105 protein-coding genes, 14 pseudogenes and 1 riboswitch (2 of these 120 running past the window's edge) are annotated in these 113,925 nt (G+C 69.6%); of the genes and pseudogenes, 87 read left to right on the top strand and 32 right to left on the bottom strand.

The window, feature by feature from the left end:
• From K1X59_RS18815 to K1X59_RS18795, 5 genes are all read right to left on the bottom strand, one after another.
• Positions 1-438, bottom strand: the 5' portion of a protein-coding gene (locus K1X59_RS18815; RefSeq protein ID WP_183151164.1) for a YdeI family protein. The gene continues 141 nt to the left of window position 1, outside the view; the window shows 438 of its 579 coding nt (coding positions 1-438); its start codon is at positions 436-438; its stop codon lies beyond the left edge, outside the window.
• Positions 439-441: 3 nt separating this feature from the next.
• Positions 442-1,254 carry an HAD-IIA family hydrolase gene (locus tag K1X59_RS18810; RefSeq protein WP_021198233.1) on the bottom strand — a complete coding sequence of 271 codons (813 nt, stop codon included), beginning with the start codon at positions 1,252-1,254 and terminating at the stop codon, positions 442-444.
• Positions 1,255-1,320: 66 nt separating this feature from the next.
• A complete protein-coding gene (locus K1X59_RS18805) occupies positions 1,321-1,953 on the bottom strand; it encodes a metal-dependent transcriptional regulator (RefSeq protein WP_183151163.1) in 633 nt (210 codons plus the stop codon).
• 55 nt (positions 1,954-2,008) lie between these two features.
• Positions 2,009-2,308, bottom strand: a complete 300-nt coding sequence (locus K1X59_RS18800) for a hypothetical protein (RefSeq protein ID WP_183151162.1) — start codon at positions 2,306-2,308, stop codon at positions 2,009-2,011.
• A 19-nt stretch (positions 2,309-2,327) separates the two neighbouring features.
• Positions 2,328-3,596, bottom strand: a complete 1,269-nt coding sequence (locus K1X59_RS18795) for an Nramp family divalent metal transporter (RefSeq protein ID WP_183152895.1) — start codon at positions 3,594-3,596, stop codon at positions 2,328-2,330.
• A gap of 119 nt (positions 3,597-3,715) precedes the next feature.
• Between K1X59_RS18795 and K1X59_RS18790 the strand changes: the two genes are divergently transcribed.
• Positions 3,716-4,393 carry a TrmH family RNA methyltransferase gene (locus tag K1X59_RS18790; protein WP_183151161.1) on the top strand — a complete coding sequence of 226 codons (678 nt, stop codon included), beginning with the start codon at positions 3,716-3,718 and terminating at the stop codon, positions 4,391-4,393.
• A gap of 65 nt (positions 4,394-4,458) precedes the next feature.
• A complete protein-coding gene (locus K1X59_RS18785; RefSeq protein ID WP_183151160.1) occupies positions 4,459-4,926 on the top strand; it encodes a VOC family protein in 468 nt (155 codons plus the stop codon).
• Between the two features lie 2 nt (positions 4,927-4,928).
• Here the strand turns inward: K1X59_RS18785 and K1X59_RS18780 are convergent, their stop codons facing one another.
• From K1X59_RS18780 to K1X59_RS18770, 3 genes and pseudogenes are all read right to left on the bottom strand, one after another.
• The gene (locus K1X59_RS18780) at positions 4,929-5,207 is read right to left on the bottom strand and encodes a hypothetical protein (protein WP_183151159.1); all 279 of its coding nucleotides are present in this window, start codon (positions 5,205-5,207) and stop codon (positions 4,929-4,931) included.
• Positions 5,208-5,329: 122 nt separating this feature from the next.
• Positions 5,330-6,211, bottom strand: a complete 882-nt coding sequence (locus K1X59_RS18775) for a hypothetical protein (RefSeq protein WP_183151158.1) — start codon at positions 6,209-6,211, stop codon at positions 5,330-5,332.
• A pseudogene (locus K1X59_RS18770) lies at positions 6,208-7,529 on the bottom strand (MATE family efflux transporter). Before K1X59_RS18770 ends, K1X59_RS18775 begins: the two are co-directional and overlap by 4 nt.
• 118 nt (positions 7,530-7,647) lie before the next feature.
• On the opposite strand from K1X59_RS18770, the gene K1X59_RS18765 reads away from it, so the two are divergent.
• From K1X59_RS18765 to K1X59_RS18715, 12 genes are all read left to right on the top strand, one after another.
• Positions 7,648-8,208: a DUF1992 domain-containing protein gene (locus tag K1X59_RS18765; RefSeq protein ID WP_183151157.1), complete on the top strand. Its 561-nt coding sequence runs from the start codon at positions 7,648-7,650 to the stop codon at positions 8,206-8,208.
• Between the two features lie 149 nt (positions 8,209-8,357).
• Positions 8,358-9,560 carry a dipeptidase gene (locus K1X59_RS18760; RefSeq protein ID WP_183151156.1) on the top strand — a complete coding sequence of 401 codons (1,203 nt, stop codon included), beginning with the start codon at positions 8,358-8,360 and terminating at the stop codon, positions 9,558-9,560.
• Between the two features lie 3 nt (positions 9,561-9,563).
• The gene (locus tag K1X59_RS18755) at positions 9,564-11,186 is read left to right on the top strand and encodes an ABC transporter substrate-binding protein (RefSeq protein ID WP_183151155.1); all 1,623 of its coding nucleotides are present in this window, start codon (positions 9,564-9,566) and stop codon (positions 11,184-11,186) included.
• Between the two features lie 42 nt (positions 11,187-11,228).
• A complete protein-coding gene (locus K1X59_RS18750) occupies positions 11,229-12,182 on the top strand; it encodes an ABC transporter permease (protein ID WP_183151154.1) in 954 nt (317 codons plus the stop codon).
• Positions 12,179-13,054, top strand: coding sequence for an ABC transporter permease (locus tag K1X59_RS18745; RefSeq protein ID WP_183151153.1), 876 nt, complete (start codon positions 12,179-12,181; stop codon positions 13,052-13,054). Before K1X59_RS18750 ends, K1X59_RS18745 begins: the two co-directional genes overlap by 4 nt.
• Complete coding sequence (locus tag K1X59_RS22040; RefSeq protein WP_258566938.1) at positions 13,054-13,632, top strand: aminopeptidase P family N-terminal domain-containing protein; 579 nt, start codon at positions 13,054-13,056, stop codon at positions 13,630-13,632. The genes K1X59_RS18745 and K1X59_RS22040 overlap by 1 nt, the downstream gene beginning before the upstream one ends.
• Positions 13,629-14,225: a Xaa-Pro peptidase family protein gene (locus K1X59_RS22035; RefSeq protein WP_258566937.1), complete on the top strand. Its 597-nt coding sequence runs from the start codon at positions 13,629-13,631 to the stop codon at positions 14,223-14,225. The genes K1X59_RS22040 and K1X59_RS22035 overlap by 4 nt, the downstream gene beginning before the upstream one ends.
• Positions 14,222-15,073, top strand: a complete 852-nt coding sequence (locus K1X59_RS18735) for an alpha/beta fold hydrolase (RefSeq protein WP_183151152.1) — start codon at positions 14,222-14,224, stop codon at positions 15,071-15,073. Before K1X59_RS22035 ends, K1X59_RS18735 begins: the two co-directional genes overlap by 4 nt.
• Complete coding sequence (locus K1X59_RS18730) at positions 15,070-16,080, top strand: ABC transporter ATP-binding protein (protein WP_183151151.1); 1,011 nt, start codon at positions 15,070-15,072, stop codon at positions 16,078-16,080. The genes K1X59_RS18735 and K1X59_RS18730 overlap by 4 nt, the downstream gene beginning before the upstream one ends.
• Positions 16,067-17,077: an ABC transporter ATP-binding protein gene (locus tag K1X59_RS18725; protein WP_183151150.1), complete on the top strand. Its 1,011-nt coding sequence runs from the start codon at positions 16,067-16,069 to the stop codon at positions 17,075-17,077. Before K1X59_RS18730 ends, K1X59_RS18725 begins: the two co-directional genes overlap by 14 nt.
• Positions 17,078-17,088: 11 nt before the next feature.
• Complete coding sequence (locus tag K1X59_RS18720) at positions 17,089-18,318, top strand: dipeptidase (RefSeq protein WP_183151149.1); 1,230 nt, start codon at positions 17,089-17,091, stop codon at positions 18,316-18,318.
• Between the two features lie 76 nt (positions 18,319-18,394).
• A complete protein-coding gene (locus K1X59_RS18715) occupies positions 18,395-19,096 on the top strand; it encodes a GntR family transcriptional regulator (protein WP_183151148.1) in 702 nt (233 codons plus the stop codon).
• Here K1X59_RS18715 and K1X59_RS18710 read toward each other — a convergent pair.
• Positions 19,086-19,547, bottom strand: a complete 462-nt coding sequence (locus K1X59_RS18710; RefSeq protein WP_183151147.1) for a DoxX family membrane protein — start codon at positions 19,545-19,547, stop codon at positions 19,086-19,088. The two genes, K1X59_RS18715 and K1X59_RS18710, sit on opposite strands and share 11 nt — an antisense overlap.
• On the bottom strand, positions 19,544-19,990 hold the full coding sequence (locus K1X59_RS18705; RefSeq protein ID WP_183151146.1) for a DM13 domain-containing protein: 447 nt from the start codon (positions 19,988-19,990) through the stop codon (positions 19,544-19,546). Before K1X59_RS18705 ends, K1X59_RS18710 begins: the two co-directional genes overlap by 4 nt.
• A gap of 166 nt (positions 19,991-20,156) precedes the next feature.
• Here K1X59_RS18705 and K1X59_RS22030 point away from each other — a divergent pair, with 166 nt between their 5' ends.
• The 10 genes and pseudogenes from K1X59_RS22030 (at position 20,157) to K1X59_RS18675 (ending at position 29,285) form a co-directional block, all read left to right on the top strand.
• Positions 20,157-20,393 (top strand): hypothetical protein, encoded by a 237-nt coding sequence (locus K1X59_RS22030; protein ID WP_244632193.1) that lies wholly within the window; start codon positions 20,157-20,159, stop codon positions 20,391-20,393.
• Positions 20,324-20,854, top strand: a complete 531-nt coding sequence (locus tag K1X59_RS18700) for a response regulator transcription factor (RefSeq protein WP_244632622.1) — start codon at positions 20,324-20,326, stop codon at positions 20,852-20,854. The genes K1X59_RS22030 and K1X59_RS18700 overlap by 70 nt, the downstream gene beginning before the upstream one ends.
• Positions 20,851-21,678 carry a histidine kinase dimerization/phospho-acceptor domain-containing protein gene (locus K1X59_RS18695; RefSeq protein ID WP_258566936.1) on the top strand — a complete coding sequence of 276 codons (828 nt, stop codon included), beginning with the start codon at positions 20,851-20,853 and terminating at the stop codon, positions 21,676-21,678. Before K1X59_RS18700 ends, K1X59_RS18695 begins: the two co-directional genes overlap by 4 nt.
• Positions 21,615-22,010 carry a sensor histidine kinase KdpD gene (locus K1X59_RS22025; protein WP_258566935.1) on the top strand — a complete coding sequence of 132 codons (396 nt, stop codon included), beginning with the start codon at positions 21,615-21,617 and terminating at the stop codon, positions 22,008-22,010. Before K1X59_RS18695 ends, K1X59_RS22025 begins: the two co-directional genes overlap by 64 nt.
• Before the next feature lie 25 nt (positions 22,011-22,035).
• On the top strand, positions 22,036-24,000 hold the full coding sequence (locus tag K1X59_RS18690) for a M13 family metallopeptidase (RefSeq protein ID WP_183151145.1): 1,965 nt from the start codon (positions 22,036-22,038) through the stop codon (positions 23,998-24,000).
• Between the two features lie 112 nt (positions 24,001-24,112).
• The gene (locus K1X59_RS18685; protein WP_183151144.1) at positions 24,113-25,078 is read left to right on the top strand and encodes a serine hydrolase; all 966 of its coding nucleotides are present in this window, start codon (positions 24,113-24,115) and stop codon (positions 25,076-25,078) included.
• A gap of 124 nt (positions 25,079-25,202) precedes the next feature.
• Positions 25,203-25,478, top strand: coding sequence for a hypothetical protein (locus K1X59_RS18680; RefSeq protein ID WP_258566934.1), 276 nt, complete (start codon positions 25,203-25,205; stop codon positions 25,476-25,478).
• Positions 25,472-25,597 carry a hypothetical protein gene (locus K1X59_RS22020; protein WP_258566933.1) on the top strand — a complete coding sequence of 42 codons (126 nt, stop codon included), beginning with the start codon at positions 25,472-25,474 and terminating at the stop codon, positions 25,595-25,597. Before K1X59_RS18680 ends, K1X59_RS22020 begins: the two co-directional genes overlap by 7 nt.
• Before the next feature lie 90 nt (positions 25,598-25,687).
• Positions 25,688-26,746: pseudogene (locus K1X59_RS22015) on the top strand (aspartate aminotransferase family protein); the annotation flags it as partial.
• A gap of 241 nt (positions 26,747-26,987) precedes the next feature.
• A complete protein-coding gene (locus tag K1X59_RS18675) occupies positions 26,988-29,285 on the top strand; it encodes a M81 family metallopeptidase (RefSeq protein ID WP_220173710.1) in 2,298 nt (765 codons plus the stop codon).
• Between the two features lie 28 nt (positions 29,286-29,313).
• Here the strand turns inward: K1X59_RS18675 and K1X59_RS18670 are convergent, their stop codons facing one another.
• Complete coding sequence (locus tag K1X59_RS18670; protein ID WP_183151141.1) at positions 29,314-30,276, bottom strand: acetylxylan esterase; 963 nt, start codon at positions 30,274-30,276, stop codon at positions 29,314-29,316.
• A gap of 100 nt (positions 30,277-30,376) precedes the next feature.
• Positions 30,377-31,330 (bottom strand): annotated as a pseudogene (locus tag K1X59_RS22990) (Gfo/Idh/MocA family protein); the annotation flags it as partial.
• 91 nt (positions 31,331-31,421) lie between these two features.
• Between K1X59_RS22990 and K1X59_RS18655 the strand changes: the two are divergent.
• The 16 genes and pseudogenes from K1X59_RS18655 to K1X59_RS18575 all read left to right on the top strand — a co-directional run bounded on the left by K1X59_RS18655 (position 31,422) and on the right by K1X59_RS18575 (position 45,629).
• Positions 31,422-32,219: an SDR family oxidoreductase gene (locus K1X59_RS18655; RefSeq protein ID WP_183151139.1), complete on the top strand. Its 798-nt coding sequence runs from the start codon at positions 31,422-31,424 to the stop codon at positions 32,217-32,219.
• Between the two features lie 78 nt (positions 32,220-32,297).
• Positions 32,298-32,912: pseudogene (locus K1X59_RS22985) on the top strand (MBL fold metallo-hydrolase); the annotation flags it as partial.
• 112 nt (positions 32,913-33,024) lie between these two features.
• Positions 33,025-33,777 (top strand): SDR family NAD(P)-dependent oxidoreductase, encoded by a 753-nt coding sequence (locus K1X59_RS18645; RefSeq protein ID WP_220173709.1) that lies wholly within the window; start codon positions 33,025-33,027, stop codon positions 33,775-33,777.
• Between the two features lie 33 nt (positions 33,778-33,810).
• On the top strand, positions 33,811-34,731 hold the full coding sequence (locus tag K1X59_RS18640) for a dihydrodipicolinate synthase family protein (RefSeq protein WP_183151137.1): 921 nt from the start codon (positions 33,811-33,813) through the stop codon (positions 34,729-34,731).
• A gap of 24 nt (positions 34,732-34,755) precedes the next feature.
• The gene (locus K1X59_RS18635; protein ID WP_258566931.1) at positions 34,756-35,853 is read left to right on the top strand and encodes a sialidase family protein; all 1,098 of its coding nucleotides are present in this window, start codon (positions 34,756-34,758) and stop codon (positions 35,851-35,853) included.
• 173 nt (positions 35,854-36,026) lie between these two features.
• The gene (locus K1X59_RS18630) at positions 36,027-37,610 is read left to right on the top strand and encodes an ABC transporter substrate-binding protein (protein WP_183151135.1); all 1,584 of its coding nucleotides are present in this window, start codon (positions 36,027-36,029) and stop codon (positions 37,608-37,610) included.
• Positions 37,611-37,699: 89 nt separating this feature from the next.
• The gene (locus tag K1X59_RS18625; RefSeq protein ID WP_183151134.1) at positions 37,700-38,659 is read left to right on the top strand and encodes an ABC transporter permease; all 960 of its coding nucleotides are present in this window, start codon (positions 37,700-37,702) and stop codon (positions 38,657-38,659) included.
• A 9-nt stretch (positions 38,660-38,668) separates the two neighbouring features.
• Positions 38,669-39,565 (top strand): oligopeptide ABC transporter permease, encoded by an 897-nt coding sequence (opp4C, locus tag K1X59_RS18620; protein WP_220173707.1) that lies wholly within the window; start codon positions 38,669-38,671, stop codon positions 39,563-39,565.
• Positions 39,562-40,560, top strand: a complete 999-nt coding sequence (locus K1X59_RS18615; protein ID WP_183151133.1) for an ABC transporter ATP-binding protein — start codon at positions 39,562-39,564, stop codon at positions 40,558-40,560. The genes opp4C and K1X59_RS18615 overlap by 4 nt, the downstream gene beginning before the upstream one ends.
• The gene (locus K1X59_RS18610; protein WP_220173706.1) at positions 40,557-41,408 is read left to right on the top strand and encodes an ABC transporter ATP-binding protein; all 852 of its coding nucleotides are present in this window, start codon (positions 40,557-40,559) and stop codon (positions 41,406-41,408) included. The genes K1X59_RS18615 and K1X59_RS18610 overlap by 4 nt, the downstream gene beginning before the upstream one ends.
• Before the next feature lie 23 nt (positions 41,409-41,431).
• Positions 41,432-42,513, top strand: a pseudogene (locus K1X59_RS18605) (pyridoxal-phosphate dependent enzyme).
• Positions 42,506-42,709 carry a hypothetical protein gene (locus K1X59_RS18595; RefSeq protein WP_183151130.1) on the top strand — a complete coding sequence of 68 codons (204 nt, stop codon included), beginning with the start codon at positions 42,506-42,508 and terminating at the stop codon, positions 42,707-42,709. Before K1X59_RS18605 ends, K1X59_RS18595 begins: the two are co-directional and overlap by 8 nt.
• Before the next feature lie 41 nt (positions 42,710-42,750).
• Positions 42,751-43,503: a succinylglutamate desuccinylase/aspartoacylase family protein gene (locus K1X59_RS18590; protein WP_244632184.1), complete on the top strand. Its 753-nt coding sequence runs from the start codon at positions 42,751-42,753 to the stop codon at positions 43,501-43,503.
• Positions 43,500-44,270: an IclR family transcriptional regulator gene (locus K1X59_RS18585; protein ID WP_183151128.1), complete on the top strand. Its 771-nt coding sequence runs from the start codon at positions 43,500-43,502 to the stop codon at positions 44,268-44,270. Before K1X59_RS18590 ends, K1X59_RS18585 begins: the two co-directional genes overlap by 4 nt.
• 34 nt (positions 44,271-44,304) lie before the next feature.
• Complete coding sequence (locus K1X59_RS18580) at positions 44,305-45,267, top strand: DUF4862 family protein (protein ID WP_220173704.1); 963 nt, start codon at positions 44,305-44,307, stop codon at positions 45,265-45,267.
• A complete protein-coding gene (locus K1X59_RS18575; protein WP_183151125.1) occupies positions 45,264-45,629 on the top strand; it encodes a RidA family protein in 366 nt (121 codons plus the stop codon). Before K1X59_RS18580 ends, K1X59_RS18575 begins: the two co-directional genes overlap by 4 nt.
• 128 nt (positions 45,630-45,757) lie before the next feature.
• Here K1X59_RS18575 and K1X59_RS18570 read toward each other — a convergent pair whose 3' ends face one another.
• Positions 45,758-47,197: an MFS transporter gene (locus K1X59_RS18570; RefSeq protein ID WP_220173703.1), complete on the bottom strand. Its 1,440-nt coding sequence runs from the start codon at positions 47,195-47,197 to the stop codon at positions 45,758-45,760.
• A gap of 61 nt (positions 47,198-47,258) precedes the next feature.
• On the opposite strand from K1X59_RS18570, the pseudogene K1X59_RS18565 reads away from it, so the two are divergent.
• The 3 genes and pseudogenes from K1X59_RS18565 (at position 47,259) to K1X59_RS18555 (ending at position 49,977) form a co-directional block, all read left to right on the top strand.
• Positions 47,259-48,583, top strand: a pseudogene (locus tag K1X59_RS18565) (alpha-hydroxy-acid oxidizing protein).
• A gap of 33 nt (positions 48,584-48,616) precedes the next feature.
• The gene (locus K1X59_RS18560) at positions 48,617-49,237 is read left to right on the top strand and encodes a hypothetical protein (RefSeq protein WP_183151123.1); all 621 of its coding nucleotides are present in this window, start codon (positions 48,617-48,619) and stop codon (positions 49,235-49,237) included.
• Positions 49,238-49,287: 50 nt separating this feature from the next.
• A complete protein-coding gene (locus K1X59_RS18555; protein ID WP_220173702.1) occupies positions 49,288-49,977 on the top strand; it encodes a GNAT family N-acetyltransferase in 690 nt (229 codons plus the stop codon).
• A gap of 35 nt (positions 49,978-50,012) precedes the next feature.
• On the opposite strand, the gene K1X59_RS18550 is transcribed toward K1X59_RS18555, so the two are convergent.
• A complete protein-coding gene (locus K1X59_RS18550) occupies positions 50,013-51,482 on the bottom strand; it encodes a peptide MFS transporter (RefSeq protein ID WP_220173701.1) in 1,470 nt (489 codons plus the stop codon).
• A 113-nt stretch (positions 51,483-51,595) separates the two neighbouring features.
• On the opposite strand from K1X59_RS18550, the gene K1X59_RS18545 reads away from it, so the two are divergent.
• Entirely contained in the window at positions 51,596-52,981 is a 1,386-nt protein-coding gene (locus K1X59_RS18545) for a glycine--tRNA ligase (RefSeq protein WP_183151122.1), read from the top strand.
• Between the two features lie 53 nt (positions 52,982-53,034).
• On the opposite strand, the pseudogene K1X59_RS18540 reads toward K1X59_RS18545, so the two are convergent.
• Positions 53,035-53,988 (bottom strand): annotated as a pseudogene (locus tag K1X59_RS18540) (helix-turn-helix transcriptional regulator); the annotation flags it as partial.
• 48 nt (positions 53,989-54,036) lie between these two features.
• Here K1X59_RS18540 and K1X59_RS22595 point away from each other — a divergent pair.
• Positions 54,037-54,699: pseudogene (locus tag K1X59_RS22595) on the top strand (epoxide hydrolase family protein); the annotation flags it as partial.
• 542 nt (positions 54,700-55,241) lie between these two features.
• On the opposite strand, the gene K1X59_RS18530 reads toward K1X59_RS22595, so the two are convergent.
• The 3 genes from K1X59_RS18530 to K1X59_RS18520 are packed head-to-tail and all read right to left on the bottom strand — an operon-like array spanning position 55,242 to position 57,569.
• Positions 55,242-55,667: a DUF1801 domain-containing protein gene (locus tag K1X59_RS18530; RefSeq protein ID WP_220173700.1), complete on the bottom strand. Its 426-nt coding sequence runs from the start codon at positions 55,665-55,667 to the stop codon at positions 55,242-55,244.
• Positions 55,664-56,236, bottom strand: coding sequence for an HhH-GPD-type base excision DNA repair protein (locus K1X59_RS18525; protein ID WP_183151121.1), 573 nt, complete (start codon positions 56,234-56,236; stop codon positions 55,664-55,666). The genes K1X59_RS18530 and K1X59_RS18525 overlap by 4 nt, the downstream gene beginning before the upstream one ends.
• Before the next feature lie 31 nt (positions 56,237-56,267).
• Positions 56,268-57,569: a glutamyl-tRNA reductase gene (locus K1X59_RS18520; protein WP_220173699.1), complete on the bottom strand. Its 1,302-nt coding sequence runs from the start codon at positions 57,567-57,569 to the stop codon at positions 56,268-56,270.
• 86 nt (positions 57,570-57,655) lie between these two features.
• On the opposite strand from K1X59_RS18520, the gene hemE reads away from it, so the two are divergent.
• The 12 genes and pseudogenes from hemE (at position 57,656) to K1X59_RS18465 (ending at position 67,016) form a co-directional block, all read left to right on the top strand.
• The gene (gene hemE / locus K1X59_RS18515; RefSeq protein ID WP_183151120.1) at positions 57,656-58,678 is read left to right on the top strand and encodes a uroporphyrinogen decarboxylase; all 1,023 of its coding nucleotides are present in this window, start codon (positions 57,656-57,658) and stop codon (positions 58,676-58,678) included.
• A gap of 37 nt (positions 58,679-58,715) precedes the next feature.
• The gene (locus K1X59_RS18510; RefSeq protein WP_258566930.1) at positions 58,716-59,993 is read left to right on the top strand and encodes an NAD(P)/FAD-dependent oxidoreductase; all 1,278 of its coding nucleotides are present in this window, start codon (positions 58,716-58,718) and stop codon (positions 59,991-59,993) included.
• Entirely contained in the window at positions 59,990-60,280 is a 291-nt protein-coding gene (locus K1X59_RS22000; RefSeq protein WP_244632178.1) for a hypothetical protein, read from the top strand. The genes K1X59_RS18510 and K1X59_RS22000 overlap by 4 nt, the downstream gene beginning before the upstream one ends.
• A gap of 151 nt (positions 60,281-60,431) precedes the next feature.
• Positions 60,432-60,854 (top strand): hypothetical protein, encoded by a 423-nt coding sequence (locus tag K1X59_RS18505; RefSeq protein WP_183151119.1) that lies wholly within the window; start codon positions 60,432-60,434, stop codon positions 60,852-60,854.
• Position 60,855: 1 nt separating this feature from the next.
• A complete protein-coding gene (locus tag K1X59_RS18500; RefSeq protein ID WP_183151118.1) occupies positions 60,856-61,263 on the top strand; it encodes a phage holin family protein in 408 nt (135 codons plus the stop codon).
• Positions 61,250-61,522 carry a hypothetical protein gene (locus tag K1X59_RS18495; protein ID WP_183151117.1) on the top strand — a complete coding sequence of 91 codons (273 nt, stop codon included), beginning with the start codon at positions 61,250-61,252 and terminating at the stop codon, positions 61,520-61,522. Before K1X59_RS18500 ends, K1X59_RS18495 begins: the two co-directional genes overlap by 14 nt.
• Before the next feature lie 98 nt (positions 61,523-61,620).
• The gene (gene hemQ, locus K1X59_RS18490; protein WP_183151116.1) at positions 61,621-62,301 is read left to right on the top strand and encodes a hydrogen peroxide-dependent heme synthase; all 681 of its coding nucleotides are present in this window, start codon (positions 61,621-61,623) and stop codon (positions 62,299-62,301) included.
• A gap of 5 nt (positions 62,302-62,306) precedes the next feature.
• Entirely contained in the window at positions 62,307-63,296 is a 990-nt protein-coding gene (hemC, locus tag K1X59_RS18485) for a hydroxymethylbilane synthase (protein ID WP_183151115.1), read from the top strand.
• A 6-nt stretch (positions 63,297-63,302) separates the two neighbouring features.
• The gene (locus tag K1X59_RS18480) at positions 63,303-64,100 is read left to right on the top strand and encodes a uroporphyrinogen-III synthase (protein ID WP_220173698.1); all 798 of its coding nucleotides are present in this window, start codon (positions 63,303-63,305) and stop codon (positions 64,098-64,100) included.
• A complete protein-coding gene (hemB, locus tag K1X59_RS18475) occupies positions 64,097-65,074 on the top strand; it encodes a porphobilinogen synthase (RefSeq protein ID WP_183151114.1) in 978 nt (325 codons plus the stop codon). Before K1X59_RS18480 ends, hemB begins: the two co-directional genes overlap by 4 nt.
• A gap of 13 nt (positions 65,075-65,087) precedes the next feature.
• Positions 65,088-66,409: pseudogene (locus K1X59_RS18470) on the top strand (glutamate-1-semialdehyde 2,1-aminomutase).
• A 157-nt stretch (positions 66,410-66,566) separates the two neighbouring features.
• Positions 66,567-67,016: a hypothetical protein gene (locus K1X59_RS18465; RefSeq protein ID WP_183151112.1), complete on the top strand. Its 450-nt coding sequence runs from the start codon at positions 66,567-66,569 to the stop codon at positions 67,014-67,016.
• 98 nt (positions 67,017-67,114) lie between these two features.
• Here the strand turns inward: K1X59_RS18465 and K1X59_RS18460 are convergent, their stop codons facing one another.
• Entirely contained in the window at positions 67,115-68,593 is a 1,479-nt protein-coding gene (locus K1X59_RS18460; protein WP_183151111.1) for a hypothetical protein, read from the bottom strand.
• 23 nt (positions 68,594-68,616) lie between these two features.
• Positions 68,617-69,339: an ATP-binding cassette domain-containing protein gene (locus K1X59_RS18455; protein ID WP_183151110.1), complete on the bottom strand. Its 723-nt coding sequence runs from the start codon at positions 69,337-69,339 to the stop codon at positions 68,617-68,619.
• Between the two features lie 112 nt (positions 69,340-69,451).
• Between K1X59_RS18455 and K1X59_RS18450 the strand changes: the two genes are divergently transcribed.
• On the top strand, positions 69,452-70,513 hold the full coding sequence (locus tag K1X59_RS18450; protein ID WP_183151109.1) for an enoyl-CoA hydratase/isomerase family protein: 1,062 nt from the start codon (positions 69,452-69,454) through the stop codon (positions 70,511-70,513).
• Positions 70,514-70,616: 103 nt separating this feature from the next.
• On the opposite strand, the gene K1X59_RS18445 is transcribed toward K1X59_RS18450, so the two are convergent.
• Entirely contained in the window at positions 70,617-71,012 is a 396-nt protein-coding gene (locus tag K1X59_RS18445) for a GntR family transcriptional regulator (protein ID WP_183151108.1), read from the bottom strand.
• Positions 71,009-72,058, bottom strand: a complete 1,050-nt coding sequence (locus K1X59_RS18440) for a hypothetical protein (protein WP_220173697.1) — start codon at positions 72,056-72,058, stop codon at positions 71,009-71,011. Before K1X59_RS18440 ends, K1X59_RS18445 begins: the two co-directional genes overlap by 4 nt.
• A gap of 266 nt (positions 72,059-72,324) precedes the next feature.
• Between K1X59_RS18440 and K1X59_RS18435 the strand changes: the two genes are divergently transcribed.
• Positions 72,325-74,052 carry an ABC transporter ATP-binding protein gene (locus tag K1X59_RS18435; protein WP_183151106.1) on the top strand — a complete coding sequence of 576 codons (1,728 nt, stop codon included), beginning with the start codon at positions 72,325-72,327 and terminating at the stop codon, positions 74,050-74,052.
• Entirely contained in the window at positions 74,049-76,310 is a 2,262-nt protein-coding gene (locus K1X59_RS18430) for an ABC transporter ATP-binding protein (RefSeq protein ID WP_220173696.1), read from the top strand. Before K1X59_RS18435 ends, K1X59_RS18430 begins: the two co-directional genes overlap by 4 nt.
• Before the next feature lie 134 nt (positions 76,311-76,444).
• Here the strand turns inward: K1X59_RS18430 and K1X59_RS21995 are convergent, their stop codons facing one another.
• Together K1X59_RS21995 and K1X59_RS18425 are read right to left on the bottom strand one after the other, a co-directional pair.
• Positions 76,445-76,576, bottom strand: coding sequence for a hypothetical protein (locus K1X59_RS21995; RefSeq protein ID WP_258566929.1), 132 nt, complete (start codon positions 76,574-76,576; stop codon positions 76,445-76,447).
• A complete protein-coding gene (locus tag K1X59_RS18425) occupies positions 76,573-78,312 on the bottom strand; it encodes a D-alanyl-D-alanine carboxypeptidase (protein WP_220173695.1) in 1,740 nt (579 codons plus the stop codon). Before K1X59_RS18425 ends, K1X59_RS21995 begins: the two co-directional genes overlap by 4 nt.
• A gap of 81 nt (positions 78,313-78,393) precedes the next feature.
• A riboswitch (TPP riboswitch) is annotated at positions 78,394-78,505 on the top strand.
• Between K1X59_RS18425 and K1X59_RS18420 the strand changes: the two genes are divergently transcribed.
• From K1X59_RS18420 to K1X59_RS18405, 4 genes and pseudogenes are all read left to right on the top strand, one after another.
• Positions 78,496-79,131: an ECF transporter S component gene (locus K1X59_RS18420; RefSeq protein WP_220173694.1), complete on the top strand. Its 636-nt coding sequence runs from the start codon at positions 78,496-78,498 to the stop codon at positions 79,129-79,131. Its footprint overlaps the riboswitch before it by 10 nt.
• Positions 79,131-80,585, top strand: a pseudogene (locus K1X59_RS18415) (ABC transporter ATP-binding protein). Before K1X59_RS18420 ends, K1X59_RS18415 begins: the two are co-directional and overlap by 1 nt.
• Positions 80,582-81,371: pseudogene (locus K1X59_RS18410) on the top strand (energy-coupling factor transporter transmembrane component T family protein). The pseudogenes K1X59_RS18415 and K1X59_RS18410 overlap by 4 nt, the downstream one beginning before the upstream one ends.
• A gap of 97 nt (positions 81,372-81,468) precedes the next feature.
• The gene (locus tag K1X59_RS18405; protein ID WP_220173693.1) at positions 81,469-82,839 is read left to right on the top strand and encodes a glutamate decarboxylase; all 1,371 of its coding nucleotides are present in this window, start codon (positions 81,469-81,471) and stop codon (positions 82,837-82,839) included.
• A gap of 20 nt (positions 82,840-82,859) precedes the next feature.
• Here K1X59_RS18405 and K1X59_RS18400 read toward each other — a convergent pair whose 3' ends face one another.
• Entirely contained in the window at positions 82,860-83,594 is a 735-nt protein-coding gene (locus tag K1X59_RS18400; RefSeq protein WP_183151101.1) for an aminoglycoside 3'-phosphotransferase, read from the bottom strand.
• Positions 83,595-83,778: 184 nt separating this feature from the next.
• Here K1X59_RS18400 and K1X59_RS18395 point away from each other — a divergent pair.
• Positions 83,779-84,536 (top strand): annotated as a pseudogene (locus K1X59_RS18395) (SDR family NAD(P)-dependent oxidoreductase).
• Between the two features lie 54 nt (positions 84,537-84,590).
• On the top strand, positions 84,591-85,421 hold the full coding sequence (locus K1X59_RS18390) for an NAD(P)-dependent oxidoreductase (RefSeq protein WP_183151100.1): 831 nt from the start codon (positions 84,591-84,593) through the stop codon (positions 85,419-85,421).
• 52 nt (positions 85,422-85,473) lie between these two features.
• Here the strand turns inward: K1X59_RS18390 and K1X59_RS18385 are convergent.
• The 5 genes and pseudogenes from K1X59_RS18385 to K1X59_RS18365 all read right to left on the bottom strand — a co-directional run bounded on the left by K1X59_RS18385 (position 85,474) and on the right by K1X59_RS18365 (position 89,010).
• Positions 85,474-86,222 (bottom strand): annotated as a pseudogene (locus tag K1X59_RS18385) (sulfite exporter TauE/SafE family protein).
• On the bottom strand, positions 86,219-86,914 hold the full coding sequence (locus K1X59_RS18380; protein WP_220173692.1) for an ankyrin repeat domain-containing protein: 696 nt from the start codon (positions 86,912-86,914) through the stop codon (positions 86,219-86,221). Before K1X59_RS18380 ends, K1X59_RS18385 begins: the two are co-directional and overlap by 4 nt.
• 37 nt (positions 86,915-86,951) lie before the next feature.
• On the bottom strand, positions 86,952-87,590 hold the full coding sequence (locus K1X59_RS18375) for a bifunctional 4-hydroxy-2-oxoglutarate aldolase/2-dehydro-3-deoxy-phosphogluconate aldolase (protein ID WP_183151098.1): 639 nt from the start codon (positions 87,588-87,590) through the stop codon (positions 86,952-86,954).
• Between the two features lie 64 nt (positions 87,591-87,654).
• Positions 87,655-88,209 (bottom strand): ribosomal protein L7/L12, encoded by a 555-nt coding sequence (locus K1X59_RS18370; RefSeq protein ID WP_220173691.1) that lies wholly within the window; start codon positions 88,207-88,209, stop codon positions 87,655-87,657.
• 39 nt (positions 88,210-88,248) lie between these two features.
• Entirely contained in the window at positions 88,249-89,010 is a 762-nt protein-coding gene (locus K1X59_RS18365) for a GntR family transcriptional regulator (protein ID WP_183151096.1), read from the bottom strand.
• Positions 89,011-89,188: 178 nt separating this feature from the next.
• Here K1X59_RS18365 and K1X59_RS18360 point away from each other — a divergent pair, with 178 nt between their 5' ends.
• The 16 genes and pseudogenes from K1X59_RS18360 to rlmN all read left to right on the top strand — a co-directional run bounded on the left by K1X59_RS18360 (position 89,189) and on the right by rlmN (position 108,010).
• A complete protein-coding gene (locus tag K1X59_RS18360; RefSeq protein WP_183151095.1) occupies positions 89,189-89,884 on the top strand; it encodes an MgtC/SapB family protein in 696 nt (231 codons plus the stop codon).
• A gap of 71 nt (positions 89,885-89,955) precedes the next feature.
• Positions 89,956-90,864 (top strand): TIM barrel protein, encoded by a 909-nt coding sequence (locus K1X59_RS18355; RefSeq protein ID WP_244632177.1) that lies wholly within the window; start codon positions 89,956-89,958, stop codon positions 90,862-90,864.
• Positions 90,861-92,024, top strand: coding sequence for a Gfo/Idh/MocA family protein (locus K1X59_RS18350; RefSeq protein ID WP_183151093.1), 1,164 nt, complete (start codon positions 90,861-90,863; stop codon positions 92,022-92,024). The genes K1X59_RS18355 and K1X59_RS18350 overlap by 4 nt, the downstream gene beginning before the upstream one ends.
• Positions 92,025-92,089: 65 nt before the next feature.
• Positions 92,090-93,499 (top strand): extracellular solute-binding protein, encoded by a 1,410-nt coding sequence (locus tag K1X59_RS18345; RefSeq protein WP_220173690.1) that lies wholly within the window; start codon positions 92,090-92,092, stop codon positions 93,497-93,499.
• A gap of 2 nt (positions 93,500-93,501) precedes the next feature.
• On the top strand, positions 93,502-94,449 hold the full coding sequence (locus K1X59_RS18340; RefSeq protein ID WP_258566928.1) for a carbohydrate ABC transporter permease: 948 nt from the start codon (positions 93,502-93,504) through the stop codon (positions 94,447-94,449).
• The gene (locus K1X59_RS18335; RefSeq protein WP_202045679.1) at positions 94,446-95,300 is read left to right on the top strand and encodes a carbohydrate ABC transporter permease; all 855 of its coding nucleotides are present in this window, start codon (positions 94,446-94,448) and stop codon (positions 95,298-95,300) included. The genes K1X59_RS18340 and K1X59_RS18335 overlap by 4 nt, the downstream gene beginning before the upstream one ends.
• Positions 95,300-96,373: an ABC transporter ATP-binding protein gene (locus tag K1X59_RS18330; RefSeq protein ID WP_183151092.1), complete on the top strand. Its 1,074-nt coding sequence runs from the start codon at positions 95,300-95,302 to the stop codon at positions 96,371-96,373. The genes K1X59_RS18335 and K1X59_RS18330 overlap by 1 nt, the downstream gene beginning before the upstream one ends.
• The gene (locus tag K1X59_RS18325) at positions 96,373-96,579 is read left to right on the top strand and encodes a hypothetical protein (RefSeq protein WP_220173689.1); all 207 of its coding nucleotides are present in this window, start codon (positions 96,373-96,375) and stop codon (positions 96,577-96,579) included. Before K1X59_RS18330 ends, K1X59_RS18325 begins: the two co-directional genes overlap by 1 nt.
• Positions 96,576-99,455 (top strand): CehA/McbA family metallohydrolase, encoded by a 2,880-nt coding sequence (locus K1X59_RS18320; protein ID WP_220173688.1) that lies wholly within the window; start codon positions 96,576-96,578, stop codon positions 99,453-99,455. The genes K1X59_RS18325 and K1X59_RS18320 overlap by 4 nt, the downstream gene beginning before the upstream one ends.
• Positions 99,428-100,357 (top strand): hypothetical protein, encoded by a 930-nt coding sequence (locus tag K1X59_RS18315; RefSeq protein WP_220173687.1) that lies wholly within the window; start codon positions 99,428-99,430, stop codon positions 100,355-100,357. Before K1X59_RS18320 ends, K1X59_RS18315 begins: the two co-directional genes overlap by 28 nt.
• 60 nt (positions 100,358-100,417) lie before the next feature.
• Positions 100,418-101,374 carry a 5-dehydro-2-deoxygluconokinase gene (gene iolC / locus K1X59_RS18310; RefSeq protein ID WP_183151087.1) on the top strand — a complete coding sequence of 319 codons (957 nt, stop codon included), beginning with the start codon at positions 100,418-100,420 and terminating at the stop codon, positions 101,372-101,374.
• Between the two features lies 1 nt (position 101,375).
• Positions 101,376-102,275, top strand: a complete 900-nt coding sequence (locus K1X59_RS18305) for a deoxyribose-phosphate aldolase (RefSeq protein ID WP_183151086.1) — start codon at positions 101,376-101,378, stop codon at positions 102,273-102,275.
• Positions 102,276-102,292: 17 nt separating this feature from the next.
• Positions 102,293-103,810 carry a CoA-acylating methylmalonate-semialdehyde dehydrogenase gene (locus K1X59_RS18300; RefSeq protein ID WP_183151085.1) on the top strand — a complete coding sequence of 506 codons (1,518 nt, stop codon included), beginning with the start codon at positions 102,293-102,295 and terminating at the stop codon, positions 103,808-103,810.
• An 18-nt stretch (positions 103,811-103,828) separates the two neighbouring features.
• A pseudogene (gene iolB, locus K1X59_RS18295) lies at positions 103,829-104,757 on the top strand (5-deoxy-glucuronate isomerase).
• The gene (iolD, locus tag K1X59_RS18290; protein WP_244632176.1) at positions 104,757-106,667 is read left to right on the top strand and encodes a 3D-(3,5/4)-trihydroxycyclohexane-1,2-dione acylhydrolase (decyclizing); all 1,911 of its coding nucleotides are present in this window, start codon (positions 104,757-104,759) and stop codon (positions 106,665-106,667) included. The pseudogene iolB and the gene iolD overlap by 1 nt, the downstream one beginning before the upstream one ends.
• 53 nt (positions 106,668-106,720) lie before the next feature.
• Positions 106,721-108,010: a 23S rRNA (adenine(2503)-C(2))-methyltransferase RlmN gene (rlmN, locus tag K1X59_RS18285; protein ID WP_220173686.1), complete on the top strand. Its 1,290-nt coding sequence runs from the start codon at positions 106,721-106,723 to the stop codon at positions 108,008-108,010.
• A gap of 118 nt (positions 108,011-108,128) precedes the next feature.
• Here rlmN and K1X59_RS21990 read toward each other — a convergent pair whose 3' ends face one another.
• Positions 108,129-108,488: an NAD(P)H-dependent oxidoreductase gene (locus K1X59_RS21990; protein WP_258566927.1), complete on the bottom strand. Its 360-nt coding sequence runs from the start codon at positions 108,486-108,488 to the stop codon at positions 108,129-108,131.
• Between the two features lie 159 nt (positions 108,489-108,647).
• On the opposite strand from K1X59_RS21990, the gene K1X59_RS18275 reads away from it, so the two are divergent.
• A complete protein-coding gene (locus K1X59_RS18275) occupies positions 108,648-109,220 on the top strand; it encodes a TetR/AcrR family transcriptional regulator (protein WP_183151082.1) in 573 nt (190 codons plus the stop codon).
• A 70-nt stretch (positions 109,221-109,290) separates the two neighbouring features.
• Positions 109,291-110,790: a DUF4407 domain-containing protein gene (locus K1X59_RS18270; RefSeq protein WP_220173685.1), complete on the top strand. Its 1,500-nt coding sequence runs from the start codon at positions 109,291-109,293 to the stop codon at positions 110,788-110,790.
• A 40-nt stretch (positions 110,791-110,830) separates the two neighbouring features.
• Here K1X59_RS18270 and K1X59_RS18265 read toward each other — a convergent pair whose 3' ends face one another.
• Positions 110,831-111,118, bottom strand: coding sequence for a hypothetical protein (locus tag K1X59_RS18265; protein WP_183151080.1), 288 nt, complete (start codon positions 111,116-111,118; stop codon positions 110,831-110,833).
• Between the two features lie 19 nt (positions 111,119-111,137).
• Here K1X59_RS18265 and K1X59_RS18260 point away from each other — a divergent pair, with 19 nt between their 5' ends.
• The 3 genes in view from K1X59_RS18260 to K1X59_RS18250 are tightly spaced (at most 10 nt apart) and all read left to right on the top strand, a layout consistent with a single transcriptional unit that may run on beyond the window.
• Positions 111,138-112,643 (top strand): PLP-dependent aminotransferase family protein, encoded by a 1,506-nt coding sequence (locus tag K1X59_RS18260; protein WP_244632174.1) that lies wholly within the window; start codon positions 111,138-111,140, stop codon positions 112,641-112,643.
• Between the two features lie 10 nt (positions 112,644-112,653).
• Positions 112,654-113,166, top strand: coding sequence for a hypothetical protein (locus tag K1X59_RS18255; protein WP_183151079.1), 513 nt, complete (start codon positions 112,654-112,656; stop codon positions 113,164-113,166).
• 9 nt (positions 113,167-113,175) lie between these two features.
• Positions 113,176-113,925 carry the 5' portion of an aldo/keto reductase family protein gene (locus tag K1X59_RS18250; protein WP_183151078.1) on the top strand. Its footprint extends 264 nt past the window's final position, so the window shows 750 of its 1,014 coding nt (coding positions 1-750); its start codon is at positions 113,176-113,178; the stop codon falls past the right edge of the window.

Below are 113,925 nucleotides of genomic sequence, written 5' to 3'. Positions count from 1 at the left end.
GGCGGGCACGGCATCGAGGGCGGTCGTCAGCTCCTCCGGTTCGATGCCGGCCTCCGGCCCGTCGAGCACCGTCCAGGAGCCGTTCGCCTTCGCGGCCTCGAGCGCGCGGATGCCGGCCGGAGCCAGCGACCCTTCCGCCGCGAGTTCCGCGATGCGGGCCTTGTTCGTCGCGGCCCAACCGCTGCCCGGTCGGCGCGGGGAGAACCACTGTCCGTTGGCGCGCTCGTCCGTCCCGTCGCCGAACACCCGCACCGGGCCGTCGATCCATCCGAAGCACAGCGCCTGCCGCACGGCATCCTCGTAGCCGACCCCGTCGGAGGCGCCGCGCACGCTGAGCAGCCAGACACCCGCCGCCCGTTCGTGATTCGCCTCGAGCCAGGCGCGCCAGGCCGTGGCATCCGCCGCCCGGAGTCGTTCGCCGTCGTCGAGTGCGCCCACGGCCTACTTCTTCGTCTTCACCGTCGTGATCGTCTCGGTGATCCGCGGCAGCAGGTCGGCCACCGACTGCACGATCTCGTCGGGGCGGAACGGGTACTTCTCGATCTCGGCCTGGTCGCTGATGCCGGTGAGCACGAGCACGGTGTGCAGGCCCGCCTCGATGCCGGCCACGACGTCGGTGTCCATGCGGTCGCCGATCATGCCGGTGCGCTTCGAGTGCGCGCCGATCTTGTTCAGCGCCGAGCGGAACATCATCGGATTCGGCTTGCCCACCACATACGGCTCCTTGCCCGTGGCCTTCGTGATGAGGGCGGCGATGGCGCCGGTCGCCGGCAGTGGTCCGTCGGTGCTCGGGCCCGTGGCGTCCGGGTTCGTGACGATGAAGCGCGCCCCGCCGATGATGAGGCGGATCGCTTTGGTGATCGCCTCGAACGAGTAGTTGCGCGTCTCGCCGACGACCACGAAGTCGGGGTTCGTCTCGGTCATGATGAAGCCCGCGTCGTGCAGAGCCGTGAGGATGCCGGCCTCGCCGATCACGAAGGCCGAACCGCCGGGCAGCTGCTGCTTCAGGAAGTCGGCCGTCGCGAGAGCCGAGGTCCAGATGCGCTCCTCCGGCACGTGCAGTCCGCTGATGCGGAGGCGTGCCGACAGATCGCGCGCCGTGAAGATCGAGTTGTTGGTGAGCACCAGATAGGGGATGCCCGCGCTCTCCCACCCGGCGAGCAGCTCGGACGCTCCGGGGATGGCGTCGTTCTCATGGACGAGCACGCCGTCCATGTCGGTGAGCCAGCATTCGATGTCGTCTCGTTGTGCCATGTGCACAGCCTAGAGGCCGGGGGTGACGCGCGCCTGACCGTGTCGCGCCCGACCGTGATGCGCCCGTCAGGCGCTGAGCCAGACGACCTGAGCTGCGCCATCCGGCAGCGCTGTCGCGACACCGCCGACCTCGACGCCGGATGCCGTCACCGTCACGGTCGACGAGACCGCGAGGCCGAGGGTGTCGAGCGCCCGCAGCAGTTCGGGGTCGCGGTCGTCCACGCGCAGAACGTGGCCGGTGTGCCCGACCGGCGCATCGGCGAGCAGGACGAAGGGTTCGCGCTCGATGCGGCCGTCGGCGTCGGGGATCGCATCGCCGTGCGGGTCGAAGCGGGGGCGTCCGAGCCGGACGTCGATGCCCTCGAGCAGGCGGTCGCTGATTGTGTGCTCGAGTACCTCGGCCTCGTCGTGCACCTCGTCCCACCCGTAGTCGAACTCCTGCACCAGCCACGTCTCGATCAGGCGATGCCGGCGCACCATCGCGAGGGCGCGAGCCGTGCCGGCATCCGTCAACCGCACCGCGCCGTAGGGCACGTGCGAGACGAGGCCTGCGGCGGCGAGCTTCTTCACCATCTCGGTCACCGACGACGGGGCGATCCCGAGCTTGGCGGCGAGCACCGAGGGAGTGATCGGCGCGTCCTGCCACTCGGTGTGCGCGTAGACGGTCTTCAGGTAGTCGTCAGCTGCCGGGGATGCCACCTGACCAGCCTACGTGGTGTGCTCGCGGGCCCACGCGGGGGACCCGAGGGTCGGATCAGTTCGTCGCGGCGGCGAGCATGCCGTACGCAGCCTGACCGGCGAAGAACAGCACGAGGAAGCCGAGGAGAGCTGCGGCCAGCGAGAGCCGGCCGTCGAACCCCTCGATCTCGGCGATCCCGACCTTGCGGGCGCGGAAGGCGAGCACGAGGGTGGCGACGCCCAGCGCGAGCTGCACCCACGGGCTGCCTGCGCCGATGACCTTCGGGAACGCGACGAGAAGGCCGCCGATCACGCCGGTCGCGAGGCCGATCCAGGTGAGGATGCGGACGTTGCGGCGGGCGCTCTCGGCAGACATGTGTCGAGCCTATCCGGGCTCAGGCGCCGGTCAGCACCAGCCAGAGCAGCGCTCCGTTCAGAGCGATCAGGAGCACGGATGCGAGCACCCCGGCTGCGGTGGTCCCGCGGCGGTTGACCCACGGGCCGAGGGTCCGGCGCTGGGCGGTGAGCACGACCAGGGGGATCAGGGCGAAGGGGATGCCGAACGACAGCACCACCTGGCTGAGCACCAGCGCGAGCGTCGGATCGAACCCGATGCCCAGGATGACGAGCGCGGGGATCAGGGTGACCAGTCGTCGGGCGAGCAGCGGTATGCGCACGTGCAGGAGTCCATGCATGATCTCGGCACCGGCGTAGGCGCCGACCGAGGTCGATGCAAGGCCGGAGGCGAGCAGCCCGACGGCGAAGAACGTCGCGACGACGGGCCCGAGCCCGGCAGCGAGGGCGGCGTGCGCGCCCTCGAGCGAGTCGGTGCCCTCGACGCCGGCGAGATTGGCCGCGGCGAGCAGGAGGATGCAGAGGTTGACGCTGCCGGCGATCACCATCGCGATCGACACGTCCCATCGCGTGGCCGTGAGCAGGCGGCGGATGCGCGACGTGTCGGTGCGTGCCGCCTCGTCGCCGAGGTGAGCGGTGGTGGCGCCGAACCGATCGCGGGCGAGTGAGGAGTGTGCGTAGATCGCATGCGGCATGATCGTCGCGCCCAGGATGGAGGCGGCCAGCAGGACCGAACCGGTGTCTTCGAAGCGAGGCACCATCCCGCCGAGCACTCCTGCCGGGTCGGGCGGAGCCACGAACACTCCGGCGACGAAGCCGATCGTGATCACGGCCATCAACCCGATGATCACGAACTCGAACGGACGCGCGCCGCGACGGCTCTGCACGGCGAGCAGGACCATCGAGACCGCGCCGGTGATGAGACCGCCCAGGAGCAGGGGGACGTCGAACAGCAGGTTCAGGGCGACCGCGCCGCCGATGACCTCAGCCAGGTCGGTGGCCATCGCCACGAGCTCGGCCTGCAGCCAGTATGCGCGGCGTGCCCACGGGCGTGTCAGTCGTGCACCCAGGACCTCGGGAAGGCTCTGCCCGGTGACGACGCCGAGCTTCGCGGAAAGGTACTGGATCAGCCATGCCATCACGTTTCCCGCGAGGACCACCCACACCAGCAGGTACCCGTACTGCGCGCCCGCGGTCATGTTGCTGGCGACGTTGCCGGGGTCGAGATAGGCGACGCCGGCCACGAGCGCCGGTCCGAGCAGCCACAGGCTGCGCGGGGCGCCGGCAGGACCGGCGGCCCGGGTCGTCAGCGGAAGCGCGTTATTTTTAGGCACACCGAAACCGTACCGTATTTTTCGGTGTACCTAAATATCCCCAGGCCGCCTCCTTCCGGTGCGGCCTGCGGGAGTCGCGGCGATAGCCTGGCGGGATGGATGACGCCGCACCGGAGAGCCGGAACACCGAGCCGCGGGAAGAGCCGGCCGTCGGATCCACCGCCCAGCCCGGCTACGGCGTGGGGCCATGGCCCGGAGGTGAGGAGGCCTGGCCCGAGGGGGAGCAGTACGACCCTGAGCTCCTCGCGGCCGGTGACACCCGCAACGTGATCGACCGCTACCGCTACTGGCGGATGGAGGCGATCGTCGCCGACCTCGACACGCAGCGGCATCCGTTCCACGTCGCGATCGAGAACTGGCAGCACGACATGAACATCGGGTCGATCGTGCGCAGCGCCAACGCGTTCCTCGCCGACACCGTCCACATCATCGGGCGTCGCCGGTGGAACAAGCGCGGCGCCATGGTCACCGACCGCTACCAGCACGTCGTGCACCACGACGACGTCGAGACGTTCGCCGCGTGGGCCGCCACTGAGGGCCTTCCGATCATCGCGGTCGACAACGTCGAGGGCGCCGTACCGGTCGACAGGGCCGATCTTCCGCAGCGGTGCGTGCTGCTGTTCGGCCAGGAGGGGCCTGGGCTGTCGGCAGAGGCGCTCGCCGCCGCGTCTGCTCACATCGAGATCACCCAGTACGGATCGACGCGCTCGATCAACGCGAGTGCCGCAGCCGCCGTGATCATGTACGAGTGGTGTCGACGGTACGCCGGCTGAGCGACCGGACCCCTCGACAGCCACGGGTCCTCGGCGTAGCGTGAGTGCCGATCGAGGAGGCCGACATGGCAGGCGTCACACCCATCCGTCCCTATCTCTGGTTCGTCGACCGGGCGCAGGAGGCGATGGAGTACTACGTCTCGGTGTTCCCGAACTCGTCGATCGACCAGGTGACCCGCTACCCGGACGAGAACCTCAGCGAGCATTTCGAGGGGATGTCGGGGAAGGTCATCAACGGCGAGTTCACCTTGAACGGCACGCGGTTCGGCTGCATCGACGGCGGCCCGGCATTCACCTTCAACGAGGCGGTGTCGTTCATGATCGAGTGCGCCGACCAGGACGAGATCGACCACTACTGGAATGCGCTGTCGGCGGTTCCGGAAGCCGAGGCGTGCGGTTGGTGCAAGGACCGGTTCGGCGTCAGCTGGCAGGTCGTCCCCGCAGGTCTCGACCTCCTGCAGCAGCGGCCGGAGCAGATCCAGGCGCTCATGCACATGAAGAAGATCGTGATCGCGGAACTCGAGATCGCCTGAGTTCAGCCGCGGTCGATACCGAAGATGTGGCGATAGATCGCACTGACATCGCGATCGAGATGATCGATGCGCTCGTGCATCGCCCGGATCTCGGTGTGCACGCCGGCGAACTCGCTGGCCGACTCCGTCCGCACGCTCGCGAATTCGTTGCGCATCTCGGTGCGCACCCCGTCGAATCCGTTCTGCATCGTGCGCAGGAACATCGTCGACATGAGTGTGAGCGTGCCGAACATCCCCGCGGCGAAGACGCCGATCAGGGTCCAGACCTGTGGTTCCGTCATCCCCAGCATCCCTTCAGTGTCTCTCGATCATCGTCGAGGACGCCAGGGGCGGCGGGGGTAGTATTCCGCGGGAACCGGCGGGTGTGAAGAAGTCGTTCTGATCAGAATCGGTGCAGAGACACTCAGCCCAGACGCGCCGTGATCGTGATGTCGTCGTCGATCGTGACGCGCACGTCGTGCAGGCGCGGAGCCGAGCTCCCGAGGCCGAGGATCTCGTTCAGGTCGTGGGAGCGGCCGATCTCGGCCCGGATGGGCTTGCGTGCCGCGCGAAGTGCGAGCGCGATCACCGGATTGCCGCTGGACACGCGGATGTCCCGCACCGTGATGACACCGTCGGGGCGGAGGCCGACACGGACCGTCGCGCGGGCCGACGCGGGAAGGACCCGCCAGCGCACGCCTGCCGCGACGTCGACGCGGATGCCGTCGGCACCGTCCTGCGCCACGTGCGCCCTGACGCGTCGGAGGCGCATTCCGCCCGCCTGCACCGCCGGACGGAGGACCCTCGTCAGCAACGGAGTCAGATCGGCGGCGCCCAGAGAGGCGAGGAGGGAGCCGCGCATCCCGGCGCCCTCTTCGACGACCTCGATGCCGAAGCGGCTCTCGGGGCGGCCCGCCACAGCAGGTTCGGCGTAGACGAGCCATTCGACGGGGGTGTCGTGCACCTGGGCATCGATCGTGAGAGGGACGCCCTCGATGCGCACGGGCCGTGCGGTCACGCGCAGCGTGCGCGCGGTGCCCCGGCGTCGATGCACGACGGCGGGGGTCTCCGAGGGCGTCGTCGCGGCGGCGGACGACGCCGTCCCGTTCTTCGGGGCACGCACGCGCAGCTCGACATCACTCGCATCGAGCGTCAGGTGCTCGAGGTCGTCGCCGGCCACCTCGCACGAGACCCGCACGTCGGCGAGCCCGCGCACCTCCAACTCCGCTTCCTCGGGACGGAGAGAGGCCCGCACCCATCGCGTGACCGTGGCGGCGTCTCCCGGCCACTCCTGCGCAGGGGTCATGCGGGTGCTCCCAGCCAGCGTCCCGAGCGCACCCGCCAGCCCAGAGTGGCCAGCCGAGCGAGCAGATACACGCCGAAGAATGCGACCGCGAGCCAGACGAGACCGGCACCGCCGTCGACGCCGGTCGCGGCGATGATCCACAGCGCGGGAAGGAACGGCACCAGGTTGAGGCCGCCGGCGATCGCCAGGTATCGAGCGTCGTTCGCGCCCATCAGCACCCCGTCGAGCACGAAGACGACGCCGGCTATCGGCTGGGCGACCGCCAGCACGAGCAGTGCCGGCTGCACGAGCGTCGCGATCTCGGCGTCACCCGTGAAGATGATCCCGAGAAGCCCGGACAGCGCAGCGATGATCGCGCCGACGATAACGCCGAACCAGGCGCCCCACGCGACCGTGCGAGCGAGCACCCGGTGCACCTGCTGCTCGTCGCCGGCACCCAGTTCCTTCCCGATGAGAGCCTGCGCGGCGATCGCGAGAGCGTCGAGCGCGAAGGCCGCGGCCGAGAAGATCGTGAACACGATCTGCCACCCCGCGAGTTCATCGGTGCCGATGCCGGTGGCCACGCCCACGGTCGCGAGCAGAGCGACGCGCAGGCTCACGGTGCGCAGGAACAGCCAGCCACCCGATGTGGCGGTGCTGCGGATCCCGGCGCGCTGCGCACGAAGCGAGGCGCTGTGGCGCGTGGCGAGGCGGCGGATCACCAGCGCGTAGGCCGCGACCATGCCCCACTGCGCCGTCACCGTTCCGGCGGCGGATCCGGCGATGCCCCAGCCGAGTCCGTAGATGAACAGCCAGTTGAGCAGGGCGTTGGCGCCGAAGCCGAGTCCGGCGATCCAGAGCGGCGTCATCGTGTCCTGCATGCCGCGCAGCAGACCGGTCGCCGCGAAGACGATGAGCATGGCAGGCAGGCCCCACATCGAGATGACGAGATACTCGTTGGCCTGGGCGGCCACCGCCTCGCTCGCACCGAAGAGCGAGACGAGCCAGGGGAGGAGACGGCGCCGATCGCGGCGAGCACGGCGCCGAGGCCGAGCGCCAGCCACATCCCGTTGACGCCGACCGACACCGCGGCACCCGGCTCGCCTGCGCCGAACCGTCTGGCGACCGCCGGAGTCGTCGAGTAGGCGAGGAAGACCATCAGTCCGACGATCGTCTGCAGCACCGCCCCCGCGATGCCGAGGCCCGCGAGCGGAGTCGTGCCGAGATGTCCGACGAGCGCGGCATCCACGATGAGGAACGCGGGTTCGGCGATGAGCGCGCCGAGCGCGGGAACCGCCAGACGCAGAATCTCTCGATTGAGGGAGGTGCGCGCGGTCATCCTCCGAGCCTATGACCTGGGGCCGACCTCGTCGGTCCTGCACTGCCGGCGTCGTCGATCCTGCACTGCCGGCGTCGTCGTAGGGTGGAGAAGAGCTCGGATGCCACGGAGGTGCATCATGACGGACCCCAGGGACGCCGCAGCACGGTATCTCGCGAACCGGCGGAGCGGCGACAGCGCGGACGGCGACAGTGCGGTCGGCGACGAGGAGACGGGCGTCGCGCCGGGGATCGCGGCGGCTGTCGATCGCGCCGCCTTCATCGAGACCGCCATCCAGGTGGCGATCCGCCGCGGCGACTTCGACGACCTGCCAGGCGCAGGCAAGCCTCTGGAAGGACTGGGCACCCACCACGACCCGGATTGGTGGATCCGCCGCAAGATCGAGACCGAGAACCTGACCGGTCTCGGACCGCCCGCCATCCTGCTGCGTGCGGAGGATCGGGAGCTGAACGACCAACTCGACCTGCTCGGACGCGAGTCGGACGTGCGAGACGTGCTGGAGGACTTCAATCGGCGGGTGCGCGAGGCGCGCCGCCAGCTCCAGGGCGGCCCGCCCGTCGTGACGGCTCCTCGTGACGTCGACGCCGAAGTGGCGGCCTGGGCGGCGCGCCGCGCAGGACGGTCCGTGTCGGCACCCGAGCCGCGCCCGCCGCGACGTCGTCTGTTCCGCCGCGGGTGACGCGCGGCGTCGCGAACCGCGATCTGTTCGCCTAGAGGTAGGACCTCCAGTCTTTGTAACCACCGTGTTACGAAGTGCATGTGACTCTCGACGGCGCATTTCGGCGTCCCTATAGTCGGAGAGGTAAGAGGTCCGACCACTGGAGACACATGCAAGAGCCAAGCGGCAACTATCGCGGATACACCTCCTTCGACTATCTGGAGCCGCACGTCGACTACCGCGTCTTCGCCCTGGCGCAGGAGTTCGGCCGCGTTCCGGCGTATGAGCTCGGGCTCGACCCCGATCAGGTGCAGCGGGTCGCCCGCCTTCTCTCCGACGAGCATGCGATCTCACTGCATGAGCACCCCAAGATCCTCACGGCCGACCCGCATCAACTGCGTGAGTACAACCACACGGGGCGCAACGCCATGGGGTTCGCCGGACTCGCGCGATCGGGCATGTCCGCCTTCTTCGACAACTTCATGAACGGCACCAATTGCGTCACGAGTGAGAACGGGTGGAAGTGGAACGACGTCGTGTTCGACATCGGCCTGCGCTTCGCCGACGTCGCGCAGCAGGATCACGTCGTCGTCGCCCGGACCGTCGCCGACCTGGAGAACGCGAAGGCCGCAGGTCGGATCGCCCTCGTCGCGGGGCTCGAAGCCGCTACCGCGATCGAGAACGAGCTCGACCGACTCGACATCCTCTACGGTCTCGGGATCCGCCAGATCGGCATCGCCTACTCCATGGCGAACCAGCTCGGCTCCGGACTCGCAGAGCCCCAGGACGGCGGGATCACGAGCTTCGGACGTCGAGCCGTCGAGCGCATGAACCGACTCGGTCTCGCCATCGACATCTCCCATTCCTCCGACCGCACCAGCATGGACGTGATCGACGAGTCGTCCGTGCCGGTGTTCATCACGCACGCCGGTGCGCGCAGCGTCTGGCCGACCAACCGGATGAAGCCCGACGAGGTCATCATCGCGTGTGCCGAACGGGGCGGAGTGATCGGCATCGAAGCCGCCCCGCACACGACGCTCTCCGCCGAGCACCCCGAGCATTCGCTGGAGTCGGTGATGGATCACTTCCGCTACTGCGTCGACCTGGTCGGCATCGACCACGTGGCCTTCGGCCCCGACACGAACTTCGGAGACCACGTCGGGCTCCACGATTCCTTCTCCGGCCACCTGACCATCAGTCAGGCACACGGACACGTGGAGCATCCGCGCGTCTCTCACGTCGCGGGCCTGGAGAACCCCGCGGAGAACTTCACGAACATCGTCGGCTGGCTCGTCAAAAACGGGTACGGCGACGAGGACATCCGCAAAGTCATCGGCACGAACATTCTGCGAGTTCTGAAAGAGGTCTGGTAACACATGAAGAGATACAGAGGCACGGGAATCGTTGCGGGCATCGCCGCGGCCGCGCTCCTCCTCGCGGGCTGCGGCCTCAACGAGGACCAGGGCGAACAGCCCGACACCGAGGCCGGAGCATCGACGCTCCGCATCGGCACCACGACCGACGTCGCGAACTTCAACCCGCTCGGTTCGCTGTCCAAGACCGACAGCTGGATCCTCAACGCGATGTACCCGCAGCTGCTGCGCATCGACGGCAACGCGGAGAAGGTGCCGGAACTCGCCGAGGAGTACACGCTCGAAGACGACGGCGCGACCGTGATCTACACGCTCCGCGACGACTTCGAGTGGAGCGACGGGGAGCCGGTGACCGCCTCCGACGTGAAGTTCACGGCCGAGGCGATCATGGAGAACCAGCTCGGCAACGTCGCCGCGAAGCTCACCTGGGTCGAATCGATCGAGGCCCCCGACGACACGACGGTGATCTTCCACCTCACCCAGCCGTACGCGCCCTTCGCCGAAGGCGTCGGATTCTGGATGCGCGTCGTCCCCGAGCACATCTTCAGCGAAGCCGGCGACCTCAGCACCTTCGCGAACGATCAGGCCGACGGCTGGGTCGGCGCCGGCGCGTACGTCCTCGACTCGATGAAGCGCGGCCAGCGGTACGTGCTCAAGGCGAACGAGAACTACCCCTACGCGCCTGAGGGCGGCGCCGCGGTCGGCACGGTCGAATACGTCGTCTACCCCGACGTGAACACGATGATCCTGGCGCTGCGCAACGGCGACATCGACCTCATGGGCACTCCGGTCCCCGCATCTGCTGCGGCCTCGCTCGAGCCCGAAGCGGACATCACCATGCAGGAGGTCGGATCCCTCGGCTTCGCCCACCTCACCTACAACATGCAGAACGCGACCCTCGCCGAGCAACCGGTGCGCCAGGCGCTGTCGATGGTGGTGGACACCGAGTCGATCATCTCGACGATCCTCCAGGGAGACGGCCAGGAGATGGTCGGTCCGATCTCGCCGATCTTCGGGGAGTTCGACAACCCCGACCTCGAGGCGTATCCGTTCGACCCCGCCGGCGCGAAGGCGCTGCTCGAAGACGCGGGCTACACCGACGCCGACGGCGACGGGATGCTCGACGGGCTGTCGTTCGAGGTGCTCTGCGACCAGTCCAACGCCAACCTCACCCGAGTGGCCGAGGTCGTCCGCGAGGACGCCGTGGATGCCGGTATCGAGCTGACCGTCGCGTGCATCGAACGCAACACCTTCCTCTCGCGCACCAAGGACGGCCAGTACGACATCGACCTCTCGCAGTGGGGCGTCTTCGACAACCCGATGGACCAGCTGCGCAGCACCTATCTCTCGTCGAACCCCGGCGGCATCAACTACAACCTGGTGCAGGACGCCGAGCTCGACGCTCTGATCGACGACGCCGCGGTGACGGTCGACAAGGACGCGTTCGGGGAGAAGATCCGCGCGATCGACGAGTACGTCCACGATCAGGCGCTGCTGACCCCGCTGTACGTCGAGACGTTCCGGTTCGCCTACCGCTCCGACCGCTTCGAGGGCTTCGACCCGTCGCCGAGCGATCTGCTCGGCATGGTGACCGGCTACTCGCTGGCGCAGGTCCGACCGGTCTGACCCGGTCGATCGATCAGAACACGACGAGGAGGAAGGGACGGCATGCTGCACTACGCCTCGAAGAAGGCCCTGCGGGCGGTGCTCACCATCTGGATCGCAGTGACCATCACGTTCTTCCTGCTGCGGCTGCTGCCGGCCGATCCCACCCTCCTCGTCGTGGAGGGGGACATGACCCCGGAGATGCAGCAGGCGCTGCGCGAGCAGTACGGCTTGGACAAGCCGCTGCTCGTGCAGTACCTGCTGTATCTCGGCGAGCTGCTCACCGGGAATCTCGGTGTCTCGTTCCGGCAGCTCGTCCCCGTGACCGACGTGCTCCTGGAGCGGCTGCCGTGGACGCTCCTGCTCGCGGGGTCGGCGTTCGTGCTGACGATCCTGATCGGGATCCCGCTCGGCGTGTACGCAGCCGTGGGGCGCGGAAAGGCGGTCGACAAGCTCGTGCAGTTCCTCGGCATCACCAGCAATGCGCTGTTCGTGCCGAGCGTCGCCATCTTCCTGCTCGTCGTCTTCGCCGCGAACCTGGGCATGTTCCCGATCGGTGGCGCGATCGACCCCGACACCAGAGGGGTCGCCGCCTACCTGAGCCTGTTCCAGCATCTGGCGCTGCCGTTGTTCTCGCTCGTCCTGGTGCAGGTCGGGCCGTACGCGCTCACCCTCCGCACCAACATGCTCGAGGTGCTCGGCGAGGACTACATCAAGAGCGCGCGATCACGCGGATACACGCCACGCCGCACCACCTGGCTGCACGCGCTGCGCAACGCGTTCATCCCCGCGCTGACGCTGATGGGCCTCCAGCTCGGAACGCTCGTCGGCGGCGCCGTGCTCACCGAGACGATCTTCGCCTACCCGGGCGTCGGACGCCTCATCTACGAGTCGGTTCAGCAGCTCGACTACCCGATGCTCCAGGGCGCCTTCGTCATCCTCGCCCTCACCGTCGTCCTGGCGAACCTCGCCACCGACCTCATCGCCATGTTCCTCAACCCCAGGATCCGCACATGAGCACCACACTTCCCGCGCCGACGAACCTCGACGCCCTGACCCGCCGCCGACGTCGCGGCGGAGGCTACTTCTCGTCGCCATCCGGATGGCTCTCGGTCGGCGTGCTCGTCGTGTTCGCGCTGACCGCGATCTTCGGACCGATGATCGTCGACAAGCCGAGCGGGCTCGGCGTCGACATCCTCCAGCCCCCGTCCGCGCAGCACTGGTTCGGTACGGACGACCTCGGGCAGGACGTGTTCGCCCAAGTGGTCTGGGGCACCAGGGTGAGCCTGATCGTCGGGGCCGCGGCATCCGTGATCGCGATCGTCATCGGCACGGCGCTGGGATTGATCGGGGCCTACGTCCGACGACTCGACCCGATCGTGACCACGCTGACCGACGTGATGCTCTCGCTCCCGCTGCTGCCCCTCATGATCCTGGTGACCGCGCTGGCCGGGCCGAGCGTCCTGACCCTCACGGTCGTGATCGGTGTGCTCTCGTGGGCGGAAGTCGCCCGGCTCATCCGCTCCAACGCGCTGGTCGTGTCGTCGATGCCCTACATCGACGGGGCGCGGGTGCTCGGGGCTGGTCCGATCCGCATCCTCTCCACCGAGATCCTCCCGGCAGTCATGCCCCTCGTCGTGGTCAGTGTTCTGCTGCAGGCGGCCAGAGCCGTGATCTCCGAGGCCGGACTGAGCTTCCTCGGCATGGGCGACCCCAGCACCTGGTCGTGGGGGCGCATCCTGCTCAATGCGCAGCGGTCCGGGGTGATCGCGACGGCGTGGTGGCAGACCCTGTTCCCCTCGCTCGCGATCCTCGTCCTGGTGCTCGCCGCGACCATCGCCGGCATCCGCTACAACGACTCGCGCGACCCGCGCCTGAGAGGTGTGTGATGAAGCTCGCAGACGACTTCTACCAGCGCATCCAGGATCGCGTGCGCGCGCGTCTCTCCGAGGATCAGCTCGACGGGTTGATCGTGACCGTGCCCGGCGACGTCGCCTACCTGATCGGCTTCTTCTACGCCGTGACGGAACGCCCGGTCTATCTCTGGTTCGGTCGCGACGGCTCCCGGTTCGCGCTGCTGCCGGAGCTGGACGCGGAGTACGCGGCAGCACAGGGCGTGCATGCCGACATCCGCACCTACTTCGAGTACCCGGGTGTGCGAACGCCGGAGCAGCACCTGGCCGACGAGCTGGCGAAGAGCGGGACTCCGCTGGCACGGATCGGCGTGAGCGGCGCCCTGACGATCGGGGCACGGGCGGCACTGGTGGATGCCCTCCCCGCGAGCAGCTTCATCCGCACCCGCATCCTGAGCGACCTGCGGCTGCGGAAGGAACCCGAGGAGATCGAGCTCCATCGACAGGCGGCCGAGGTGTGCGACGAGATGCTCGGAGCCGGACGGGCGCTCATCGAGGGGGCCCTGCGATCCGGGGACCGCTGCCCACCGAGGGCGACCTCGCCCGCGAGGTGATCGGGTTCGGCACCGACCGCATGTACGAGCGCTATTCGCACGTGATCTACACCACGAAGCTCGCGGGGGGACTCGTGTACGCGGGGCCGAATGCGGCACGTCCGCACGGGCTGCCCAGCCGACGCCGACTCGAGATCGGCGACACGCTGATCCTGTCGCTCGGCGCCGCCGTCGGGAGTCGGTTCGTCGAGAGCGAGCGCACGTTCGTGATCGGGGAGCCCTCGGCCGCGCAGCGGGCATACTTCGACGTCGCGCTGCGGGCACAGGAGATCGGCACGCAGGCGATGACGGTCGGTCGCACCTGCGCGTCCGTCAACACCGAGTGCCTCGACGTCATCCGTGATGCGGGTCTTGGCGGGTACATCCGCCACCGACAGGGCCACGGGATCGGCATCGCCCAGCACGAGGCCCCGTGGGTCGAGGACGGGGACCCGACCGTGCTCGCCCCGGGGATGATCCTCTCCAGCGAGCCGGGGATCTACATCCCCGGCCACGCCGGCTACCGCATCTCCGATTCGGTGCTCGTGACCGCAGACGGTCCGGAGCGCCTCACCAGATATCCGCGCACTCTCGAGGAGAACACGATCGCATGAGCGAGTACTTCGACACCGTCAACGGCGCCAGGATCAAGCTGCAGATCCTCGGGGACGACGATGCCCCGGCGATCATCGTGCATCATGGAGCGCCGGGCCTGGGCTCCCGTGCGGAGCCGGTGCGCTCGTTCGGACCCTTCAGCGACGACTACCGGATCGTCACGTTCGATGCCCGCGGATCGGGCGAATCCGCGGACGAACCGCCGTACACCCACGAACAATGGGTCGCCGACATCGATGCGATCCGCGAAAGCCTCGGTCTCGAGACGATCGTGATGGCCGGGGGCTCCTACGGCGGCTTCCTTGCGATGGAGTACACGCTCGCCCACCCGGAGCGGGTGAGCGCGCTCATCCTGCGCGACACCGCGGCCAACACCGCTTACGACCATCTGGCCGTCGAACGGGCGCGCCAGACCGACAGGGTCGTGATCGACGACTGGACCATCGCGCGGATCGGGACGGGGCACTTCGCCGACGACGCCGAATTCGAGCGGTACTGGCGTGGCATCCTGCCCCTCTACGACCACGCGTACGACCCGGAGGCCACCGAGCGCAAGGCGAGGGCGACGACCTACCACCACGCGACCCACAACGCGGCGTTCGGGGTGAACATGCCGAAGTACGATCTCCTTCCGCGGCTGGGGGAGATCGCGTGTCCGACCCTCGTCGTGGTGGGACGGCACGACTGGCGCACGCCCGTCCCCGCCTCGCAGGAGATCGTCGATCGCATCCCCGGCGCCGAGCTCGTGGTGTTCGAGGAGTCGGGGCACTCGCCGCAGTTGGAGGAGCCCGAGAAGTTCCAGGCGGTCGTGCGCGACTTCCTGCACAGAGCGGGAGTGCGCGGATGAGCGCTCCTGTGCTGAGCGATCCGGTGCTGAGCGTGCGCGGTCTGAGCGTCGAGTTCACGACACGCGATGGTGTCGTGCGGGCAGCGCAGGACGTGACCTTCGAGGTGTCGGCCGGCACCACGCTCGCCATCCTCGGCGAGTCGGGGTCGGGCAAGTCCGTCACGGCGCAGACCGTCATGAACCTGATCGAGACCCCACCGGGGCGGGTGTCGGCGGGCGAGATCCTGTTCGAGGGGCAGGACCTGCTCACGATGGATCCTGCCGCGCGTCGTACCGTGAGCGCCGAGGGCATCGCGATGGTGTTCCAGGACTCGCTGTCGGCCTTGAACCCGGTGTACACCGTCGGCGGCCAGATCGCCGAGCTGCTGCGTGTGCGGAGGGGGATGAGTCGTCGGGCGGCGTGGGAGCGGGCGGTCGAGCTCATGGGCCGTGTGCGCATCCCCTCGCCGGCGGAGCGCGCGAAGGACTATCCCCACCAGTTCTCCGGCGGGATGCGGCAGCGGATCATGATCGCGCTCGCGATCGCCCTCGAACCGAAGGTGCTCATCGCCGATGAGCCGACCACCGCACTGGACGTGACCGTCCAGGCGCAGATCATGGACCTCCTCGTGCAGCTGCAGAGCGAGACGGGCATGGCCCTCATCCTCATCACGCACGATCTCGGCGTCGTCGCCGAGGTGGCCGACCAGGTCGCGGTGATGTACGCCGGCCGCATCGTCGAGCGCGGCACCATCTTCGAGCTGTTCGAGCGGACTGCGCATCCCTATACGCGGGGTCTGCTGCGCTCGATGCCGCGCCCCGACCGCGACGACGACGTGCTGTGGGCGATTCCCGGCGCTCCGCCGAACCTGCTCGACCTCGGTCAGGGGTGCGCGTTCCGCGGCCGCTGCGACGCGGCGATCGACATCTGCGCGACCGAGCGGCCGGAGCCACGGCCCGTCGGCGCCGATACCGGGCGCGTCTCGGCGTGCCATCGACGTGAGGAGGTGCTCAGTGGACGAGCATGACGTGGTGCTGACGGTCGAAGACCTCACCAAGCACTTCCCGGTGCGAGGCGGCCGATTCGGAGGCGGAGGACGCGTGGTGCGCGCGCTCGACGGCGTGAGCTTCGAGCTGCGCAAGGGTGAGACGCTCGGCATCGTCGGCGAGTCCGGATGCGGCAAGTCGACCCTGGCGCGCACGATCGTCGGCCTGGAGACGCCCACCTCCGGTGCGGTGCGCTTCCGCGGGGCCGACCTGCACCGCCTGCGGGGCGCGCAGCGCGACGACATGCGCCGACGCGTGCAGATCGTGCTGCAGGATCCCTACTCCTCGCTCAACCCGCGCCGCACCGTGCGCGAGACGCTGCTCCAGCCATTCCAGATCCATCCCGAGGTGACGCCGCGGGGCGGACGTGAGCCGAGGATCGCGGAGCTGGCGGAGCTGGTGGGTCTCAACCCGGACCACCTCGATCGCTACCCGTTCCAGTTCTCCGGCGGGCAGCGCCAGCGCATCGGGATCGCGCGTGCGCTCGCGCTCTCACCGGAGGTCATCATCTGCGACGAACCGGTCTCGGCACTCGACGTCTCGGTGCAGGCGCAGGTCGTCAACCTCCTCCAGCGGCTGCAACGCGAACTGGGCCTCGCCTACGTCTTCATCGCACACGATCTGTCCGTCGTCCGTCACATCTCGGATCGCATCGGCGTGATGTACCTGGGGCGCGTCGCGGAGATCGGAGACCGAGCCGAGGTCTACGACACCCCCGCCCATCCGTACACCGACGCGCTGCTCGCGGCCGTCCCCGTGCCCGACCCGACGCGACGGGGCGGTCGCCGCTCGCTGCTCGCCGGCGATCCGCCGAGCCCCGTCGATCCCCCGAGCGGATGCCGCTTCCGCACGCGCTGCGTGCGGGCGCAGGACGTCTGCGCGAGCGAGGCGCCGCCGTTGCGGGCCACAGCACCATCCGGCGACCGAGACGTCGCCTGCCACTTCCCCCTCATCCCCGAGAACACCCTCGCACGCTAGGAAGCACCGTCATGTCCTCTTCGTCCTCTTCGCCCGTCCTCCCCGCAGGCAATGCCCCGCAGTACTCCGGATACACGGCGTACGGCTACCTGGAGGCCGGCCGCGACTACCAGCACTTCGACCTCGCAGCGGAGGTCGATCGCGTCCCCGCGCGTGCCTTCGACCTCGATGAGGAGCAGCGGGCCCGCATGCGTCGGCTGATGGACGAGAACATCGTGCTCTCTCTGCACGAGCACGCGATCGTGCTGCCCGAAGACGGCGACCAGGTACGGCGGTACAACCGCACCGGCCGTCAGCGCACGGGCTACGAGGGATTGTCACGTTCGGGGCTGACCGCCGTGATCGACAACTTCATGGCGGGGGCATCCTGCGTGACCAGTCAGAGCGGCTGGAAGTGGGACGACATGATCTATGCGCTCGGGTTCCGCCTCGCAGACCTCGCCAAACAGGACTACGTCCGGCTGGCCACGAGCGTGGACGACATCCACGCCGCCAAGCGCGACGGGCGGGTGGCACTGATCGCGGGCTTCGAGTGCTCCACCATGATCGAGAACGAACTCGACCGCATCGACATGCTGTACGGGTTCGGCGTTCGTCAGCTCGGCATCGCCTATTCGCAGTCGAACATGCTCGGCTCCGGCCTCTCGGAGCCGGCGGACGGCGGCCTCACCACCTTCGGTCGTCGGGCCGTCGATCGCATGAACAAGCTCGGCATGCTGATCGACATCTCGCACTCGGGGGACCGGACCTGCCTGGAGACGATCGACCACTCGGCCGTACCCGTCATGATCACCCATGCCGGTGCGCGCGCCGTCTGGCCGATCGACCGCATGAAGAGCGACGAGACCATCATCGCGTGCGCCGAGCGCGGCGGGCTCATCGGGTTGGAGGCGGCTCCGCACACCACGATCTCGTCCGAGCACCTCACGCACTCGATCGACTCGGTCATGGACCACTTCCGCTACTGCGTCGACCTCGTCGGCATCGATCACGTCTCGTTCGGCCCCGACACGATGTTCGGAGACCACGTCGCCGTGCACAAGGCCTATGCGGGCAACTACGCGCAGAAGTCGCCGGAGCATGAGAAGCACCCGCGCGTCGAGTACGTCGAGGGTCTCGAGAACCCCGGTGAGAACTTCTGGAACATCACGGCCTGGCTCGTCGAACACGGCTACAGCGACGAGGACATTGCGAAGGTCATCGGCGGCAACGCGATGCGTGTTCTCGGCGAGGTCTGGTAGAAATCCGAGAGGACAACTTCTCGACGTACGACAGCAGACTTCTCGATGGGACCCGATGGCCAAGCGTGACAGCGTAGTGAGGAACACCGTCGCGGCGCTGCGACAGCTGATCGATGTCGAGTACGTCGTGGGCGACAGGCTCCCCAACGAGAAACGGATCGCCGAGAGCCTCGACGTGAGCCGCGGTTCCGTGCGTGAGGCGCTGGGGGTGCTCGAGGCCGAGGGCTTCGTGACGCGCAACTGGGGCGTCGGCACGTTCGTCAGCGCGCCTCGACCTTCGTCCTCGCTGAGCATGTCGGCCATCGCCTCCTACCGTGACCGCGTGCACGCCGTCGGACGCACGGTCGCGCTGCGCGAGGCCGGGTACACGCTCGTGCCCGCTCCGCCCGAGATCGCCGAGGTGCTGGGCGTCGAGCCGGAGTCGGGCGTGTGGCGGGTCTACCGACTGTTCGCGGTCGACGACACCCCGTCTGCGCAGATGATCGAGCACATCCCTGCGACGATCCACGGCGTCGCGATCGACCCCGCGCCCATGACGACGGTCGACTCCGGCCTGTTCGACATGCTCAACGGACACATCGACGACGTCGTCTCGCACACGACGACCGACATCGAGGCGGTGCGGCTCGAGGAGCCGGAGGCCACCGCGCTCGATGTCGACGCCGGCACGCCGGTGCTGCGCACAGAGCAGGTGACCACCGACGTCCAGGGCGGGGTTCTCGCCTACGGAGTGACGCTGCAGCGCACGGACGTGCTCCGGATGCGCATCACGCGCTGACCCGCCTCCGCCTTCGCAGCCAGCCGTCCACTCCGAAGCGTCCCGCCGCCGGGAGGAGCAGCACGACAGCGCAGAGCACGACCATCGCCGGGTACGCGGCAATCAGCTGATCCGCGCTCCAATAGAGCATCAACGTCCCGATCGACACGAACGCCGCGATCCTGGTCAGCAGCCCCGCGACCAGCAGGAGCCCCAGGGCGACCTCGAGCGCGGGCATCACCACCCCGAACAGTCCCGGAGCCGTCTGCATGAACGACCCGACGGGCGCGAAGAACCACGGCACCCGAGGGTTCTCCTCCGTGCTCCCGGTCACGAGGGCGATGTCGGCCGCCCCGAAGCCCGCCCGATACTTCACGAAGCCTTCGTTCAGCCACAGGACTCCGACCGCCACTCTGGCCCCGCCCCCGAGCACCGAGCCGATCAGGGGCCCCGCCGGTCGCGATCCGGTCATGACAGCTCGGCTGCTCCGAACACGGCCTTCGCCTTGTCGCAGTGGATCACGACGTAGGTGTACTTCGAGGTGTCGACACCGTCGAGCATGAAGGTCTGCGAGGCGGTGTCGATCGAGACGGCATCGACGAGCATGCCCTCGGACACGGCGGCCTCATCCGTGCCGTTGGTGAGGTAGACGTGCAGGTCGGGGCCTTCGTCCGACGAGAAGTCGGAGAGGGCGATCTCGTCGTCCGACACGGTGACGGTGCCGGAGACCATCTTGTCGTTCAGGCCCATGAACTCACCGGTCATCTCGGTCATGGTCATCGCCGTGCCGTCGTCGGTGCTCTGCGACATCGAGGACTCCGGTGCGGGGTCTTCGGTCGCGGCAGGCGAACTGCACGCCGAGAGGGTGAGGGCGAGGGCGAGAGCCGCGGTGGCGGCGAGAGCTGTCTTGCGCATGAGGATCTCCTGTTCACGGTGTGCGATGTCTGTGCCCTGAGCGACGGATGCCGCGGCGGATCGCACTTCGAAGAACGCTAGGAAGCCGACGCCCCTGGCGGGGAAGACCTTTCGGAACCGTAAGGAACGGGTCGGGGCCGCAGCGGCCGCGACTAGTGTCGACCCCATGCAGGAGGCAGCCGAGGTCGTGGTGGTCGAAGACGACCCCACCGTGCGCGAAGCCGTGGGGGCGTATCTGCGGGCCAACGGCTACGTGGTCTCGACCTTCGGCGACGGGGTCTCCGCGCGGACGGCGCTGCGCGACGGCACCCCGACGTGGTCGTCGTCGATCGGATGCTGCCCGGCATCAGCGGCGACGAGCTGTGCCGCGACCTGCGGTCCTTCTCCGACGTGCCGATCATGATGCTCACGGCGCTCGGGCAGCTGGACGACCGCATCGAGGGGTTCGAGTTCGGTGCCGACGACTACCTCGCGAAGCCGTTCTCGTTGCGGGAACTCCTGGTGCGGGTCGGCGCGCTCGTCCGGCGCTCTCAGAGGGGGCAGGCATCGGCCGGGGAGGTGCGCGCCGGCGTGTTCGCGATAGATCCGCTTCGACGTCGTGTGTGCGTGCGTGGCGAGGAGATCGCGCTCACCGGGCGCGAGTACGACCTGCTCCTCTTCCTCGTGCGCAACGAGGGGCGGCCGCTCGGCCGTGAGGAGATCCTGCGTGAGGCGTGGGGCTGGAGTTTCGGCGAACCGTCGACGGTGACGGTGCACGTGCGCAGGCTGCGGGAGAAGATCGAGAGCGATCCGCGTGATCCGGTGCACCTGCGCACGGAGTGGGGCGTGGGCTACCGCTTCTCGACGCTGGGCGACGGTTCATGATCGAGCTCGCCGCCGCCGACGTCCTGACGATCGTGCTGACCTGCGTGATCGCCGCCGTCTGCGTGGCCGCGATCACCCTGGCGCTGCTGCGTCTGATGCGCCGCCGGTCGGTCCGCGCGCAGCTGATGCTCGTCGCGAGCGCCGGGGTCGTCGCGATGGCGGCGGGGGTCGTCGCGATCTCGGTCGAGATGTACATCTCCCCGCACGACCTGACCGTCCTCCTCGTCGTGATCGGGGTGTCCCTCATCCTCGGGCTCGCCACCGCGTGGGTCGTCGCGCGGGCGATGCGGTCGTCGTTCGGCCGCCTCTCGGCATCGCTCGACGAGGTGGGGCGCGGGGGCGTCATCACGGCGGCGCAGGGTGGATCGCGTGAGCTCGACGAGCTGTCGGTGCAGCTGGCGGATGCGTCGGCGAGGGTGGATGCCGCGAAGGCGGAGCTGGAACGCCTCGACTCGGCGCGGCGACGGTTCTTCGCCTGGATCTCGCACGATCTGAGGACCCCGCTGACCGCGGTGCGCGCGCTCGCCGAGTCGATCGAGGTGGGGGCGGCGGACGCGCCGGAGCTCTTCGCCGGGCAGGTGCGGGTGCAGGTGGAGACGATGAGCCGCATGGTCGACGACCTCTTCGAGCTCTCCACGCTGACTTCGGGGGCGGTGCAGGTGCAGACGCAGCAGGTCGAGCTGCTCGACGTGGTGTCGGACGCTGTCGCCGATGTGGCCGCTGCAGCCGACCGACACGGTGTGCGCATCGTGGAGAGGGGGTGGGCGGCCACGTGCTCTGGGCGGATCCGCACCACCTCGGCAGGATCATCGTCAACCTGCTGACCAACGCCATCCGGCACGCCCCGCGGGGCACCGAGATCGTGGTCTCGGCCACGGAGATCGAGCGGAACCGGCTCGTGCTCGGCATCCTCGATCACGGGGCCGGCGTCGCCGTGGAGGACCTCGACCGCATGTTCGACGTTGGCTGGCGCGAAGATGCGGCGCGCACATCCCCGGCCGATCACGACGGCGTCGCCTCGGGAGCCGGTCTCGGGCTGTCGATCGCGCGCGGTCTCGCGCGGGCGCATGGCGGCGAGGTGTTCGCCGAGCACACGGACGACGGCTTCCGCATGAACGTGCTCCTTCCGTTCGGCGGCGCACCCGACCACACGTGACCCCGCGGGTCTTAGGCTGGTGCGCATGACTGACGTTCTTCCCGTTGGCCTCGCTCTCGACGAGTTCAGCTCCGACATCCGCCCGCAGGACGACCTGTACCGTCACGTGAACGGCGCGTGGATCGCCCGCACCGAGATCCCCGGCGACAAAGCGCGCTGGGGGTCCTTCCACCTGCTCGCCGAACAGGCCGAGAAGGATGTGCGGACGATCATCGAGGAGTCGCAGGACGCCGCGGAGGGCACGCTCGCCCGCAAGATCGGCGACCTGTTCGCGAGCTTCATGGACACCGAGCGCATCGACGCGGCCGGGGTCGCACCGCTGGCCGAGACCCTCGCCGAGATCGACGCGATCGCCGACATCCCCGCGTTCCTCCGCACGGTCGGCGCCTACGATCGGGATGGTCGTGCGGCGATCATCGGCCTCTACGTCGACGGCGACCCCGGCGACCCCGAGCGCTACCTTCCGGTGCTCGTCCAGGCCGGGCTGTCGCTGCCGGACGAGAGCTACTTCCGCCTCGACACGTTCGCCGACACCAGGGCCGCGTACCGTGCGCACCTCGAGCGGCTGCTCGACCTCGCCGGCGTCCCCGATGCCGCGCAGAACGCCGAACGTGCGATCGCGCTCGAGACCGAGCTCGCAGGACACCACTGGGACAACGTGCGCAGCCGGGACGCCGTGGCGACGTACAACCTGAAGACCTGGGACGAGCTGCAGGAGCTCGCTGGTGTCGACCTCGTCCCGTGGCGTGATGCCGTCTCGCCGTCGAACCCCGCCGCCTTCGACGAGGTGGTCGTGTCGCAGCCGAGCTTCTTCGAGGGCCTCGGGGCGCTGCTGACCGCCGAGCACCTCGATGACTGGAAGGCGTGGCTCCGATCCAAGGCCGTGCATGCGGCGGCCCCGTACCTCACCGACGACCTCGTGCAGGAGAACTTCTCCTTCTACGGCACCGAGCTCACCGGCGTCCCCACCATCCGGGAGCGCTGGAAGCGCGGCGTCTCCCTGACGGAAGGCGCCCTGGGCGAGGCGATCGGCAAGGTCTACGTCGAGCGGCACTACCCGCCGACGGCCAAGGCCGCGATGGACGAGCTGGCCGCGAACCTCGTCGAGGCCTATCGCCGGAGCATCACCGACCTCGAGTGGATGACGCCCGAGACGCGGGAGCGTGCACTCGCGAAGCTCGACGCGTTCACCCCGAAGATCGGTCACCCCGAGGTGTGGCGCGACTACAGCACCCTCGAGATCGACCGGGCCGACCTGTTCGGCAATGTGCGCAGGGCGTCGATCTTCGAGCATGACCGCAACGTCGACAAGGTCGGCAAGCCCATCGACCGCGCGGAGTGGCACATGCCCCCGCAGATGGTCAACGCCTACTACAACCCGTCGATGAACGAGATCGTGTTCCCCGCGGCCATCCTGCAGTACCCGTTCTTCGACGCCGGGCGCGACGCGGCAGCGAACTACGGCGGCATCGGCGCGGTGATCGGCCACGAGATCGGTCACGGCTTCGACGATCAGGGCAGCCGCTACGACGGTGAAGGGCGCTTGCAGGACTGGTGGACCGATGCCGACCGCGCCGCGTTCGAGGAGCGGACCACCGCGCTCATCGCGCAGTACGACGCCCTTGTTCCGGAGGGCCTCGACGCCGAGCATCACGTCAACGGCGCCCTCACGATCGGCGAGAACATCGGCGACCTCGGCGGCCTCGGGATCGCGCTCAAGGCGTACGAGCTCTCGCTGGGCGGCGCGGAGGCTCCCGTCATCGACGGATACACCGGCGTGCAGCGTCTGCTGCTCTCGTGGGCGCAGGTGTGGCAGCAGAAGAGCCGCGACGCCGAGACGCTGCGACTGCTGACGATCGACCCGCACTCGCCGAACGAGTTCCGCTGCAACCAGATCGTGCGCAACATCGATGCGTTCTACGAGGCGTTCGGCGTCACCGAGGCCGATGCGCTGTGGCTCCCTGCCGCGTCGCGAGTGACCATCTGGTGACCGATCGGCGCACTCTGTGAGTCATCCCCCGGCGGTGGGGTTACGATATCCCTGCCGCTGGGGAGCGCATCCCCTCGGCATCCCGCAAATCCCCCCTCCTTAAGGATCACGCGTGGGCGCTTTCGAGCCTGGTGAAGGGTTCCGCAACTCCTCGGGCCCCGAGTCTCTCGGTGCCGCGCAGGAGTCCTCTCCCGCGGGTCGCCGTTCCCAGCGCACGAGTCGTCGCCTGCCGCGTCGAGCAGCGCTCGGTCGCCGGTCGTTCACGTCGACGCTGCGTTCGCTGGAGGAGCTGGTCGAGGCCGGGGCGCAGGTGTCGGTGCACGTCGTCGACCTCGACAGCCACGTGCACGTACTCGCGGGCGACGATCATGTGACCATGCCCGTCGCGGGCCTCGGCGTCGTGCCCCTGCTCATCGAGGTCGCCGCCGGGTTCGAGAACGGGACCCTCGACCCGTTCGAGATCGTGGAGCGCTCCGATGTGGATGCCGTCGAGACCTCCGGCCTGTGGCGTCACCTGCATGCACCGGCGCTTCCTCTCGAGGATCTCGCCGTCCTCGCCGCGACAGCGGGCGACCCGATCGCCGTGAACGCCCTGCTGCAGAAGGTCGGGCACGACCGGGTGCGCGCACGTATCGATGCGTTGGGGCTGCGTCGCACGGCGCTGCTCGACCGCTTCCGCGACCGACGTGGACCGGACGACGCGCCCCAGGTGGCCGTGGGGTCTGCGCGCGAACTCGCCGGACTCTTCTCGGCCCTCGTGAACTCGCAGGTCGTCGACGCCGCGGTCAGCGCGCAGGTGTCGGAGTGGCTGAGTCTCAATCAGGACCTCAGCCTCGTGGCGTCGGCGACCGGACTCGACCCGTTCGCCCACGACCACGACGCCCACGGACTCCTCTTCGTGAACAAGACGGGTCGCGACCGTGGTGTCCGTGCCGAGGCTGGCGTCCTCGCCGGCCCCAGGGCCGGGGTCGCCTACGCGCTGATCGTGTGCTTCGACGACCTGTCCATCACGCACCGGCTCCGGGCGCACGACGTCTTCCGCGTCCTCGGCGTCGAACTCATGGAGTACACGCACTAGCTGTCGGCTCCACCCTCCTGGGTCCACGCACGCACGCCGCATCAGGCAATCACGCCGCATCAGGCAGGATGCGCGCGAATCGGCCTGTTCTCGTGCGTTCGCCTGCTCTCGCTAGCATCGGAGGATGCCGCGACCAGACTGGACCCCGCATCGCCGCGACGACGGAGAACTGCTCGGGTGGATCCACCCGGAGGGCGACGACTGGGTCGCCGTCGATGTGCTCGGCAGATCGGTGTCCGCGCCGTCCGCGTGGCTCGACGCCGAGGCGGCGCTGGAAGACCACGGCATCGCCTGGCTCGCCGACCCGTGGATGCTCGAGGGCGAGGGTGCGCGTCCGCTGCGGGTGCGCATCCTCGAAGTCACCCCGATGAGGAGGGTGCGCCCGGACGCATCGTGGTGAAGGTGGACGACTTCGGCGACATGACCCGCCCGGCCACCGCGCAGTTCGTCCTCGCCTGGCCGATCCCCGCCCGGCTGCGTCCGCCCCAGGACGGCGACCCCGACCCGCGCGTGCTCTGACCTCGCGCGCAGTTGACGCCGTCGAGGTCGGCTGTCTAGTGTTTATGAAACACCTAGTTGCACTAGACAAAACGTGAGGGACTGCTCCATATGCCGATCACCGAATGGCCTGCTTCCCGCGCAGCATGGGAGCGAGCCCGGAACTCGCTCAGCGGCGGCGTCGCGACGGCGCTCCGCGCGAGCGCCCGACCGCACCCGATCTACTTCCGTGGCGGTGCCGGGGCGATCCTCACCGACATCGACGGCAACGACTACCACGACTACGTGCTCGGCTGGGGCCCGAACATCCTCGGCCACGGCAATCCTCGCCTGGTCGCCGCCGTGCAGGAGCAGATCGTCCGAGGAGCGACGTACGGGTCCGGCCATCACCTCGAGTACGAAGTCGCCGAGCAGCTGCTCGAAGCATTTCCTGGAATGGAGCGGGTGCTGTGGTCCAACACCGGCACCGAAGCCGACCTGGCGGCGCTGCGGATCGTGCGTGCCGCGACGGGTCGCGATCACTTCGTCAAGTTCGGCGGCCACTACCACGGCTGGTCCGACCCGATGCTCGTGGGCTATCGTCCGGGCGATGCCTCGATGGGCGCCGTGGAGAGCCGAGGGCAGCTCGGCAGCTCGGCGGACTACGCGCACACCCTCCCGTGGGGAGACCTCGCGGCTCTCGAGTCGTTCCTCGCGTCGCGCGATGACATCGCGGCGGTGTTCCTGGAGCCCGTGCTGTGCAACTCCGGGGTGATCGAGCCGCCCGTCGGTTTCCTCGAAGGCGTCAGGAGGGTCTGCGACGAGCGGGGGCTGGTGCTCGTGTTCGACGAGGTCATCACCGGTCTGCGCATCGCGCGCGGCGGTGCGGTCGAACGCTACGGGGTGATCCCCGACATCGTCGTGCTGGCGAAGGCGGTCGCCGGCGGGCTCACTCTGTCGGCGCTCCTCGGGAAGGCGCGCTATCTCGACCTCACGCTCGAGGGGGTCACGCACGCCGGAACCTACAACGGCAACCCGCTCGTGCTCGCAGCGGCCGCCGCCACCCTGGCCGAGCTCTCTGCTCCCGGTGCCTTCGACGAGCTGGAGAGGCTCGGCAGCCGGCTCGCCTCAGGACTGCGGGAGGCTCTGACCCGGCACGGCATCGTCGCCGCAGTCAACCAGGTCGGTCCCGTCGTGCAGGTCGGACTCGGCGTGGCGGCGATCACCGACTTCGACGACTTCCGCAGGACCGACCAGGAGGGGTACGCCGACCTCCTGGTCGAGCTGCTCCGTCGGGGGTCTTCGCGGTTCCTGGTGGGCGATGGTACCTCTCCACCGCGCACGACGAGGCTCTGGTCGACGAGACGCTCGCCAGGGTCGACGAGGCGATCGCGGCGTTCGCGGCCGGTCGACGGTGACATCGCACCCACGGGTGGCGGTCCTCGCCGTCTACCACGAGACCAACACCTTCTCACCCCTGCGCACCGGCCTCGACGCCTTCGCCCGGCGCTGGTACCGCGGGTCGCAGATCGTCACCGCGTTCGAGGGCACCAGGACGATGATCGGCGGGTTCCTCGACGGCGCCACAGCGGCGGGCCTGGAACCTGTGCCCCTGTTCGCGACCTTCGCCACGCCCTCCGGCACGGTCGAGCGAGCGGCATTCGAGGCGATCAGGGCCGAGCTGCGGTCGGCTCTGATCGCGGCGGACGAGATCGACGGCGTGCTGTTCGAGGTGCACGGCGACCTCTTCGTCGACGGGGAGCATGATGCCGAGGAATCCCTTGTCCAGCTCGTGCGGGCGATGCTCCCCGGCCGACCCGTCGCGATCGCACTCGACATGCACGCGAACATGGCGGCGCCTCGACTCCGCGACGTCGAGATCGTGATCGGCTACCGCACCAACCCCACGTCGACACGTATGAGCGCGGGTATCGATGCGGCACGGATGCTCGCGCCGCTGCTGCATGGCGATCCGGTGCCGCACCGGGCGCATCGTGGGCTTCCGCTCGTCGCTGCCCCGGCGGCGCAGCGGACCGAGGACGAGCCGCTGCGCTCGCTCTGGGAGCTGGCAGAACGGATCGAAGCTCGTCCGGGGATCCGCAACGCCACCGTGCACGGGGGCTACGCGTACGCCGACACCGCTTTCACGGGAATGGGATTCCAGGTCACGGCCGATGTGGATCACGCCGAGGACGCCGAGGGCGCTGCCGACGAGCTGCTCGATCTCGCGACCAGGACGGCGCCCCTCTTCCGACGGGACCTGCCGGGGGCAGCGGAGGCCGTGCGGCTCGCGCTGGGAGCTGCCGGGGTTCAGGTGATCGCCGACACCGGGGACAACATCAACGGCGGGTCACCGGGAGACACCACGTGGCTCGCGCACGAGGCGAGCGCTCATCCGGGACGGCGGTTCCTCGGGACCATCGCGGATCCGCGTGCGCTCGCTCTGCTTCAGGAAGCGGGCGAGGGGGCCACGACAGGGGTCCGTCTCGGGGGATGGGCGTCGCCGCGATCCGGGCCGCCGCTCGACCTCGAGGTCGAGGTGCTCAGAGTGACCGACGGCGTGTTCGCCAACACAGGTCCCATGGCCACCGGCGTTCAGGTGAGCATGGGTGGCGCGGCCTGGGTGCGCGCAGGCGGACTGGACCTCGTCGTGCAAGGCGAGGCGCGGCAGCCCAACGACCCCCATCTGTTCGGCAGCATGGGGATCGACGTCGGCGCGTACGACGTCCTCCTGCTCAAAGGTGCCGCGGCGCTGCGTGCCGGATGGGCGCCGCTCGTCTCCGGTTTCGTGGACGCGGGTACACCGGGGAGACCGACTCCGTGCTCGAGCGACTGGACTACCGGAGGTCGCGTCCGCAGCTCCCGTGATCCCTGGCGGCGCGGGGCGCGGGGGGTACGATGGAGCACCGCGGTCGGGCTCTCCCGGCCGGACTCGCCCAGGAGAGAAGAGCACACGGTGGCCCCAGAGGCGTCGACCCCGAGCAGGTACTCGATTCGAGCGGTCGACCGGGTGTGCGATGTCCTCGATCTCGTGCGCGCCAGCTCGGAAGGGGTCTCGCTGCTCACGGTCACGACCGAAACGGGCATGCCGAAGAGCACGGCCTTCCGGTACCTGACCGTGCTGGAGGAACGCAGCTTCGTCGAGCGGGATGCCGACACCTCGCTCTACCGGCTGGGCCTCGCGTTCCAGGCCCCCGACTCGGTGGGGTTGGAGCGGCTCAAGCGCCTCGCGGAATCACGCCTCACCCGGCTCCGTGACGACCTCGGTCTCACCGTGAACCTCGGCTACCTCGAAGGCGGTCAGGTCGTGCACGCGCTGGTGTACGAGAGTCCGCGTCAGATGCGACTCGCGGCGCGGGTGGGCGAGCGCAGCCTCATCCACTCGACGGCGCTGGGTAAGGTCATGGTCGCGGTGCGCGGCGAGGAGTCGGTGCGCTCGATCCTCGCGATGCACGGCATGCCGCGATACACCGAGAAGACCATCACCGACCCCGACGCCTACTTGGCAGAACTCGCCGAGGTGCGCGAGCGAGGCTATGCGATGGACGAGTCGGAGAACCAGATCGGCGGTCGCTGCGTCGCCGTCGCTCTGCAGGGCACGGCGATCCCGGCCGGCCTGAGCGTGAGCGCCCCGGACACCCAGCTGCCCCTCGACGAGGTGCCGAACGTGGTCTCGCAGCTCTCCCGTGTCGCCAAAGCGCTCACGAAGGAGCTGGGCAGCCCCGCCTGAGCCCCTGTACGCGTCGCTGCTGCCGGGGTCAGGTCAGCAGTCGTCGAAGTGTCGCGAGCGCGTTCGCATCCGACGTCGAGCCTCCGCCTTCGTGACCGTTGAAGGGCCAGACCTCGATCTCCTTCGGGCCGCGCCATTCGTGGAAAGCACCGAACACGGTCGACGGCGGGCACGTCGCGTCCATGAGTCCCGCGCTGAAGGTCGCCGCCACGGTGCCGCGGCGCGCGAGGTTGACGCCGTCGAAGTAGGCGAGCGTGCGGCGGACGGTGGCGGCCTCCTCGCGGTGCACGGCGAGGAAGCGCGTGATCTCGCTGTACGGCGGCTCGTCGTTGAGGCCGAGCGCCCGCGGGAAGTCGCACAGGAACGGCACCTGGGCGATCACGACCTTGACGTCGGCGGCGAGTGCTCCTGCCGCGAGCGCGAGACCGCCGCCCTGACTGCGGCCCAGTACGCCCACCCGCTGCGGATCGACCTCCGCCATGGTGCGGACGGCGTCGACCGCCAGCACCGCATCGGCATAGAGCCGGCGGTAGTAGTAGGTGCGCGGATCCTGGATGCCCCGGGTCATGACTCCGGGGAACTGCGGCCCCGTGCCGTGGCGGTCGTCGGTCGCACCGACCTTCCACGACGAACCCTGACCGCGGGTGTCCATCGTGAGGTGGGCGAACCCGGCACTCGCCCACAGCAGATCGTCCGTCGCATGTCCGCGACCACCTCCGTAACCGACGTACTGCACCACTGCGGGGAGGGGGCCTCGTGCACCACGGGGGACGCGCAGCCAGGCCCGCACCGGATCGCCGAGGTAGCCGGAGAACGTGACGTCGTACACCGACAGTGTCGCGAGGCCGGTGTCGACGATCTCCCGTCGCGGCGTCCACGCGGCCTGACGGCTCTCCCTGAGGGTTTCCGACCAGAAGGCGTCGAAGTCCTCCGGTTCCTGCTGCGCGCTCCGGTACGCGCGCAGCTCGGGTTCGGCGAGATCCGTGAACATGCTGTCCCTTCGGGTCGCGGTCAGGGGTCGAGGCGTCGACGGCGGTCCAGCGGTCCTCGGCCGCCGAGCGGATGAGGGCCTCCGCCGTGCTGAGGGCCGCGAGCCCGTCGTCCAGACTCACTCGGGGCGTCACGGTGCGGTCGGCCGCGAGGTCGAGCAGATGCGCAGCCTGCCGGGCGAGCGGTTCGGCCGGCGACTCGGCGAGGTCGTGGTGACGTTCCAGGTTCTCGCCCGCACGGCGCACCGAGATCGTGCCGCGGGCGATGTCGGCGAACAGCGTGCCGCCGCTGCCGACCACGTGGAGCGTGCGCGTGCCGCGCTGGTCGACGTAGTCGAGGTGCGCGGCGCCGACGATGCCGCTCTGATGCCGCAGCAGCGCATCGACGAGGTTGGGTGATTCGACATGCGGCACGTGGTCAACGGTGCGGGCGGTTGCCACGACGTCGGCGACGGGTCCGAAGATCCACCGCAGGTAGTCCCACTCGTGCGAGTAGTCACGGTAGAGCCGGTCGGCGGATGCCGTGGCGAAGCGGGAAGCTGCCGCGGGGATCGTCCCATAGGCGCCGAGCATCACCTGGAACGAGACGGGATGGCCGATCTCGCCGTCGAGGATCATCCGTCGGGCGGTCTCGACCACGCGTCGATGCCGCAGCACATAGCCGACGAGCACGGGTGCGGCGGACGCGCGCAGCGACGGGAGGGCGGCGGCCAGTGCGGTCGAGGATTCCGCGACCGGCTTCTCCACCAGCGTCGGGATGCCCCGGAGCGAGGCGGCGGACAGCTGCGAGATGTGCACGTGGTCGGGGCCGGCGATGATGAGGGCGTCGGGGTCGCCGTCGACGAGTGCGTCGAAGCTCGTCGTGACCTCATCCACGAGACCTTGCGAGAGCGCCTCCTCCCGCATCTCCTGGCTGGGGTCGAAGGCGACGATCCGCGTGCCGGCGCTCCGGCGCAGCGCCTGGGCGTGCTGGCGGGCGATCGATCCGAGGCCGCTCAGGGCCACACGACGGGTCTGATGCACGGGGGTCCTTCCGGGGCTTCCGAACTGTTTCATTCTATGGAATGATTTTCACCACTCTATGAGACACATTGATATCGCGTCCCCCGGGGCGCTGTCAATCGGCCCTCCTGAAAGGATCGACCCCTTGTCTGCATCGCCCTCCTCCTTCCTCGATCGGTTCTCGCTGCGCGGGAGATCGGTCGTCGTCACCGGCGCCGGCGGCCTCTACGGGAGCCTCTTCGCCCGTGCCCTCGCCGAGGCGGGCGCCCACGTCGTCGTGACCTCGCGCGAAGAGGAGCGTGCGGAGCATTCGGCCGACGCCCTGCGCGCAGACGGACTGGAGGCGTCGGCGATGTCGCTCGACCTGGCAAGCGCAGAGAGCACCGCACGCTTCGCCTCGACGTTCCTCGAGCGGTTCGGTGCGCCGGACGTGCTGGTCAACAACGCCGTCCATCGCGCGGGGGGAGGTCTGTTCGAGACGAGCATCGACGACTGGGAGTCGACGTCAGCGGTGAACTCCCGTGGACTGTTCCACATCACGCAGTCCCTCGCGAAGGGGATGGCGGATCGGGGGTCGGGATCGATCATCAACATCGGATCGATCTACGGCGTGGTCGCCCCCGACTTCTCGATCTACGAGGGGACCGGCATGACGATGCCGGTCTTCTACTCGTTCGACAAGGCGGGCATGGTCGGCTTCACGCGGTACCTCGCCGCTGCCCTCGGTCCCCTCGGTGTGCGCGCCAACTGCATCTGCCCCGGCGGATTGCGGTCGGAGGGCCAGGATGAGCGGTTCGTCGACGCCTACGAGCGCCGCGTGCCGCTGCGCCGACTCGCCGACGAGGACGACGTGACCGGGACGCTCGTGTACCTGGCCTCGGATGCGGCCTCGTACGTCACCGGCGCGGTCATCCCCGTCGACGGCGGCTGGTCGTCGATGTGATTTCTCTTGACACCGGCGACGTCGGCCGACAGACTGCATGGAAATGAAACGGAGAGTTTCATTTGAAGGGAGCCTCCAGTGCAGCTGACCGCCGACTGCACGCTCGTCGCGAGCGGCTATCTCGGATTCGGGATCAGCGATCCATGGGATGGGCATGCCTACCTGCTCGCCTCGGGCAGTGAGGCGGTGCTCATCGACACCGGTGCCGGACGTGCGCCGGAGCAGCTGCTCGCCCGCGTCCGCACCGCTCTCGAAGGGCGCACGCTGGTAGGCATCCTCGTGACCCACGGGCACGTCGACCACTCGGGCGGTACCGCCGATCTGGCGGGCGGGCTCGGCGCGCCCGTCTTCGCCTCGGCGCTCACGGCGCAGCGGCTCGCCGTCGCCGACGAGGAGGCCATCGGTCTGCCGGAAGCGCGTCGGAAGGGCGTGTATCCCGCGGATCAGGTGCTGCGCGCCGTCGCCGGCGTCGAGGTGGCCGAGAGGATCGCGGTCGGCTCGGTCGTCGTGCATGCGGTGCCGACGCCCGGTCACAGCGCCGACCACACCGCGTACCTCGCCGAGCTTCCGAGCGCGCGTGCACTCTTCAGCGGCGATCTGGTCTTCGCGCAGGGGAGGACCGCCGTGCTCGACACTCCGGACACGGACGAGGTCGCCTACCTCCGCAGCCTCCGCGCCGTCGACGAGCTCGGCGTCGCGCAGCTCTTCCCGGACACGGGGCCGTCGCGCTCAGTGCGGGTGACCAGCACATCCGGGCAGCCGTCGCGGCCTACGCGCAGGGCGGGCGACCGGCGGGACTCGTCGCATGACCGCGCTCGCAGGGCGCCGGGTGCTCGTCACGGGCGGGGCGACCGGCATCGGGGCGGCGATCAGCGCTGCGCTCCTCGAGGCGGGAGCCCGTGTCGTGGTGGCGCAGCGCACCAGGGCCGAGCTCGACGACGCCCTCACCGCTTCCGGTCTCGGCGATCGGGTCGATGGTGTCGTGGCGGACCTCTCGGAGGCGGGGACCGCCGAGCGCGTGGTCGATCACGCGGCCGACATCCTCGGAGGTCTCGACGGCCTCGTCAACAACGCGGCCGTCACCGGGCCGCCCGCCCATCGCGCGCTGCTCGACGTCGACGACGACTACCTCGACGGCATGCTGGCCGTGAATCTCGGCGCCGCGATCCGGTGCAGCGCGGCCGCGGCCCGGCACATGATCGCGGCGGGTGGCGGAGTCATCGTCAGCACCGCGTCCGTCCTCGCTCACACCGCCGCGCCGGCCGCCGCGGTGTACTCGGCCACCAAGGCAGGGCTTCTCGGATTCACGCGGAGCGCGGCTCTCGAGCTCGCTCCGCACGGCATCCGCGTGCTCACCGTCTCGCCGGGCGACATCGACACGCCCTCCAGCGTCGCACCGCCGAGTCCGCCCGATCAGCGCGCGGTGCGCACACCCGCGGCCGGACGTCGCGGACACCCCGAGGAGATCGGCGCGGTCGTGCGATTCCTCCTGAGCGCGGACGCTGGATACCTCACCGGAACCGACATCCTCGTCGACGGCGGCTTCCTCCTCTCCTGACCTCCACCACCCAACCCGACCTTGGAGTCTCACATGACAACCCGTGACGCGCTGCCCTCTGGAATCGTCACTCCTCTCGTCACCTTCCTCACCCCCGACGGCGAACCCGACGCCGCGGCGATGAACGTCCTCACCGAGGCGCAGATCTCCGCCGGTATCCACGGTCTCCTGGCCGTTGGCTCGACCGGGGAGCTCGGTTCGCTCACGCCTGCTCGTCGCGCCAGGACCATCGAGGCCGTCGTCGATGCCGCGGCCGGACGCGTCCCGGTCTGGGGCGGTGTCGCAGGACTCGGCACGGACGAAGCCGTCGTCGCCGCGCGCGATGCGGTCGCCGCCGGTGCCGATGCCGTGCTCGTGCTCCCTCCGCTGTTCTTCGACTCCAGCGACAGCGAACTGGAGCGGCACTTCTCGCTCGTCGCCGCAGCGGTCGATGTGCCGGTGGTCGCCTACGACGTACCGCCGCGCACGCCGAGGAAGCTCCCGGCCGGCGTCATCGCCCGGCTCGCAACCGACGGCGCGCTGGCAGGCGTCAAGGACTCATCGGGCGACCTGACCGCGGGGCGGCTCTTGGTGGAGGCGGTCTCGGGCATCGAGGGGTTCCGCACCTACATCGGGTCGGAGATCACGATCGATGCGGCATTCGTCCTCGGCTTCGACGGCATCGTGCCCGGCTTCGCCAACGTGCTCCCCGGGCCCGCGGTCGCGATGTACGACGCGCACCGCGACGGCACGGCCGACGTCGATTCCGTGCGCCGATACCTGGCGCTCTTCGAGGTGCTGCGCGTGAGCCTCGACGGAGCGGGAGGCCCGGCGGCGGCGATCAACGCGCTGAAGGTCGGCGCCGCTCATGCGCTCGGTCTTCCCGTGTCTCCCGTCGCAGAGCCCTTCACGGCGCCCACCGACGGCTTCGCCTCCCGCATCCGAGGCATCGTCGACGCCGCGCGGGAGTCATGATGTCGGGCGCCCTCCGCGTCGACGATGTCGGCGTCGTCGCCGACGCGCCGGCGATGTTCCCCGCAGCGGTGCGCACCCCGAGCGCCCACGTCGTGGCCTACTCGACGGTGCCGGACGGCTGGCCGGGGGAGAGGTGCACGTCACCCGTTCGCTCGACGGCGGAGCGACCTGGACCCGCGCGGTGCCTGTCGCGGTGCCGCGGGGCGACGAGGAGGCGGTGCTCGGGGCGATCGGCATGGCGCGCTTGTCCGATGGCACGCTCCTCCTCCCGGTCAACACCGTCCGCTGGACCCCGGGGAGGGCACGGCCGGCCGCCGCATCGCCCTCCGGCTGGTGCGTTCCCGCGACGAGGGTGCGACCTGGGACGCCGGCGACGACGTGCGGATCGACTTCCACTGGCCCGCGGTCTACGGCGAGATCCTGGAGTTCGACGACGGCGAGCTTCTGTGGCCGATCTGGGGGCGGCAGCGAGCGGAGGAGAAGTGGCGCTCGGCCGTGCTGAGTTCGCGGGACGCCGGAGCGTCGTGGCGGATCGCCGGCACGATCGCCTTCGACCCCGACGCTTCTCTCACGGGTGCGTACGTCGACACCGGCAACGGCGACAGGATGGACGGCGACGAGGACACGTCGGACCCGTCATTCCGTCCCCACGACCCCACTGACGGATTCTCGGAGACCAGCGTGTGCCTGCTCGAGGACGGTCGACTCCTCGCGGTCCTGCGGCAGCAGGGCGTCGGCGGCGACGAGACGCTGCGGTTCCATCGCGCGTACTCCGCCGACAGGGGCGCGACCTGGACGCCGTACGAGCAGTTGGCGTTCTCCGGCATGTCCCCGGCTCTGGCGCGGTTCGACGACGGGCGGCTGCTGCTCGTCTCGCGGCGCTGCGCGCCGGAGGGGAGCGGGATCGAGCCGGCCGTCGAGGCCCGGGTCGGCGACCCGCAAGGGGCTACGTGGAGCGAACCCGTGGCCTTGCGGGACCCGCGTGATGGACGGCTGACCGCCGAGTACCAGTGCGGGTATCCCGCCGTCGTGCGCGAGGGCTCCGCCTTCCGGGTCTACTTCTATTCGTACGACGAGCGCAGCGGTCGCTACGTCGGCTGGAACACACTTTCGAGGCCGTGAGGTTTCAGTAAATGAAACGCGAAGTTTACAAGAATGAGACAATCACCTCTTCCCTTTGAGGAGAGGACGCGGGAGTATTGCGAAATGAAACCTGTAGTGCCGACAGATGAGACGCCGGTTCGCGGGATTCACGGAGCCACCTCCCGAAACGCATTCCGAGAAAGGTACCCGCTGTGAAGAAGAGAACACTGCTCGCGGTCGTCGCGGGCGTTGTCGCGCTCTCCTTGGCCGGCTGTTCATCGCCGAGCACGCCGAACGAGACGGGATCCCGCGATGTCAGCATCCAGCTCTACAACGCCCCCAGCACCTTCAGCCCGCTGATCCTTCAGGTCGGCGGAAACCAGCTGATCCAGACCCTGCACTGGGACAGCCTCGTCGGCGTCGACGACCAGGGTCAGTTCGAACCCCGCCTCGCTGAGAGCTGGGAGGTCAGCGACGACGCCACGGTCTGGACCTTCCATCTCCGCGAGGGCGTGAACTGGAGCGACGGCGAACCGTTCACCTCCGACGACGTCGTGTACACGCTCAACCTGATGGCCGACCCCGAGTCGGGATCGCAGATCTCGGGGGTCTTCGCCGACATCGTCGGCGCGGCCGAGGTCACGGCAGGCACGGCCGACTCCGTCAGCGGCATCGAGGCCGTCGACGACACCACGGTCACCCTCACCCTCACCCACCCCAACTCGGCGAAGATCATCGACTTCGCCGAGCCGCAGTACTTCATGCTCCCGGAGCACGTCTACGGCGAGATGCCCGTCGCCGACCTGGCGACGAACCCCGCCTTCCGGGAGCCGGAGGTCGGAATCGGCCCGTACCTGTTCTCGAAGTGGGTCACCGACGAGGAGGTCGAGTTCGTTCCGAACCCCGAGTACCGGGAAGACCTGGGCCTCGACCACGTCTACGCGAAGTTCATGGCCACAGACGCGTCTCAGGCGCAGCTGCAGACCGGTGAGATCGACTTCTCGCAGGTCGCGGCCTCCGACGCCGATCGCATCCGTGAGCTCTCCGGGGTCTCCTTCTACGAGATCGGCGGCCCCGGCATCATGGCGCTGCACAACGCATGGGACGCGGGCAAGCTGTCCGACCCGCGGGTGCGACAGGCGATCATGTATGGCATCGACCGTCAGGCCCTCGTCGACCAGGTGATCGCCGGGTACGGCGAGGTCGTCGACACCGTCCAGCACGGGCCGGACTGGGCTGTGCCCGACGATCTGGTCCACTACACCCGTGACGTCGACAAGGCCAAGGAACTCCTCGCCGAGGCCGGCTGGGACCCGGCGACCGAGGTCCGCCTCGAGATCGTCCCCGGTCCGAAGGACCGCGAGCAGGCGCTGACCATCATCGCCGGTCAACTGCAGGAGATCGGCATGAACGCCAAGGTCACTCAGTACGACAACGCGGCGCTCGGCGAAGCGATCAAGAACCGCGACTTCGACCTGCTGATCTCGGGCTACGGACTGTTCAATGTCGATCCTGCCGCTTTGAACGTGCGGCTCCTGTGCGACAACGGCGCCCTCTCCGGATACTGCAACCCCGACCTCGACGCCGCACTGCTCGCGGGCATCGCCACGACGGACCAGGACGAACGGGCGGCGGCGTATGCCGACGCGCAGCACATCATCAACACCGAGCTGCCGATCTTCCCGCTCTACGTGCCTGACACGCTGGCGGCGACCAGCGAGCGGCTCAAGGGGTTCAAGGTGAACCCGCTCCCGACGAACGCCTTCTGGAACATCGCGGAATGGACCGTCGAGTGAGCTGACACACCCATCGATCGGCGCCTCGGGCTCGATGATCCCGCGGCGCCGATCCCCGCATCCCCTCCCACTCCGAAGAAAGGGCGCACATGGCGGCTTTCCTCGTCCGTCGGCTGCTGATCTCCGTCGCCGTGCTGTTCGGCATCAGCCTCCTCCTCTTCATCCTGGTGCGCACGATGCCGGGCGATCCGGCGGAGATGATGCTCAACCCGATCGGCTTCGTGGGCGACCGTGAAGCCGCTCTCGAACGCCTGCGCGAGCAGCTCGGACTCACCCAGTCGCTCCCCGTGCAGTACGTCCGGTGGATCGGCGAGCTGCTCCAGGGCAACCTGGGCTACTCCTACACCGACGGGCGCCCGGTCGCCGTCGTCCTGTCGGAGCGTCTGGGCGCCACCGTGCGGCTCGTGAGCTTCGCGCTCGTCATCGCCCTGGTGGTCGGCATCTCGCTGGGCATCATCGCCGCCCTCCGCCGCAACACGATCGCCGACTACGGCCTCAGCTTCGTCAGCCTGATCATGATCTCGGTGCCGCCGTTCTTCGTCGCGCTGGTCGGGATCTTCGTCTTCGGACTCACCCTGCGCTGGCTGCCCACCGCCGGCATGGGGTCACCAGGAGGCGGCGGAGGATTCCTCGATGCGCTTTACTACCTGCTGCTGCCCGGCAGCATCCTCGGTCTCATGCTCGCCGGGCCGTACCTGCGCTATGCCCGGTCGAGCATGATCGAGGTGCTCGGTCAGGACTACATGACGACGGCGAGGTCGAAGGGGCTCAGCAGCGGTCGGATCGTGCTGCGTCATGGTCTGCACAACGCGCTGATCCCACTCGTCACGGTTGTCGCCCTGCAGATCCCGGTGCTGTTCGCCGGGGCCGTGATCATCGAGCAGCTGTTCTCCTGGCCGGGCGTCGGACGTATGGCGCTGGACGCCATCCTCGCGCGCAACTACCCGATCCTGATGGGTTTCGTGATGATGATCGCGCTGCTGGTGCTGCTGTGCAACCTGGTGGCCGACATCCTCTACGCGATCATCGACCCGCGGATCAGATTGTGAGGCCGTGACATGACCGATACTGTCGCAGCACCCGTCTCCTCGTCCGGCGCACCTCAGGAGCTGAGTCCGCGCAGGCTCGCCCTCCGCCGGTTCCTCCGTCATCGTCTCGCCGTCGTCGGCGCCGTCGTGCTGCTTGTCGTCGTGCTCGCCGCCGTCGTGGGGCCGCTGCTCCTCCCGTTCGATCCGAACGCCGTCGATCCGTCGGCGATCCGGCAGCCCCCGAACGCCGAACACCTCCTCGGCACCGACTCCGCCGGTCGCGACGTGCTCGCGCGTCTGCTCGCCGGTGGGCGGGTCTCGCTGCTGGTCGGACTCACGGTCGCCCTGACCGCGACCGTCATCGGACTCGTGCTCGGTGCGATCGCCGGCTTCTTCGGCGGCTGGGTCGATTCGGTGCTCAGTCGCATCACCGACGTGGTGCTGTCGTTCCCGACCCTGATCGTCGTGATCATCATCGTGGCGTTCACCGGACCCAGCATCACCACCATGATCCTCGCCGTCGGGCTCTTCGAGTGGCCGACAGCGTTCCGCATCGTGCGTGGACTCGTGCTCTCGCTCCGCGACCAGGACAGCATCAGGGCGGTGCGCGGACTCGGCGCGAGCACCGCGCACATCCTCGTCCGGCATGTCATCCCCTCGGTGATCGCCCCTCTCACGGTGGTCGCGACGATCCTGGTGGCGCAGGCGATCCTGCTCGAGGCCGGGCTGTCGTTCCTCGGACTCGGCGTTCCGCCGCCCACCGCGAGCTGGGGGAACATGCTCAACGAAGCGCAGTCGTTCACCGTCCTCCAATCGATGCCCTGGTTGTGGATACCCGCGGGATGCGCGATCGCGATCACCGTGCTCGCCGTCAACTTCATCGGCGATGGCCTCCGCGACGCCTCCGACCCGAGGAGCCACCGATGACTGACAACACCTACTTCACATCCGACCCCGTCGGCTCCCTCCTCTCGCTGCAAGACGTCGTGACCGAGTTCCGCACCGAGTCGGGAACGGTCCGTGGGGTGGACGGCGTGTCGTATGACGTGCGCCCAGGGGAGTGCCTCGGCGTGGTCGGGGAGTCGGGCTCGGGCAAGAGCGTGACCATGATGTCGGCGCTGGGTCTTCTCCCGCCATCGGCCGTCGTCCGTGGCGGGCGCGCCTACTTCTCCGGACACGACCTGCTGACGGAGTCGGAGAAGGAGCTCTCCCGTCGGCGCGGTCGCGACATCGGGGTGATCTTCCAAGACCCGATGACGGCCCTGAATCCCGTCATGACCATCGGCGAACAGATCGCCGAGTCGATCCGACGGCACGACAGGCGACTCGGCAGGCCGGCGGTCCGGGCCCGGGTGCACGAGCTGCTGAGCGACGTCGGCATCGCTGACGCCGCACGGCGGGCGAGACAGTATCCGCATCAGTTCTCCGGCGGCATGCGACAGCGCGTGATGATCGCGATCGCGATCGCCAACCGGCCGAAGCTCATCATCGCGGACGAGCCGACGACCGCGCTCGACGTGACCATCCAGGCGCAGATCCTCGACCTGCTGGTGCGCGTGCGCGACGAGGTCGATGCCGCGCTGGTGCTCATCACCCACGACCTCGGCGTGATCGCCGAGATGGCGGATCGCGTGGTGGTCATGTACGGGGGAAGGGTGGTCGAGCAGGCGCCGGTGGACGCTCTTTTCCACGACACCCGGCATCCGTATACGCAGTCGCTGCTCTCGAGCCTTCCACGGATGGATCGCAGCACCACACGTCTGGCGACCGTGGGGGCGCGCCCCGAGCTGCCACCGACCGGTACCGTCGCCCTCCCCGGGAGCGGAGCGCCCTCGGGTGACCATCGGCTTGTCCGGGTGGGCGAGGACCACTACGTCGACCCGGCCTATGCGCAGAGCGAGCGGATCGAGGTGCTGTCATGAGCGCGGACACGACCACGCCGATCCTCCTGGTGGAGGACCTCGTCAAGGAGTACCCGGGGCGTCAGCGACTGATCGGACGCGAGCGCGGAGCCGTCAAGGCGGTCCGGGGCGTGTCCTTCCACGTCGCACCCGGTGAGACCCTGGCGATCGTGGGCGAGTCCGGCTCGGGCAAGACCACCGTGGCGAAGACGATCATGGGGTTCGAGGCCCCGACCCAGGGGCGCATCGAGTTCGAGGGACGCGACATCACCCGGCTGCGCCCCGCGGCCTGGCGCCCGCTGCGCCGAGAGCTGCAGTTCGTCTTCCAGGACCCCTACGCCTCGCTCCCGAGTCGGATGCCGATCGGCGACATCATCGCGGAGCCCCTGCGGATCCACGGCGTCGGCGACCGGGACGCACGGCGGGCGCGGGTGCGCGAACTGCTCGGCCTCGTCGGGCTGCGCCCGGAGTTCGCCTCCAGGTACCCGCACGAGTTCTCCGGCGGTCAGCGGCAGCGAGTCGGCATCGCACGTGCGCTCGCCCTGGAACCGCGGATGCTCATCCTCGATGAGCCGGTCTCGGCGCTGGACGTCTCCATCCAGGCGCAGGTGATCAACCTCCTCGCCGACCTGCAGGCGGAACTGGGGCTCAGCTACCTCTTCATCGCGCACGACCTCGCCGTGGTGCGCCACATCGCCCATCGCGTCGCGGTGATGTATCTCGGCGAGGTCGTGGAGCAGGGGCCGACCGAGTCGGTGTTCGACGACCCTCAACACGATTACACGCGTCGCCTCCTGGCGTCCGTGCCGGTGCCCGATCCCCGCCTGCGGCGCCGAGGCGTCCGTCGCGAGACGGAGGTCACGACGTGAGCGCTCCCCTCCCGCGCCGGGGCATGTGGCGATTCCTCGACCGCCTGCCGATCCGCGACCCGCGACACATCGTCTCGCTCGGGGAAGGCGACACGCCCCTCCTCGACCTCAGCGACACTCTGGGGAGACGGCTCGGCCTCGGCTCGCTGCGCCTGAAGGCCGAGGACCGCAATCCGACCGGATCCTTCAAAGCCAGGATCGCGTCTGTCGCCGCCTCACTCGTGCGGCAGGACGGCCTCGCGGGCCTCGTCGGAACTTCGTCGGGAAACGGAGGAGCCGCAGCCGCCGCGTACGCCGCCGCGGCCCGGAGTCGAGCCGTCCTCTTCACCCTCTCCGACACGGTGCCGGTCAAGCTGCTCGAGATCACGGCAGCCGGAGGGACGGCGTACCGGGTCGAGGGGGTCGGCCATGATGCCGCCTCGACGGCAGCCGTGGCCGATGCCATCGCCGCAGCCGCGCGCACGAGCGGGCACTATCCGATGCTGACCGGCTTCCACTACGCGCCCGAGGCGATGAGCGGAGTCGAGACCATCGCATACGAACTCGCCGAGGAGGTGCCCGACCTCTCCGTGGTGTACGCCCCGGTCGGCGGCGGTGGTCTGCTCACAGGCCTGGGCAGGGGATTCGCCATGGAGGGCGGCTCCGTGCGCGTCGTCGGAGTGCATCCAGAGGGGCGGCGGCGCTGCCCGCAGCGCTCGGGGGCGACCTGTCCGGCATGCGGGGCCCTGTGCAGACCTCGATCTCCGGTCTGCAGATGGCGATCCTGTACGACGCCGAAGGCGCATCCCGCGCGGTGCTCTCCTCCGGCGGCCACGCGACGGCCGTGAGCGACGACGATGTGCGCAACGTGCAGGAACTGCTCGCCAGGGAGCACGGCATCCTCGTGGAGCCCGCCGGCGCCACGGCGCTCGCCGGAGTCGTCGCCGACGTCCGCTCGGGCAAGGTGGGTCGCGACGATCACGTCGCCGTGGTCCTCACCGGCGCCGGATACAAGGACGTCGAGGCGCTTCGCCGGATCGCCGGCGCGCACGAGGTCCCGGTGATCCCCGCGGATGCCGTCGCCGGCGTGCTCGCACGGCTCGCAGAGAGGCAGACGGATGAGTGACCACGGAACGGATCCGCTGGCGCGGCGGCTCTCGACCGCCGACGGGCGCATCGGCGTGGACGTATTCGAGCAGCGCGGCTGCCAAGACGGCCCGCACGTGGTGGTGCTCGGCGGCGTGCACGGTGATGAAGTCGGGGGATCGTCGCGGCAGGGGCCGTCGCCGACACCATCCGTACCCTGTGCGCCGGTCGGCTGACCGTGATCCCGGTCGCGCACGAGGCCGCACGCCGCGCGGACATGAGAGTCTCTCCTGAGGACGGCGGCAACCTCGCCCGGAGCTTCCCCGGCCGTGTGCACGGCAGTCGGACGGAGCAGCTGGCGCACCTGCTCACGTCCGAAGTGCTCGCACACGCCGACGTGATCGTCGACCTCCACACCTCCAACAGCGCGGCGGACATGCCGCTCTTCGTCGGCTGCCTCGACGACGGCAGCCCCGCTGCGGACGAGTCCGTCCGCCTCGCATTCGGGCTCGGGATGCCGATGCTCTGGACGCATCCGCGCCTCGGTCCCGGCCGCACGCTCACCGTCGCGGCGGAACGGGGGATCCCGGCGCTGTATGTGGAGTCGCCCCTCGGTGGGGTCCTGGAACGCGGATACGTCGACGCCTACACGGACGGCGTGCGCGCCGTGCTCGAAGCCTGCGGGCTGGTCGCCGCCGAGACCCCGCCGCGTACCCGCCCGGCGCCCGCCCTGTGGGTGCATGGCGACGGCGACACCGATGCGTTCTCCGCGGTGACGTCTGACGGCTTCTTCGAACGGATCGTGGCGCTCCTCGACCCCGTCCGTCGTGGCGATCCGGTCGGTCGCGTCATCGACGTCTTCGGGCGGGAGCAGGAGATCGTCATCGCCCCGATCGACGGCATCGTCACCACATTGCAGCGCGCGGCCGCCGTCGTCTCCGGTCAGCCGGTGGTCGGCGTGACGCCCGTCCGACCCGGAGTGCTCGGTCTCGCCTCCGACGACCTCGTCACGACAAGGAACCCACTATGAGCGATGCCAACTACTCCATCCGTTCCGTGCAGCGGGTCTGCGACATCCTGGACCTGGTCCAGGCGACGTCCGACGGACTCAGCCTCATGGACTTCGCCGAGGCCACCGAACTCCCCAAGAGTTCGGTGTTCCGCTACCTCAGCACGCTCGAACAGCGCGGGTACGTCGAGCGCGATGACAGTGGCGACTACCGCATGGGGATCTCCCTCAACGGCGATCGGCTCGAGACCCTCTCGCGGCGCCTGCGACCGCAGCTCGTCGCCATGCGCGACCGGTTCGGCGAGACGATCAACCTCGGACTCCTCGACGGGTCGCGGGTGGCGTACCTGGAGATCGTCGAGAGTCGCGCGTCGATCCGCAACGCTCCCCGTGCCGCGGAACGGGAGTTCATCCACGCCACGGCGCTCGGCAAGGTCCTCGCCACGCGGATGACCACCGCGCAGGTGCGGGCGATCCTGCACCAGGAGGGCATGCCCGCGCTGACGGAGCACACGATCGTCGACCAGGCCGAGTACCTGGCGGAAGTCGAGCGCACCAGGGAGCGGGGGTATGCGCTCGACGACGAGGAGAACGAGGTCGGCGGACGCTGCCTTGCTGTGCTCGTCCCGCGCACCACGCTGCCGGTGGCCGTGAGCCTGTCGGCGCCGACGAGTCGTCTCTCGGTCGCGGAGACCGCCGCCGTCGCCCGCGGGATGAGCGAGATGATCGGCGCTGCAGCGGCCTTCGCCGACAGCGATCTCGGCGCGGCCTCCGAGGTCCCCGCATGAGCACGGCGCGGGCCGAGGCGGAACGACGATCAGGATGATCGACGGACTCACACTCGGCGCCTACGCCGCCGAGCCGCGAAGGCCCGCGCTCGACGAGCGATCCGAGCGGAGGTGGTTCCAGGCGCTCGCCGCCGTCGAGGGCGCGCACGGCCTCGAGGTGTTCTTCCGAGGGACGCTGCACCCGCGCGGACCGGAGCATCTCGCGCAGCTGCTTCCCGAGGGGTGGCATCTCGTCGTCACCGCTCTTCCCCAGGCCATCGCCGGCAGCACGACGGACCCTCGTTACGGGCTCGCCTCGAAGCATGCGGATGGTCGGCATGCGGCCGTGGACGACATCAGGCGGCTTCTCGCTGAGACGCGGCGCCTCGACGCCGTGCTCGGGAGGACGGCCGTGCGCGCGATCGAGCTTCACTCGGCGCCGCGGGCGATCGACGGCGTGAGTTCGGATGCGTCGGCGCTCGCTCTGTCCTTACGCGAGCTCACGGACGCGGCCGAAGGGACTCCGCTGATCGTCGAGCACTGCGACGCCCTCGTCGCCGGACAGGCGCCGATCAAGGGATACCTGTCCTTGGCCGCGGAGCAGGCCGCGGTCGACGAGGCGCAGGACGGGGGTGCGGTGTCCGGTCAGTCCGTGAACTGGGGCCGATCCGCGATCGAGGGTCGCTCGGCGCGCACCCCGGTCGAACACGTCCGGCACCTCGTCCGGGCGGGGACCCTGTCCGGGCTGATGTTCTCCGGGGCGCCGTCGACGGCGGGGCCGCTCGGCGCGGCCTGGGACGACCTTCACAACCCGCTCCGGTCCGACGACCCGGCATCTCTGCTGGATGGCGGCGGCGTGGGGATGACGCTCGCCGAGATCGACGCGGCGTCCTGGGATCGGATGCTGTTCCTCGGCGCCAAGGTGCAGGACCCCGAGGATTCCGTGGAGTTCGAGCGCAGACTCGCACCCCTGACAAGGGCGATCGGCGCGATCCGCGCTGGGATGGAGAAGAGATGATCGACCACTTCGGGGCCCACCCCGACCGCGTGCTCAGCCGCTCCGTACGAGCGGGGGACTGGCTCTACGTGTCGGGGCAGGCGTCCACCGACCCGGAGACCGGGGCGTTCGTCCCCGGCACGTTCGACGAGGAGTTCCGACGCTCGGTCGAGAACCTCGACCGAGCGCTCGCCGAGGCGGGTGCCGACCGCGGCGCCCTGGTGCGCCTCGGCGTCTTCGTGCGCGACGAGGACGCGCTCCCGAGATACAACGAGCTGTATCTGCAGACTTTCGCGCATCCGCGTCCCGCGAGGACGACCATCGCGATGGGGTTCGGGTTCCTGCAGTTCGAGATCGAGGCCGTGGCCTACCTCGGCGACTGAACCCCGGCAAGCCCACGGGGGCGGGATCGTGAGGAATTCCCGGCTGAGTGCCTTTCGTCTCCCGCCTCCGTGTCGTTCGCGCCGGACCTGCGACCTCGGTGCGGATCTGCGACGCCGTCGAGGTCGGCTCAGGGCAGGGAGGGGTGCTGCTCGGAGCTGCGTTGCTTCGGGATGAACAGCGACAGCACCACGGCGATGATGCCTGCAGCGATCGCAAGCCAGAAGCACACCTCGAAGGCCGCGCGGGTGGGCACAGCGACACCGCCGACCTCGACGCTCATCGCGGCGAGGATCCCGCCCATGACGGCCGAGGCGCTCGAGGTGCCGACCGAGCGGAACAGCGCGTTGAGCCCGTTCGAGGCGCCCGTCTCGTTCGCGGGGACCGAGCGCATGATGATCATCGGCATGGCGGCGAACGTGAAGCCGATGCCGACCCCGATGAAGATGTTGGCGACGAAGATGTGCCACACCTCGGAAGACCACAGCAGCACGAAGACGTACGCGAGCACGATCGCGGCGGCGCCGACCGTGAACAGCGGGCGCGGGCCCACCGTGCGCTCAAGCCATCCGGAGAGCGGCGAGATGACCATCATCACCAGGCCAGCCGGCATGATCACGAGGGATGCCGCGACCATGTCGAGCCCGAATCCGGCACCGCCGACCGCGGGCATCTCGAGCATCTGCGGGAAGGTCACGTTCGAGGCGAACAGGGCGAAGCCCATTCCGATCGCTGCGATGTTCGTGAAGAGCACCGCGGGTCGAGCCGCCACACGCAGGTCGAGCAGCGGGTCCTTCGTGCGGAGCTGGTACCAACCCCACAGCAGGAGCACCGCGACTCCACCGATGATGCAGACGAGGGTGAGCGGCGCCGTCCATCCCCACTCGGCGCCGCGGGAGACGAAGAGCAGGATGCCGGTGAGGCCGATCGCGAGACCGATGGCGCCGAGCACGTCGAGGCGGCCCGGGGAGCGCAGCACATCCTCCGGGATCACGGCGAGCACCAGCAGGAGCCCGACGACACCGAGCGCGGCGGCGAGCCAGAACAGCATGTGCCAGTCGGCGTTCTGGGCGAGCAGCGCCGCCACCGGCATCCCGATCGCACCGCCGACGCCCATGGTCGCGCTCATCAGGGCGACAGCGGTGCCGAGACGCTCCGGCGGCAGCACGTCGCGCATGATCGCGATGCCGAGCGGGACGACACCCGTCACGGCTCCCTGCAGTGCGCGTCCGATGATCACGCCGACGATGGAGCCGGACACTGCCGCGATCACGGAGCCGAGGATGAGGATGGTCAGCAGCGCGATCACGACGCGCCTCTTGCCGTACATGTCGCCGAGGCGTCCCGAGATCGGGGTGGCGACGGCGGCGACCAGCAGGGTGACCGTGACGACCCAGCTGGTGTCTTCGCGCGAGGCGTTCAGCAGCTGCGGCAGTTCGGCCTGCAGCGGCACGACGAGAGTGAACATGAACGAGGAGCACAGTCCGGCGAAGGCCAGGACGGCGACGATCGCCCACTTCGGCGGGGTGCGGGAGAGGCGCTTCCTGGCTCTCTCGTCGTTCGCACCCACCGGCCAAGGCTATCGGCGATCGGGCGGTGCGGGGCCGTTCGCGGCTGGCTAGCATGTCGACATGGTCACGAGCAGCGTCGCTCCGGACGATCCCGCCGCCCACCGCGGCATCTCCCGGCGTACCCAGTCCGACATCTACCGCGCCGGCATCAGCGGCACGAGGCCGGCGGTGCCGATCGATGCCGCGGGACTCGAGACGGCCGCCCGCAAGGCGTTGAGCGCCGAAGCCTTCGCGTACATCGCCGGTGGCGCAGGTGCCGAGCGCACCGTGGCCGCGAACCGTGCGGCGTTCGACCGCTGGCAGGTGTGGCCCCGCCCCTGCGCGACGTCTCGACGCGCGACCTCGGCGTGGAGTTCCTCGGCAGGACGCGTCCGACCCCGTTGCTGCTCGCGCCGTTGGGGGTGATGGAGATGGCGCACCCCGACGCCGACCTCGCGGTCGCGCGTGCCGCAGCCTCCCTCGGCATCCCGTACACGCTGTCGAACCAGGCGTCGCTCCCGATGGAGCGGATCGCTCGGGAGACGCCGCTCGGCTCCCGGTTGTTCCAGCTCTACTGGTCGGCGTCGGACGACCTCAACCGCTCACTCCTCGCCCGTGCGGAGGCGTCGGGGTGCGAGGCGATCGTCGTGACCCTCGACACACACCTGCTCGGCTGGCGCACCCGCGACCTCGATCTCGCGTACCTGCCCTTCACCCGCGGGATGGGCATCGCGCAGTACACGAGCGATCCGGTGTTCCAGGAGCTGGTGCGCGAGCGCGCCGCCGTGCCGAAGGGCGATGCTCCCGGCGTCAAGGTCACACCGAAGGCGGTCGCCGCCGCGCTCACGATCGCACGGAAGGGTGCGCCCCTCACGGGCGGCGGGTCTCTGCGCGACAACCTGCGATCCCCGCTGCCGCGCGCCGCGGTCGAGACCTTCCTCGACGTGTTCTCGACACCGGCGCTCACTTGGGCCGATCTGGCGAAGGCCCGCGAGTGGACGAGCCTGCCGATCATCCTGAAGGGCATCGTGCACCCCGACGATGCACAGGCCGCGCTGGATACGGGGATGGACGGCATCTGGATCTCGAACCACGGCGGCCGCCAGATCGACCGGTCGGTGCCGACGCTCGACGTGCTGCCCGAGATCGCCGAGCGGGTCGCTGGCCGGGTGCCGATCGTGTTCGACTCCGGCGTGCGCGGTGGGGCGGACGCGGTGATCGCGCTGGCGCTGGGGGCGACCGTCGTCGCGCTCGGCCGCCCGTATGCGTACGGCCTGGGTGTCGCAGGCGAGAGGGGCGTGCACGAGGTGATCCGCAACGTGCTCGCCGAACTCGACATCACGCTCGGTCTCGCCGGGCTCACGTCGGTGGCTCAGCTCGATCGCGACGCGCTGCGGAAGGTCTGACCCGCTGCGCGCCCCGCGTGGTTGCATGGCCGGATGAGCGACGACGCCGCCTTCGAACAGCACCCCGCCGACTCCGCGTACCACCGCCGACTCCCGATCGGCGAGGTGCTCGACGCCTCGGCCATCGCGGACGGCCTGCCCTGGGCTTTCGAGACGGTGACCATGCGGCCGCTCGAGCCGATGCTCGTGCCGGAGAAGCCGCGCGCCGGTGAGTCGGACCCGGAGGAGTGCGGGCACTGCGGGCCCAGTGAGTACACGCTCTGGCACGACGAGCTCTGGCAGGTCCGTGCGGGATGGGACGTCGGCGGGCTGCCCTTCATCGGCGGGGTCGCCCCGCGTGAGCACTGGCTCCTGGAGAACGCCCCGCACGACGTGCTCGCCGCACTGGGCCCGCTCCTGCAGCGCGTCTCGCAGGCGGTCAAGAGCGTCCCGGGTGTCGCGCGCTGCCACTTCGGCCGCTGGAACGACGGTTCGGCGCATATGCACCTGTGGGCGCTGGGACGCCCAGCGGGCATGATGCAGGGTCGCGGAGCCGTGCTCGCATTCTGGGACGAGATCCTCCCTCCGCTGCCACCGGAGATGGCGGAGGAGCACATCCGCATCGTCGCCGAGGCGCTCGCCGCGGGCGGAGGGGAGGCGTTCCCGTACCGGTGATCCGGCGATCCCGATTCCTCGAACGGGCCGTGGAGGGGCAGACTGGGGGCGTGCGAACCATCCGTGACCTCGACACCGTTGAACTCATCCTCGACGCGCAGGGCCTGCTCGACTCCATCCGGGGCCCGCAGCGCGTGGTGGATGCCGGCACGCTGCGCGCCTTGCAGCAGTCGGGCAACTACGTCGTCGGCTTCTTCGACGGCGAAGGCGACGAGGAGCGCATGGTCGGCGCTTCCATCGCGTTCTTCGGCGAGCCCGCCCGGCGTGCGATGCACTCGCACATCACCGCGCTGCTGCCCGAGTATCGCGGACGCGGGTGGGGGCGCGAGCTCAAGGAGCACCAGCGTCAGTGGGCGTTCTCGCGTGATGTCGGCCGCATCACGTGGGTCTTCGATCCGCTGGTCGCACGCAACGCGCACTTCTTCTTCACGGTGCTGGGCGCCCGCGCCACCGGCTACTCGGTCAACCGCTACGGCATCTTCGGCGGCGGCGACGCGGGCGATGAGAGCGACCGCCTCGACGTCGAGTGGGCGCTCGCCGACATCGCCAAGCCCCCGGCCGACGACGCGGTCGTCGAGACCCTCGAGATCCCGGACGACATCGAGTCGTTGCGCGTCTCCGATCCGGCGGCCGCCCATGAGTGGCGTCTCCGCCTGCGGGCGCAGATGGAGGGCCTGCTCGGCAGCGGCCTCAAGGTCGCCGGGTACGACAACGCGCGCGGCTACCTCTTCACCGTCTGAAGCCCGGTTCCCCTGATCCGCTCACGCGGCAGTGCTCAGCGCACCCCGCGCATGAGCTTGAGCACGGGCTTCACGCTCAGCAGCAGGCCGATGCCGACCAGGATGGCGATGCCGCCGAGGATCGAGAAGTACGGCACCTCGTCGTCGGGGTTGTAGAACTTCACGAGCTCGCCCGAGATGGCGGTGCCGAGGGCGATCGACAGGAAGAACAGCGCGACCATCTGCGTGTGGAACACGCTCGGTGCGAGTTTGGTGGTCACTGAGAGCCCGACGGGCGAGAGCAGCAGCTCGGCGACCGTGAATACGAAGAGGATGCCGACGATCGCCAGCAGCGGCGTGGAGTTCGCGCCCCCACCGGCGAAAGGCAGGAACAGCAGGAACGCCGACCCCATGATGATCGCCGAGAGCCCGAACTTCACCGGCGTCGACGGCTGACGCTTTCCCAGCCGGGTCCAGATCGCGGCGAAGACGCCCGACAGGATGATGATGAAGACCGGGTTGATCGACTGCACCCACGAGACCGGCATCTCCCAGCCGAACAGGTTCCGATCCAGGCGCTTGTCGGAGTACACCGTCAGCACCGTGAACTGCTGCTGGTACAGCGACCAGAACGCGACACTCGTGACGAACAGCGGCAGGAACCCCCAGACCCTCGACCGTTCCGTCGCGTCGATTCGGCGACTCGAGAGGATCACGGCGAAGTAGGCGACGGCAGCGACGACCGTGCCGATGATGACGATGGTCGCCAGGTTGTCGGCGCGGATCACGCCGGTCAGCACGAGCACGGCGAGGACGAGGATCGCGGCGCCCGCGACGATCCCGACCAGCGGATACCGTGACCGGGGCAGCGGGTTCGGGACCTCGCGCACGGAGGCGGGGAGCGCGCGCCGGCCGAACGAGTACTGCACGAGACCGAGGGTCATGCCCAGTGCTGCCAGCCCGAAGCCCCAGTGGAAGCCGAGGGTCGACTGCAGGATGCCGGTGAGGATGGGGCCGAGGAACGCACCGAGGTTGATGCCGAGGTAGAACAGCGAGAAGCCGGCATCCCTCCGCGGGTCCTCCGGCGTGTACAGGCTGCCCACGACCGAGGTCGCGTTCGCCTTCAGGCCGCCGGAGCCGAGGGCGACCAGCACGAGGCCGACGCCGACCCCGACGAGTCCCGGCAGGAGCGCGAGCGCGAGGTGGCCGGCGACGATCACCATCGCGCTGACGAACAGCACTCGCTCCGCGCCGAAGAGCCGGTCGGCGAGCCAGGCACCGAGGATGGTCGAGAGATAGACCGAACCTCCGTACGCGCCGACGATGCCGCCGGCCACCGCCTCGGGGATGCCGAGGCCGCCCTGCGAGACCGAGTAGTACAGGTAGATGAGCAGGATGCCCTGCATGCCGTAGAAGCTGAACCGCTCCCACATCTCCACACCGAAGATGTGCACGAGCGACCAGGGCTGCCCGAAGAAGCGGGTGTCGTCGTCGCGGGTAGGCGGTGCGGAAGCTGCGGTGCTCATGCCAGGAAGCTACTCTCCGGCGGCGGCCGCGACCAGGGGACGCGCTGCGACCACCGGTAGAATAACGGTGCCCGTGCTCACGGGCTTCTCCGCATCCGACCATTGGAGCCACCATGGCCGAACAGTCCCGTCTCGACAAGGTCATCGCCCTCGCCCGCCACCGCGGATTCGTGTTCCAAGCGGGTGAGATCTACGGCGGTTCTCGGTCGGCCTGGGACTACGGCCCCCTCGGCACCGAGCTCAAGGAGAACATCCGTCGCCAGTGGTGGCAGACGTTCGTGCGCGGTCGCGGCGACATGGTCGGCCTGGATTCGAGCATCATCCTGCCCAAGCGCGTGTGGGAGGCCTCCGGCCACGTCGCGACGTTCACCGACCCGCTGGTCGAGTGCCTGCAGTGCCACAAGCGCTTCCGCGCAGACAACCTCATCGAGGACTTCGAGGCGCGCAAGGGTCGCAAGGCCGAGAACGGTCTCGCCGACATCCCGTGCCCCAACTGCGGCACCAAGGGGCAGTACACCGAGCCCAAGGCGTTCTCCGGTCTGGTGAAGACCTACCTCGGTGTCGTCGACGACGAGTCGGGCCTGTACTACCTGCGCCCCGAGACGGCCCAGGGCATCTTCGTGAACTTCTCGAACGTGCTCACCGCGAGCCGCAAGAAGCCGCCGTTCGGCATCGGCCAGGTCGGCAAGGCGTTCCGCAACGAGATCACCCCCGGCAACTTCATCTTCCGCACCCGGGAGTTCGAGCAGATGGAGATCGAGTTCTTCACGCCGCCGGCCGAGGCGAAGGAGTGGTTCGACCACTGGGTCGAGGCCTGCTGGAACTGGTTCATCGACCTCGGTATCGACCCCGAGAACATGCGGCAGTTCGACGTACCGGAAGACGACCGTGCGCACTACTCGGCCGGCACGATCGACGTCGAGTACAAGTTCGGCTTCGCGGGCAAGGAGTGGGGCGAGCTGATGGGCGTCGCCAACCGCACCGACTACGACCTCTCCAGCCACAGCGAGGCGTCGGGCCAGAGCCTGACGTACTTCGACCAGGCCACGGGCGAGCGCTACACCCCGTACGTGATCGAGCCGTCGTTCGGCCTCACCCGCGCGATGATGGCCTTCCTCGTCGACGCCTACCGCGAGGAGCAGGTGCCCAACGCCAAGGGCGGCACCGACGTGCGCACCGTGCTCAAGCTTGACCCGCGCCTCGCGCCGGTCAAGGCCGCCGTGCTGCCGCTGTCGCGCAACGAGAAGCTGTCGCCGCTCGCCCGCGAGGTCGCCGACACGCTGCGCAGCTCCTGGGCCGTCGACTTCGACGACGCCGGCGCGATCGGCCGCCGCTACCGCCGCCAGGACGAGATCGGCACCCCGTTCTGCGTCACGGTCGACTTCGACTCGCTCGACGACCGTGCCGTCACGGTGCGCGACCGCGACACCATGGCGCAGGAGCGCGTGTCGATCGACGAGCTGCACGCGTACCTCGCCGAACGCCTGCGTGGCGCCTGAGCACGCAGCGACCCAGACCCCGTCGGCCCGAGTGGCCGGCGGGGTCTTTCAGTTGCTCCCGCGACCGCTCGCGCGTAGCGCTCGGAGAGCAGTTGCAAGCGCGGGAGCAGTTCGGGTGGGCTCTCGACGCTGAAGTCCATCATCAGCATGCCGATGTACGCGGCGACGGTATCGAGGCTGTCGGCGCCTGTGACGAGGATGCAGTGTTCGTCGTCGACGGGTTCGACCACGCCGACGGCGGCATGGATGCGGTCGAGCACGGCTTCCGCCGGGGCGTCGATCCGGAGTCGGGCGTGCACCTTCCAGCCGCTCACGGCGATGGTACGCATCGCGAACGCCGTGTAGTCGCCGCCGGGAAGGGGCTGTGGGTCGAAGCGCCGATGCGTCGGCATCCGAAGACTCATCCAGTCGACGCGGTAGGTTCCCCACTCGTCGGTTCGCGGGTCGCGCGCCACGAGGTACCAGCGTCGTACCCAGGTGAGCAGTCGGTACGGCTCGACCAGCACCGGTGTGCCTTCGTAGTCGAAGCGCAGCCACTCCGCACTGCGGATCGCACTCGCGACGGCCTGCAGGGATGCGGCGTCGACTTCGGGATCGGGGGCGTCGGTGTCGTTGTTCTCCGGGGCCCGGTCGACGCTCGAGCGGAGGGCGTCGACGGTCGGGCGCAGGTGCGAGGGGAGCACCTGCTCGAGTTTGGCGAGAGCCCTGGCGCCCGACTCGGCGATGCCCGCGATGCCCGCTGCGGCGCGGAGTCCGACCGTGACCGCCACGGCCTCCTCATCGTCGAGGAGGAGGGGAGGGAGGCTGCCGCCTGCGCCGAGGCGGTATCCGCCGATAGGTCCTCGCGTGGCGTCGACCGGGTAGCCCAGGTCGCGCAGCCGCTCGATGTCGTGCCGCACGGTGCGGGAGGAGACGCCCAGTCGTGCGGCGAGATCCGCCCCCGAGCGTGCAGGGCCGGTCTGCAGCAGGGCCAGCAGCGCGAGCAGCCGCACGGTCGGATCAGCCATCGGACCCCTTCCGAAAGTCGTTCGCCTATTAGGAACGAATCCAACCTAATGCGCTTCTACCTTCGAGACATGGAAAACACGACGCTCGCCTTCCGCCCTTTCACCGTCTCGGTCTCCGCTGCCGAGGTCGCCGATCTCCAGGATCGTCTCGCCCGCACCCGCCTCCCGCAGCCGTCGCCGACGGACGACTGGGACGCCGGCACCCCGAACTCCTACCTGCGCGAGGCGGTCGCCGCCTGGCGCGCGTTCGACTGGGAGGCCGCCCAGGAACGGATCAACGCCGTCCCGCACTTCACCACCGAGATCGACGGGCAGACGATCCACTTCATCCACGTGCGTTCCGCGCACGAGGGCGCGAAGCCGCTGCTGCTCGCGCACACCTACCCCGGCTCCGCCGTGGACTATCTCGATCTGATCGACCGTCTCGTCGACCCCGAGGCGCACGGCGGTCGTGCCGAAGACGCCTTCGACGTGGTGATCCCGGATGCTCCCGGCTACGGGTTCTCGCAGCCCCTGGCCTCAGCGGGGTGGACGACGGCGCGCGTCGCGGCGGCGTACGACCGTCTGATGCGTGCCCTCGGCTACGACAGCTACGGCATCCACGGCTCGGACAACGGCGCCATGGTGGCACGCGAGCTGGGCCTGATCGAACCCGCAGGATTCCTTGGACTGCACGTGCTGCAGCTGTTCTCGTTCCCCTCGGGCGACCCGGCGGAGTTCGAGAAGCTCGAACCGGCCGACTACGCCGGCCTCGAGCACATGCAGTGGTTCCAGTCGGTCGGCGGGTACAACGCCATGAACGCCTCCCGCCCGCAGACCGTGTCGGTGGGGCTCAGCGACTCCCCGGTCGGACTCCTGGCGTACAGCGAGCTGTTCAACTCCTTCGGCAATGGCACGTCGCTCGTGCCGTTGGAGATGATCCTGCTCGAGGTCAGCGTGAACTGGTTCGCGAACGCGGCCTCGGGCATGAGCCGCAGCTACCTGGAGAACGCCAGGGCGGCTGCCGCGGCGGAGGGCGCCGAACCCCGGATCAACGCCGCACGGACGGGGTCGCCGTCTTCGCGGACGACTTCCAGACGATCCGGGTCTTCGCCGAGCGTGACAACGCGAACATCGTGCACTGGAGCCGCTTCGCCGACGGAGGACATTTCGCCGCCCTGGAGCGTCCGGATGTGCTGGCCGCCGATATCCGCGCGTTCTTCGCCGTCGGGCGCTGACCCTCAGCTGCCCGACGTGCAGCTCGCCGCCCCGGCTCAGCCCGTGACGGTGAGCTGCACGTCAGGCGTGCCGCCGGCTTCGACCCAGGCCAGCGAGCGTTCGAGGATGCTCCGCAGCACGTCGAGGTCGACCTGCTCGAGGTCTTTGATGTACAGGCATCCGACGCCCGTGGTGTGCGGGCCGAGTTCTGCCAGGGCCTCGGAGTGGGCATCGACGCCGTCGAAGAGGTAGATCGTGGTCGCGGCCTTGCGAGGGGCGAAGCCGAGCACCCCGCTGTCACCCTCCGTGCCGGTGGGGTAGCGGTAGTGGCACGAGCCGAATCCGATGATCGTGCCCCACGTCTGCGGTTCGCGACCGGTGATCTCCTGCATGAGCGCGGTCAGCGTCTCGGCGTCCCGACGGCGGGTCGCGGGGGAGGAGCGGGCGATGAGTCCTGCGACGTCGTCGCCCGTCGGCTTCACTTCTGCGCCTTCGCCGCAGCCTTCATGGCCTTCTTGTGCTCACGCACCTTCGTGAGCGAGTCGGGCGAGACGATGTCGGCGACGCTGCGGTACGAGCCGTCCTCGCCGTAGGGCGCCGACGCCTCGCGCCAGCCCTCGCCCGTGAAGCCGTACTGCTTTCCGAGGAGCGCGAGGAAGATCTTCGCCTTCTGCTCGCCGAAGCCGGGGAGCGCCTTGAGCCGCTTCAACACCTCGGCTCCGGACGGGTCTCCCTCGGTCCACAGGGCCGCGGCGTCGCCGCCCCAGTCGTCGACCAGGGTCTGGCACAGCGTCTGCACGCGCGTCGCCATCGATCCGGGGAACCGGTGCACGGCGGGGGTCTGCTTGAAGGCCTCGAGGAACTCGTCCGGCGCCATGCCGGCGATCGCCGTGGCATCCGCAGCCCCGGTGCGCTGTTCGATCTTGAGCGGACCGGCGAACGCGGTCTCCATCGGCACCTGCTGGTCCAGGAGCATGCCCACGAGCAGTGCCAGGGGATTCTCGGTCAGCAGCGCGTCGGCGGCGGTGTCTCCGGTGATGTGAAGGGCCATGCCTCCAGTGTCCCACCTGCGGCCGAGCGCGTCAGGCGGTCGCGGCGTCGTCTGCGCCAGGGGCATCGGCTTCGGGCGCGATGCCGTACAGGGCCGACAGCGCGGCGGCGAACTCGTCGGCGCGGCCGGCGGCGGCGAGCTCGTGCGCGCGGACGGTCGGCGTGTGCAGGAGCACCCCGGAAAGGTGGCGCAGAGCCTGCTCGACCTTGCCGTCTTCGTCGCCGCGCGCCCGGGCACGATCGATCTCACGCTCGAGCAGCTCGAAGATGTGCGAGCGGAAGGCGACGACCGACGGTGTCACGCTCTGGCGTGCGCCCACCACATGGAAGGTCTCAGCGGCTTCGCGGACGACGCTGCGTGCGGCATCCGTCGCCTGCAGCTCCTCGAGCGGCGCGTGCAGACGGATGGTCTCGAGGTCGAGGAGTGCGACTCCCTCGAGAGCGGCGACCGCGGGGTCGACGTTGCGGGGCATGCCGAGGTCGACCACCAGCTGGCTGTGCGCGCCGACCGGGCAGCCAGCCGGGGCGAGGCCGGCCGGCAGCTGAAGGTGCTCCGGCCCGAGCACCGGCTCCGTGGCGGTGGTGCAGGTGATGAGCAGGCTCGACCGGGCGGCGGTCTGGGCGTACTCCTCGGCGGTGATCGCCCGGATGCCGTGCTTCGCGGCGAACACCTCGGCACGGCCGGAGGGCGAGTACACCGAGATGTTCACGGCGCCGCGCTCGCGCAGGGTGGCGAGGGTGACCGCCGCATAGGCGCCGGTGCCGACCAGCAGCACGCGCTCGGCGGACCAGTCGGCGATGCGGCTGTCGGCGAGCTCGAGCGCGAGACGCACGAGCGAGCGGCCGGCGCGGCCGAGGGCGGTGACGTTCTTGACCTTGCGCTGGGCCTGGCTGGCGCGCTGGAACAGGCGCTCGAGCTCGGGCGATGTCGTGCCGTCCTTGCGCGCGGACTTCAGGGCGCGGCGCACCTGTCCGGCGATCTCGCCCTCGCCGGAGACGACGGACTCGAGTCCTGAGGCGACCGAGAACAGATGCTCGGCGACGCGGCGGCCCGAGTGCACGGTGTAGGCCCCGTCGAGGTCGGCGGCCGGGATGCCGGTCGCGGACTCGACCGCCTCGATCACGGCTTCGACGCCGATGGCACCGGCGGCCGTGACCGGCTCATCCATTTCCACGTACGCCTCGAACCGGTTGCACGTCGCGAGGACCACGGCACCCTGCACGCACGGCGTCATGCCCACGATGGTGGGAGCGACGTCGTCGGGGGTGCGGCTCAGGCGTTCGAGCAGTTCGAAGGAGGCGGTCTTGTGACTCGCCGTCACACACAGCAGCACATACCGATTGTACCGGAGTGTCCGCCGACCGGATTCGCACGGCCCGATTCGGCGGGCGCACAAGGGGGGAATGGGAGGATGGAGCCATGGCCCTCTCCGACGCCCCGCTCCTGCGCGCCCTCGCCGGCGACCGTCCCGACCACGCCCCGGTGTGGTTCATGCGCCAGGCCGGCCGGTCGTTGCCGGAGTACCGCGACCTGCGGGTCGGCACGCGGATGCTCGACGCATGCCTCACCCCCGACCTCGCGGCCGAGATCACGTTGCAGCCGGTCCGGCGTCACGGGGTCGACGCCGCGGTGTTCTTCAGCGACATCGTCATCCCGCTGCGGCTCGCGGGCGTCGACGTCGAGATCGAGCCCGGTCGTGGCCCGGTGTTCGCGGACCCGGTGCGCACGGCAGCCGACGTCGACCGCATCACCGCGATCGATCCGGACGACCTGGACGGCACGGCGATCGCCGAAGCCGTCCGACTCGTCACGGCAGAGCTCGGCGACACCCCGCTGATCGGTTTCGCCGGAGCGCCCTTCACCCTCGCGGCCTATCTCGTCGAGGGCGGGCCCTCGAAGGAGCACCTGCGGGCGCGGGCGATGATGCACGCCGATCCCGCGTCGTGGAACCGTCTCGCGGGCTGGCTCGCGACCGTCTCGCGGCGCTTCCTCGAGACGCAGCGCGATGCCGGAGCCTCCGTCGTGCAGCTCTTCGACAGCTGGGCCGGGTCTCTCAGCACGTCCGACTACCGCACCTTCGTCGCACCGCACTCCCACGCCGCTCTGTCCGGCATCGGCCTCCCCACCATCCACTTCGGCGTGGGTACCGGACGGTTCCTCGACGACATGCGTCTCGACGGCGTGGCCGACGGTGTCGGGGTCGACTGGCGGCAGCCCCTCGATGAGGCCGCCGCGATCCTCGGACCGGACGTCACCGTGCAGGGCAACATCGACCCGGCGCTGCTCGGCGCCCCGTGGCCCGTGCTGGAGGCGCACGTGCGCGATGTCGTCGAACGCGGACGTGCCGCACGCGCACACATCCTCAACCTGGGGCACGGCGTCCCGCCCGAGACCGACCCCGACCAGCTCACCCGCATCGTCGAGTTGGCCCACACGATCTGACACCCACCGGATCACCTCGATCGGAGAATCGACACCGATGACCACGCAGCCTTCCCCGGCCGAGCCGTCCGACCTCGCCGCCCGCGCGGCGGAGAAGCATGTCGTCGTCGTGGGCGGCGGCATCGGGGGCCTCGTCGCGGCGAGGGAGTGCGCGAAGGTCGGAATGCGCGTCACGGTGCTCGAAGCCGCCGATGTGCTCGGCGGGGCGATCCGCCGTGTCGATCTCGACGGCATCACCGTGGATGCGGGGGCAGAGAGCTACGCCACGAGAGGCGGCCTCGTGCGCGCGCTCGTCGAGGAGCTCGACCTCGCAGACCGCATCGTGGTACCGCAGGCCGGGGGCGCATGGCTTGCGGGCATCCCCGGAGTGGGCGCGGCCCCTCTTCCGGCCGGAGGCATCCTGGGCATCCCCGCCAATCCGTTCCAGGACGACGTCCGCCGCATCATCGGATGGTCCGGCGTGTGGCGTGCCTACCTCGATCGCGTGCGCCCGCCGCTCACGATCGGACACCAGCTCAGCCTCGGAAAGCTCGTCGCCTCGCGGATGGGCGCGAAGGTGCGGGACCGTCTCGTCGCACCCGTGACGACCGGTGTCTACTCGGCATCCCCCGACGACATCGACATCGACGTCGCAGCGCCGGGACTCAACGCCGCACTGACGCGGGTCGGCTCGCTCTCCGGCGCGGTGCAGGCGCTTCGGGATGCTGCCGCCGCGAAGGCCACCGATGGTCCGGCCGAGGCGAAGACGCCCGGCGCCGCGGTCGAGGGGCTGGCCGGAGGCATGAGCACTCTCATCGACGCGCTCTCGGACGACCTCACGAAACTCGGGGCCGAGGTGCGGACCGGCGTGCGGGTGCGCGGCCTCCGCGCGGTCGGTGACACGTGGTCGATCGAGATGGAGGTCGCACCCGGCGAGACCGTCGCGGTGGACGACGTCGACCCCGTCATCGCAGAGCGGATCGTGGAAGATCTGGCGGCGGAACCGACAGTCGAGGAGATGGCGGCCGACGCCGTCATCGTCGCGACCCCCGAGGCTGTCGCACGGGAGATCCTCGCGGTCGCCGTGCCCGCGCTGAGGTGGACCGAGGCCGCCGCCTCGCCCGAGATCGAGATCGTCACCCTGCTCCTCGACGCGCCGGGACTGGCCACCGCCCCGCGAGGGACCGGAGTTCTCACCGTCCCTGGCAGCCACACGGCGAAGGCCCTCACGCATTCGACCGCGAAGTGGGGATGGGTGCGCGACGCCGCGGGTGACCGGCAGATCGTCCGTGTCTCGTTCGGCGCTCAGGGGAGCCTGCGGCGACCGCAGGGATGAGCGACGACGAGGCGGCGGACTTCGCGCGGCGCGAAGCCGCAGCCCTGCTCGGAGTCGCACTCGCCCCGGAGGCCGTTTCCGCATCGCACCGCGGCCGCTTCGTCCAGTCGCAGCCGGCCTCGATCATCGGCGCCGGCGAACGGCGCACCTCGGCGCGTGCGGCGATCCGAGCCGTTCCCGGTGTCGCCGTGGTGGGCGCCTGGCTCGCGGGGACAGGGCTCGCTCAGGTGATCCCCGACGCGCGCGACGAGGCCGACCGAATGCGGCGCGCCCTGTTGTGGGAGTGATCGAGCGCTCCGTGTCAACCCTCTGACCCGTAGATGCCGAAATCGGCATACGGGGTTACGCTGGGTACCTGGCCGAGGGGAGCGGAAGCCTGCGGTCACATCCCAACCGGGCGAATCTGGCCGGACAACCGGAACAAGGTGAGGAGACCCCATGAAGGGGAAGATCGGACTCGTCGTCGGGCTCGGCGTGGGCTACGTCCTCGGCACCCGTGCCGGGCGTGAGCGCTACGAGCAGATCAAGACGCAGTGGTTGAAGGTGTGGCACCTCGACCCGGTGCAGGAGCAGGTCTCCAAGGTGAAGGGCTTCGTCGGCGACAAGGCCGCGGCCGTTCCCGGAGCTCTCTGGACCGGCGTCGTCAAGGTCGCGAAGTCGGTGAGCGGCTCGGGCACGCCGGGGCAGCGCCTCGACTCCGCCATCGCCACGGGTCGCGAGGCAGCCGAGGATCTGGCCGAAGCCACCGAAGAGGCGGTCGAGGCCGCGAAGGCGACCGCGTCGTCGACCTCCACCGCGAAGAAGCCCGCCGTCAAGAAGCCGGCGGCCGCCAAGTCCGCCCCGAAGAAGTCCGGCGCCTGACATGCCCCGCGGATACCGAGATCGTGCCGACGACAGTCTGCTGACCCTCCTCGGGGATCTTCCGGAACTCGTCACGAACCTCGTCAAGGCGGAGATCGACGCCGCCAAGGCCTGGATCTCGCGCACCTCGAAAGACGCCGGCATCGGCTCGGTGTGGTTCCTCGTCGCCCTGTTCTTCCTGTTCTGGGCCGTGCCGGTGATCCTGGTCTTCGCGATCGCCGGGCTGTCGTCCTGGTGGCCGGTGTGGCTCTCCGCGATCGCCGTCTTCGGAATCCTGATCGTCGCCGTGCTGCTGTTCGCGCTTCTCGGCATCCTGAAGTTCCGCAAGGTGCTCCGGCGCCAGAACCCGGCGCAGGCCGTGGCCGAAGACATCCGACTCGTGAAGGAGGCCGGCGATGACGAATTCTGAGTCGCTGCCGCGTACTGCTGTCCCCGGCGGCATCGTCGATCCCGTCGCGTCGGCCCGTGCCGAGCTCAAGGCCGCGCTCGCCGCGATCGAGGTGAAGGGGAACATCCCTCGTCGCATCGAGAAGGCATCGGTGCGCGGTGCCGCGAAGGCCAGGGTCTTCGCCGACCGCAATCCGATCGGCGCGATAGCCGCCGCGGTGGGTGTCGCGGCGGTCGTGGGTGGCGCCGTGTGGGCCATCGCACGCGCGATCGCTCGCTGACGCACCTGCGCACACGAGGATCCGTCATTCCGGAGGTCGTCGTCCGCTCATCCTGGGGTGATTAGCGGCTCCTCCGCAAACGAGGCAGACTGGGGAGCATGATGTCCGAAGAGCGCGATGAGAACCCGTCCGGCTTCACCCTCTGGGCCGTCTGGCGACGGAATCCCGACGTGCCGGTGACCGAGAACGACTCGACCGAGCTCGAGACGATCGTCTCCTACATCGAGGACTCCGGCGTCACGGTCCGCGGCTTCTACGATGTCTCCGGGCTCAAGGCCGATGCCGACCTCATGGTGTGGCTGCACGGCGACACCGCCGAAGAGCTGCAGAAGGCGCTGCGCCGGCTCCGTCGCACCGAACTGCTGCGGTCGCTGCTCCCGGTCTGGAACGTCATGGGCGTGCACCGCGACGCCGAGTTCAACCGCGCGCATGTGCCGGGCTTCCTCCGCGGCGTCGAGCCCAAGGAATGGCTGTGCCTCTACCCGTTCGTGCGCACTCCGGAGTGGTACCTCGCTCCCGAGGAGGATCGTCGCAAGATGCTCGCCGACCACGGCCGCCGTGGTGCCGCGTTCACGGGCGTGCTCGCCAACACGGTCGCATCCTTCGCCCTCGGCGACTACGAGTGGCTGCTTCCGCTCGAAGCCGATGAGCTCACCGACCTCGTGGACCTGATGCGCGACCTCCGCTACACGGACGCGCGCATGTACGTGAAGGAGGAGGTGCCCTTCTACACCGGGCGCAGACTCCGCTTCGACGAGATCGCGGACGTGCTCCAGTAGACGTCATGAGCACCGCCATCCGTCTGGGTACCCGTCGCAGTGCGCTCGCGCAGGCGCAGTCGGGTCATGTCGCCGCGGCACTCGAGAAGGTGTCCGGTCGCCGGGTCGAGCTCGTTCCGATCACGAGCGAGGGCGACACGAACCGTGCCTCGCTCTCCGAGATCGGCGGGCAGGGCATCTTCGCCACCCGGCTCCGCGAAGCACTCCTCGCGGGCGAGTGCGACTTCCTCGTCCACTCCTTGAAAGACCTGCCGACGGCCGTCCCCGATGGACTGCTGATCGCGGCGACACCCCGGCGCGAAGACCCGCGCGATGTCGTTCTCACCCGTCACGGCGTGCCGCTGCACGAACTGCGCTCCGGGAGCACGGTCGGCACGGGTTCGCCGCGTCGGATCGCGCAGGTGCACCGCAGGGCGCCGGGCGCCGAGGTCGTCGACATCCGGGGCAACGTCGACTCCCGCCTCGCACGTGTCGCCTCCGGAGAGCTGGACGCGGTGATCCTCGCGGCGGCTGGTCTGTCGAGGCTCGACACCGACTCGCCGCTGCGCCGGGAGGAGCTCGGTCTCGCGGAATGGCCGACCGCTCCGGGGCAGGGATCGCTCGCGGTCGAGACCCGCACGGACGCCCCCGAAGAACTTCTGTCGGCTCTCGCGGAACTGGACGATGCGCCGACCCGCCTGGCGATCACGGTGGAGCGCGCGATCCTCGAGGGACTCGACGCCGGGTGCCAGGCTCCCATGGCAGCGCACGCCGTCGTCGACGGCTCCTCGATCCGCGTCAGGACGGTCGTCTACGCCCTCGATGGCAGCCGCCGGATCGGCCTCGACGTCACCGAAGCCCTGAACGGGGAGTATATTCGTCGGAACGGCAGTGGCAATGGAGCGGATGCTGCCGATGGTGCAGACCCGATGCACGCAGCGCGCGAGCTCGGGTTCACTGTTGCCCGTCGGCTGCTCGATCAAGGGGCGGCCGGCCTCGTACCCCGAGAGCAATAAATCCTCATGACCACTTCCGAAATCAAGCAGGACCGACCGCTGGACGGCTGGCGAATCCTCGTACCCCGCGGCGGGCCCTGGGGCGACGGCGTCGCCGCGAGCCTCCGGGCACTGGGTGCCGTCCCCGTCGTGGCGCCCCTCATCAACTTCGCGCCGACGACCGACCAGGCCACGCTCGACGTCGCCCTGGCGCAGCTGGCGGCCGGGGAGTTCGACTGGCTGACCGTCACGAGCGCCACCACGGTCGATGTGCTCTTCGCGCACCGGGCACAGGTGCCCCGCTCGACCAAGATCGCCGCGGTCGGCGAGACGACGGCGACGGCGCTGCAGGCGGTCGGCTACGAGGTCACGCTGGTCCCCGAGCAGGACAACTCCGCGGAGGGGATGGCTCAGCAGCTCATCGCCCTCGAGAAGGAGCCGCGCCGCATCCTCGCCCTGCGCAGCGAGATCGCCAAGCCCGTGCTCAGCAGGCTCCTCTCCGAAGCCGGGCACGACGTGCACGGTGTCGTCGCCTACCGCACGGTCGGCGTTCCGGTCACGGAGCGCATCCGCCGCGATGTCGAGAACGGTCGGATCAACGCGATCCTCATCACGAGCGGTTCCGTGGCGGAGCAGGTGCGTGAGCAGTTCCCGGAGATCCCCGACGAGACCCTGCTCGCCGCGATCGGGCCGCGGACCGCGAAGGACGCCGAACGAGCGGGTCTGCCGGTGTCGGTCGTCGCCGATCGTCAGACCGTCGACGCGCTGATCGAGGCGGTCTCGCACTTCACGCTTCCGCACGCGGCCGACGAGTTCGCGCCGTGAGCTACCCGGATGTCCGTCTGAGGAGACTGCGCCAGTCGCGGGCGGTGCGCGATCTCGTGCGCGAGACCTCGGTGCAGCCCCGACAGCTCGTGCTCCCGCTCTTCGTCCGCGAAGGTCTCTCGGAGCCGGTCGAGATCGGCTCGATGCCCGGAGTCGCGCAGCACTCGCTGGACTCCTTGCGTTCCGCGGCTGTGGAAGCCGCCGAAGCCGGCGTGGGCGGCGTGATGCTGTTCGGTGTGCCGGCAGTGCGCGACGCGCGCGGTTCCGGGGCCGACGATCCCCGCGGCATCCTCAACGTCGCGACCGAGGCCCTGGCCGCCGAGGTCGGGGATGCGCTCGTCGTGCAGACCGATCTGTGTCTGGACGAGTTCACCGATCACGGCCACTGCGGCGTGCTCGCGGCAGACGGCTCGGTCGACAACGACGCGACGCTCGAGCGCTACACGTCCATGGCGCTCGCTCAGGCCGGGGCCGGGTCGCAGCTGCTGGGTCTGTCGGGGATGATGGACGGTCAGGTCGCCGTGATCCGCGCCGCGCTGGATGCGGAGGGCTTCACGGACACCCTGCTGCTCGCCTATGCCGCGAAGTATGCGAGCGCGTTCTACGGGCCGTTCCGCGAGGCCGTCGATTCGCAGCTGAAAGGCGACCGGCGCACCTACCAGCTCGATCCGGGGAACCGTCGGGAGGGCGTCCGCGAGGCTGTCGTCGACGAGGCCGAAGGCGCGGACATCGTGATGGTGAAGCCGGCGATGGCCTTCCTCGACGTGCTGCGCGAGGTGCGCGACACCGTGAGCATTCCGGTGTGGGCATACCAGGTCTCGGGCGAGTACGCGATGATCGAGGCCGCCGGCGCGAACGGCTGGATCGACCGCCGTGCCGCCGTGCTGGAGTCCCTGCTCTCGATCCGCCGTGCGGGCGCCGATGCGGTGCTGACGTATTGGGCGACCGAGGCTGCGGGCTGGCTGCGCGATTGACCGAGGAGTTCTCATGACCGACCGCAATGACGACCTGTTCTCCGCTGCCCGCGCGGTGATCCCCGGTGGCGTCAACTCGCCGGTGCGCGCGTACGGCTCCGTCGGCGGGACGCCGCGGTTCCTGGCATCGGCGAAGGGGGCCAGGGTGACGGATGCGGCCGGGCGCGAGTACGTCGACCTGGTCGCGTCGTGGGGTCCGGCTCTGCTCGGACATGCCCACCCCGAGATCGTCGCCGCGGTGCAGGAGGCGGCGTCACGGGGGCTGTCGTTCGGTGCGCCGACCGAGGGCGAGGTCGAGCTCGCAGCGGTGATCGCCGACCGCGTGAGGTTCGGCGAGACCCGTCCGATCGAGCGCGTGCGCCTGGTCTCGACCGGGACCGAGGCGACGATGACGGCGATCCGCCTCGCGCGCGGCGCCACCGGCCGAGACCTGCTGGTGAAGTTCGCCGGGCACTACCACGGCCACTCGGACGGACTCCTCGCCGAGGCGGGATCGGGTGTCGCGACGCTCGCCCTTCCCGGGTCCGCCGGTGTGCCTGCGCCGATCGCCGCGCAGACCCTCGTCATCGGATACAACGACCCCGAGGCGTTGGCTGCGGTGTTCGCCGAGCACGGTCAGCGCATCGCCGCGGTCATCGTCGAGGCGTCGGCCGCGAACATGGGCGTCGTCCCTCCGCTGCCCGGATTCAACCGCCTCATCGCCGAGACCGCGCATGCCCACGGCGCCCTGATGATCATCGACGAGGTGCTGACCGGCTTCCGCGTGCACCCCGCGGGCTTCTGGGGTCTCCAGGCCGCCGGGGGCGAGGAGTACCTCCCGACATCTTCACGTTCGGCAAGGTCGTCGGCGGCGGCATGCCGCTGGCCGCGCTGGGCGGTCGCGCCGAGGTCATGGACCTGCTCGCGCCGCTCGGACCCGTGTATCAGGCGGGTACGTTGTCGGGGAATCCGCTCTCGGTCGCGGCGGGACTCGCCACGCTGCGGCTCGCGACGCCCGAGGTGTATGCGACCGTGGACGCGGCGTCCGCACGAGTGTCCGCTGCACTCGATGCCGCACTGACGTCGGCGGGGGTGACTCACACGGTCGCCACGGCCGGCAACCTCTTCAGCGCGTCGTTCCGAGCGTCGGTGCCGCGCACCTACGCCGAAGCGCAGGCGCAGGAATCGTTCCGTTACGCCCCGTTCTTCCACTCGCTGCGCGAGCAGGGTGTGGCTCTTCCGCCGAGCGTGTTCGAAGCCTGGTTCCTCACGGCAGCGCACGGGGAAGAGGAGCTGCAGCACATCGAGGCCGCCCTCCCCGCTGCCGCCTCCGCCGCAGCCGCCGCGCGCCCGTAACGTCCGTCGAGGCCCGTCGAGGTCCGTCGAGTGTGGAACCTTCCTTCGAAAGTCGGCAGAGGGACAGTCGAGACTGGTCCTCATCGACAAGGGATCGTTGCGTTCCTGTGAGCAACTTCCAGACAACTGGCAGGGCGGCGCTGGCAGACTGAGTGGCATGGTGACGTTGCTGCTGGACCAGACGCAACTCGAGGTCGTGCTCTCGCCGATCGAGCGTGCCGCCACCTTTCACAGGGAGAACCTCCGTATCGCCCGCGACACCATCACCAAGGTCCAGCTGACCGAAGACGCGTGGACCTGGCTTCGCGGCGTGCCCAACCCCGGCACGCACATCCCGGGTGTCCTCGCGGCCGGCAGCTGGAAGGCGGCGGGGAGCCTCGACTTCGTACTGATCCGACGTCGGCGGCCGAGCGTCGTGATCGACCTCGACGGCGACGAGCAGTACCGCCGGCTGATCCTGACCACGCGGCACGGACTCGCCCTCACTCAGGCTCTGCGACTCGATGTCTCCGCCGAGCCCGCCAACGTCGAAGAGATCGTCGCCACAGCGCCGACGCCGGTGACGAAGGGGAGTCGCCGCCCGGTCATCCGCCCCCGGCCTGCCTGATCCGAGCCAGGGCGCGGGTCGTGAACCCGCCGCCTCGGGAATCGAGAACGCCCTCCGGACCGTCGGGTCGGGAGGGCGTTCTCGGCGATGCGGAAGCCTCAGTCGCGGTGGTGCTCTCCGTCGTGGTGCTCTCCGTCGTGGTGCTGGCCGTCGTGGTGCTCGCCGTCGTGGTGATCGCCATCGTGGTGCTCACCGTCATCATGCTGGCGGTCGACCTCGGCATCTGTGCCTTCCGCCTGCGTGCCGTCACCGGCCGGGGTCCCGTCGGCAACCGGCTGCGCAGACTCCTCGGCGGCCGTGTCGGATGCCGACAGCGGCACGGTGTCGATGACGCCGGTGGAGGCGATGCTCCAGTGCGCGCCCTCGTCGCCGGACTCAGCCGGGGTCGCCTCGGACTCGGCGCCCAGCGGGTAGTCCTTCGGTTCGTCCTCGTAGTAGGCGCGAGCCGCAGCGGCGAGCATCGAGCTGACGGCCGCCGATCGCGGGTCGGCGTCATCGGAAGCCGCAGAATCGACGGTGTCGGCGCCGGACTCGTCGGCGCGTGACTCGTCGGAACCTGACTCGTCGGAATCTGATTCGGCGGCGGCGGCGTCCGTTTCGGCGAGGTCGGCGAAGATCTCCACCCCGGCGTGCTCACCGTCGATGTCGTCGTCGGCGGCGTCGGCGGCGTCGGTCTCGGGCTCGGTTTGCGCCGGGTCGGCGTCCACGTCCGTGGTGGTGTCCGGTTCCGTGTCGGTCTCGGCTGCGTCCGTATCCGAAGTCGCGTCCGTGGCGGTCTCCGCGTCGGAGCCGACCACGTCCGACGCGGTCTCATCCGTATCGGCGTCGGTATCGGTGTCCGCGTCCGTGGCGGTCTCGTTCTCGTCGCCTGCCCGCTCGGTCGAGGTGGCGTCGGTGTCCTGGGGTGTCTGGAAGATCTCGGCGACGCTGTGACTCGCCTCACCTGCGGTCGTGGTCGCGGGAGCGACCGGAGCCGCCGAGCCGAAGAGGATCTCGTCGAACGATCGCCGGGGCGATTCCTCGTCGGCAGTGTCGATCGCCGCGGGCTCCGCTCCCTCGTCATTCTGCACCGCGTCGGCGGAGTCCGCGGGTGTCTCTGCGTCATCCGTCGATGCCGTGGGGTCAGCCGCCGTCGTCTCTTCCGGCGCGGGGGCCTCCTCGGCCGCCGGAGTCTCCTCGGCAGGACTCTCCGTCGCGTCGTCCGCGTCTGCGACGGCGTCCGCAGACCTCTCGGAATCGGCGGGTGTCGCGGTGGCGTGTGCCGCCCAGGCGGCGGCCGCTGCCACGGGGACGGCGACGAGGGTGTCGGCAGGCGCGGAGGGCTCGTCCTCCGTCTCAACGGTGTCGCCGACGGCGGTCTCCGCAACGGCGGTCTCTGCGACGGCGAGGGCGGGCTCGGGCAGGAGAGGTGATCCGGCCGGCGAAGTGAGCCGTCCGCCGCGCATCAGATCGATGAAGACGTCTTCGAGCGTGGGCCCGCGCTGCACGAGCGTGCTCAGGGCGATGCCGGCCTCGGCGGCGACGGCTCCGACGGTGCCGGCGTCACCCCCGCGAACGGTCAGTCCGGATCGCAGCACCTCGATGTCGAAACCGGCCTTGGTCAGCGCCGCCGTGAGCGCCCCCGATCAGCGGCGTCGACGACGACGGAGCCGCCCTTCGGGTCGGCGAGCGTCTCGATGCCGCTGGACAGCACCAGGCGACCCTTCGACAGGACCAGCACGTTGTCGGCGACCTGCTCCACCTCGCTGAGGACGTGCGATGACACGAGCATCGTGCGACCCTCGTCGGCGAGGCGGCGCATCAGCAGCCGCATCCAGCGGATCCCCTCGGGGTCGAGTCCGTTGGCCGGTTCGTCGAACACCAGTGCGCCGGGGTCGCCGAGAAGCGCGTGCGCGACGCTCAGACGCTGACGCATGCCGAGCGAGAATCCGCCGATCCGGGAGTCGCCTTCGCCCTCCAGTCCGACGAGGGAGAGGACCTCGCCGACGCGCGCGAGCGGAATGCCGTTCGCCTTGGCGGCGATCGTCAGCTGCCGCTCTGCGGTGCGCCGCGGGCGGTACACGGTCTCTTCGAGCACGGAGCCGATGGTGCGCAGCGGCTGGCGCAGCTCCGCGTAGGCGGTGCCACCGATCGTGGCGGTCCCGGACGTGGCGCGCACCTGACCGAGCAGGATGCGCAGCGATGTCGTCTTGCCTGCACCGTTCGGGCCGAGGAAGGCGGTCACAGCGCCGGGTTCGACGCGCGCGGAGAAGTCCGAGACGGCGGTAACCTCATTGAAGCGCTTCGTCACGTGCGTGAACTCCAGCACCTGTCCTTCAGGCATCCGTGACCTCTCTTCGGAGTGAACAGTTCCTCCCTATCCTGCCGGAAAAGCCTGTCGGATCCCGCATTTCGCGCGGAATCACCGCCCTCGCCGACGGGGTAGCCTGGCACGCGTGACCGATTCTCTGGCTGCATCGCGAGTCCTCGTCCGCACCGAAGGAGCGCTCGGGCGACTCACTCTTCATCGCCCGGAGGCGATCAATGCGCTCGACGTCGGGATGATCGAGATCCTGACCGACACCCTGAACGTGTGGCGCGACGACTCCGACGTGCAGATCGTGCTGCTCGACGGAGCAGGGAACCGTGGCATGTGCGCGGGCGGGGACGTCCGCGCGCTGCACGCGCAGATCGTGGCGGGAGAAGCCGAGCGGACGGCGGAGTTCTTCCGCGCCGAGTACGCGCTGAACGCCATGATCGCCGAGTACCCGAAGCCGATCGTCGCCTTCGCCGACGGCATCACCATGGGCGGCGGCATCGGGCTCGCCGGCCACGCGGCCATCCGCATCGTCACGGAGCGTTCGAAGCTGGCGATGCCGGAGACGCGGATCGGATTCACGCCCGATGTCGGCGGCACGCGGCTGCTCGCGAAGGCCCCTGGCCGTTTCGGCGAGTACTTCGGCCTCACCGGGGCGACGATGAGCGGGGCGGATGCCGTCTACCTGGGCTTCGCCGACCACTTCGTGCCGTCGGATCGTCTGGAGGCGTTGAGCGAGGCCCTCGCCTTCCGCGCGGATCCGACCGGACCGAGCGAGATCGTGCTGCTGTTCGACGAGACGCCGGAGCCCACCCGGTTGCCGGAGTCGAAGGAGTGGGTCGACGACGCGTTCTCCGCCCCGACGGTGAGCGAGATCATCGAGCGGCTGCACGCCCAGGGGACGACGGAGGCCGCCGCCGTGGCCGACCTCCTCGAAGGACTCGCACCCACCGGACTCACCGTCACGCTCGACGCCGTGCGCGAGGCGCGAGACCTTCCGAGCCTCCGCGCCGCGCTGGAAGGCGAGTATCGACGTGTGATGTGGTTCGTGAACGAGCATCCGGATCTCGTCGAGGGCATCCGCGCACAGCTGGTCGACAAGGATCGGAACCCGCGGTGGGATCCGCCGACGTTGGCCGAGCTCGCCCCGGATGCGGGCGCTCCCGCCCGTGCCTACGTGCCGCAGCCTCCTCTGTTCTGAGTCGCCGCCTTTCGCCCGCACGGCTGTCGGGAGGATGCACACCTGTCGGGCGGATCGACCTGGTTCACGCCGAGCCGCGTCGAGACTCCCGACAGATGGCCCGTCACGGACCCGGAACCGCGGACGCGTCCGCCGTGCGCGTCTGCCAGATCGTCCGGAGCACGTCGACCACATCATCCGGATCGGCACTTGCGGAACCGGCCTCCTCGACCAGCTCGCGGATGCGCCGGATGACGGATGCCGGAAGAACACCCGCCGTCTCGGCGACCCGGGTGCCCGCCGCGGTGCGCGAGACCACGAGCCCCTCGGCCTCGAGCATCTTGTAGGCGCGGGCGGCCGTGCCCGGAGCCACACCGAGGTCGCTCGCGGTCTGGCGGACGGTCGGCAGTCGTTCGCCGGTGCCGAGCTGTCCCGAGACGATCAGGCCGCGCAACTGTCGGTAGATGTCGAGAGCGGGACTCGCCTCGTCGGTCGGCGACAGCTTCGGGCTCAGGCTCACCGTGCGGCCCTCGCGTCGACGGGGCGCCGGACAGCAGCGGCGTGCTCGGAGACGTGCGCGAGCTGCGCGGTCACGAGGAGCAGGAGCACGAACGCCGTGACCTCGAGCGCCGGTGCCAGCCAGCCGCCGACAGCCGCGATCTCTCCGTATCGCCAGACGGCGTCGTAGGTGGCGCTGCGGCCGTCGCCCTCCACCGTGAGCCCGGCCACCGATCCCGCCTCGGCGATGAACCGGAGCGCTCCTGCCAGCGCGAGCAGCGCCGCCGATGCCGTGAGCCGGGTGATCCCGCGCGCGACGTCACGACGCTCGCGCTGCTCGGCGACGACTGTCTCGGGGCGGAGGAACGCGCGGGCCGCGTTGGCGCGCAACGTCGCCACGACGACGGCGACGAGGGCGGCAGTGCAGATCAGGACGGGGACGCCGTACGCCCATCCGTAGAACCAGGGACGGATCGGGTCGATGGTCTCGTTGGGGACGTCGATCTCGAGGTAGACGTACGGACCGTCGTCGAGATTCGATGAGGCGAGTCCGGCGAGCAGCGTGGTCGCCGTGAGGGCGAGAAGGGCGAGGGCGGTGCCCACGCCTGCCGCTAGGGAGCTGAAGGTCAGCCAGGTCCGGCGTGCGGCCACGACGGGTTGCTCGGGAGGGGTGCTGCCTCGCGTCGCGATCAGCGCCAGAAGGACGGCGACGCCGACGGATGCCGTGAACACCGGCGTCGCGTACCGCCACCAGGACACGACCCCGTTGAGGCTCACGCCGAACAGGTCGAGGACGTACCCGGTGATCAGGTTCTCTGCGGCGAAGATCACGATCACGGCGATCGCCGCGATGCCGAGGGCGACGTGCTCCGGCGCGTAGCGGGCCGACACCGCGGCGGCGGACGTAGGGGTGAGCCGGACGCGGCTCCGCCTCCGCGCCGCCCATCGGGGCGAGAGGGAGATCCCGACCGCGATGATCGCTGCGAGGAGCAGCGAGACCAACGGCAGCGACAAGAGGGCGCCCGCCAGCTGCGCCGGGTCGAGCAGAGATGCGATGGGAGCAGGCATGCGGGTCCGTTCTCGTTTGTACCATATGTCTATCACAAGTTGTGTCAACTGGGGAACACAATAAGAGCGCCCGTCGGATTCCGCACTTGTTCGTCCGCGTGCAGAAACCTCGGCGGATCGGCGCCGCCGGTTCGCTGTCAGCGAAGGTCAGCCCCGAGGGGGATACGAATGTCCGCAGTTCGTGGCACTCTGTCTTGTGGCCGATCGTCGGTCGGCATCCGTCTGCCGGGAGATCCGCCGCTTCATCCTTCCTAGAAAGTCCGCCTGTGCTGGGAAAAATCCTCCTCCGTTATCTCTCCCGATACCGATGGCTGCTGCTCGCCGTACTGGTCTTCCAACTGGCCAGCGTGGCAGCGACCCTCTACCTCCCTCGCCTGAACGCCGACATCATCGACAAGGGCGTCGCCCGTGGCGACACCGGCTACATCTGGAGCACGGGACTGTTCATGCTCGCCGTGTCGCTGGGGCAGATCATCGCCTCGATCACCGCGACCTTCTTCGCCGCTCGCGCCGCGATGGGCGCCGGCCGTGACATCCGCGCCGACGTCTTCGGCAAGGTCAGCGGGTTCTCCGAGCGCGAGGTCTCGCAGTTCGGCGCCGGCTCCCTCATCACCCGCAACACCAACGACGTGCAGCAGGTGCAGATGCTCGCGATGATGGGCGCGACGATGCTCGTCACCGCGCCGCTCCTCGCGATCGGCGGCATCATCTTCGCCGTGCAGACCAACGTCGGCCTCAGCTGGCTCATCGCGGTCTCCGTCCCGCTGCTCCTGATCCTCGCGGCGCTCGTGATCGGGCGCATGGTCCCGCTGTTCCGCAGCTACCAGGGCAAGCTCGACAACGTGAACCGGATCATGCGCGAGCAGCTCACGGGCGTCCGCGTGGTGCGCGCGTTCGTGCGCGAGCGCATCGAGGAAGAGCGCTTCCGGGGCGCCAACACCGACATCATGGTCGTTGGCCGCAAGGTCGGATCCCTGTTCGTGCTCCTGTTCCCGCTGTTCATGCTGATCCTCAACGTCACCGTCGTCTCGGTCATCTGGTTCGGCGGCATCGAGGTCAACAACGGCACGGTCCAGGTGGGCACGCTGTTCGCCTTCATGCAGTACATCGGTCAGATCATGGGCGGCGTCATCATGGCGAGCTTCATGGCGATGATGATCCCGCGCGCCGCGGTGTCGGCCGAGCGCATCGGCGAGGTGCTCGACTCCGAGTCCACGCTCGTGCGTCCGGAGAACGGCGTCACCGAGTTCCCGGTTCCCGGATCCGTCGCGCTCGACGACGTCGAGTTCACCTACCCCGGCGCCGACTCCCCGGTGCTCACCGGCATCAGCTTCGCCGCGCAGCCGGGCGAGACCGTGGCGATCGTCGGATCGACCGGCTCCGGCAAGACGACTCTGATCTCGCTCATCCCTCGGCTCTTCGACGTCTCGGGAGGTTCCGTGCACGTGGGCGGTACCGACGTGCGCGAGGCCGACGTCGAGTCGCTGTGGGACAGCATCGGCCTCGTGCCGCAGCGCCCGTTCCTCTTCACAGGCACGGTCGCGTCGAACCTGCGCTACGGGCGTGAAGAGGCCACCGACGAAGAACTCTGGCACGCGCTCGACATCGCGCAGGGTCGCGACTTCGTCGAGGAGATGCCGGACGGCCTCGACTCCCGCATCGCCCAGGGCGGCACGAACGTCTCGGGTGGTCAGCGTCAGCGTCTCGCCATCGCGCGCGCGATCGTCCATCAGCCGAAGATCCTCGTCTTCGACGACTCGTTCTCGGCTCTCGACCTCACGACGGACGCACGGCTGCGACAAGCACTGTGGCGGGAGCTGCCGCACGTGACGAAGATCGTCGTCGCGCAGCGGATCTCGACCATCACGGATGCCGATCGCATCGTGGTCCTCGACGGGGGCACCATGGTCGGCGTCGGCACGCATGAGGAGCTGCTCGAGACGAGCGACACCTACCGAGAGATCGTCGAGTCGCAGCTGGGGGTCGACGCATGAGCGAGCAGAACAACGAACAGCGCAAGGCCAGGCGCGGTCGCGGCACGCCGGCAGCGGCGGTGGCCGAGGTCGAGCTGAGCGCCGAGGAGAAGTACGAGGCCGAGCTCGCCGAGCAGGCGCGGCAGAACTCCGGCGACTGGGACAGCGTCGCGCCGGGCAAGGCCGACAACTTCGGTCCGAGTTTCGCGCGCATGATCGGGCTGCTCAAGCCCTCAGCCATCTGGTTCGTCTTCGTGTCGATCCTCGGTGCGATCGGCGTGGTCCTCACGGTCGCGGCGCCCAAGGTGCTCGCCGAAGCCACCAACCTCGTCTACAAGGGGTTCATCTCGATCCAACTCGGACAGCCGACCGACGACTTCCCCGGGTTCCCGGCGGGAACCCCGCAAGACGTCGTGGTCGATGCGCTGCGGGGTGCGGGTCAAGACGACTTCGCCAACCAGGTCGGAGCGCTGGGCGACTTCACCGTCGGCCAGGGCATCGACTTCGATGCGTTGCGCATGGTCATCGCCGCCGTCCTGGCGATCTATGTGGCCGCAGCCTTCCTCACCTGGATCCAGGGCTACGTCATCAACGTGATCATGGTGCGCACCATGTGGCGTCTGCGGGAGTCGGTCGAGGCGAAGATCAACCGCCTTCCGCTGTCGTACTTCGACAAGGTGCAGCGCGGTGAGCTGATCTCGCGTGTCACCAACGACATCGACAACATCACGCAGACCATGCAGCAGTCGCTCTCGGGCGCGCTCACCTCGGTGCTGACCGTGATCGGCGTGCTCGTGATGATGTTCTCCATCTCGTGGCAGCTCGCCCTCGTCGCCCTCGTCACGCTGCCGTTGATGGGAGTGATCTTCGGCATCATCGGGCCGCGGTCGCAGAAGGCCTTCGGCACCCAGTGGCGCAAGGTCGGCCGGCTGAACGCGCGTGTCGAGGAGGCCTTCTCGGGTCACGCACTGGTGAAGGTCTTCGGACGCGAGAAGGATGCTCTCGACAAGTTCCAGGTCGAGAACGAAGAACTCTTCCAGGCGAGCTTCAAGGCGCAGTTCCTCTCCGGCATCATCATGCCGGCGATGATGTTCGTCGGAAACCTCAGCTACGTGGGCATCGCGGTGCTCGGTGGTCTGATGGTCGCGAACGGGCAGCTGCGACTCGGCGATGTGCAGGCGTTCATCCAGTACTCCCAGCAGTTCACGCAGCCGCTGTCCGAGCTGGGCGGCATGGCCGCGGTGGTGCAGTCCGGCACGGCATCGGCGGAGCGGGTGTTCGAACTGCTCGATGCGGACGAACAGGAGGCGGACGACGCCGATGCCCCCGAGCTGGTCGAGGGCAAGGGCGTCATCGAGTTCGAGAACGTCGCGTTCTCGTACACGCCCGATCGCCCGCTCATCCGCGACCTGTCGTTCCGGGTGGAGCCGGGGCAGACCGTCGCCATCGTCGGTCCGACCGGTGCGGGCAAGACCACGCTGGTCAACCTGATCATGCGTTTCTACGAGCTCAGCGGCGGGCGCATCATGCTCGACGGGCAGGACATCGCCGAGGTCACCCGCGACGAGCTGCGGTCGCGCACCGGCATGGTGCTGCAGGACCCGTGGCTGTTCGCCGGGAGCATCCGCGAGAACATCCGGTACGGTCGCTCCACCGCGACCGACGACGAGGTTCTTGCCGCTGCCAAGGCCACCTACGTCGACCGCTTCGTGCACGCTCTCCCCGAGGGCTATGACACGGTGCTCGATGAGGATGCCGCGAACGTGTCGGCGGGTGAGCGTCAGCTCATCACGATCGCCAGGGCGTTCGTCGCGCAGCCGTCGATCCTGATCCTGGATGAAGCCACCTCCGCGGTCGACACCCGCACCGAGCTGCTGCTGCAGCACGCGATGGCCGCGCTCCGCGAAGGACGCACGTCCTTCGTGATCGCGCACCGCCTGTCGACCATCCGTGACGCCGACCTCATCCTCGTGATGGAGCACGGCGACATCGTGGAGAAGGGCACGCACGACGAGCTCATCGCGGCGCAGGGCGCCTACTGGCGCCTGTACCAGTCGCAGTTCGAGCAGGCCGCCACCGACATCGACGCCGAAGACGCTCTCACCGGATCGACGCCGGTCGTCGTGACCGGCGACGCCGGAGCCGAGGAGCGGGCCGAGTCGGAAGCGGTGGCCGCCGTGGCCGGCGCGTCCGTCGGGGCGAGCCTTCCCGCGGCCGAGACGGCGGCAGCCCAGGCGCTGCTCGACGAGGGAGCGGACGGGACCGCCGACCGGACCTGAGCGAGACACGTCACGACAGCGCCCCCTCCGGTGTACCGGGGTGGGGCGCTGTCGTCTGCACGCCGCGTCTGCACGCCGCGTCTGCACGCCGCGTCTGCACGCCGCGTCTGCGCTCCTGCTCGGCGGAGCGGGTGTCAGGGACGGTCGGCGGTGACGCCCAGCAGCTCCAGCGGATGGGTCAGACGCCACCAGGGGCTCGGCCCCTCGACGTCCTCGGCCAGCACCAAGGGCACTGTCGTGCTGTCGAGCGGACCCGTCGCGGTCATCGTGCCCACCCGGCCGTGCTCGTCGCGCTCGTCGCCGAGATCGAACGTCGCGCTGGTGGTCGCGAGGGCACCGTTCCACAGCACCACATCGGCATCGCTCTCGGTGACGACGTCGACGTCTTCGCCCCAGAGCGTCGTGACGCGGCCGACGACCGTGCCCTCGGCGACAGCCGGGTCCTGGCCGCGAGCGCCGCCTCGGTCTCGGCGAACAGGGAGCGCGTGACGGCCAGGCGCTCGTCGTCGCCGGGTTGGTTGAGCGCCGCGGCGTACAGATGGACGGTCGTGTCGCCGATCGTGACGTCCTTCGCCGTGAGCAGGTTCCAACCGACGAGGGTGCCGGTCTTGATGCCGACGACGCCCGGGTCCACGAGCATGCCATTGGTGTTGACGACGGTTCCCGCGCCGGGGAGATCGACCGACGTGGTTCCGACGATCTGGGCGAACACGGGGTTCTGCATGGCCAGTTCACCCAGCGCGATCAGGGCCTCAGGGGTCGACACGTTACGCTCGTCGAACCCGGAGGGAGTCACCACCGTGATGCCCGTGAGTCCACGTTCGCGCAGCCAGACCTCGGCGGCGGCTGCGAACTCCCTGTCGGAGCCCCAGATCTCGGACGCCAGGCGGTCGATGTAGTTGTTGGCCGAACCGAGGAGCGTGCCCTGCAGCAGCTGGTACTCGGTCAGCACGCCGCCGACCGGCACATCGAGAGCGGACTGGTCGCTGCGCCGGTAATCCCAGTACTCGACGCTGTCGCGATAGGTGAAGCCGAACTCGGGGCCCTGCTCGCCGAGCGCGAGGGGCATCCGATCGAGCACCATCAGGCTGCTCACGACCTTGGTGATGCTCGCGATGCTCACGGGATCGGCGAGGGAGGCGGCGGTGTCCAACCCCGCGATGCCGACCGCTGCGCTGCCCTCTCCCGGCCAGGTGAGCGCCGCCGGCGGAGCCGGAACCGCGCTGAACTCGACCACAGCGACGGTCGGGGGCACCTCGTGCAACGGCCAGAGCAGCGTCGTACCCGCGTACACCGCGACGAGACCGGCGAGCGTGGCCAACGGCACCAGGATCCCGGGGCGCGCGATCCCCGGACGCAGTCGGGCTCCGCGCAACAGGCCGCCCGTCCGCTCGGGTTCCGCGGCCTGGTCGAGCGTCGCCGTGGGGGAGTGCGCGGCGACCGCCGTGGCGTCGACCCAGGTCAGGGCCGTGGCCGTGGTCTCGTCGTTCGCCCACTGCGGAGCGTTCGCGTCGAGCAGAGCGTCGGCGTCTTCGGGTGCGATCTCCTCTGCACGGGGAGCCGTCGGCGTGAACGGCGGTTTCGTCAGCGGAGGCGTGGGGGCCGTCTCGGCCGCGGGTTCCGGGTCGAGCACGTGCTCCGGTGCGGGCTCGGGATCGATCACGTGCTCGGCCGTGGGCTCGGGATCGATCACATCCTCGGCCGCGTTCACATCCCTCGGGTCCCCGGCGTCCACGGGTTCCGGTGCGCCATCGCGCCCGGCGTCGTCGACCGTGAACAGCGCACCCAGAGCAGCCGAATCGACGGGGATCGCGGGGGCGATCGTGGTGTCGGGCGGAGGGGCATCGCCCGCGAACAGTCGATCGGCGGCGAAGCCCGAACCGCCGCGCGGACCCTCCTCCGCGGCGACCGCCTGCTCATCCGCAGCGTCGGCGGGGGTGTTCGACGGGGCGTCGTCGTGGACGACGCCCGTCGCCTCGTCGGCGGGATCTGAAGCAGTCACTCGTTTACGGTACCCAATCCCGGGCGTGTTCCGCGGCGCGGGCCCTGTCGCCACGCGGGTGTCGTCAGCGGGTAGGATCTTCACCACAACCACGGGAGTCCGGCGAGCCGGGCTGAGAGGGAGCGAATCGCGCTTCGACCGTCGAACCTGATCTGGGTAATGCCAGCGCAGGGAGGAGTTCAGATGAGTACGTCCACATCCGCGTCCACGACGCAGACCGCCGCCCCCGCCAGGAGCTTCCTGCGCTGGCGCATCGTCGACATCGTCGTCGCCAGCGTGATCGGCGTCGCCGCCGGCCTGATCTTCCTGGCCTGGAACGTCGGCTACCTCGGGCCTAAGGCGCTCCTGGAGCCGCTGCTTCCCGGCATCCAGGGCCTCCTCGACGGACCATGGCTCTTCGCCGGGGTGCTGGGCGGGCTCATCATCCGCAAGGCGGGCGCGGCGATCTACGTCGAGCTCCTCGCGGCGGTCGTGTCGGCCCTCATCGGCAATCAGTGGGGCGGGTTCCTCACGCTCGAGGCCGGTCTCGTGCAGGGCTTGGGCGCCGAGCTGATCTTCCTGCTGTTCTTCTACCGTCGCTGGTCGCTTCCGGTCGCGATCCTCGCGGGCGCCGGTGCTGCGCTGGCCGGCGGCATCAACAATCTCGTGCTCTGGTACGCGGGGTCGGGTCCGGCGTTCACGATCATCTACCTCATCAGCACGGTCATCTCGGGTGCGGTCATCGCCGGCGCCCTGTCATGGGTGCTGGCGCGCGGTATCGCCGCGACCGGGGCCCTCGACCGCTTCGGCTCCGGCCGTGAGGCGCGCGTGCGGGTCTGATGTCGGTGGATCGGTCCGTCCCGGCCGCCGTGGAGGCGCGCGGCTGGGGGTGGCGTCATGCGAGCCGGCTCGCGTGGGCGGTGAGCGAGGTCTCCTTCCGCATCGATCCCGGCGAGCGCGTCCTCGTGCTCGGGGCCTCCGGTGCGGGCAAGTCGACGCTGCTGCACGGGCTTGCGGGTGTTCTCGGCGGCGAGGAAGAGGGCGAGAGCGCGGGCGAACTGCTGGTCGACGACGCCCCTGCCGTCGCCACCCGGGGACGCGCGGGACTCGTGCTGCAGGATCCCGACTCGCAGGTCATCCTGGCCCGCACGGGCGACGACGTCGCGTTCGGCTGCGAGAACCTGGGGTTCCCCGCGCGGAGATCTGGCCACGCGTGGAATCCGCCCTGGCCGCCGTCGGCCTGGACGTGCCGCTGGATCATCCGACCAAGGCGTTGTCCGGCGGGCAGAAGCAGCGGCTCGCGCTCGCCGGAATGCTCGCGATGAGACCCGGGCTGGTGCTGCTCGACGAACCGACGGCGAACCTCGACCCCGCGGGGGTCGGCGAGGTGCGCGACGCGGTGGAACGGATGCTGCGTGCACGTCCGGCCACGCTCATCGTGGTCGAGCATCGTCTCGACGTGTGGCTGCCGCTCATCACGCGGGTGATCGTGCTCGGGGCCGGCGGCGTGGTCGCAGACGGGACCCCGGCCGAGGTCCTCGGCGCTCAGGGCGCCCGACTCGCCGCAGACGGCGTCTGGGTGCCAGGGCATCCGCCGGCGGAGCCGCCGCCGCCCCGGGAGCGCCGGGAGCTCCGCTGCTGTCGGCGCGCGATCTGGCTGTCGCCCGCGTCAAAGGGCGACCGGTCGCCGAGAACATCGACCTCGACGTGCATGCGGGACAGGTGCTCGCGATCACGGGACCCAACGGGGCAGGCAAGTCGACCCTCGGGCTGACCGTGGCCGGACTCCTGCCTCCCGCGGGCGGCGACCTGACCGCGTCGACCGCGCTCGCCGACGGCGCGGGACCCTCGCCGATCCGCTGGGCATCGAAGCAGCTGCTGACCCGCATCGGCATGGTGTTCCAGGAGCCGGAGCATCAGCTCCTCAGCAAGACCGTGCGTGATGAGCTGGCCGTCGGCCCCCGCGCGCTCGGCGTGGGGAGGACGAGATCGCCGCGCGCAGCGATGAGCTGCTCTTCCGCCTGCGGCTCGCGCATCTCGCCGCCGCCAATCCGTACACGCTGTCGGGCGGCGAGAAGCGCCGGCTGACGGTCGCCGCGGCCATCGCGACGCGACCGCGGGTGCTCGTGCTCGACGAGCCGACCTTCGGGCAGGATGCCCGCACCTGGGCGGAGCTCGTCGCGATGCTCGCCGCCCTGCGCGAGGAGGGGTCGGCGATCGTGACGATCACGCACGACCTGGATGTGGCGAGGGCGCTGCACGCCGAGAGGTTCGAACTCGGGGGCGCACGATGACCCTGATCGACACGCGCGCACGCACGGGAGCCGTCGCCGCGATCAATCCCGTCGCCAAGCTCGGGGTGAGCGCCCTGATCGCGGTGCCGTTGATCCTGACCCTCGATCCGGTGTCGGCATCCGTCGCCCTCGTGCTCGAGTTCGTGCTGTTCCTGTTCGCCGGAATCGGGTGGCGCGAGTTCTGGGTGCGCACCTGGCCGGTCTGGCTCGCCGCCCCTCTCACCGGTCTGACCATCGCGCTCTACGGCGAGACGAGCGGCGTGGTCTACGTCGACTGGTTCGTGCTGCGCATCAGCGAGGGGTCGCTGGCTCTCGCGCTCGCGACGATGCTGCGCGTGCTCGCGATCGCCCTGCCCTCGGTCGTGCTGTTCATCACCGTCGACCCGACCGATCTCGCCGACGGCCTCGGCCAGATCGTGCGGTTGCCGGCGCGTTTCGTGCTCGGCGCCCTCGCCGGACTGCGCATGGTGGGCCTGTTCCTCGACGACTGGCGTGCGCTCGAGCTCGCGCGCCGAGCCAGGGGCGTCGCCGACCGAGGGCGCATCCGCCGGTTCCTCGATGGCCTTCGCACTGCTCGTCCTCTCCATCCGTCGCGGCGCCAAGCTCGCCACCGCCATGGAGGCCAGGGGCTTCGGGGCGCCCGGGCGTCGCACCTGGGCGCGCGAGTCGCGATTCGGCGGGTCCGAGTGGGCGCTGCTCGCCGTCGGGGCGGCGATCTCCGGTGTCGCGATCGCCGCGGCCGTCGCCACCGGCGCCTGGAACTTCATCCTCGGACCCGGCGCCTGAGTCGACCCGGCGCGCGCAGGTGCCCCTCGATACCGCAGCGTGACCCCGCTACGGTGGGCGGCAGGACAGCGTTCGCCCCCGTCGAAAGGTCCCCCGCATGAGCACACCGTCTTCGGACTACGAGCCGATGTTCACGAGGCCGGGGGAGGCGACGGTCGCACCCCGGCACGTCATCCCGCCGCAGGGGTCGCTTCCCGCGACGGCGAAGCAGATCGTCGAGGACGAGACGATCCTCGACGGCAATGCACGATTGAACCTCGCCACATTCGTGAGCACGTGGATGGACGACGAGGCCAGACAGGTCTATGCCGCGTCATTCGACAAGAACATGATCGACAAGGACGAGTACCCGCAGACAGCGGCGATCGAAGACAACTGCTGGCGCATGCTGGCCAACCTCTGGAACGCGCCGGATGCGGCGAACAGCATCGGCACATCGACGATCGGCTCCTCGGAGGCCTGCATGCTGGGCGGCCTCGCGTTCAAGCGGCGGTGGCAGCAGGCCCGGCATGCAGCGGGGAAGGATGCGTCGTCGCCGAACCTGGTGATGTCGTCCGCCGTGCAGGTGTGCTGGGAGAAGTTCTGCAACTACTTCGACGTGGAGCCGCGCTACGTGCCGATCAGCGCCGAGCACAAGACGCTCGACGGACACGACCTCGCGAACTACGTCGACGAGAACACGATCGGCGTCGTCGCCATCATGGGCGTCACCTACACGGGCATGTACGAGCCGGTCGCCGAGATCGCCGCCGCACTGGATGAGATCCAGAAGACGACAGGGCTCGACATCCCCATCCACGTCGACGGCGCCTCCGGGGCGATGATCGCGCCGTTCCTGCAGCCCGACCTGGTGTGGGACTTCCGACTCGAGCGGGTGCATTCGATCAACACCTCCGGTCACAAGTACGGACTCGTCTATCCGGGCCTCGGCTGGGTGGTGTGGCGTGACGCGAAGTGGCTGCCGGATGATCTGGTGTTCAAGGTCAGCTACCTCGGCGGCGAGATGCCCACGTTCGCGCTGAACTTCTCCCGCCCCGGTGCACAGGTGCTGCTCCAGTACTACCTGTTCCTGCGGCTCGGATTCGAGGGGTACCGGGCCGTGCAGCAGACCGCCCAGGACGTCGCGAAGTATCTGTCGGCCGGAATCGCGAAGCTCGACGCCTTCGAACTGTGGAACGACGGAAGCGACATCCCCGTGTTCGCGTGGCGTCTGAAGGACGGGCATACGAAGAACTGGACCCTCTACGACCTGCAGGATCGGCTGCGGATGCGCGGCTGGCTGGTTCCCGCCTACCCGATGCCCGCCGACCTCGAGCACATCACCGTGCAGCGGATCGTGGTGCGCAACGGACTGAGCATGGACCTCGCGGCCGACCTCCTGGACGCGATCGCCGCCGAGGTGGAGTACCTCGACGCGCTCACCGCGCCGATGCCCGCCGACCACTCCGACTCGGCCTTCCACCACTAGTGGCGAAACAGGGCCTGGGCTCAGGTGGCGTTCCAGAGGTCGCGGTAATAGGCGAGACGTTCGCGGTCGGGCTCGAGACCGTAGGCCTCGATCAGTGCGTCCTCCCAGCCGGGGCCGAAGTTCCACTCGGTGCTCATGGACGCGACGGCGAGGTCGGCCCAGCGGTCGGCCACGCCGAGCAACGCCAGGTCGACGTGCGCGAGCCAGCGGCCGTCGTCGCCCACCAGGGTGTTCGGGCAGCACGCGTCGCCGTGGCTCACGACGAGACGGTCGACCTCTGGCGGCGTGCGGAACGACTCCGGGACGACGATGCCGCGGCGTTCCGCATTCGCGATGCGTGAAGGCACGCTCCACTCCCAGGGGCACTCCGCGACGGGCAGGGCGTCGTGCATCGCGCGCAGCCCCTCGCCCACGGCGCGGACGGCCGTCGCCGGTTCCGCGACCCACCGTGGATCCACGGCGCTGAGTCCGTCGAGCGCGGCGGTGACCATCCACTCGTGCGTCTCATCCGACCCGCTGTCGAGCACGGTGGGAACCGCGATCCAGCGTGACGCCCAGCGCATCCGCTCGGCCTCGTCGCTCAGGGTGAATTCCAGGTTCCGCGGACCCCACTTGACGAAGAAGGGCTCGGAGACTCCGGTGGCACGGAACGTCAGGCCGCCGTAGTCGTTGCGCCAGACGCATTCGAGGTCGGCGTCTCCCGCGAGTAGGCGGACGCGGTCGGGCACGGCGATGTCTTCGACGGGGATCGACATGCTCCTATCCTGCCCGAGGCCTGCGACGGGGAGGTCGGAGCGAGTCATCCGCCGAGGCGGTGTCGTAGGCTCGCTTCCGACGCGGTTCCCTGCGCTCGACCCGCACCGACCCGGTTCGTCGTGGAACCAGGAACCACGTAGGCTGAAACCCAGTCGCACGTCGACGTTCGAAGGAGAACATCAGATGCAGATCAGCGGACAGGGCGCACTCGTCACCGGTGGGGCCTCCGGCCTCGGCCTCGCGACCGCGCGCCGACTCGTCGCCGCGGGCGCCCACGTCACGATCATCGATCTCGCCTCGTCGAAGGGCGCCGACATCGCGACCGAGCTCGGCGGGCTCTTCGTCGCCGCCGACGTCACGAGTGCCGAAGAGGTCGAGGCCGCGGTCGCCGCCGCCCAGGCCGCGGCGCCCCTGCGCGTGGTGGTGAACTGCGCCGGGATCGCACCCCCGCCAAGGTGCTCGACCGCGAGGGTCATCCCGCCGTGCTCGCCGACTTCGAGCGCGTGATCCGCATCAACCTGGTCGGCACGTTCAATGTCATCGCGCAGGCCGCCGCCGTGATCGCGAAGAACGAGCTGCACGACGAGGAGCGCGGCGTGATCGTGAACACCGCGAGCGTCGCCGCGTTCGACGGGCAGATCGGGCAGCCCGCGTACTCCGCATCCAAGGGCGGCGTGCACGCGATGACGCTCCCGGTCGCCCGCGAGCTCGCCCGGCACGGCATCCGGGTCTGCACGATCGCGCCCGGCATCATGGAGACCCCGATGCTGATGGGGCTGCCGCAAGAGGCGCAGGACTCGCTCGGCCAGCAGGTGCCGTTCCCCGCGCGACTCGGTCGCCCCGACGAATACGCCGCCCTCGTGCAGCAGATCGTCGAGAACGGCTACCTCAACGGCGAGACCATCCGTCTCGACGGCGCCATCCGCATGGCTCCGCGCTGACCCCACGCCTCGACGGGAACGAACAGCACTCGCGATCAGAACCTAGGAGAACTCATGACACTGGCTGGAAAGACAATCCTGATGTCGGGTGGCAGCCGCGGCATCGGACTCGCGATCGCGCTGCGGGCGGCCGCGGACGGCGCGAACATCGCCATGCTCGCGAAGACCGACACCCCGCACCCCAAGCTCGAGGGCACGATCCACACCGCCGCCGAGCAGATCAGGGCGGCGGGCGGACAGGCGCTGCCGATCGTGGGCGACGTGCGCGACGACGACGACATCACCGAAGCGGTCATGAAGACGCAGGGCGAGTTCGGCGGCATCGACATCGTCATCAACAACGCCAGCGTGATCGACCTGTCGCGCTCGCTCGACCTGAACGCCAAGAAGTACGACCTGATGCAGGACGTCAACGTGCGTGGCACGTTCATGCTGTCGCGCGCCGCAGTGCCGATCCTCAAGGACGCCGAGAACCCGCACATCCTGTCCCTGTCGCCGCCCCTCAACCCCACCCCGAAGTGGCTCGGCGCGCACACCGGGTACACGCTCGCCAAGTTCGGCATGACCATGGCGACGCTCGGGCTCGCGGCGGAGTTCGCGCGCGACGGGATCGCCGCCAACACGCTGTGGCCCCGCACCACGATCGCCACGGCGGCGGTGCAGAACCTCCTCGGCGGAGACAAGGTCATGGCGGCGAGCCGCACCCCCGACATCTACGCCGATGCCGCCTATGCCGTGCTGCTCAAGCCCGCGGCGTCATACACAGGACAGACGCTCATCGTCGAGGACGTGCTCGAGGCCGACGGCGTGACCGACTTCTCACGGTACGCGGCAGTACCCGGCACACCGGACAGCGCGCTCTTCCCCGACATCTTCCTCGACTGAGCGTGTGTCCCTCAGCGAAGGCGGCGCGGCCGGGAGTGCCGGACCAGGTCGCTCAGATCAGCAGGTACAGCGCGCCGAGGATCGTCAGCACGATCACGATGCGGTCGAACACGCGCTGGTTCATGCGCTGCGCGACCCGCAGGCCGAGCAGCGCACCGATCACCACGAGCGGGGCGAGCACGGCATCCATCAGCAGCACCGGCGCGTGGAACAGTCCGAGGCCGGCGAGGAACGGCACCTTGATCACGTTGATGATGGCGAAGAACCACGCCGAGGTGCCGAGGAACACCTGCACCGGCGTGCGGGTGGCGAGGAAGTACATCGACATGACCGGTCCGCCCGCGTTGGCGACCATGGTCGTGAATCCGCCGAGCGTGCCGTAGGCGCCCGCGAGCACGATGCCGCCCGACGGCGGCGTCACCGTATCGGTCCTGCTCTGCCGCCGCCGACGCCAGAGGGTCACGGCGATCATGAGCAGGAGGATCACGCCGATCGCCCGACGGACGATGCCGTCACCCGCGACGGCAAGGAAGGCGAACCCCGCGAGCAGTCCGGCGATCACCGCCGGAGCGAGGCGCAGCAGCGTGGGCCAGTGGGCGTGGCGGCGATACGCGATCAAGGCGAACACGTCACCGACCATGAGCAGCAGCAGGGTCGCGGCGGTGGAGGTGCGGGCGGGCAGCACCGCGGCGAACAGGGCGATCGCGAGGATGCTGCCCCGGGCAGCGCCGTCTTCGAGATGCCGATCGTCACAGCGGCCACGGCGAGAGCGACCCATGCCCACGGGTCGAGCGCGATCACCGCTCGAGCTCGGCGACGATCGCGTCGTAGCCGCGGGCACGGGCGAGGTCGACCGGCAGCACACCGTCGCCGTCGGGGATGCCGACGTCCGCCCCGCCGTCGATGAGCGCGCGCACGACCTCGACGTAGCGGGAGGAGCCGTCGCCGAGCACGATCGCCTCGTGCAGCGCCGTCCAGTTCAGGTTGTTGATGTGGTTCGGGTCGACGCCCGCCTGGAGCAGGATCTCGACCGTTGCGAGGAGACCCCGTTCGGAGGCCGGGATGAGGGCGGTGCCCCCGAAGCGGTTCGTGCTCGTCAGGTCGGCGCCGTTCTGCAGCGTCAGGCGCAGGATCTCGTCATGCCCCCGCGCGCCGGCGTACAGGTACGCGGAGTCCTGGATGTCGTCCTTCGCGTTGACGTCGGCGCCGGCCTCGATGAGCGCCCGTGCCGCATCGACCTGATTCGCCTTGGTCGCGGCGACCAGGGCCGTCATCCCCGCGTCTCCTCGTGCCTCGATGTCGGCGCCTTCGTCGAGCGCGACCCGGACGGCAGCGGCGTCCCCGGCGGCAGCGGCGTCGAGCAGATCAGTCGTGGCGTCGGTCACGGGGGCCTCCTGGGTCGGCGGGGTCGGCTGCGGCGCGGCCGTGCAGCCGGCGGTCAGCAGCATCGCGGCGGCGACGCCCGCCGCGCTCAGCATCCGTCGCACGCGCATGCATCCGGTATACCAAATCGAGCGCGACAGCGCTCGTTCAGTTCCGTGCGGCGGAGAGAGCCGCGGTGAACCGGGCCGCGCGCTCCTCGATGTCCGCCCAGTCCGATGCCGCGATGGAGGCGCCGTTCGCGAGGTCGCCGCCCGCGCCGACGGCGACGGCCCCGGCAGCGAACCAGGCGGAGAGGTTGTCGGGGCTCACGCCGCCGGTCGGCATGAGGGGCGCATCGGGGAAGGGGCCGCGCAGGGCGCCGAGGTAGGCGGGGCCGCCGAGCGAGGCGGGGAAGATCTTCACCACATCGACGCCGAGCTCGAGCGCACTCATGACCTCGGTCGGGGTCATCGCGCCGGTCATCACCACCCGGTCGGTGTCGAGCATCGTGCGGGTCAGGTGCGGCAGAGTCCCTGGGCTCACGAGGAACTGCGCGCCCGCCTCGGCCGCCTGCTCCGCATGGGCTGCCGTCGTCACGGTTCCCGCACCGATGTACGCGGCATCGCCGTGCCGGGCGATCAACTCACGGATCACGGCGGGGGCGTCGGGAGTGGAGAAGGTGACCTCGATGCCGGTGACTCCGCCGCGGATGATCGCCTCGGATGCCTCCAGCGCCAGCTCGGGCGACGGGGCTCGGAGCACGGCGAGGATGCCGGTCGTGCGGGCGGGGTCGAGACGGTCGGGCATGAGGCTCCTTGCAGTGGGGGACCGTCCCATTCTCCTCCGCGCTGACGGGGTTCGTCGCCCAGGGTCAGCGCCCGCCGGTTCCCCAGGTGTCGATCAGATCCTTCGACTCCTTCAGCCCGAGGCCGGTGTGCTGCCGCAGGAGCTTGATCGCGGCGATCGCGGCACCGCCCGCGACGAGTGCGTCGATCTCGGAGGCCGTCGACGCGGGCAGGGAAGCGCGGACCGTCGACGGCGTCAGGCCGACCGCGGGCAGGGCGGAGCGGGCGGCGGCGGCGTGCGACACGGGAGCCTGGTGCGGTGCCGTGGTGCTGGCCGACCAGTGCTCGATGCGATCTTTGGCCTCTTTGAGACCGACACCCGTGTGGTCGCGGTAGAGCTTGATCGCGTGGATCTTCTGGTTCGCGGCGACGAGTCGGTCGATCTCGGCCACGACGTCGGGGGTCAGGGCCGACGATGCGGGTGCCGCGGTCGAGGCTGCCGTGCGCGGTGTCGTCGGCGCGGGTGCGAAGACCTGCGGTGCGGGGAGCTTCGGGCGCATGCCGCGCAGAGCGAGGGTGAGGACGGCGACCACGATGACCAGTCCGACGACGATCCCGATGACCCACACCACCGCATCCATGGTGCTCAGTCTAGGGAGGTGCGGCCGGCGCTCCGGGTGCTACTTGGCGACCAGCGTCGTCTCGAACCGGTAGAGGTCTGGACGATAGCAATGGTGCCCGAACTCGATCGCCGCGCCGGACTGATCGAACGAGATGCGCTCCATCGTCAGCAGCGGTCCGCCCGCCTCGATCTCCAGCAGCTCGGGCTCGTCCGCCTCCGCGCGGCGGGCGCCGATCTTCTGTTTGGCGACGCGGATGGCGATGCCTCTGGCGCGCAGCACCTGGTAGAGACCTCGGGACTCGAGCTGCTCGACGGAGATGTCGGCGAACTCCTTCGGCAGGTAGTTCTCGAGCACGGCGACCGGGACGCCGTCGGTGCTGCGTCGCCGTCGCAGATGCAGCACCTCGGTGCCGGCGGGGAGGGCCAGCGCGGCCGCGATCTCGTCGGAGGCGGCGATCACTTCGTGGGTGAGCACCTGCGTGCCCGGTTCATGATGGGCGCTCTGCAGATCCTCGAACAGGCTGGTGAGCTCGACCTGCCGCGTCACGGACCCCTGCACGACCTGCGTGCCGATTCCGCGTCGCCGCACGAGCAGACCCTTGTCGACGAGCTCCTGGATCGCGCGCCGGATGGTGGGTCGGGAGAGTCCCAGCTGCTCGGCGATCGACACCTCGTTCTCGAGCCGGGCGCCTGCCGGGATGGCCCCCGATTGGATGGCGCTCTGGAGGCGGGTCGACACCTGGAAGTACAGCGGAACAGGGCCGGTGCGGTCGATGTCCGCGAAGAGGTCGTTCGGCCACGGGGTGACGACATCGGCCATGGGTGCTCCACTCTGTGTCAGGGAGTCACATTGTAGCGACAATCATACGATCCGATCCATCCTCGACTTCCCCCGTCTTTCCGGGCATGAGCGGTCATCCCGCCAGGGAAAAGCCCGCACGGAGAGAGTCGAGATGCTTAAAGTGCTATTGTTCTGACATGATCGAAGGGACAGGAGCGTGATCGGGGATCCGCACCTCCTCGTCGAGCTCGGGCTCCTCGGTCTCGCGTTCGTGCTCTCGCTCGCGGTCGGTGTCGAGCGTTCGCGCAAGCAGAAGAACGCCGGGCTCCGCACGCACGTCCTGGTCGGGCTGGGGTCGGCGATCTTCACGCTCATCTCGGCGTACGGGTTCGAGGGTGTGCTGGGTCCTGACGTCGCGGTCGATCCTTCGCGCATCGCTGCGCAGGTCGTCTCCGGCATCGGCTTCCTCGGCGCGGGCGTGATCTTCGTGCGCAACAACGCCGTCTCGGGGCTCACCTCGGCCGCGACCATCTGGGTGGTCGCCGCGATCGGCATGGCGTGCGGCGCGAACATGCCCCTGCTGGCGATCGCCGGCACCGCCCTGCATCTGCTGACGGTGGGCCCGCTGTCCCGGTTGCGCGACCGGGTGCGCCCTGAGCCGGAGCGCCTGCGCGTCACGCTGCAGTATGCGGCGGATCGCGGCGCGCTCCGCGAGGTCATGGCGGCGGCCGAGCGGCGCGGCCTGCCCGCGACGCTCCTCGGCGCTGCCCGGATCCACGGCGACTCGGACATGCGGGCGACCCTCGAATTCGCCGAGGCGGCACCGGATGCGCGGTCGGATCTGATCGACGACATCGCCCGCCTCGACGGTGTGCGGTCGGTGGTCGTCCAGGGCTTCTCCGAAGACGATTGATGCATATGTCATGACCTGCTAACATTCTCAACGGACCTGGGTCCGACCGTTCAATGAAGAAAGGAACACGCGTGATCCGCATCGCGAACGCTCCGGTCAGCTACGGAGTCTTCGAGCTGGCTCGACCGGACCTCGTCGCTCTGCCGCAGGGGGAGGAACTCGCCCGCTGGGTCAGCGACGCCGGGTACCAGGGCATCGACCTCGGCCCCGTGGGACTGCTCGGGCGCGGAGCGGATCTCACGGATCGCCTGGACCGTCACGGCCTCGAACTCGCCGGCGGCTGGGCCGATCTTCCGTTCGCGGCCGACGAGGAGCAGTTCGCCGCTGCCCTCGCCGCGCTCGACGACATCCTCGATGTGTTCGTCTCCGCAGCCGAGAACGACCAGGCCATGGCGCCTCTGCCCACGCTCGCCGATTCGGGCAGCGCGAAGCGCAAGGCGAAGCCGGGCGGAGCGCCGGAGCTCACGCTGCGCGGCGACGCCTGGGCGCGGTTCGCCGACCGGGTGAATGCCGCGGTCTCCCGGGTACGCGAACGCGGACTCGAACCCACGTTCCACCACCATGCCTGCACCTATGTCGAGACTCCCGAGGAGGTCGATGCGCTCCTCGCCTCGACCGACGTCGGCCTCACCTTCGACTCCGGTCACCTGCTCATCGGCGGGGGCGATCCTCTGGCCGACTTCCGTCGCTGGCGGGACCGCATCAACCACCTCCACCTCAAGGACGCCCGCACCGGGATCCTGCACGAGGCGCTCCAGGACGACGACCCGATGCGCTCCGTGTGGGAGAAGCGGGTCTTCGTGCCGCTGGGCGACGGCGACCTCGCGGTGACCGAACTGCTGGACGAGATCATCGCCAGCGCATACCAGGGCTGGCTCATCGTCGAGCAGGACGTCGTGCCGCGCTCGGCCGCAGACGTCGAGCGTGCCAAGGCCGACCAGGTCGCCAACCGCGAGGCCCTGCGGCGGTGGTTCGCATGAGCGTCACACGCGTCGCCGTCATCGGTCTCGGTGCGATCAGTCAGAGCGTGCATCTTCCCCTCCTGCGCAGGAACGCCGACACGTTCGCCATCGCGGCGCTGGTCGACCTCTCCGCGGAGCGCACCGCCGACATGGGGCGGCGATACGGCGTCGCCGACGCGCACAGGTTCACCTCGGTCGACGACCTCGTCGCCGCGAAGACCGACGGTGCGGTCGAGGTCGACGCCGCGATCCTCGCCACCACCGGCTCGCACGCCGGAGACACGCTGCGCCTCGTCCGCGCCGGCATCCGCGTGCTCGCCGAGAAGCCGCTGGCCTACTCGGTGGCAGAGCTCGATGCGCTCACCGCATACGCCGACGAGGCGGGTGTCGACCTGCGCGACTGGGTGCGTGTCGGCTACATGAAGGAGTACGACACGGCCTCGCTGCGGGCGAAGGAGCTGCTGGCCGATGTGACCCTCCGTGCCGTCAGCGTACAGGTGATGCATCCGCTCGACGGCTCGCAGCTCGCGTACGCGCGACTGGCCGCGCCCACCGGAGACGTCCCGCGCGAGGCGCTGGAGCCGCTCCTCGCCTCGACCTCCTCGGTCGTCGACGGCGCCGTCGGCTCCGACCTGCCCGCCGACCTCCGCACGCTCTACACCAACGTGGTGCTCGGCTCGATCGTGCACGACGTGGGCCTGCTCCGCTCGCTCGTCGGGGGACTCGGTGAGGTGTCGTCCGCACAGCACTGGGGGCCGAAGATGCCGGGCTCCGTGCACCTGAGGGGAGCGCTCGCGCGCGACGAGACGCCGTGGACCGTCGACTGGCACTACATCGACGGCTACCCCGACTACCAGGAGACCGTCACCTTCCACCACGAGACCGGAACGATCGAGCTCGTCTTCGGCGTGCCCTACGTGACCAACCTCCCCACCATCCTCCGCGTGACCGAGAGTCACCCGGAGCTCGGCATCCGCGTGAGCGAATCGCGTTGGATGCAGCAAGAGGCTTTCGAGAACGAGCTGTACGCGCTGGCGGCGCTGGTCCGCGGCGAACGCCCCTCCGGGGCGGGCGTCGAGGAGTCGGTCGCCGACGTGCGCGTCGGGCAGCGGATGATCCGCGCTCTCGCACTCTCGAAGGGCTTCGCACTCGCACCGGGCGCCGAAGCCGCGCAGTAGACACCCCGCAACACCCGAATCCGAGCGGTTCTCGCTCGGCGATCAGCGACACAGAAAGGTCGGAAATGGTCACGTATGGAAAGCGCCGCCTGCTCGCGGCGTTCGCCCTCACCACCGTCGGTGCGGTCGTCCTGGCCGGCTGCTCCGGAAGCTCGGAGCCCGAGACGGAGGAGTCGTCTGGCCCCGTCACCCTCACCCTCACCACCAACTCCATCACCGGCGGGAAGAACGCCGCCGAGGCGGACTGGATCGCGGACTGGGTCATCCCCGAGTTCGAGAAGGCGATGGAGGAGGACGGCAAGGACGTCACCGTCGAGTTCCAGCCGCAGGGCGTGGACGACGAGGACTACAAGACGAAGATCGCGCTCGACCTCCAGTCGGGCAAGGGCGCCGACATCATCGGCATGGACGGCATCTGGGTCGGCGAGTTCGCCGAAGCCGGATACATCAAGCCGCTCGCCGAGGTGGGCGGCAGCGCCGTGGACGACTGGGACGGCTGGGCGCAGATCCCCGACGCCGTGCAGAACGCCCTCTCGTTCGACGGCGAGCGCTACGGGGTGCCGCAGGGCGCCGACGGCCGGGTGCTCTACTACAACAAGGATCTCTTCGTGCAGGCCGGCCTCGACGAGGACTGGGCTCCCGAGAGCTGGGACGACATCCTCGACGCGGCAGGCGACCTCAAGAAGCTCGACGGTGTCACGCCGATCCAGCTCAACGCCGGAACGGCGATGGGTGAGGCGACCACCATGCAGGGGCTGCTGCCGATGCTGGTCGGCACCGGAGAGCAGGTCTTCGAGGACGGCAAGTGGATCGGCGCCACCGACGGCATGGAGGAGGTGCTCGACCTCTACAAGACGATCTACGTCGACGAGGGGCTCGGCGATCCGGTGCTGCAGCAGGAGGCGTCGGGCCGCGACACCTCGTTCCAGCTCTTCGCCGAGGGCAAGATCGGCATCCTCCTGGAGGGTGACTACTTCTGGCGTTCGGTGATCAACCCCGCCGAGGGTGTCGGCACCGCGCCGATGGCAGACCGCGACGACGTCGTCGGCTACGCCAAGATCCCGGCGATCGAACCGGGCGAGGGCATCGACGGCCAGGACTACGTGTCGATGTCGGGAGGCACCGGGCGCGTGCTCAACCCCAACTCGAAGCACGCCGAGCTGGCGTGGGAGCTGCTCGCGTTCATGAACTCGCCCGAGGCCTACGAGGCCCGTGCCGCCGGCACCCTCGCGATCTCGCCGCGCAACGACGTGAACGAGAAGCTGCTCTCGTCCGACCCGATGCTGACGTTCGTGAGCGAGGAGGTGCTGCCGATCACGGCATACCGCCCCGGCCTCGCGGCCTACCCGCAGGTCTCGGTGCTGCTGCAGCAGGCCACGCTCGACGTCGCCACCGGAACCTCGGTCGACGACACCCTGAAGACGTACGTCCGCGGACTCGAAGGCGTCGTGGGTCCGGACTCGATCTCCGAGTGACGATGACGAACGCAACGATGCCGGCGGGGAGCGTCACCGCTCCCCGCCGGCGCCGCGCGGAGGATGTCGCCGGTCTCGGGCGGGCACGGGCGACGCTGTTCGCGGCACCCGGCCTGCTCCTGATCGGGCTGTTCCTCCTCTTCCCGGCGATCTGGACCGTCTACCTCGGGATGACGAACTACCGGTTGACCGGCTTCGCGGCCGCCAGCCCGCAGTTCGTCGGACTCGAGAACTTCTCGACCGCTCTGAACGATCCGCGGTTCTGGAACTCGCTGTGGCTCACGCTCGTGTTCGTGCTCGTCTCGGGCATCATCGGGCAGACGGTCCTCGGATTCGCTCTCGCCTGGATGCTGCGCAACGTGCGCGCCGGGGTCAAGACCTTCGTCGAGACGCTCGTGCTCGCCGCGTGGGTCATCCCCGCCTCGGTCGCGTCGTTCCTGTGGCTCGCGCTCCTCGACCGACGCACCGGGACGCTCAACGCCCTGCTCGGCACCGAGGGGGCGGCGTGGCTGATCGAGCACCCGATGGAGTGCATCATCATCTTCAACATCTGGGTCGGGACCGCGTTCTCGATGCAGCTGTTCTCGTCGGCGATCAGCGCCGTGCCGCCGTCGCAGCTGGAGAGCGCCCGCATGGTCGGGGCCAACACCTGGCAGCAGCTGCGCGACGTGATCCTGCCGAACATCAAGGGCCACCTGCTGACCAACACGCTGCTGATCACGCTGTGGACCTTCAACACGTTCACGCCGTACCTGCTCACGGCCGGTGGGCCGAACGGTCAGACCGACATCCTCTCGGTGTACATCTACCAGACCGCCATCCCGGGCGGACAGCTCGGACTCGGCGCCGCGATCTCGCTGATCATGCTCCTCATCAACCTCGTCATCGCGCTGATGTACACGCGCGTCTCGCGGGGCCGGAGCACGAAGAAGAAGAAGGTGCGCTCATGATGACGACCATCAAGACGGTGGCTCGCGACCGGTCGGTGACCCACTTCGTGTCGCGGATCCTGTTCACGCTCGTCCTCGTGCTCGTGTCGCTGTTCTTCGCGCTGCCGATGGTGTGGCTGATCCTCGCGCCGTTCGACGCGACCCCCTCGTTGACCGTGTCGTGGCCGGACTGGACGCTCGACAACTTCGCGCGGCTGGTCGAGAACCCGTATGCGATGAAGTCCATCCTGAACTCGCTCATCCTCGGCATCGGGACGATGGCGCTCGTGATCGTGCTCGGCGCCCTGGCGTCGTACGCGATGAGCCGCATCAACATCCCCGGGCGCGACGGCATCCTCTACGGGCTGCTGCTGCTGTCGTCGATCGTGACCGGCACCGCGGCGATGGTCCCCACGTTCCAGCTCATCAACCAGCTGCAGCTGATCAACACGCACGTCGGAGTCATCCTGGTGCTCGCCGGAGGCATCCTGCCCACGGTGATCTTCATCCTCAAGGACTTCATGGACTCGATCCCGAAGTCGTACGAGGAATCGGCGCGGCTGTATGGCGCCGGACCGTTCCGCATCCTCAAGGACGTCGTCGTGCCGATCGCCCGACCCGGGCTGGCGTTCATCGCGATCTGGACGATCGTGCAGGTGTGGGGCAACTTCCTCGTGCCGTTCCTGCTGCTGCGCACGCCCGACATGCAGCCGGCCGCCGTGCTCATGTACACCTTCTACACCGAGAGCGGCCAGGCCGATCTCCGACTCATCTCGGCGTTCTCGCTGGTGTTCTCGGTGCCCGTCCTCCTCATCTACTTCTTCGTCAACCGCCGCTACGGCTTCCGCTTCCACGGAGGGATCAAGTCCTGATGGCCGCCATCATCGCAACAGAACTCGTCAAGGAGTACCCCGGTGGGGTGCGCGGCGTCGACAGCGTCGACGTCGAGATCGCGGACGGCGAGTTCTTCGCCCTCCTCGGTCCGTCCGGATGCGGGAAGACCACGCTCCTCCGCTCCATCGCGGGCCTCGAGAGCATCACCTCAGGAAAGCTCACGATCGGGACGAAGGACGTCACGAACGCCGAGCCCGGAGAGCGCGGGGTGGCGATGGTCTTCCAGGACTACGCCCTCTTCCCGCACATGGACGTCGGCGACAACATCGCGTACCCGCTGCGGATCCGCCGCGTGGCCAAGGGCGAGCGCCGCACCACGGCCGAGTCCGTCGCCAACGGCCTCTCCCTGAACGGACTCATCGAGCGCCGTCCTGGACAGCTGTCCGGTGGGCAGCAGCAGCGGGTGGCTCTCGCCCGCGCCGTGGCGACGCGCCCCGACGTCCTGCTGCTCGACGAGCCGCTCTCGAACCTCGACGCGCGTCTGCGGCTCGAGGCGCGCACCTTCCTCAAGGAGCTGCAGCGCGACCTCGGCGTCACCACGGTGTTCGTGACGCACGACCAGGCCGAGGCGCTCGCGCTCGCCGACCGCATCGCGGTGATGAAGGCCGGCAAGCTGCAGCAGATCGGTTCGCCGCGGGAGATCTTCCATCGCCCGAACAACACCTTCGTCGCCGGGTTCATCGGTTCGGTGCCCATGAACCTGTTGGAGACCACGGTCACCGGCGGTGCCGTGCGCATCGGCGACGCGGACGTGCCGGTTCCCGTCGAGGCGGCGGCATCGGTGCGCGACGGCCAGGCGGTGAGCTGGGGCATCCGTCCGGAGTACCTGCGCTGGTCGACGGAGCCGATCGAAGGCGGCATCGCGGCCGAGGTCGTCGTCACCGAGACGCTCGGGGCGACGAGCCTGGTGCTGGTGAGCGCCGGCGAGCACAAGATGCAGGTCGTCGTCCCCGAAGAGCAGGAGCCGGTCGCCGGCGACCGCGGCTGGATCGTGCCGCAGCTGAACCGCGCGCTGCTCTTCGACACCGGATCCACCGAGCGGATCGGCTGATGGCGAGCATCCGCACCACCCTCCACCTCACCCACGAGATCCAGAACGAAGACCGGTACGTGCGCGTGCCGTTCGACGTGCCCCGCGGCACGGACTCGCTCGAGGTGCGCATCTCGTATGACGCGGAGGCGGCGGTGATCGACCTCGGCTGCGAGGGCGCCGCGGGTGGCGCGGATGGTCGGGCGGTGCACGACAGGACTACGTGATCCGCACCGATGACGCCACCCCCGGGTACCTGCCCGGTCGCCCGGAAGAGGGCGAGTGGTACGTGATCCTCGGGGTGCACCGGCTCAGCGCCGGTGGGGCCGACGTCGTGGTGGAGATCCTGCTTCCCGCGGAGTCGGAGATCGACCACGGCCCCGTCGCCGTGCCCGTGACCGACGTGCGCCGGGGCAGCGCGAGGAACCTCCCTGCTCCCGCCGGTCTGCGCTGGTACGCGGGCGACTTCCACGCGCACACGCTGCACTCCGACGGCCGCGAGAGCATCTCCGGTCTCGCGGCGCTCGGCGTGCGCGCCGGGCTCGACTTCCTCGCCGTGACCGACCACAACACGACCAGTCACCACGCGCACCTGCCCGTCGTCGGGGCGGAGCAGGGCATCACCCTGCTCCCCGGACAGGAGGTCACCACGCACCGTGGCCACGCGAACGCGTTCGGCGACATCGGCTGGATCGACTTCCGCCGCCCGGCGCAGGAGTGGGTCGACGAGGTCGAGCGACGCGGCGGCGTGCTGAGCGTGAACCACCCGATCTCCGGCGACTGCTCGTGGCTGCACCCCCTCGACCGCACTCCGCGCGCGATCGAGCTGTGGCACTCCACCTGGTACCGCGAGCTCATCGCCACCTCACCGCTCGCCTTCCACGAACGGTGGGACAAGAGCGCCGTGCTCCTCGGTGGCGCCGACTTCCACATGCGGAGCCAGGGTGTCGGCCCCGGCACGCCGACCACCTGGGTGGCGGCCGAGAACGACTCGGTCGAGGCCATCCTGGCCGGAGTCGCCGCCGGTCGCACCGCCATCATGGGCGGGGTCTCGGTGCGGGACGGCCTCAGCATGCCCGAACTGTTCACCGCGCCGGTGCTGCTGCGGGTCGACGGAGAGCTGCTCGCGATCGACGCCGACGGCCTGATCCTCGTCGACGGCGAGGGGAGCGACGCTCGGTGCACGGCGACAGCGCCTCCTTCGACGGCGATCCCGCTGCCGGCCCCTACTACCTGCTGCACGCCGACCGCAGCATCGCCGCCCTCTGCGCCTGACCGCGCCCGAACGTCCCATCCAGAGATTCAGGAGTCCCCGCCCGTGAGCAGTGAGATCGTCGTCGTCCCCCACACCCACTGGGATCGCGAGTGGTACGAGCCGCACGATGTGTTCCGCCTCCGGCTCGTGCACATGCTCGACCGGCTGATCGGCATCCTCGAGGCGGAGCCGTCGTACCGGTTCACGCTCGACGGACAGGCCGCGGCCGTCGATGACTACCTCGAGATGCGCCCCGACATGCGCGACCGCGTGGTCGCCCTGGTCGAGCGCGGGCAGTTGAGTATCGGACCGTTCCTGATCCTGCTCGACGAGTTCGGCTGCGACGGCGAGACCATCATCCGCAACCTCGAACTCGGCCGGGCGGTGAGCGCGCGCCTCGGACGCGCGATGCCCGTCGGCTACCTCCCCGACATGTTCGGGCACGCGGCGCAGATGCCGCAGATCCTCGCCGGGTTCGGCATCCGCCACAGCGCCCTCTGGCGCGGCGTGCCCGCCGGTGTCGCCGAGCACGCCTTCGCCTGGGTGGCTCCGAACGGCGACGCGGTGCGCTGCGAGTACCTCTTCGACGGGTACGGCAACGGACTCGACATGTTCGCGCTGCCCGGTCAGCTCCCCGCGCTCGCCCCCGACTACGCCGAGCGCACCGCCTCCTGGTACGGCGACGACCCGGTGCTCGCGATGCTCGGCACCGACCATTCCGCCCCGCCCGAAGACCTCGCCGAGGTCATCCGCGAGTACGACGCGGCGGGGCAGGAGCCGCACCTGTCGATCGCGACGCTCGACGAGCACCTCGCGCGGTACGCGACCGACGTCGACACGCTCGCCGCCCTCCCGCAAGTGCACGGCGAGATGCGCTCGCACGCGAGGGGCAACCTGCTGCCCGGCGTCTTCTCGATCCGCACGAACCTCAAGCGCGAGATGGCCAGGTCCGAGCAGGCGCTCACCGCGGCGGAGCGCCTCGACCTCCTGTACGGCACGCGCGACCACCGCTCCTTCTTCGACACCGCCTGGTACCGCATCGTGGAGAGCACCGCGCACGACTCGGTCACGGGCTGCGGTGTCGACGCCACCGCGGAACAGGTCGGTACCCGCATCCACACCGCAGGGCACATCGCCCGTGGCGTGATCGACAGCGTGCTGCGTGACGTGTCGGCCGCGGTCTCGCCGACACGCCATCTGGTGTTCAACCCCTCGGGGTTCGCGCGGCGCGCACAGGTCGAGGTCACGCTGCACGGCGTCGACCCCGGCGCGCTCGCTCCCGGTGTGCAGCTGCTCGACCCGCTGCCGACCGTGCTCGGAGACGAGCGCATGCGCACCGCCGACCTGCCGAAGATCCTCCGTCGCATCCACGGTCGTGAGCTGTTCGGACAGCAGATCAACGGCTACGAGTGGGGAGACGGATCGCTGCGCTTCCAGGTCGCCGAGAGCGCGCAGGGCGTGTGGGACCTGGCGGCCTTCACCGTCGAGCTGGAGGAGCGCGTGGCGGCGGATGCCGGGGGCGAAGGCCTCTGGCACGTCGAGACCATCGCCGACCAGCGGCACCGCGCTCTGCTGGCGGTCGACGTCGACGGACTCGCGCTCGCCGCGGTCGACGAGACGAGCGCTGCGGCATCCGTCGACCCCGTCACCGTGACCGCAGAGGCACTCTCCAACGCGGCGCTGACGGCGACCGTGAACCCCGACGGCACCGTCCGGATCGAGGGGCGGACGGCTCGTCGATCGACGGCGCGCTCGCCCTCATCGACGAGGGCGATTGCGGCGACTCGTACAACTACGGTCCGGTCGACGCGGCCTCTGCGGTGTCGGAGCCGTCGTCGGTCGAGGTGAGCGTGGTCGAGGAGGGGCCGTTGCGCGGACGCATCCGCATCCGTCGGACCTACGACCTGCCGGTGAGCCTCGACCCGGACCGCCGCCGCTCGACCCGCACGGTGCCGCTGGAGACCGAGACCACGATCGAACTGCGCGAGGGTGAGGGGTTCCTGCGGGTCGGCATCGACTACGTGAACACCGCGTCCGACCACCGGCTCCGGGTGCTGGTCCCCGTCGACGGCACGGGGCTCGACTCCTCCCGCAGCGCGGGGCAGTACGGCACGACGGTGCGCGGGCGCGAGGCCGAGGGCGGCTGGGGCGAGTTCCCGCTGCCCACCTATCCGGCCTACCGTTTCGCGGCCGCGGGGTCGACGGCGGTGCTGGTGCAGAAGCTGTCGGAGTACGAGCTGGTCTCGGCGCCCGGTGCCCCCGATGCGCTCGCGGTCACACTGTCGCGCTCGGTGGGGATGATGAGCGTGAACGTGCACCCGCTGCGCGATGAGCCGGCCGGCTCCGAGATCCCCGTCCCCGGGGCGCAGTACCTGGGCGTGGCCGTGCACACCGACCTGGCGATCATGGTCGGTGCCGACGACGCGGGCGCCGTGCGCGCCGGTGACCTCTTCCGGCACGACCCGCTCGTGGTCCGGGGCTCCGGTGAGGTCGATGGTCCGCTGCCCGAGGCGGCTTTCCCCGTCGAGGTCGCCGGAGATGTCGTGCTCGAGTCGGCGCGGCGCGTGGGGAGCGAGGCCGAGCTGCGGTTCGTGAACTACCTCGGCGAGGAGCGCGACCTGGCGTTCGCGTCGCCCGGCGATTGGATGCGGGTCGACCTGGCCGGTGAGGCGCAGGGAGGCGCCTTCGATGCGGCGGCTGCCCGCGTGGTGGGCGGTGGGATGCTCAGCATCCGGCGCGCGATCGACTGAATCCCAAAGAACCCACTAAGTGCTAATGTTAAGACAAATGCGAGACGGAGAGGAGGGGTGATGACGGAGGAACGATCGATCACCGAGATCCTGACCATCGGTCGGCTGGGCGTCGACCTGTATCCGCTCCAGGATGGTGTCGGACTCGGCGAGGTCACCACCTTCGGCAAGTACCTCGGAGGCAGCGCCGCCAACGTCGCGGTGGCCGCCGCGCGGTACGGGCACGACACCGCGCTCCTCTCGCGCGTCGGAGACGACCCGTTCGGGCAGTACCTCCGCGACGAGCTCCAGCGGCTCGGAGTGCGCAACGACTTCGTGGCGACCGACCCGACCTACAAGACGCCGATCACGTTCTGCGAGATCTTCCCGCCCGACGACTTCCCGCTGTACTTCTACCGGGAGCCCACCGCACCCGATCTGCAGATCCGTCCGGACGACGTCGACGACGACACGGTGCGGGAGGCGGCGCTCGTCTGGTTCACCGCGACCGGTCTGAGCGAGGAGCCGAGCAGGCAGACGCACCTCGACCTGCTCGCGAGGCGTGGCCGACGCGCCCACACCGTGTTCGACCTCGACTACCGGCCCATGTTCTGGGAGACACCGGAGCACGCCAGGGCGCAGATCCAGCACGCCCTGCGCTTCGCCACGGTCGCCGTCGGCAATCGTGAAGAGTGCGAGGTCGCCGTCGGCGAGACCGATCCGCAGCGGGCGGCCGACGCGCTCCTCGAACGAGGAGTGGAGCTGGCGATCGTCAAACAGGGCCCCCGAGGGGTCCTCGCGAAGACGCGGTCGCGACAGGTCGAGATCCCCGCGACCGCGGTCGAGGTCGTGAACGGGCTCGGCGCCGGCGACGCGTTCGGCGGAGCGCTGTGCCACGGGCTGCTGGCGGACTGGGAACTCGAGAAGACCCTCACCTACGCGAACGCGGCGGGCGGCATCGTGGCCGGCCGGCGGGAGTGCTCGACGGCGATGCCGACCGAGCGCGAGGTCGCCGAGGTCGTGAACGGAGATGCGTGAGATGACAGCTTTGACCGATGCGGACTTCCAGCGGCTTCGCGCCGTGCGTGCCGAGTCGCCGCACACGATCCGCGAGACCCTCGCCGGGCGCCGTCGCCGTGACATCATCCGCGACGACGGACGGCTCTTCATCATCGCCGCCGACCACCCCGCCCGCGGGGCCCTGGCGGTGGGCGGATCGCCGTACGCCATGGCCGATCGCTATGAGCTGCTCGACCGCCTCGCGATCGCGCTGCGACACCCCGGCGTCGACGGCGTGCTCGGCACCCCCGACATCATCGACGACCTCGCCGTGCTCGGACTGCTCGACGACAAGATCGTGGTCGGCTCGATGAACCGCGGCGGGCTGCGCGGCGCGAGCTTCGAGATGGACGACCGCTACACGGGGTACGACGTGCCAGCCATGGTCGACTCCGGCATCGACTTCGCCAAGGCCCTGCTCCGCGTGAACCTCGACGACGACGGGACGGCGCCCACCCTCGCCTCCACCGCCGACGCGGTGACCGCGGCCGCGCGTGCCGACCTTCCGATCATGCTCGAGCCCTTCCTCAGCCGCCGCCTCGACGGACGAGTCGTCAACGACCTGAGTCCTGACGCCGTGATGCTGTCGATCGCCATCGCGAGCGGCCTCGGAGCGAGCAGCGCCAGCACCTGGCTCAAGCTCCCGGTGGTGGACGACATGGAGCGCGTGCTGGCCGCGACCACGATGCCGGTGCTGCTGCTCGGCGGCGATGCGGGTGCCGACCCCGACGACACGTTCTCCTCGTGGGAGGACGCCCTGTCCCTTCCCGGTGTGCGCGGCCTCACGGTCGGCCGCACGCTGCTGTACTCCTCCGACATCGACGTGGCAGCGGCCATCGACGTCGCCGCCTCCCTCGTCCACCCCGGCCGCACGGCCTGACCCCGCAGAAGGACTCCATGACCTCCGACATCCCCGAGATCGGCCATTGGATCGATGGTGCTCCGCGTCCGTCGACGAGCGCGCGGACGGCGCCGGTGTTCAATCCGGCGACCGGGCGGATCAGCGGCCGTGTCGCCCTCGCCGACGACACCGAGATCGCGGCCGCGATCGCCTCGGCGCGGCGCGGGTTCGACGAGTGGAGCGGGTGGTCCATCGCGAAGCGGCAGAGCGTGCTGTTCGCTTTCCGGGAGCTGTTGAACGCGCGCAAGACGGAGCTCGCGGCGATCATCACCGCCGAGCACGGGAAGGTCCTCTCGGACGCGATGGGCGAGATCCTGCGGGGGCAGGAGGTCGTCGAGCTCGCGACCGGCTTCCCGCACCTGATCAAGGGCGCCTACTCCGAGAACGTGTCGACGGGGATCGACGTGTACTCGCTCAAGCAGCCGCTGGGCGTGGTCGGCATCATCTCTCCCTTCAACTTCCCGGCGATGGTGCCGATGTGGTTCTTCCCGATCGCGATCGCCGCGGGCAACGCCGTGATCCTGAAGCCCAGCGAGAAGGATCCCTCGGCCGCCCTGTGGATGGCGGAGCTCTGGGCGGAGGCCGGTCTCCCGGCCGGCGTGTTCACGGTGCTGCAGGGCGACAAGCAGGCCGTGGACGGACTGCTGCACAGCGACGAGGTGTCGGCCATCTCGTTCGTGGGCTCCACGCCGATCGCGCAGTACATCTACGAGACCGCCGCGCGCAACGGCAAGCGGGTGCAGGCGCTCGGCGGCGCGAAGAACCACATGCTGGTGCTGCCGGATGCCGATCTCGATCTCGTCGCGGATCAGGCGGTGAATGCGGGCTTCGGCGCGGCGGGCGAGCGTTGCATGGCGGTCTCGGTGCTGCTGGCCGTGGAGCCTGTCGCGGATGCGCTGATCGAACGCATCACGGAGCGGATCGGCCGTCTGCGGATCGGCGACGGCGCCGGCGATGGTGCCGGCGAGCCCGACATGGGTCCGCTGATCAGCGCCGAGCACCGCGCCAAGGTCGCGGGCTACGTGGATGTCGCCGAGGCCGACGGCGCCAGGATCGTGGTCGACGGCCGGGGTCTGACGGTCGAGGGTAGAGAGGACGGGTTCTGGTTCGGGCCGACACTGCTCGACGGGGTTCCGACGACCTCGCAGGCGTACCGCGACGAGATCTTCGGCCCGGTGCTCTCGGTGCTGCGCGTCGCGACGTTCCAGGAGGGGCTCGACCTCATCAACTCGGGGCGCTTCGGCAACGGCACGGCGATCTTCACGAACGACGGTGGTGCCGCACGTCGTTTCCAGCACGAGGTGCAGGTCGGGATGATCGGGATCAACGTCCCCATCCCGGTGCCGGTCGCCTATCACTCGTTCGGCGGATGGAAGGCGTCGTTGTTCGGGGACGCCAAGGCGTACGGTGTCCACGGGTTCGAGTTCTTCACGCGCGAGAAGGCCATCACGAGCCGCTGGCTCGACCCGGCCGCCCACGGGGGCATCGACCTCGGCTTCCCGCAGAACAGCTGACGCACGGACAGGAGTGGCATGACCGAGGATCGGGAGTGGTTCCACCGCCGCGGCACGCTCGGCCGTGACGGCTGGGAGAGCGTGGTCGACGAGCGCACACCGGGGTGGCAGCACACCGCCATCCGCATCGGTGTGCTCGCCGAGGGGAGAACCTGGCTCTCGCCGACACCGGCGTGGAGCGGATCATCGTCCCGCTCGCCGGCTCCTTCACGGTGGAGCACACCGAGCGCGGAGCCGTCTCCGAGACCGTCCTGACAGGACGCGCGTCGGCGTTCGAGGGGCCGACCGACGTGCTCTATCTGTCCTGCGCGTCCACCGCCGTCGTCCGCGGCCGGGGGCGGTTCGCCGTCGCCGCCGCGCGCACCGACGTCGTGCATCCGACCCGGTACGTCAGAGCCGAGGAGACTCCCGTGGAGCTGCGCGGCGCCGGCGCATCGAGCCGCCAGGTGCACAACTTCGGCACGCCGGAGGCGCTCGACGCCGAGCGCCTGATCGTGTGCGAGGTCATCACGCCCGCCGAGAACTGGTCGTCGTATCCGCCGCACAAGCACGACGAGCAGCTCCCGGGGCGGGAGTCGCGGCTCGAGGAGATCTACTACTTCGAGGCCGCGCCCACCCGCGCCGAGGGCGAGCCCGCGCGCGCCGATGCGGCGTTCGGGATGTTCGCGACCTACTCCTCGGCCGCCGGCGAGATCGACATCGCCGCGCGCGTCCGCACGGGAGACATCGCGTTGGTGCCCTTCGGCTACCACGGCCCCGCCGTCGCCGCGCCCGGCTACGACCTCTACTACCTCAACGTGATGGCCGGCCCCGACCGCGATCGTGCCTGGCTCATCACAGACGACCCCGCCCACGCCTGGGTGCGGGACAGCTGGAGCGGGCAGGACATCGACCCCCGACTCCCGTATCGCGCACGATCCTCCGGACGCGCAGAAGGAGCGCAGTGATGCCGACGAAGCGGATGACGGTGGGGCAGGCCCTCGTGGAGTTCCTGTCGCACCAGTGGACGGTCGACGGCGACATCCGGGAGCGGACGATCCCCGGGATGTTCGGCATCTTCGGGCACGGCAACGTCGCCGGTCTCGGCCAGGCGCTGCAGGAGTACAACCTCGACCAGCCCGACCTGATGCCGTACCACCAGGCCCGCAACGAGCAGGCGATGGTGCATCAGGCCGTGGGCTTCGCGCGGATGCACCGTCGACGCGCCACCTTCGCCAGCACCGCGTCGGTGGGTCCCGGTGCCACGAACATGCTCACAGGAGCCGCCCTGGCGACGACCAACCGGCTCCCCGCGCTGCTGCTCCCCAGCGACACCTTCGCCACGAGGGTCGCCGACCCCGTGCTGCAGCAGTTGGAGCGGCCGCACGACATCGGGCTGACCGTGAACGACGCGTTCCGTCCGCTCTCGGTGTTCTTCGACCGCGTGCAGCGCCCGGAGCAGCTCTTCTCGATCGCGCTCGCCGCGATGCGTGTGCTGACGGACCCCGCCGAGACGGGCGCCGTGACGATCGCACTCCCGGAGGACGTGCAGGCCGAGGCGCTCGACGTGCCCCTCGAATTCCTGCAGGACCGCGAGTGGCACATCCGTCGCCCGCTGCCCGAGCACGGACCGCTCGCCCGGGCCGTCGCCGCGATCCGGAGTGCCGAACGCCCCCTGGTCGTCGCGGGCGGTGGGGTGATCTACTCGGGCGCCGAGCAGGCGCTGCGGGCGTTTGCGGAGGCCACCGGGATCCCGGTCGGCACGACGCAGGCGGGCGGTGGCGCGCTGCCCTGGGATCATCCTCAGTACGTCGGAGGCATCGGTGCGACGGGGTCGACGGCCGCGAACCGCCTCGCCGCCCGTGCCGATGTCATCATCGGCATCGGTACGCGGTTCAGCGACTTCACGACCGCGTCGCGCACGGCCTTCCAGCACCCCGACGCGGTGTTCGTGAACGTGAACGTCGCGGCGTTCGACGCGTATAAGCACGGCACCTCGCTCCCGCTCGTCGCCGATGCGCGGGAGGCCATCGTGGCATTGACGGCCGGACTCGAAGGCGTGCGGATGAGCGAGGCGCTCGCGGCCGAGGTCGCCGCGCAGAAGCGCGAGTGGGATGGCGTGGTCGATGCGGCCCTCGCCCCGACCGGACGGGCACTGCCGGGCCAGCCCGAGATCATCGGGGCGGTGCGCGCCGAGGTCGCCGACGTCGACGTCGTGGTGCAGGCGGCGGGATCGCTTCCCGGCGACCTCCACAAGCTGTGGCGCGTGAGCGATCCGCTCGGCTATCACGTGGAGTACGCGTTCTCCACGATGGGGTACGAGATCGCGGGCGGCCTCGGGGTCAAGCGGGGACTCCAGGCGGCGGGTGACGAGCGCGACGTGGTGGTCATGGTCGGCGACGGCTCGTACCTCATGCTCAGCTCCGAGCTTGCGACGATCGTCGCCGAGAACCTCAAGGTCATCGTCGTGCTGATCCAGAACCAGGGGTTCGCGTCGATCGGGCACCTGTCCGAGACGGTCGGCTCCGAGCGGTTCGGCACGAAGTACCGCAGCTACGATCCCGAGGCGCGCAGTTTCCAGGACGGCGATCCGCTGCCGGTCGATCTCGCCATGAACGCCCGCAGCTACGGCATCGACGTGATCGAGGTGGCGCCAGGCGCAGCGGCGATCGACGACCTGCGTGCGGCCATGCGCACCGCGAAGGCGTCCGACAGGGCGACGCTCATCCACATCGAGAGCGACCCGCTGGTCTACGGGCCCGACGGGGAGGGCTGGTGGGATGTGCCGGTCGCCGAGGTGGCGGGCACCGCCGCCGCGCAGCGCGCGCGAGCCGAGTACGAGCAGCAGCGCGCGGCGCAGCGACCCCTGCTCGGCTGAGCGGCGCCGTCCGGCCCAGCCGTCTCCCACCCGGGCGCCGGTACCCTGGAGGTATGACCGAGAACCCCCGCACGCGCGAGACGCGGCCACAGGCAGCGCCCGCCTCGTCCCGCTCGGGGGCGATCCGCGAGACCCGTGCGCCCCAGGTGCGCCCTGCGACCGAGGGCTGGACGCAGCAGAAGGATGCCGAGGGGCGTCCGCTCCTGCAGTTCGCGAGCCCCAAGCGCGGCAAGCCGCCCGTGCACCTCGCCGACCTCACTCCGGCCGAGCGTACCGAGAAGGTCAAGGAGCTCGGGCTGCCCGGCTTCCGCGCGAAGCAGCTGTCGACCCACTACTTCCGCCACTACACGTCGGACCCTGCCGAGATGACCGACCTCCCCGCGGGGATCCGCGACGAGCTGGTGGCCGGGCTCCTGCCGCCGCTGCTCACCGAGGTGCGGCGCCTCGAGACCGACCGTGGCGACACGATCAAGTTCCTCTGGCGTCTGCACGACGGGGCCCTGGTCGAGTCGGTGCTCATGCGCTACCTGGGCCGCATCACGCTGTGCGTGTCGAGCCAGGCGGGCTGCGGCATGAACTGCCCGTTCTGCGCGACCGGGCAGGCCGGGCTGACCCGCAACATGTCGACGGCCGAGATCATCGAGCAGATCGTGCGCGCGAACCGCCTGATCGCCGAGGGCGGCCTCGGCGGCAAGAAGGCCGACGACCACAGCATGGAGCGCGTCTCGAACATCGTCTTCATGGGCATGGGCGAGCCGCTGGCCAATTACAAGCGCGTCATGGATGCGGTGCGCTCGATGGTCGCCCCGCAGCCCGACGGCCTCGGCATGAGCGCCCGCGGCATCACCGTGTCAACGGTCGGCCTCGTGCCCGCGATCAAGAAGCTCGCCGACGAGAACATCCCGGTGACCTTCGCGCTGTCGCTGCACGCGCCCGACGACCATCTGCGTGACGAGCTCATCCCGGTGAACTCGCGGTGGAAGGTCGACGAGGCCCTCGACGCCGCCTACGACTACTACGCCAAGACCGGCCGGCGGGTCTCGATCGAGTACGCGCTGATCAAGGACATGAACGACCACGCCTGGCGCGCCGATCTGCTGGCCGAGAAGCTCAACCAGCGCGGTCGCGGCTGGGTGCACGTGAACCCGATCCCGTTGAACCCGACGCCCGGCTCCATCTGGACGTCGTCGGAGATCCCCGTGCAGAACGAGTTCGTGCGCAGGCTCAACGACGCCGGCATCCCGACGACCCTCCGCGACACCCGCGGCAAGGAGATCGACGGCGCCTGCGGTCAGCTGGTCGCGACGACGGAAGACGAGGCGGCGTCGGCCGCGATGGCCTGAGGCGCCCGCGCGCGACTGCCGTCGTTCGCACCGAGTCGCTCGGCCCGGTCGAGCCATCGCGCGATGGTCGCCGTGTCCGCGCCCTTGACCCCGAGCATGCGCGTCGTGCGCACCGAGCTCACACCGCACAGGCGCAGCGTGTTGCGGACCACCTGGGTCTGCGCCGGCAGCCCGGTGAACGGCACCGCGAACCAGGGGTGTCGGCGAGCAGCAGCAGCCGCCCCCGCCGAGCGGGCAGCAGGCCCTCGGGCAGGCCGAGCTTCGAGTAGCGGTACTCCTGCTGCGGCAGCAGGGCGCGGTCGAAGAACCCCTTGAGCAGGGCGGGGACCGAACCCCACCAGAGCGGGGTGGCGACGATGATGCTGTCGGCTTCGTGCAGAGCCTGCTTCGCATCGACGAGGTCGGGTTCGAGCGTCATGCGCTCCCGGTAGCCGAAGCGCAGGTGCGGGTCGAAGTCGAGGTCGCGCAGGGCGAGCACCCGCGCATCGCCGTGGCCCGCGGGAGTACCGCTGCGCGAGCGAGGCGGTCAGGGAGCGGGCGTCGGGGTGGCCGTCGATCACGAGAGCGGTCATGTCGGATTCCTATCTGGACAGTGTCAAGCTGGTGGACACTGTCAAGATAGGAGAGGATGTTGCTCATGTCAAGTTCGAAGGACGGCTACCACCACGGCGATCTCGCCCGTGCGCTCGAGGATGCCGCGATGCAGCTGCTGGAGCGGATGCCGGCCGCGGAGATCAGTCTGCGCGAGGTCGCGCGGGCCGCGAACGTCAGCCACAATGCGCCGTACCATCACTTCTCCGACCGGCTCGGACTGCTCAAGGCACTCGCGGAGCGCAGCATGGCGGACCTCCTCGCGCAGGTCCGTGCGGCCGCCGCGCAGGCATCGACTCCGCGGGCGGCTCTCTCCGACGGCGGGTCGGCGTACATCCGCTTCGCCGTCGAGCATCCGCATGCGTTCGACGCCGTCTACGACCCCACGGTCTGCATCCCCGGGTTTCCGACCGCCACGATGGCGCCGCTGATCGACGGGCTCGAGGCCGTGCTCGCCGAGGCCGCCGCCGCGGCCGGACTCGACCGCCCCACCGACGTCGTCGCCGTGTGGGGCCAGATCCACGGCCTGGGCACGCTCGCCGCAGCAGGGCACTTCACGCTCGACGACGCCCTCACCGCCTACGCCGCGGCCCTGGATCGGCAGCTCCCGGCAGCCTGACCAGCATCCTGTGAGGCGCTCCAAGGACTTTTCCACGGTATCCACAGGCGATATTTCGTAGATTGTTCGGATGCCCTATTCCGCCCATCGACCGGGTCGCTACGACTCGCAGGGTCGGATCATCCTCGACAGCGAGCCCGAAGCCGCCACGGATGACCTCGACTTCCTGCGCGAGTTCGAGCCCACCGGCACCGACGACGCCACCCGCGAGGTCCCCGTCGCAGATCCTGCCGAGGCGACCCCGATCGCCGATGCGGTCGCGGCCGACGAGCCCGCACCGGTGAAGCCCGCGCGCGAACCGCGTGTCCGCACGCCCCGCCGCACGCGTGCCGCGCGTACCCCGGGCTCGCGCGCCCGCACGCTGGCGATCCTCGGAGGGGCGGAGGGCGAGATCCTCGACCGCGTCCCCGGCGAGACTCCCCGCTTCGTGCAGATGTTCTTCGTCCTCGCCGGCACCGCCCTCGTCTCGGCGATCTCGATGCTGTTCGCCCTCACCACCGGTGTGCAGGCGGCGATCTGGCTGGCCGTCCCGCTGGCGATCGTGTGGGCGCTCATCATCTTCAACCTCGACCGCTTCCTCACCTCGACCATGAGTTCGACGCGCAACGTCTGGCGGCTCATCGGTCTCGCGATCCCGCGGGTGATCATGGCTGCGATCATCGGCTTCGTCGTGGCCGAGCCGCTCGTGCTCCAGATCTTCCACAACGACATTGCCCGCGAGGTCGCGTCGACCAACATCACGCAGTCGCAGTCCGACCAGGAGGCTCTGGAGTCGGGCCCGGAGAAGATCGCGCTCGATGCGGCATCCGCCAAGGTCGCCGAGCTCGAGAACCAGGCCGCGACCGGCATCGTCGCGGGGACGGAGTCCTCATCGGCGACGGAATCGGCAGCGCAGGCCACGGTCGACGATGTGACCGCGAAGATGACGGCGCAGCAGGCCGTGATCGATCAGGCACGGGTGCTGTACCAGTGCGAGCTGACGGGTGAAGGCGCCGGCACCGTTCCGGGCTGCACCGGAGTCAACGGCGAGGGTGCGAGCTCGGATGCCGCCAAGGCCCAGCTCGCCGAGGCCCAGCAGACCTACGACGCGCTCGCCGCGCAGCTGCGCACGGCCAACGAGGAGCTCGCCGCCGCCGGGACCGCCGCCAAGGAGAACACCTCGTCGTCCGAGGCGCAGAACCGCGAGCAGGCGAAGTCGCAGCTCCCGACCGCGCGCGACACCTACGATCAGGCGCTCGCGGCGTACAACGCCCGAGCGGATGCCGTCGCGCAGGGCAACGCGGGTGCTGTCGGCCTGCTCAGCCAGATCAGCGGCCTGAACCGGTTGAGCGAGAAGGAGCCGGCGATCCTGTGGGCGCACATCCTCATCGCGGCGCTGTTCTTCATGATCGAGCTGCTGCCGGTGCTGGTGAAGGTCCTCACGAGCTATGGCGACCCGAGCCTGTACGAGAAGGCGGCCGCGATCCGCAGGCAGGTCGCGCTCGACAAGGTGACGGCCGAAGGGTTCCGTGACCGCGCAGAGATCGTGACGACGCCCCCTTCCACGCCACCCTCCGCGCAGGCCACCTGACGTCGCCGTCCTGCCCTCGCGTCGCAGTGTCTGATCTCATCTATGCGACCCTCGGCAGGATCTGCGATGCGAAGAGGATGTCCGCGATCACGGTCGACCCGTGAGCGGGTGCGAGGAGCGTCAGGGCGCGGATCAGGGCGACCGTCGACGGCGTCCGGGACCAGTTCTCCCCGGTCAGGGCGGCCTCGATGCGGGCGAGCGGATGCTGAAGGCTCACGTCGTGCTGGCGTGCGTCATCTCTGCTGAGCCATTCGAGCAGTTCGATGATGGTCCAATCGAGGTCGATTGGACCGAGTTCGACGTCGTGGGTGGTCAATGGCCTGTTCATTGGTCCAGAATCGGATGTCATGCGCAGCGATGACAGGGCCAATGTCCGGCCAGTGGTCCACGATTCGGCCACGGTTCCGGCGCGGGTGCCCGCGCTCGTGCACGCGGGCGAGGTCTCGTCCGAGGCCCTGTCGGCACGACTCGGTCGCTGGACCCAGGGCGACGGCACCCTGGCCGCCCGCCTCGCCCGGGGCATCGAGGGCCTCATCGCGAGCGGAGAACTGCGACCGGGAGATCGGCTGCCGGCGGAGCGTGCACTCGCGGCGATGAGCTCGGTGTCGCGCGGGACCGTGGTCGCCGCCTACGCCGCGCTCGCCGAGAGCGGGCTCGTGGAGCGGCGTCAGGGCAGCGGTACCCGTATCGCCGGAGCAGCGGTAGCAGTCACCCCGGTGCAGCGTCCCGGCAGGGGAGAGGCGCTGTTCTCCGCACTGCCCAATGCGATCGACCTGCTGCGCACCGTGCCGCAGATCTCCGACCTCGGGGTGCAGCTCATCCGCGAGCACACACCGCGCCTCGACCTCGCGCTGCTGCCGGAGACCGACCCCGCGGGCCTCCCTGCGCTGCGGACCCTGATCGCCGACATGTACGGCGCGGAGGGCACGCCGACCACGCCGGAGCAGATCCTCGTCACGCACGGCGCGCAGCAGGCCATCAGCCTCGTCGTCAACGCGCTCGTCGGTCCTGGCGACATCGTTCTCGCGGAAGAGATCACCTGGCCGGGTGTCACCGACTCGGTGGGTCTGCGTGGGGGCACGGTGCACGGTGTCCCGATGGGTGACGACGGGCTCGACGTCGATGCTCTGGAGCAGGCCATCGCACGGCTGCGGCCCGTGCTCATCGCCCTCAACCCGCACCACCAGAACCCCACGGGAACGCGGCTGCCCGCGGCCGCCCGGCATCGCGTCGCGGAGCTCGCAGCCCGGTACGGGGTTCCCGTGATCGAAGACCGAGTGCTGGCGGGCATCTCGTTCGACGGCGTCGTGCCTCCCTCCCTCGCCGCCGAACGCGCCGATGCGCCGATCATCGTCGTCGAGTCGGTCTCGAAGTGGGTGTGGGCAGGGTTGCGGATCGGGTGGCTGCGCGCCGACCCCGTGCTGGTGCGTCGGCTCCGCGGCGCTCGGCAGCTCGCCGATCAGTCCACGAGTGTGCCCGGTCAGCTGCTCGCACTCGACCTGATCGCCCGTGCCGACGACCTCCGTCGGGCGAACAGCCGCATCCACCAGGAGCGGCTGCGTCTGCTGGAGGCGTTGATGGCGGAGCACCTGCCCGACTGGAACGTCGAGCCTCCCCGCGGTGGACTCTCGCTCTGGGTCCGGCCGCCGGCGGGGTCGGCGGCGTCCCTCGTCAGGGTCGCCGCCACGCATGGGGTCTCGATCGCCGGAAGCGCCGCCTTCGCGGTGTCGGCCTCTCCCGACGATCACATCCGCATCCCCTTCACCGCCCCCGACGACGTGCTCGCGGAAGGCATCCGCCGGCTCGGAGCAGCCTGGCGAGAATATCGGGAGACTCTCGGGATGGCTTCCTAGGATGACCCGCATGACAGTGACGTTGCGCACGACCTTGTGGATATCGATCGTCGGCGTACTCGCCGTCGTCGCCTACGCGACACTCGCCGCGGTGCAGATCCTGGTGCTCAATCCGCTCGCCGCCGCCCCTGGTCTCACGCTCGCGCAGATCCGATTCGAGATGTCGGAAGCGGGGGAGAGCCTGATGCCGATGCCGGCGTTCGCGATCCTCGGCATCGGGGTGGCTCTGGCCGTCGGCCTCGCACTCTTCGCCGTCCTCACGCGGGCGCATCCGCTGGTCGTCGCGACGGGGTTCCTCGTGCTCCTGATGCTCGGTGCGATCGGGTACTTCGTCGCATCGTTCGGTGCGGGCATGGCGCTCGCCGACACGTTCGGCATCGGCGGCGCGGACTATTCGCCGTGGGCGCGGCCGCTGTATGTCGTGAGCGCCCTCGCCGCGATCGCCCTCTTCGTGGGAGCGATCGTGACGGCCGCGCGTCGGCGACCGGCCGAGCCCGGCCCTGCCGTCGCAGGCAGCCAGTAGCGTTGATCCATGGTCAACTATCGCTATCTCGGCAACAGCGGTCTCAAGGTCTCGGAGATCACGTACGGCAATTGGGTCACCCATGCCTCTCAGGTCGAAGACGACGCCGCGGTCAAGACCGTGCACGCCGCCCTGGACGCGGGAATCACCACCTTCGACACGGCGGACACGTACGCGAACACCGCGGCGGAGGTCGTGCTGGGCAAGGCCCTCGAAGGGCAGCGCCGCGAAGGTCTGGAGATCTTCACGAAGGTGTACTTCCCGACCGGACCGAAGGGCCCGAACGACACCGGTCTGAGCCGCAAGCACATCTTCGAGTCGATCAACGGCTCGCTGCAGCGCCTCGGCACCGACTACGTCGACCTGTACCAGGCGCACCGCTTCGACTACGAGACCCCGCTGGAGGAGACGTTCCAGGCTTTCGCCGACGTCGTCCGTCAGGGCAAGGCGCTCTACATCGGCGTCTCGGAGTGGACGGCCGAACAGCTGCGCGAAGGGCACGCTCTCGCCACGCAGCTCGGCATCCAGCTCATCTCGAACCAGCCGCAGTACTCGATGCTGTGGCGTGTGATCGAGGGCAAGGTCGTGCCCGCGTCCGAAGAGCTCGGCATCTCGCAGATCGTGTGGTCGCCGATGGCGCAGGGCGTGCTCAGCGGCAAGTACCTCCCCGGTCAGCCGGTGCCCGACGGCTCGCGCGCGACCGACCCGCACAGCGGCGCCGACTTCATCAAGAGCTTCCTCAGAGACGACATCCTCACG

Source organism: Microbacterium sp. Se5.02b (assembly GCF_019464375.1).
Classification (GTDB): domain Bacteria; phylum Actinomycetota; class Actinomycetes; order Actinomycetales; family Microbacteriaceae; genus Microbacterium.
This window is presented reverse-complemented; position numbering and strand designations above follow the sequence as displayed.

Bases quoted from the DNA above. Each gene is read 5' to 3' on its own strand.
- K1X59_RS18350 (WP_183151093.1), top strand. From the start codon at position 90,861: ATGAGCGTCACACGCGTCGCCGTCATCGGTCTCGGTGCGATCAGTCAG.
- K1X59_RS18440 (WP_220173697.1), bottom strand. From the start codon at position 72,058: ATGCCTGCTCCCATCGCATCTCTGCTCGACCCGGCGCAGCTGGCGGGC.
- K1X59_RS18560 (WP_183151123.1), top strand. From the start codon at position 48,617: ATGAGCGACGACGCCGCCTTCGAACAGCACCCCGCCGACTCCGCGTAC.
- K1X59_RS18720 (WP_183151149.1), top strand. From the start codon at position 17,089: ATGTCCTCTTCGTCCTCTTCGCCCGTCCTCCCCGCAGGCAATGCCCCG.
- K1X59_RS18750 (WP_183151154.1), top strand. From the start codon at position 11,229: ATGCTGCACTACGCCTCGAAGAAGGCCCTGCGGGCGGTGCTCACCATC.
- K1X59_RS18465 (WP_183151112.1), top strand. From the start codon at position 66,567: ATGGTGACGTTGCTGCTGGACCAGACGCAACTCGAGGTCGTGCTCTCG.
- K1X59_RS18640 (WP_183151137.1), top strand. From the start codon at position 33,811: ATGACAACCCGTGACGCGCTGCCCTCTGGAATCGTCACTCCTCTCGTC.
- K1X59_RS18680 (WP_258566934.1), top strand. From the start codon at position 25,203: ATGCCGCGACCAGACTGGACCCCGCATCGCCGCGACGACGGAGAACTG.
- K1X59_RS18730 (WP_183151151.1), top strand. From the start codon at position 15,070: ATGAGCGCTCCTGTGCTGAGCGATCCGGTGCTGAGCGTGCGCGGTCTG.
- K1X59_RS18260 (WP_244632174.1), top strand. From the start codon at position 111,138: ATGCGCAGCGATGACAGGGCCAATGTCCGGCCAGTGGTCCACGATTCG.
- K1X59_RS18550 (WP_220173701.1), bottom strand. From the start codon at position 51,482: ATGAGCACCGCAGCTTCCGCACCGCCTACCCGCGACGACGACACCCGC.
- K1X59_RS18390 (WP_183151100.1), top strand. From the start codon at position 84,591: ATGACACTGGCTGGAAAGACAATCCTGATGTCGGGTGGCAGCCGCGGC.
- K1X59_RS18525 (WP_183151121.1), bottom strand. From the start codon at position 56,236: ATGGCCCTTCACATCACCGGAGACACCGCCGCCGACGCGCTGCTGACC.
- K1X59_RS18745 (WP_183151153.1), top strand. From the start codon at position 12,179: ATGAGCACCACACTTCCCGCGCCGACGAACCTCGACGCCCTGACCCGC.
- K1X59_RS18695 (WP_258566936.1), top strand. From the start codon at position 20,851: ATGATCGAGCTCGCCGCCGCCGACGTCCTGACGATCGTGCTGACCTGC.
- hemE (WP_183151120.1), top strand. From the start codon at position 57,656: ATGGCCCTCTCCGACGCCCCGCTCCTGCGCGCCCTCGCCGGCGACCGT.
- hemQ (WP_183151116.1), top strand. From the start codon at position 61,621: ATGATGTCCGAAGAGCGCGATGAGAACCCGTCCGGCTTCACCCTCTGG.
- K1X59_RS18270 (WP_220173685.1), top strand. From the start codon at position 109,291: ATGCCCTATTCCGCCCATCGACCGGGTCGCTACGACTCGCAGGGTCGG.
- K1X59_RS18625 (WP_183151134.1), top strand. From the start codon at position 37,700: ATGGCGGCTTTCCTCGTCCGTCGGCTGCTGATCTCCGTCGCCGTGCTG.
- K1X59_RS18690 (WP_183151145.1), top strand. From the start codon at position 22,036: ATGACTGACGTTCTTCCCGTTGGCCTCGCTCTCGACGAGTTCAGCTCC.
- K1X59_RS18700 (WP_244632622.1), top strand. From the start codon at position 20,324: ATGCTGCCCGGCATCAGCGGCGACGAGCTGTGCCGCGACCTGCGGTCC.
- K1X59_RS18380 (WP_220173692.1), bottom strand. From the start codon at position 86,914: ATGCGCGTGCGACGGATGCTGAGCGCGGCGGGCGTCGCCGCCGCGATG.
- K1X59_RS18575 (WP_183151125.1), top strand. From the start codon at position 45,264: ATGATCGACCACTTCGGGGCCCACCCCGACCGCGTGCTCAGCCGCTCC.
- K1X59_RS18420 (WP_220173694.1), top strand. From the start codon at position 78,496: ATGAGTACGTCCACATCCGCGTCCACGACGCAGACCGCCGCCCCCGCC.
- iolD (WP_244632176.1), top strand. From the start codon at position 104,757: ATGCCGACGAAGCGGATGACGGTGGGGCAGGCCCTCGTGGAGTTCCTG.
- opp4C (WP_220173707.1), top strand. From the start codon at position 38,669: ATGACCGATACTGTCGCAGCACCCGTCTCCTCGTCCGGCGCACCTCAG.
- K1X59_RS18255 (WP_183151079.1), top strand. From the start codon at position 112,654: ATGACAGTGACGTTGCGCACGACCTTGTGGATATCGATCGTCGGCGTA.
- K1X59_RS18705 (WP_183151146.1), bottom strand. From the start codon at position 19,990: ATGCGCAAGACAGCTCTCGCCGCCACCGCGGCTCTCGCCCTCGCCCTC.
- K1X59_RS18330 (WP_183151092.1), top strand. From the start codon at position 95,300: ATGGCCGCCATCATCGCAACAGAACTCGTCAAGGAGTACCCCGGTGGG.
- K1X59_RS18480 (WP_220173698.1), top strand. From the start codon at position 63,303: ATGACCACTTCCGAAATCAAGCAGGACCGACCGCTGGACGGCTGGCGA.
- K1X59_RS18800 (WP_183151162.1), bottom strand. From the start codon at position 2,308: ATGTCTGCCGAGAGCGCCCGCCGCAACGTCCGCATCCTCACCTGGATC.
- K1X59_RS18645 (WP_220173709.1), top strand. From the start codon at position 33,025: ATGACCGCGCTCGCAGGGCGCCGGGTGCTCGTCACGGGCGGGGCGACC.
- K1X59_RS18710 (WP_183151147.1), bottom strand. From the start codon at position 19,547: ATGACCGGATCGCGACCGGCGGGGCCCCTGATCGGCTCGGTGCTCGGG.
- K1X59_RS18785 (WP_183151160.1), top strand. From the start codon at position 4,459: ATGGCAGGCGTCACACCCATCCGTCCCTATCTCTGGTTCGTCGACCGG.
- K1X59_RS18365 (WP_183151096.1), bottom strand. From the start codon at position 89,010: ATGGCCGATGTCGTCACCCCGTGGCCGAACGACCTCTTCGCGGACATC.
- K1X59_RS18615 (WP_183151133.1), top strand. From the start codon at position 39,562: ATGACTGACAACACCTACTTCACATCCGACCCCGTCGGCTCCCTCCTC.
- iolC (WP_183151087.1), top strand. From the start codon at position 100,418: ATGACGGAGGAACGATCGATCACCGAGATCCTGACCATCGGTCGGCTG.
- K1X59_RS18370 (WP_220173691.1), bottom strand. From the start codon at position 88,209: ATGGATGCGGTGGTGTGGGTCATCGGGATCGTCGTCGGACTGGTCATC.
- K1X59_RS22000 (WP_244632178.1), top strand. From the start codon at position 59,990: ATGAGCGACGACGAGGCGGCGGACTTCGCGCGGCGCGAAGCCGCAGCC.
- K1X59_RS18505 (WP_183151119.1), top strand. From the start codon at position 60,432: ATGAAGGGGAAGATCGGACTCGTCGTCGGGCTCGGCGTGGGCTACGTC.
- K1X59_RS18590 (WP_244632184.1), top strand. From the start codon at position 42,751: ATGAGAGTCTCTCCTGAGGACGGCGGCAACCTCGCCCGGAGCTTCCCC.
- K1X59_RS18595 (WP_183151130.1), top strand. From the start codon at position 42,506: ATGAGTGACCACGGAACGGATCCGCTGGCGCGGCGGCTCTCGACCGCC.
- K1X59_RS18265 (WP_183151080.1), bottom strand. From the start codon at position 111,118: ATGAACAGGCCATTGACCACCCACGACGTCGAACTCGGTCCAATCGAC.
- K1X59_RS18810 (WP_021198233.1), bottom strand. From the start codon at position 1,254: ATGGCACAACGAGACGACATCGAATGCTGGCTCACCGACATGGACGGC.
- K1X59_RS18510 (WP_258566930.1), top strand. From the start codon at position 58,716: ATGACCACGCAGCCTTCCCCGGCCGAGCCGTCCGACCTCGCCGCCCGC.
- K1X59_RS18275 (WP_183151082.1), top strand. From the start codon at position 108,648: ATGTCAAGTTCGAAGGACGGCTACCACCACGGCGATCTCGCCCGTGCG.
- K1X59_RS18545 (WP_183151122.1), top strand. From the start codon at position 51,596: ATGGCCGAACAGTCCCGTCTCGACAAGGTCATCGCCCTCGCCCGCCAC.
- K1X59_RS18495 (WP_183151117.1), top strand. From the start codon at position 61,250: ATGACGAATTCTGAGTCGCTGCCGCGTACTGCTGTCCCCGGCGGCATC.
- K1X59_RS21995 (WP_258566929.1), bottom strand. From the start codon at position 76,576: ATGACCGCGACGGGTCCGCTCGACAGCACGACAGTGCCCTTGGTGCTG.
- K1X59_RS18400 (WP_183151101.1), bottom strand. From the start codon at position 83,594: ATGTCGATCCCCGTCGAAGACATCGCCGTGCCCGACCGCGTCCGCCTA.
- rlmN (WP_220173686.1), top strand. From the start codon at position 106,721: ATGACCGAGAACCCCCGCACGCGCGAGACGCGGCCACAGGCAGCGCCC.
- K1X59_RS18580 (WP_220173704.1), top strand. From the start codon at position 44,305: ATGATCGACGGACTCACACTCGGCGCCTACGCCGCCGAGCCGCGAAGG.
- K1X59_RS22040 (WP_258566938.1), top strand. From the start codon at position 13,054: ATGAAGCTCGCAGACGACTTCTACCAGCGCATCCAGGATCGCGTGCGC.
- K1X59_RS18455 (WP_183151110.1), bottom strand. From the start codon at position 69,339: ATGCCTGAAGGACAGGTGCTGGAGTTCACGCACGTGACGAAGCGCTTC.
- K1X59_RS18405 (WP_220173693.1), top strand. From the start codon at position 81,469: ATGAGCACACCGTCTTCGGACTACGAGCCGATGTTCACGAGGCCGGGG.
- K1X59_RS18780 (WP_183151159.1), bottom strand. From the start codon at position 5,207: ATGACGGAACCACAGGTCTGGACCCTGATCGGCGTCTTCGCCGCGGGG.
- K1X59_RS18340 (WP_258566928.1), top strand. From the start codon at position 93,502: ATGACGAACGCAACGATGCCGGCGGGGAGCGTCACCGCTCCCCGCCGG.
- K1X59_RS18635 (WP_258566931.1), top strand. From the start codon at position 34,756: ATGTCGGCGTCGTCGCCGACGCGCCGGCGATGTTCCCCGCAGCGGTGC.
- K1X59_RS18325 (WP_220173689.1), top strand. From the start codon at position 96,373: ATGGCGAGCATCCGCACCACCCTCCACCTCACCCACGAGATCCAGAAC.
- K1X59_RS18760 (WP_183151156.1), top strand. From the start codon at position 8,358: ATGCAAGAGCCAAGCGGCAACTATCGCGGATACACCTCCTTCGACTAT.
- K1X59_RS18375 (WP_183151098.1), bottom strand. From the start codon at position 87,590: ATGCCCGACCGTCTCGACCCCGCCCGCACGACCGGCATCCTCGCCGTG.
- hemC (WP_183151115.1), top strand. From the start codon at position 62,307: ATGAGCACCGCCATCCGTCTGGGTACCCGTCGCAGTGCGCTCGCGCAG.
- K1X59_RS18765 (WP_183151157.1), top strand. From the start codon at position 7,648: ATGACGGACCCCAGGGACGCCGCAGCACGGTATCTCGCGAACCGGCGG.
- K1X59_RS18790 (WP_183151161.1), top strand. From the start codon at position 3,716: ATGGATGACGCCGCACCGGAGAGCCGGAACACCGAGCCGCGGGAAGAG.
- K1X59_RS18430 (WP_220173696.1), top strand. From the start codon at position 74,049: ATGAGCGAGCAGAACAACGAACAGCGCAAGGCCAGGCGCGGTCGCGGC.
- K1X59_RS18670 (WP_183151141.1), bottom strand. From the start codon at position 30,276: ATGTTCACGGATCTCGCCGAACCCGAGCTGCGCGCGTACCGGAGCGCG.
- K1X59_RS18775 (WP_183151158.1), bottom strand. From the start codon at position 6,211: ATGACCCCTGCGCAGGAGTGGCCGGGAGACGCCGCCACGGTCACGCGA.
- K1X59_RS18300 (WP_183151085.1), top strand. From the start codon at position 102,293: ATGACCTCCGACATCCCCGAGATCGGCCATTGGATCGATGGTGCTCCG.
- K1X59_RS22030 (WP_244632193.1), top strand. From the start codon at position 20,157: ATGCAGGAGGCAGCCGAGGTCGTGGTGGTCGAAGACGACCCCACCGTG.
- K1X59_RS18735 (WP_183151152.1), top strand. From the start codon at position 14,222: ATGAGCGAGTACTTCGACACCGTCAACGGCGCCAGGATCAAGCTGCAG.
- K1X59_RS18585 (WP_183151128.1), top strand. From the start codon at position 43,500: ATGAGCGATGCCAACTACTCCATCCGTTCCGTGCAGCGGGTCTGCGAC.
- K1X59_RS18335 (WP_202045679.1), top strand. From the start codon at position 94,446: ATGATGACGACCATCAAGACGGTGGCTCGCGACCGGTCGGTGACCCAC.
- K1X59_RS18345 (WP_220173690.1), top strand. From the start codon at position 92,090: ATGGTCACGTATGGAAAGCGCCGCCTGCTCGCGGCGTTCGCCCTCACC.
- K1X59_RS18755 (WP_183151155.1), top strand. From the start codon at position 9,564: ATGAAGAGATACAGAGGCACGGGAATCGTTGCGGGCATCGCCGCGGCC.
- K1X59_RS18610 (WP_220173706.1), top strand. From the start codon at position 40,557: ATGAGCGCGGACACGACCACGCCGATCCTCCTGGTGGAGGACCTCGTC.
- K1X59_RS18305 (WP_183151086.1), top strand. From the start codon at position 101,376: ATGACAGCTTTGACCGATGCGGACTTCCAGCGGCTTCGCGCCGTGCGT.
- K1X59_RS18500 (WP_183151118.1), top strand. From the start codon at position 60,856: ATGCCCCGCGGATACCGAGATCGTGCCGACGACAGTCTGCTGACCCTC.